General features: G+C 35.4%; 84 protein-coding genes (2 of these 84 only partly in view). 29 read left to right on the forward strand and 55 right to left on the reverse strand.

From position 1 onward, the window contains the following. From IRZ78_RS01065 to nagB, 6 genes are all read left to right on the forward strand, one after another. Nucleotides 1-688, forward strand: partial view of a sulfatase-like hydrolase/transferase gene (locus IRZ78_RS01065; protein WP_194614751.1) — the end only. The gene continues 692 nt to the left of window position 1, outside the view; the window shows 688 of its 1,380 coding nt (coding positions 693-1,380); the start codon falls outside the window, past its left edge; its stop codon occupies nt 686-688. A gap of 21 nt (nt 689-709) precedes the next feature. Further along, entirely contained in the window at nt 710-3,388 is a 2,679-nt protein-coding gene (locus IRZ78_RS01070; RefSeq protein WP_194614752.1) for a DUF4962 domain-containing protein, read from the forward strand. A gap of 222 nt (nt 3,389-3,610) precedes the next feature. Next, entirely contained in the window at nt 3,611-7,654 is a 4,044-nt protein-coding gene (locus IRZ78_RS01075; RefSeq protein WP_194614753.1) for a two-component regulator propeller domain-containing protein, read from the forward strand. Between the two features lie 236 nt (nt 7,655-7,890). Continuing rightward, entirely contained in the window at nt 7,891-9,021 is a 1,131-nt protein-coding gene (locus tag IRZ78_RS01080; protein WP_194614754.1) for a DUF4861 family protein, read from the forward strand. A 212-nt stretch (nt 9,022-9,233) separates the two neighbouring features. Then, complete coding sequence (locus IRZ78_RS01085; RefSeq protein WP_194614755.1) at nt 9,234-10,025, forward strand: gluconate 5-dehydrogenase; 792 nt, start codon at nt 9,234-9,236, stop codon at nt 10,023-10,025. Nucleotides 10,026-10,170: 145 nt separating this feature from the next. Beyond that, complete coding sequence (gene nagB, locus IRZ78_RS01090; RefSeq protein ID WP_194614756.1) at nt 10,171-12,099, forward strand: glucosamine-6-phosphate deaminase; 1,929 nt, start codon at nt 10,171-10,173, stop codon at nt 12,097-12,099. An 82-nt stretch (nt 12,100-12,181) separates the two neighbouring features. Here the strand turns inward: nagB and IRZ78_RS01095 are convergent, their stop codons facing one another. The 7 genes from IRZ78_RS01095 to IRZ78_RS01125 form a co-directional block, all read right to left on the reverse strand. Then, on the reverse strand, nt 12,182-13,480 hold the full coding sequence (locus IRZ78_RS01095) for an erythromycin esterase family protein (RefSeq protein ID WP_194614757.1): 1,299 nt from the start codon (nt 13,478-13,480) through the stop codon (nt 12,182-12,184). A gap of 252 nt (nt 13,481-13,732) precedes the next feature. Continuing rightward, nucleotides 13,733-15,241: a DEAD/DEAH box helicase gene (locus IRZ78_RS01100; RefSeq protein ID WP_228520313.1), complete on the reverse strand. Its 1,509-nt coding sequence runs from the start codon at nt 15,239-15,241 to the stop codon at nt 13,733-13,735. Between the two features lie 46 nt (nt 15,242-15,287). Continuing rightward, entirely contained in the window at nt 15,288-15,458 is a 171-nt protein-coding gene (locus IRZ78_RS01105) for a hypothetical protein (RefSeq protein WP_194614759.1), read from the reverse strand. Between the two features lie 291 nt (nt 15,459-15,749). Beyond that, a complete protein-coding gene (locus IRZ78_RS01110) occupies nt 15,750-16,886 on the reverse strand; it encodes an NADH-dependent flavin oxidoreductase (RefSeq protein WP_194614760.1) in 1,137 nt (378 codons plus the stop codon). Between the two features lie 325 nt (nt 16,887-17,211). Continuing rightward, a complete protein-coding gene (locus IRZ78_RS01115; protein ID WP_194614761.1) occupies nt 17,212-17,598 on the reverse strand; it encodes a nuclear transport factor 2 family protein in 387 nt (128 codons plus the stop codon). 5 nt (nt 17,599-17,603) lie between these two features. Next, nucleotides 17,604-18,164, reverse strand: coding sequence for a nuclear transport factor 2 family protein (locus IRZ78_RS01120; protein WP_194614762.1), 561 nt, complete (start codon nt 18,162-18,164; stop codon nt 17,604-17,606). 326 nt (nt 18,165-18,490) lie between these two features. Continuing rightward, on the reverse strand, nt 18,491-19,351 hold the full coding sequence (locus IRZ78_RS01125; protein WP_194614763.1) for an AraC family transcriptional regulator: 861 nt from the start codon (nt 19,349-19,351) through the stop codon (nt 18,491-18,493). A 206-nt stretch (nt 19,352-19,557) separates the two neighbouring features. Between IRZ78_RS01125 and IRZ78_RS01130 the strand changes: the two genes are divergently transcribed. Next, complete coding sequence (locus tag IRZ78_RS01130) at nt 19,558-19,845, forward strand: hypothetical protein (protein ID WP_194614764.1); 288 nt, start codon at nt 19,558-19,560, stop codon at nt 19,843-19,845. Between the two features lie 59 nt (nt 19,846-19,904). On the opposite strand, the gene IRZ78_RS01135 is transcribed toward IRZ78_RS01130, so the two are convergent. Continuing rightward, nucleotides 19,905-21,194, reverse strand: coding sequence for a hypothetical protein (locus IRZ78_RS01135; protein WP_194614765.1), 1,290 nt, complete (start codon nt 21,192-21,194; stop codon nt 19,905-19,907). Nucleotides 21,195-21,457: 263 nt separating this feature from the next. On the opposite strand from IRZ78_RS01135, the gene IRZ78_RS01140 reads away from it, so the two are divergent. Further along, nucleotides 21,458-23,446 (forward strand): ATP-binding protein, encoded by a 1,989-nt coding sequence (locus IRZ78_RS01140; protein WP_194614766.1) that lies wholly within the window; start codon nt 21,458-21,460, stop codon nt 23,444-23,446. Nucleotides 23,447-23,468: 22 nt separating this feature from the next. On the opposite strand, the gene IRZ78_RS01145 is transcribed toward IRZ78_RS01140, so the two are convergent. The 13 genes from IRZ78_RS01145 to IRZ78_RS01205 all read right to left on the reverse strand — a co-directional run bounded on the left by IRZ78_RS01145 (nt 23,469) and on the right by IRZ78_RS01205 (nt 53,945). Next, nucleotides 23,469-24,473, reverse strand: coding sequence for a glycoside hydrolase family 43 protein (locus tag IRZ78_RS01145; protein ID WP_194614767.1), 1,005 nt, complete (start codon nt 24,471-24,473; stop codon nt 23,469-23,471). Nucleotides 24,474-24,505: 32 nt separating this feature from the next. Then, nucleotides 24,506-26,509 (reverse strand): DUF2264 domain-containing protein, encoded by a 2,004-nt coding sequence (locus IRZ78_RS01150; protein ID WP_194614768.1) that lies wholly within the window; start codon nt 26,507-26,509, stop codon nt 24,506-24,508. Between the two features lie 28 nt (nt 26,510-26,537). Continuing rightward, entirely contained in the window at nt 26,538-28,922 is a 2,385-nt protein-coding gene (locus IRZ78_RS01155) for a sugar-binding domain-containing protein (RefSeq protein WP_228520314.1), read from the reverse strand. 344 nt (nt 28,923-29,266) lie between these two features. Beyond that, nucleotides 29,267-30,394 carry a glycoside hydrolase family 43 protein gene (locus IRZ78_RS01160; protein ID WP_194614770.1) on the reverse strand — a complete coding sequence of 376 codons (1,128 nt, stop codon included), beginning with the start codon at nt 30,392-30,394 and terminating at the stop codon, nt 29,267-29,269. 1 nt (nt 30,395) lies between these two features. Then, nucleotides 30,396-31,253 carry a glycoside hydrolase family 16 protein gene (locus tag IRZ78_RS01165; protein WP_194614771.1) on the reverse strand — a complete coding sequence of 286 codons (858 nt, stop codon included), beginning with the start codon at nt 31,251-31,253 and terminating at the stop codon, nt 30,396-30,398. Between the two features lie 315 nt (nt 31,254-31,568). After that, nucleotides 31,569-36,128 carry a glycosyl hydrolase gene (locus IRZ78_RS01170; protein WP_194614772.1) on the reverse strand — a complete coding sequence of 1,520 codons (4,560 nt, stop codon included), beginning with the start codon at nt 36,126-36,128 and terminating at the stop codon, nt 31,569-31,571. A gap of 505 nt (nt 36,129-36,633) precedes the next feature. Further along, entirely contained in the window at nt 36,634-38,619 is a 1,986-nt protein-coding gene (locus IRZ78_RS01175) for a RagB/SusD family nutrient uptake outer membrane protein (protein WP_194614773.1), read from the reverse strand. Between the two features lie 11 nt (nt 38,620-38,630). Beyond that, nucleotides 38,631-41,960, reverse strand: a complete 3,330-nt coding sequence (locus IRZ78_RS01180) for a SusC/RagA family TonB-linked outer membrane protein (protein WP_194614774.1) — start codon at nt 41,958-41,960, stop codon at nt 38,631-38,633. Between the two features lie 555 nt (nt 41,961-42,515). Further along, nucleotides 42,516-43,670, reverse strand: a complete 1,155-nt coding sequence (locus tag IRZ78_RS01185; protein ID WP_228520315.1) for a glycoside hydrolase family 88 protein — start codon at nt 43,668-43,670, stop codon at nt 42,516-42,518. 24 nt (nt 43,671-43,694) lie between these two features. Next, entirely contained in the window at nt 43,695-44,939 is a 1,245-nt protein-coding gene (locus IRZ78_RS01190) for a DUF2264 domain-containing protein (protein WP_194614775.1), read from the reverse strand. Nucleotides 44,940-44,977: 38 nt separating this feature from the next. Continuing rightward, nucleotides 44,978-49,072 carry a hybrid sensor histidine kinase/response regulator transcription factor gene (locus tag IRZ78_RS01195; RefSeq protein WP_194614776.1) on the reverse strand — a complete coding sequence of 1,365 codons (4,095 nt, stop codon included), beginning with the start codon at nt 49,070-49,072 and terminating at the stop codon, nt 44,978-44,980. Between the two features lie 132 nt (nt 49,073-49,204). Next, complete coding sequence (locus tag IRZ78_RS01200; protein ID WP_194614777.1) at nt 49,205-52,318, reverse strand: glycoside hydrolase family 2 TIM barrel-domain containing protein; 3,114 nt, start codon at nt 52,316-52,318, stop codon at nt 49,205-49,207. A 304-nt stretch (nt 52,319-52,622) separates the two neighbouring features. Beyond that, nucleotides 52,623-53,945 (reverse strand): BNR repeat-containing protein, encoded by a 1,323-nt coding sequence (locus tag IRZ78_RS01205; protein ID WP_194614778.1) that lies wholly within the window; start codon nt 53,943-53,945, stop codon nt 52,623-52,625. Nucleotides 53,946-54,386: 441 nt separating this feature from the next. Between IRZ78_RS01205 and IRZ78_RS01210 the strand changes: the two genes are divergently transcribed. From IRZ78_RS01210 to IRZ78_RS01225, 4 genes are all read left to right on the forward strand, one after another. Next, nucleotides 54,387-55,529, forward strand: coding sequence for a helix-turn-helix domain-containing protein (locus IRZ78_RS01210; RefSeq protein ID WP_194614779.1), 1,143 nt, complete (start codon nt 54,387-54,389; stop codon nt 55,527-55,529). Between the two features lie 159 nt (nt 55,530-55,688). Next, complete coding sequence (locus IRZ78_RS01215; protein WP_228520317.1) at nt 55,689-56,579, forward strand: alpha/beta hydrolase; 891 nt, start codon at nt 55,689-55,691, stop codon at nt 56,577-56,579. Between the two features lie 482 nt (nt 56,580-57,061). After that, the gene (locus tag IRZ78_RS01220) at nt 57,062-57,253 is read left to right on the forward strand and encodes a cold-shock protein (protein WP_194614781.1); all 192 of its coding nucleotides are present in this window, start codon (nt 57,062-57,064) and stop codon (nt 57,251-57,253) included. A 578-nt stretch (nt 57,254-57,831) separates the two neighbouring features. Then, nucleotides 57,832-59,340, forward strand: a complete 1,509-nt coding sequence (locus tag IRZ78_RS01225) for an ATP-binding protein (RefSeq protein ID WP_194614782.1) — start codon at nt 57,832-57,834, stop codon at nt 59,338-59,340. 195 nt (nt 59,341-59,535) lie between these two features. Here IRZ78_RS01225 and IRZ78_RS01230 read toward each other — a convergent pair whose 3' ends face one another. Continuing rightward, nucleotides 59,536-60,366, reverse strand: a complete 831-nt coding sequence (locus IRZ78_RS01230) for a M57 family metalloprotease (protein ID WP_194614783.1) — start codon at nt 60,364-60,366, stop codon at nt 59,536-59,538. A gap of 537 nt (nt 60,367-60,903) precedes the next feature. Between IRZ78_RS01230 and IRZ78_RS01235 the strand changes: the two genes are divergently transcribed. Next, the gene (locus IRZ78_RS01235) at nt 60,904-63,618 is read left to right on the forward strand and encodes a S8 family serine peptidase (protein WP_194614784.1); all 2,715 of its coding nucleotides are present in this window, start codon (nt 60,904-60,906) and stop codon (nt 63,616-63,618) included. Here IRZ78_RS01235 and IRZ78_RS01240 read toward each other — a convergent pair. From IRZ78_RS01240 to IRZ78_RS01255, 4 genes are all read right to left on the reverse strand, one after another. Next, the gene (locus IRZ78_RS01240) at nt 63,615-64,535 is read right to left on the reverse strand and encodes an AraC family transcriptional regulator (RefSeq protein ID WP_194614785.1); all 921 of its coding nucleotides are present in this window, start codon (nt 64,533-64,535) and stop codon (nt 63,615-63,617) included. The genes IRZ78_RS01235 and IRZ78_RS01240 overlap by 4 nt on opposite strands. 56 nt (nt 64,536-64,591) lie before the next feature. Then, a complete protein-coding gene (locus IRZ78_RS01245; protein WP_194614786.1) occupies nt 64,592-65,602 on the reverse strand; it encodes an NADP-dependent oxidoreductase in 1,011 nt (336 codons plus the stop codon). 1 nt (nt 65,603) lies between these two features. Further along, nucleotides 65,604-66,371, reverse strand: coding sequence for an SDR family NAD(P)-dependent oxidoreductase (locus IRZ78_RS01250; RefSeq protein ID WP_194614787.1), 768 nt, complete (start codon nt 66,369-66,371; stop codon nt 65,604-65,606). A gap of 102 nt (nt 66,372-66,473) precedes the next feature. Further along, entirely contained in the window at nt 66,474-67,064 is a 591-nt protein-coding gene (locus IRZ78_RS01255) for a TetR/AcrR family transcriptional regulator (RefSeq protein ID WP_194614788.1), read from the reverse strand. A gap of 447 nt (nt 67,065-67,511) precedes the next feature. On the opposite strand from IRZ78_RS01255, the gene IRZ78_RS01260 reads away from it, so the two are divergent. Continuing rightward, nucleotides 67,512-68,294 carry a polysaccharide lyase gene (locus tag IRZ78_RS01260; protein ID WP_194614789.1) on the forward strand — a complete coding sequence of 261 codons (783 nt, stop codon included), beginning with the start codon at nt 67,512-67,514 and terminating at the stop codon, nt 68,292-68,294. A gap of 111 nt (nt 68,295-68,405) precedes the next feature. On the opposite strand, the gene IRZ78_RS01265 is transcribed toward IRZ78_RS01260, so the two are convergent. Next, entirely contained in the window at nt 68,406-70,802 is a 2,397-nt protein-coding gene (locus tag IRZ78_RS01265; protein ID WP_194614790.1) for an outer membrane beta-barrel family protein, read from the reverse strand. Nucleotides 70,803-71,088: 286 nt separating this feature from the next. Here IRZ78_RS01265 and IRZ78_RS01270 point away from each other — a divergent pair, with 286 nt between their 5' ends. The 6 genes from IRZ78_RS01270 to IRZ78_RS01295 all read left to right on the forward strand — a co-directional run bounded on the left by IRZ78_RS01270 (nt 71,089) and on the right by IRZ78_RS01295 (nt 75,698). Next, the gene (locus IRZ78_RS01270) at nt 71,089-72,414 is read left to right on the forward strand and encodes a HAMP domain-containing sensor histidine kinase (protein WP_194614791.1); all 1,326 of its coding nucleotides are present in this window, start codon (nt 71,089-71,091) and stop codon (nt 72,412-72,414) included. Continuing rightward, nucleotides 72,411-73,109: a response regulator transcription factor gene (locus tag IRZ78_RS01275; RefSeq protein ID WP_194614792.1), complete on the forward strand. Its 699-nt coding sequence runs from the start codon at nt 72,411-72,413 to the stop codon at nt 73,107-73,109. Before IRZ78_RS01270 ends, IRZ78_RS01275 begins: the two co-directional genes overlap by 4 nt. Nucleotides 73,110-73,128: 19 nt before the next feature. Next, complete coding sequence (locus IRZ78_RS01280) at nt 73,129-73,560, forward strand: hypothetical protein (RefSeq protein ID WP_194614793.1); 432 nt, start codon at nt 73,129-73,131, stop codon at nt 73,558-73,560. Nucleotides 73,561-73,833: 273 nt separating this feature from the next. Beyond that, the gene (locus IRZ78_RS01285) at nt 73,834-74,037 is read left to right on the forward strand and encodes a hypothetical protein (protein ID WP_194614794.1); all 204 of its coding nucleotides are present in this window, start codon (nt 73,834-73,836) and stop codon (nt 74,035-74,037) included. A gap of 65 nt (nt 74,038-74,102) precedes the next feature. Beyond that, a complete protein-coding gene (locus IRZ78_RS01290) occupies nt 74,103-74,750 on the forward strand; it encodes an SRPBCC family protein (protein WP_194614795.1) in 648 nt (215 codons plus the stop codon). A gap of 366 nt (nt 74,751-75,116) precedes the next feature. Further along, entirely contained in the window at nt 75,117-75,698 is a 582-nt protein-coding gene (locus IRZ78_RS01295) for an XRE family transcriptional regulator (RefSeq protein WP_194614796.1), read from the forward strand. Nucleotides 75,699-76,006: 308 nt separating this feature from the next. On the opposite strand, the gene IRZ78_RS01300 is transcribed toward IRZ78_RS01295, so the two are convergent. The 8 genes from IRZ78_RS01300 to IRZ78_RS01335 form a co-directional block, all read right to left on the reverse strand. Then, nucleotides 76,007-76,690, reverse strand: coding sequence for a phosphonatase-like hydrolase (locus tag IRZ78_RS01300; protein WP_194614797.1), 684 nt, complete (start codon nt 76,688-76,690; stop codon nt 76,007-76,009). 2 nt (nt 76,691-76,692) lie between these two features. Then, nucleotides 76,693-77,850 (reverse strand): TIGR03364 family FAD-dependent oxidoreductase, encoded by a 1,158-nt coding sequence (locus IRZ78_RS01305; RefSeq protein ID WP_194614798.1) that lies wholly within the window; start codon nt 77,848-77,850, stop codon nt 76,693-76,695. Beyond that, on the reverse strand, nt 77,834-79,132 hold the full coding sequence (locus IRZ78_RS01310) for a DUF5690 family protein (RefSeq protein WP_194614799.1): 1,299 nt from the start codon (nt 79,130-79,132) through the stop codon (nt 77,834-77,836). Before IRZ78_RS01310 ends, IRZ78_RS01305 begins: the two co-directional genes overlap by 17 nt. A gap of 5 nt (nt 79,133-79,137) precedes the next feature. Then, on the reverse strand, nt 79,138-80,229 hold the full coding sequence (locus tag IRZ78_RS01315; protein WP_194614800.1) for an alkaline phosphatase family protein: 1,092 nt from the start codon (nt 80,227-80,229) through the stop codon (nt 79,138-79,140). A 35-nt stretch (nt 80,230-80,264) separates the two neighbouring features. After that, a complete protein-coding gene (locus IRZ78_RS01320) occupies nt 80,265-81,620 on the reverse strand; it encodes an aspartate aminotransferase family protein (RefSeq protein WP_194614801.1) in 1,356 nt (451 codons plus the stop codon). Nucleotides 81,621-81,862: 242 nt separating this feature from the next. After that, nucleotides 81,863-83,503 (reverse strand): alkaline phosphatase family protein, encoded by a 1,641-nt coding sequence (locus tag IRZ78_RS01325; RefSeq protein ID WP_194614802.1) that lies wholly within the window; start codon nt 83,501-83,503, stop codon nt 81,863-81,865. 7 nt (nt 83,504-83,510) lie between these two features. Then, entirely contained in the window at nt 83,511-85,016 is a 1,506-nt protein-coding gene (locus IRZ78_RS01330; protein ID WP_194614803.1) for a SusD/RagB family nutrient-binding outer membrane lipoprotein, read from the reverse strand. 11 nt (nt 85,017-85,027) lie between these two features. Continuing rightward, on the reverse strand, nt 85,028-88,111 hold the full coding sequence (locus IRZ78_RS01335) for a SusC/RagA family TonB-linked outer membrane protein (protein WP_194614804.1): 3,084 nt from the start codon (nt 88,109-88,111) through the stop codon (nt 85,028-85,030). A 464-nt stretch (nt 88,112-88,575) separates the two neighbouring features. Here IRZ78_RS01335 and IRZ78_RS01340 point away from each other — a divergent pair, with 464 nt between their 5' ends. Continuing rightward, on the forward strand, nt 88,576-88,788 hold the full coding sequence (locus IRZ78_RS01340; RefSeq protein ID WP_194614805.1) for a hypothetical protein: 213 nt from the start codon (nt 88,576-88,578) through the stop codon (nt 88,786-88,788). A 120-nt stretch (nt 88,789-88,908) separates the two neighbouring features. On the opposite strand, the gene IRZ78_RS01345 is transcribed toward IRZ78_RS01340, so the two are convergent. Next, on the reverse strand, nt 88,909-89,283 hold the full coding sequence (locus IRZ78_RS01345) for a DUF4440 domain-containing protein (RefSeq protein ID WP_194614806.1): 375 nt from the start codon (nt 89,281-89,283) through the stop codon (nt 88,909-88,911). 243 nt (nt 89,284-89,526) lie between these two features. Here IRZ78_RS01345 and IRZ78_RS01350 point away from each other — a divergent pair, with 243 nt between their 5' ends. Continuing rightward, nucleotides 89,527-89,751: a hypothetical protein gene (locus tag IRZ78_RS01350; protein WP_194614807.1), complete on the forward strand. Its 225-nt coding sequence runs from the start codon at nt 89,527-89,529 to the stop codon at nt 89,749-89,751. Between the two features lie 27 nt (nt 89,752-89,778). On the opposite strand, the gene IRZ78_RS01355 is transcribed toward IRZ78_RS01350, so the two are convergent. The 5 genes from IRZ78_RS01355 to IRZ78_RS01375 form a co-directional block, all read right to left on the reverse strand. Continuing rightward, nucleotides 89,779-90,510 (reverse strand): hypothetical protein, encoded by a 732-nt coding sequence (locus IRZ78_RS01355; RefSeq protein WP_194614808.1) that lies wholly within the window; start codon nt 90,508-90,510, stop codon nt 89,779-89,781. A gap of 168 nt (nt 90,511-90,678) precedes the next feature. Further along, the gene (locus tag IRZ78_RS01360) at nt 90,679-91,029 is read right to left on the reverse strand and encodes a nuclear transport factor 2 family protein (RefSeq protein WP_194614809.1); all 351 of its coding nucleotides are present in this window, start codon (nt 91,027-91,029) and stop codon (nt 90,679-90,681) included. A gap of 123 nt (nt 91,030-91,152) precedes the next feature. Beyond that, nucleotides 91,153-91,344 (reverse strand): cold shock domain-containing protein, encoded by a 192-nt coding sequence (locus tag IRZ78_RS01365; protein ID WP_194614810.1) that lies wholly within the window; start codon nt 91,342-91,344, stop codon nt 91,153-91,155. A 241-nt stretch (nt 91,345-91,585) separates the two neighbouring features. Then, entirely contained in the window at nt 91,586-92,782 is a 1,197-nt protein-coding gene (locus tag IRZ78_RS01370) for a PQQ-binding-like beta-propeller repeat protein (protein WP_194614811.1), read from the reverse strand. A gap of 202 nt (nt 92,783-92,984) precedes the next feature. Continuing rightward, nucleotides 92,985-93,941 (reverse strand): alpha/beta fold hydrolase, encoded by a 957-nt coding sequence (locus IRZ78_RS01375; RefSeq protein WP_194614812.1) that lies wholly within the window; start codon nt 93,939-93,941, stop codon nt 92,985-92,987. Nucleotides 93,942-94,153: 212 nt separating this feature from the next. Between IRZ78_RS01375 and IRZ78_RS01380 the strand changes: the two genes are divergently transcribed. After that, entirely contained in the window at nt 94,154-94,618 is a 465-nt protein-coding gene (locus IRZ78_RS01380; RefSeq protein WP_194614813.1) for a hypothetical protein, read from the forward strand. 34 nt (nt 94,619-94,652) lie between these two features. On the opposite strand, the gene IRZ78_RS01385 is transcribed toward IRZ78_RS01380, so the two are convergent. The 9 genes from IRZ78_RS01385 to IRZ78_RS01425 all read right to left on the reverse strand — a co-directional run bounded on the left by IRZ78_RS01385 (nt 94,653) and on the right by IRZ78_RS01425 (nt 105,788). Beyond that, nucleotides 94,653-94,934, reverse strand: a complete 282-nt coding sequence (locus tag IRZ78_RS01385; protein WP_194614814.1) for a hypothetical protein — start codon at nt 94,932-94,934, stop codon at nt 94,653-94,655. Nucleotides 94,935-94,999: 65 nt separating this feature from the next. Then, nucleotides 95,000-96,001, reverse strand: coding sequence for a TIGR03571 family LLM class oxidoreductase (locus IRZ78_RS01390; RefSeq protein ID WP_194614815.1), 1,002 nt, complete (start codon nt 95,999-96,001; stop codon nt 95,000-95,002). Nucleotides 96,002-96,003: 2 nt separating this feature from the next. Then, nucleotides 96,004-96,783, reverse strand: a complete 780-nt coding sequence (locus tag IRZ78_RS01395; RefSeq protein WP_194614816.1) for a hypothetical protein — start codon at nt 96,781-96,783, stop codon at nt 96,004-96,006. A 2-nt stretch (nt 96,784-96,785) separates the two neighbouring features. Then, complete coding sequence (locus IRZ78_RS01400) at nt 96,786-98,018, reverse strand: MFS transporter (RefSeq protein WP_194614817.1); 1,233 nt, start codon at nt 98,016-98,018, stop codon at nt 96,786-96,788. Between the two features lie 137 nt (nt 98,019-98,155). Continuing rightward, on the reverse strand, nt 98,156-99,259 hold the full coding sequence (locus tag IRZ78_RS01405; RefSeq protein WP_194614818.1) for an L-dopachrome tautomerase-related protein: 1,104 nt from the start codon (nt 99,257-99,259) through the stop codon (nt 98,156-98,158). A 99-nt stretch (nt 99,260-99,358) separates the two neighbouring features. Continuing rightward, nucleotides 99,359-99,931: a Crp/Fnr family transcriptional regulator gene (locus tag IRZ78_RS01410; protein WP_194614819.1), complete on the reverse strand. Its 573-nt coding sequence runs from the start codon at nt 99,929-99,931 to the stop codon at nt 99,359-99,361. A 118-nt stretch (nt 99,932-100,049) separates the two neighbouring features. Then, a complete protein-coding gene (locus tag IRZ78_RS01415; RefSeq protein WP_194614820.1) occupies nt 100,050-101,462 on the reverse strand; it encodes an efflux transporter outer membrane subunit in 1,413 nt (470 codons plus the stop codon). Between the two features lie 13 nt (nt 101,463-101,475). Beyond that, nucleotides 101,476-104,631, reverse strand: a complete 3,156-nt coding sequence (locus IRZ78_RS01420) for an efflux RND transporter permease subunit (protein WP_194614821.1) — start codon at nt 104,629-104,631, stop codon at nt 101,476-101,478. Nucleotides 104,632-104,648: 17 nt separating this feature from the next. Further along, nucleotides 104,649-105,788, reverse strand: coding sequence for an efflux RND transporter periplasmic adaptor subunit (locus tag IRZ78_RS01425; protein ID WP_194614822.1), 1,140 nt, complete (start codon nt 105,786-105,788; stop codon nt 104,649-104,651). A 199-nt stretch (nt 105,789-105,987) separates the two neighbouring features. Here IRZ78_RS01425 and IRZ78_RS01430 point away from each other — a divergent pair, with 199 nt between their 5' ends. From IRZ78_RS01430 to IRZ78_RS01445, 4 genes are all read left to right on the forward strand, one after another. After that, nucleotides 105,988-106,872, forward strand: a complete 885-nt coding sequence (locus IRZ78_RS01430; RefSeq protein WP_194614823.1) for a LysR family transcriptional regulator — start codon at nt 105,988-105,990, stop codon at nt 106,870-106,872. A 111-nt stretch (nt 106,873-106,983) separates the two neighbouring features. Beyond that, complete coding sequence (locus tag IRZ78_RS01435; protein ID WP_194614824.1) at nt 106,984-107,844, forward strand: helix-turn-helix transcriptional regulator; 861 nt, start codon at nt 106,984-106,986, stop codon at nt 107,842-107,844. Between the two features lie 81 nt (nt 107,845-107,925). After that, nucleotides 107,926-108,732, forward strand: a complete 807-nt coding sequence (locus IRZ78_RS01440; RefSeq protein WP_194614825.1) for an inositol monophosphatase family protein — start codon at nt 107,926-107,928, stop codon at nt 108,730-108,732. 1 nt (nt 108,733) lies between these two features. Then, the gene (locus IRZ78_RS01445; RefSeq protein WP_194614826.1) at nt 108,734-109,360 is read left to right on the forward strand and encodes an NAD(P)-binding oxidoreductase; all 627 of its coding nucleotides are present in this window, start codon (nt 108,734-108,736) and stop codon (nt 109,358-109,360) included. Between the two features lie 78 nt (nt 109,361-109,438). Here IRZ78_RS01445 and IRZ78_RS01450 read toward each other — a convergent pair whose 3' ends face one another. The 4 genes from IRZ78_RS01450 to IRZ78_RS01465 form a co-directional block, all read right to left on the reverse strand. Next, nucleotides 109,439-109,750, reverse strand: a complete 312-nt coding sequence (locus IRZ78_RS01450) for a putative quinol monooxygenase (RefSeq protein ID WP_194614827.1) — start codon at nt 109,748-109,750, stop codon at nt 109,439-109,441. 213 nt (nt 109,751-109,963) lie between these two features. Continuing rightward, the gene (locus tag IRZ78_RS01455; RefSeq protein WP_228520318.1) at nt 109,964-110,755 is read right to left on the reverse strand and encodes a type 1 glutamine amidotransferase domain-containing protein; all 792 of its coding nucleotides are present in this window, start codon (nt 110,753-110,755) and stop codon (nt 109,964-109,966) included. Nucleotides 110,756-110,883: 128 nt separating this feature from the next. Next, entirely contained in the window at nt 110,884-111,453 is a 570-nt protein-coding gene (locus IRZ78_RS01460) for a Crp/Fnr family transcriptional regulator (protein ID WP_194614828.1), read from the reverse strand. A gap of 237 nt (nt 111,454-111,690) precedes the next feature. Beyond that, a complete protein-coding gene (locus IRZ78_RS01465) occupies nt 111,691-112,230 on the reverse strand; it encodes a YceI family protein (RefSeq protein WP_194614829.1) in 540 nt (179 codons plus the stop codon). Nucleotides 112,231-112,353: 123 nt separating this feature from the next. On the opposite strand from IRZ78_RS01465, the gene IRZ78_RS01470 reads away from it, so the two are divergent. Beyond that, the gene (locus tag IRZ78_RS01470; RefSeq protein WP_194614830.1) at nt 112,354-112,695 is read left to right on the forward strand and encodes a helix-turn-helix domain-containing protein; all 342 of its coding nucleotides are present in this window, start codon (nt 112,354-112,356) and stop codon (nt 112,693-112,695) included. Nucleotides 112,696-113,151: 456 nt separating this feature from the next. Further along, nucleotides 113,152-113,970 (forward strand): alpha/beta hydrolase, encoded by an 819-nt coding sequence (locus IRZ78_RS01475; protein WP_194614831.1) that lies wholly within the window; start codon nt 113,152-113,154, stop codon nt 113,968-113,970. Between the two features lie 82 nt (nt 113,971-114,052). On the opposite strand, the gene IRZ78_RS01480 is transcribed toward IRZ78_RS01475, so the two are convergent. After that, a protein-coding gene (locus IRZ78_RS01480; protein ID WP_194614832.1) for a SusD/RagB family nutrient-binding outer membrane lipoprotein crosses the window boundary here: on the reverse strand, nt 114,053-115,343 show its 3' portion. It continues 134 nt past the right edge of the window; the window shows 1,291 of its 1,425 coding nt (coding positions 135-1,425); its start codon lies off the right edge, out of view; it ends in the stop codon at nt 114,053-114,055.

Consider the following 115,343-nt stretch of genomic DNA (forward strand, 5'->3'; position numbering starts at 1 on the left):
ACAGCAAAAAGTAAGTTTCAGAACCTATCCCACCGTCAACTGGACTCCGGATCAATGGCGCCAATACCGCTGGGCCTATAATCGTCTGGTAGAAAAAGTAGACGGTTATATCGAAATGGTTTTGGCTTCTTTAAAGAAATACAATATCGAAAAAAATACCATCATTATTTTTACAGCAGATCACGGTGACGGATACGCAGGTCACAGTTGGAATCAGAAACAAATATTATACGAAGAATCAGCCAAAATACCTTTTATCATATCTAAAATAGGCGAATGGAAACCACGCACAGATGATTTGTTAGTTTGTAATGGTACCGATATTATCCCTACAATCTGCGGATTTACAGCAATCCCAAAACCAAATTATTTAAAAGGAATTGACATTAGTAAAAAAATAGAAAATCCCGCCCTAAAATTACGTGATACATTGGTAATCGAAACCGATTTTGCAGATAACGAAGAGCTTCTAAACATTAGCGGACGTGCCGTAATTACTCAAGATTATAAATATATCGTATACAACAAGGGAGATTTAAAAGAACAGCTCTTCAATCTATCGACAGATCCGGGCGAGATCACGAATCTGGCCGTAAATAAAGCCTATAAAAAAGAATTAACTGCTATGCGCCGCTATCTTAAAAAGTGGTGTAAAACAAATGGAGATTCTTTTGAATCAGGATTATAATTGGGCTAACGAAATGATTTTATGAAAAAAACATATACAATAATACTATCTATTTTGGCACTTTCTGTTTTCAGTCAGCAGCAACCTGCCACAATAAAATTAACAGCAGAAAAACTGCATTCAAGAGTCCGTGAATGGCCTTATCCTGTAAACGGAATTACAGTTCCTACCAATGCTCCCGCCTTATTATGGCCTGCAACCAATGGAAAAGAAATGGTAAAACCAATGGAAAGCGGCAGTGAAGTTACCGAAGATCCAAATATTGGTAATGTGCACTACAAAGTAATGCTGGCCAGCGATAAAAACTTCGGCAATGATTTGATAACAAGTGCTGAACAGCGCTGGGCCGTTTACCCATTGCACCAATCCTTAAAAGCCGGAAAATGGTACTGGAAATACGGTTACGCCCTAAAAGACAGCAATCAATGGACATGGTCTCCGATCTACGATTTTGTAGTTGACGCCAAATATAACAATGAAAAAGTATCACCGCCAATAAGCGAGGTTTTAAAACGCAACGAAGGAGCACATCCGCTTTTATGGGATATGGACAGTATTGGCGAAGATTTTTATAAAAACAATCTGGATAATCCCGAAGCTAAAAAATTTATCGCTTACGCGGAAAAACTAATTCTGGCACCGCTCCCAACAGAAAAACCCCAAAGAGTAATTGATACTACAGGCAAAAATAAATTAGAAAAAAAGATTATTGTAGAAAGAATGTACCATGGTTTTGGTGATGCTGTTGGGACTCCTGTTCGTAATTTATGCATCGCCTATCAACTGACCAAAGACGAACGTTTTATTCAGGACGCTAAACGCAGAGCCTTAAACATTGCCGCCATGAACCCAAACGGATTGGCTACAGGCGACGATTTTACAAGCGGTGCTGTACTCGAAGCTTTGGGCTGGTTTTATGATGCAGGATATCAATTTTTAACACCACAGGAAAAAGAAACATTCAAAAATATCATTACCATCAGGGCGAAACGCGTTTACAATCATTTGCCTAACCGTTTTGAATTGCATGTAAGCGATAATCACGTTTGGCAAATTACACTACGAAATCTTGCGATAGCTACAGTAGCCGTAATTAATGATGTTCCAGAAGCCAAAGAATGGCTTACGTATATGTACGAAGTCTGGTCGGCACGTTTTCCGGTTCTGGGCACTACAGATGGCGGCTGGCATGAAGGAAACGGCTATTTTAGAGTCAACTTTAAGTCGATTGTTTATTTATCACAAATGTTTGGTGATTTTAGCGGAGTTGATTACTTCAAATTACCGTGGATGCAAAATCTTCCGTATTATATGCTGTACACACACCCAAACGGAGCTGCAAGTACTGCAATTGGCGACATGTGGGAGAACATTCCGTACATCGTAAAAGGCGAAGCCTGGTTTGCAGATGCCCTGACTTATAAAATGAATAATCCGTGCTTAAACTGGTATGTGGGCGAAATAAAAAGAGATTATCCTGCCTATTATCACGGTACAGATGATTTCTTATTCTTTAGATTATTAAACTATAAACCCAACAGAAATTTGCCTGCAAATTCTCCTACTGACTTGCCTAAAACCCGCAAATTTGGAGATGTTGGTGTAGTAGCCATGCACGAAGATTTGGCTCATGGCGATAAAACCCTGAGCAGTTATTTGTTCAGCAGTCCATTTGGTTCTTCGGGGCACGGACATGCTTCGCAGAATGCTTTTACCATCAATTACAAAGGAAAAGTAATTTTTGGAGGAACGGGTTATTATAGCAATTTTAGCGACAAGCACAATCTTTTATACTATAGAACATCAAAAGCTTACAACACCATTTTAGCCGATAGTTTAAATCAAAAATTGGGTGAAGAAGGTTACGGATGGATTCCGAGAGCTATTTCAGGAAAACACATTCAATATGCTTTGGGAGATGCCAGTAATGCTTACGGAGAAATTAAAAGCGAATTTTGGCTTGACAGATTCAAACAGATTAATGTTGTGCCGAATAAAGCCAATGGTTACGGAGATTCAGGAGTAACTTTATACCGCAGACATATGCTGCAATTAGAAGGCGGATATATTGTTTTGTATGATGAACTGGAAGCTAAAAATCCTGTAAAATGGACCACTCAGTTCCACTGCCCGTATTATACGATCGAAGGAGAAAATTCGGTGAAAGCCAAACAACAAAACTTCATTGTAAAAACAGACTTAGGAAATGTCAATGCAAGTGTATTTGCGAATAGTCCGCTAAAAATGGCAGTACATAACCAATTCTACGAAGCTGCCGTTAACTGGAATAAAGTCACCAATGATGAAGGTCAGATTAAAGAATTTAAAGACCAATGGCACGCCGGAATTACTTCTGAAGCGAAACAAAAATTCAGGTTTCTAACCATTATTCAGATTAAAGATGGAAAAACAGAAGTCATCAAAACTATCGCAAACAACAATGGTTTATCGCATTTACAAGTTGGAGATTGGGATATTCAGGTGCAGTTAGACGGAGAAAAACCTGTCGCTTTACAAGTTTCAGGAAAAGCGGTAAAATCGCTATTTAGCTATGGTAATCTGCCTGTTACATTTCAAGGAAAAGCCTATTCACCTAAAATTGAAGGAAGTTCAGTATTGTTAGAATCAGAAGGTACTAAAGTAAATAAACAAGAAGCTATAGACGAATTGCCGGATGTGGCCAAATATGACAAAAATTAAAACAAATAAGATGTTTGCTTTTTCTTTAAATTAGATGTTGTTTAAACACATAGAAACATCAATTTTAAATGCTAAAAGAATGCAAAAAAGAAATACATTTCTTTCACATAGTCAATTATGTGCATTTACAATAAGTGAAACGCTTTTTTTAGTTACCAAAAAGCTATCATTCTATTTTAAAACAGAAATAAGCATAAATAAAACCATTATAATACCACTTTCATGAAGAAAACGATTGCCATTATTGCGTTTTTCTACATTTTTCTTTTTGCAGCCAAAAGCCATGCACAAGTTCAGGATCGATATTTTCGTAATATTTCGGTAGATAAAGGCTTGTCGCAAAGTTCAGTCTTTGCCATTCAGCAGGATACTTTGGGCTTTATCTGGATTGGAACCCAGGACGGATTAAATCGTTACGACAGCAAGGGTTTCAAAGTGTATCGGCCAGTAAAAAATGTAAAAAACAGCCTGCAGTCGTATTACATCCGCAGTTTATTTACGGATCATAAAGAGCAATTATGGGTGGGCGGCAATCAGGGAATAAGCGTTTACAATTATAATACGGATAGTTTTACCAATTATCCGCTTCCGCGAAATATAGGCGAATGGTATATCTCCTCTATAACCGAAGACAAAGAGCATAGAATCTGGGCAAGTTCTATTGCGGGCGATGTTTTTATGCTGGATCCAAAAGAGGAAAAATTTACGGCCGTAAAGTTCAATGCTTCTTCACATGAAATCAAAAAAATAGCGTATATCGGACTTTGGCAGCAGCAAATTATTCTGGGAACCGATGTTGGGCTTTTCAAACTCAATCCAAAAACGCATCAGCTGGCTAAAATTAATTTAGGAGTAAAAAAAACCTATATCAATGATGTTTACATAGATCGTAAAAAATTATGGGTCGCTACCGAAGGCCAGGGCGTGATTCAGTACAATGCTGAAAACGGACAGACTACTTCCCTGCTTCATAGCACCGGAAACAATAGCATTGCCGATAATAATATTAGATGTGTTGGAAAAGATACCGAGGGAAATATCTGGCTGGGAACCTTTAAGGGATTGACTATTTTCAATCCAGACAACAATTCTTTTACCAATTATTACCATCAAATCTCTCAGCCCTATACTATTAGTCAAAACTCTGTTCGCTGCTTTTTTAAAGACAAACAAAACGGAATCTGGTTAGGAACCTATTATGGCGGTTTAAACTACTATCATAAAAACGATATCAAGTTCAATTTGCTAAGTCAAAACTCAGGAAAACCTTCTTTAAACGATGAAGTAATTGGCGTGATTAAACAAGATGTTAAAGGAAATTTCTGGATTGGAAGCAACGATAAAGGCCTAAATTACTGGAATAAAAACGCTAACACGATTACCTATTATTCGAACAGTGAAAATAATCCAAACAGTTTAAGTTCAAACAACATTAAAGCCATTGCATTCGATGATAACGGGAATGTTTTAATTGGTACGCACAACGGCGGATTGAATTTACTGAACCCTAACAGTGGTTCTCTTCAGCGTTTTCGACATGACGAAAACAATCCCAACACAATTGCCGGAGATTTGGTTTACAGCTTATTAAAAGATTCTAAAGGACGTATCTGGGTAGGTACCCGATCAGGATTAGACCAGTTTCATCCCGAAACCAAAACCTTTACGCACATTCACTTAGACAAGGCCGGAAAGCGCCTGACATCAGACGATATTACGTTTTTGTTTGAAGACAGCAAACATCGAATCTGGATTGGAACCACAAACGGCGTAACACTGTTTTATCCTGATACACAATTATTTGGAAACATCGGACACGGAAAATTGAGCGACGATATTATAAACTGTATTACCGAAGATCAAAAACACCGAATCTGGCTTGGTACCAGAGAAGGTTTACGATTATATGATGAAGCCCAGGAATCATTCATTAGCTTTAAAACCGGAAAAGATTTCGTTAAGGAAACGATTTACGGAATTGTTCCGGATGATGACGGAAACCTCTGGATATCAACCAACAGCGGACTGATCAAATTTAATCCTGATAAAGATGCTATGCAGACTTTTGACGAAAGCGACGGTTTACAGAACAAGCAATTCAACGATTATGCTTTCTATAAAGCAAAAGACGGCATGCTGCTTTTTGGAGGTATAAAAGGGATTTCATATTTCTATCCGTCGATGATTAAACAGCAGCCGCTTCCTTTAAAACTAAGTTTTACAGGTTTAGAAGTTTTAAATAAAAACGTTGCGGTGGCAGATGAAACGGACATTCTGGAGGAACATATCGACCAGACAAACGAACTGGAAATTGGACCGGAATACAAACAATTCAGTATCTTTTTTAATACCTTCAATTATATTTCATCGAACCGGACGTACTACTATTATAAGCTGGAAGGAATCGATAAAGACTGGCAGCGTACTGATGAACTAAAGGTGAGCTACAGTAATTTACCTGCAGGAAAATACTATTTCCAAATCAAGGCAATTGGTCCAAATGGCGAAACAAGTGCGGTGCGAAATTTAAAGATCAGCATACTCCCGCCCTGGTACAAAACAATTTGGTTTTCTTTGTTATTACTGGCCATTATCAGTACCGCAATATACATTGGTTTTCAAATCATAAAAGGACGAATAAAAGCCGTTGAGCAATTAAAATTAGAACGAATTGACAAAGAAAGAGTGAGCTATATCAATCAGGTAAAAATGGATTTTTTTACTAATGTATCGCATGAACTAAGAACGCCTTTAACACTGATTTTAGCTCCTTTAGAAGAGTTATTAAAAATGCCTTTTGCAGATAAAATCTCTAAAAAGAAACATGAATTAATGTTCATCAATGCAAAAAGGCTTTACAATTTGGTCGATCAGTTATTTGAGTTCAGAAAAACCGAAATGGGAACCCGTCAGCTTAAAGTGGGCAAAGGTGATATCGTGAGTTTTACAGAGGAAATCTTCGAATCGTTTAAACCTCTTTCTGAGAAAAACAGCATTCATTACACCTACCATTCCGAAGAATCACAGCTGTTATTTTATTTTGATAAAGACGCCATGGAAAAGATTTTATTCAATCTTTTATCCAATGCATTTAAATATACCAAAACCGGTCAAAGCATTCATGTCGAATTAGTAAAGAAAAACGATACTGTACAAATAAAGGTCGCCGACACGGGGGTCGGAATTAGCAAAGACGATCTCTCAAAAGTTTTTGATCGTTTTTATCAGGTAAACAACCGTGAGATGAATTTGGGTTCCGGTGTGGGATTGGCCTTTACAAAACGTTTGGTCGAATTGCATCACGGCGAAATTACAGCCGAAAGTACCATGCAGGAAGGAAGTATTTTTACTGTAACCATTCCGGTTTCAGATCATATTTATAAAAACGATCAGCATGTAGAAGAGTCTGCTTATAATTTGTCGATCATATCGGATAATGAACTGGAAACAGACGATTCTTTATTGCCTGAAGAAAATGAAATAACCGAAAGAGATCAGCCTATAAAACTTTTAATTGTAGACGATAATAAAGAAATTATAGATTATCTGCAGGATTACTTCAGCAAAGTTTATGATGTTACCGTGGCCTATGATGGTCAGATGGCTTTAGACCTTTTAGAAATTCAGCCTTTTGATCTTATTATCAGTGACGTCATGATGCCGGAGCTCGATGGTTTGCATTTTTGTAAAAAGGTAAAACAGAACATTAATACCTCGCACATTCCGCTAATGCTTTTGACAGCCAGAAACGAAACCAGCCAACAGCTAAAAGGATTGGAAATGGGTGCCGACGATTATATCACAAAACCATTTTCGACTCCGTTACTGGCCGCAAAAATTACAAATTTGCTGCGTTCCCGTAAACGCTTAAAAGAATATTATTCGGTAGGAAAAGAAATGGTTCCCGAGAATATCGCTTTTAATACGCTTGATGAAGAATTTTTAAAACAAGCCATTCAGATTGTCGAAGATCACCTGGCCGATTCTGAATTTTCAGTAGATCAATTCAGCAAAGAAATCGGAATGAGCCGCTCTAACCTTTACTTGAAGTTAAAGGCCATAACAGGCGAATCTGCAATGGATTTTATCAAAAGAATCCGATTTAAAAAAGCAGTTGAACTCATGCAGAGTAAACGCTATACCATTGCGCAAATCACATATATGTGCGGCTTTAATTCGCCATCGTATTTCTCTACCGCATTCAAGCAGCATTACGGTTGTATGCCGAGCGAATATTTAGCAAAACTGGAAAACACAGAAGAATAACTCAACTTAAACAACACAAATAAACTACTATACAATGAAAAACTACAGTCGTTCTTCTTAACGAAAATCTTTAAAAACTGAGCTTCTAAAAGGCTAAAATCAATACTGATTTATTATTCTGAAAAAGTATAATCTCGTACAAATGCAAAACTCATTTGGAATCGGGAAGCACAAGCTATGCCTTTTTTGAATGAATTTTAAAAAAAACACATTAAAAACAACAATTATTACCACTCATGAAATTAGTCAAAATTCACTTTTTACTGGCTTTTATTTTGCCTTTCACTCTTATAGCACAATCAAAAGCAATTGTAACCATTCAGAATAATTCGGCTTTAAACCGAAAAGAATCGGTCATAGCCATAAAATGGACAACCGTGCTTTCCTCCTATTCACAAATCGATACGGCCAATTTTGTGGTGATTGACAGCATTACCAAAAAGCAACTTCCTTTTCAGTTAGAACACAAAGGAAAAGCTGCAATTCAAAATCTATTGGTACAAGTTGATGTTAAAGCAAAAGCATCGCTCACACTTTCAATTCAAAAAGGAAAACCGGAAACGTTTGCAGCCAAAACCTATGCTCGCTTTGTTCCGGAACGATTGGATGATTTTGCCTGGGAAAATGACAAAATCGCCTTTCGCGCTTATGGGAAAGCATTAGAAAAAACCGAAGGAGACGCTTACGGTTATGATGTCTGGGTAAAAAGAACCAATAAATTAGTCTTAAACGACCGTTACAAACGAAACGATTATCATATCGATCATGGAGACGGATTAGATTATTATCATGTTGGTTATACATTAGGCGCCGGCAATATGGCTCCGTACGTAAAAGATACTATTCGTTATTCAGGAAATTATCATCAATGGAAAGTTCTAGACAATGGCCCGTTACGATCTACTTTTCAATTAAGTTACGATACCTGGAATGCAGGAGGAATAAAAGTGACCGCTGTAAAAACGATCTCGCTAGATGCCGGCTCGCAACTCAACCGAATTGAAAACATTTACACATTCAACGATAATAAACCCATGCCTGTTGTGGCTGGAATCATCAGACGTGAAAAGCAAGGCATAATTGGCTTAAACGAACAACAAGGAATTATGAGTTACTGGGAACCGACTTTTGACAAAGAAGGAACTACAGCTGTTGCAATAATATTAAGCACTCCGGCAGAAAAAATGTGGGTCGATAAAGAGCAGTTACTAACCCAAACTTCGGTTAGGAACAATGAACCGATCGTGTATTATTCCGGTGCTGCCTGGGACAAAGAGGGTCAGATAACCAACTCAAAACAATGGCAGGATTACTTAGACCATTTCAATCAGGAAATTCAAAATCCTTTGATTGTAATTGTAAAATAAAAGGCTAACTATAGTATTAATAAATAAAAACATAGAGTCTGTAACTTCAAATAGTTATTTAAGTTATTTAAAACATACAAAGTGAGACTAAGTGAAAGAAAATATTTCTTTTTAATATCCTTTCATAGTACCAGAACCTATGTTTCTATGTATTTCAATAATTACATCATCTAAAAAAAATCAAGATTACTAATAACCAAAAACTTAAAAAAATGTCAACTAACTTATTTGATTTAACAGGAAAAACAGCCCTTATTACAGGAGGAGTTCATGGTCTGGGAATGGCAATGGCCAAAGGACTTGGACATGCTGGTGCAAAAATTGTAGTAAACGATCACTCGTCGCAGGAAGCTGTAGACAATGCCATAGCCGAATACAAAGCTGAAGGAATCGAAGCTTACGGATATCTATTTGACGTAACCAATGAAGCTGCTGTAATTGCTACAATCAACAAAATAGAAGCTGAAGTTGGCCCAATAGATATTTTAATTAATAATGCCGGAATCATCAAAAGAACGCCTATTATAGAAATGGAGGTTGCCGATTTTGAAGCTGTAATCAAAGTAGATCTAACAGGCCCTTTTATTGTATCAAAAAATGTGGCAAAAGGAATGATCGAACGCGGTGGAGGAAAAATTATTAACATGTGCTCGATGATGAGCGAATTGGGAAGAGACTCTGTAAGCGCCTATGCATCAGCAAAAGGCGGACTAAAAATGCTAACCAAAAACATGGCTACGGAATGGGCCAAATTTAATATTCAGACGAACGGAATTGGTCCCGGTTATTTTGCTACAAGCCAGACCGCTCCTATTCGTGTAAACGGACACCCATTTAATGATTTTATTATGGGCAGAACACCCGCAGGACGTTGGGGAGACCCGGATGATCTGCAAGGTGCGGCTATCTTTTTAAGTTCTAAAGCAAGCGATTTTGTAAACGGACACATCGTGTATGTCGATGGCGGAATTTTGGCTACCATAGGAAAACCTTCTAACGAGTAACACTTTTTAAACACATAGCTCTCAATAGCTTTCAGAATAAAAAGCAGAAAAGATTAAAAAAATCTGCTAAATCTGCTAAATCTGCGTGAAAAATAAAAACACAAAGTATTAAAGATCTATTGACATATAAAAAAATGAAATTAAAATGATAAAAAGTACCCTAGATAAAGCAACAGGATTCGAGAAACGATTTGAAAACATTAATACCGTTGTTTTCGAAAATTCTTCTGAGGCTTCAAAAGCAGTTGCTCAGGAAATTGCAGCTTTAATACAATCCAAACAAAAAGAAAACAAACCTTGTATTTTAGGTCTGGCAACAGGCTCTTCTCCTAAAGGATTGTATGCAGAACTAGTTCGTTTACATAAAGAAGAAGGATTAAGTTTTAAAAATGTCATCACCTTCAACTTAGACGAATATTACCCGATGGAACCGGATTCTATCAACAGCTACGTTCGATTTATGAAAGAACTGCTCTTGGATCAGGTTGATATTTTACCGGAGAATTATCATATTCCCGACGGAACTTTATCCAAAGAAGAAATTGCCGATTATTGTCATAATTATGAAGCTAAAATTGAAGCGTTGGGCGGTATCGATTTACAAATTCTTGGAATTGGCGGTAACGGACATATTGGTTTTAATGAATCTGGTTCGCTTCAAAACTCCAAAACTCGTTTAGTCGCCTTAGATCATATTACCAGAGTCGCAGCAAGCGGTGATTTTTCGGGATTGAGCAATACACCAAGAACTGCTATTACGCTTGGAGTGAAAAAGATTATGGAAGCCAAACAGGTTATTTTAATGGCCTGGGGAGAAGGAAAATCGAATATCATCAAAAAATCGGTTGAAGGAGAAGTGACAAATCAAATTCCAGCTTCTTTTTTGCAGGAACACAACAATGCCGTTTTTGTTTTGGATAAAGAAGCATCATCTCAACTAACCAGAATCAACAGACCTTGGCTGGTAGAAAAAATTGTCTGGACGGATAAATTAATCCGAAAAGCTGTTTTAGGATTGGCATTAGAATTAAAAAAGCCCATTTTAATGCTGACCGATGCTGATTATATCGAAAACGGAATGAGCGATTTGCTGGCAGATTCCGGTCCGGCTTACGACATCAACATTAAAATATTCAATAAATTACAAAATACCATTACAGGCTGGCCGGGCGGAAAACCAAATGCTGACGATACCAATCGCCCTGAAAGAGCAGAACCGGCCAAAAAACGTGTACTAATTTTTAGTCCGCATCCTGATGATGATATTATCAGCATGGGTGGTACTTTTATGCGCCTGCAACAACAAGGTCATGAAGTGCATGTGGCGTACCAAACTTCAGGAAACATTGCCGTTGCCGATGATGAGGCTTTGCGATTTGCCAGTTTTGTGATTGATTATAATGCTAAATTTGGAATAAAAAGTCCTGAAGCCGAGGATATTTATAAAAAAGCAGTCACCTTTTTAAAGAACAAAAAAGCCAGCGAAATTGATATTCCGGAAGTGCGATACCTAAAAGGGTTGATTCGAAAAGGAGAAGCCCGTTCAACCAGTTATTTTGTGGGTCTGCCGGATGAACAGATTCATTTTATGGAATTGCCTTTTTATGAAACCGGAACTATCGAGAAAAAACCTTTAGGTAAAGAAGACATTCAGCTTACAATGGATTTGATCAAAAAAATAAAACCTCATCAAATTTATGCAGCAGGAGATCTGGCCGATCCGCACGGAACGCATAAAGTTTGTCTGGACGCTGTTTTTGAAGCCGTAAAAGCATTAAAACCAAAAGCTTTTATGAATGACTGCTGGTTATGGCTGTACCGCGGAGCCTGGCAGGAATGGGGAATTGACGAAGTCGAAATGGCAGTACCCATGAGCCCTGATCAGGTTTTGGAAAAACGCCACGGAATTTTCAAACATCAATCTCAAAAAGATGGTGTTGTTTTTCAGGGAACTGATGCGAGAGAATTTTGGCAGAGAGCCGAAGACCGAAACAGTGAAACAGCTGAATTGTATAATCAGTTAGGTTTGTCTCGTTATGCTGCCATGGAAGCTTTTGTAAGGTGGGAGTTTTAATCCTGTAGGATCACTTAGAAAAAAACGCTAATCCTTCTGAATTAGCGTTTTTTTTTATGCCTTTTTATTACAATTCAATCCTTTATTTTGCAATCAAATTATTAGTTGGAAGTGTAATATTTTTTATAAAGATTAGTCCATCGTACATTTCTGAAAACTTTTTTTCATACAAATGGTTCTTTTTGGGATCGAAACCTCCTCCACCTGCAACTATTTGTTTCGATTTCTTTTTGAAGAAATCCGAAGAACTGCCCTCTAAAGCTTTAGACATATCTATAAAGTAAATTTCGTCCTTTGCTTCAATAAGTGTTTCGGCATAAGTTTTGGCATATGGTTTATTTAACTCCACTTTTTTCCAACTGGGTTTTTCATCTTTATCGGAAAAATAACCCGCTTGGGTACCTTTGCCAAAATCAAACCCTACACTATAATAATCATTTTTATAATAATCCTTCAAATGTTTTCCCAGATTATAAATCTTTCGGGTACTGTAATTTCCAGCTTTTAAATTATTAATATGCTCGTTATGAGCCCAAATAAAAGCTTTTCCGTTTTTTGACTTATTTTTTATTATCCATTTAGCATTTTCAAACATTTTCAAATCTCTATCCTGAGAATAATGATTTTGTACGTAATACGTGTATTGTGATAAATAATTTAAAGCTCTTATTGCTGAATCGAACTCATCCCTATTCTCGTCTTTAATGCCTTTTCTAAAATCGAGTAAAATACTCTTAATTTCATTTAGCTTTGGAGTCTGAATGTCTGCCCAATTAGTTGATTCGCCGTAAGTAACTTTTTTCTCTACACAATTGTCCACTACTAAAAGAAGTTCTTCGCTTACAGGAATGGTATACTTTTTTACTAAACCACGTATTTCCAAATTGATGTTTCGCACCACTTGTATGTCCATACCATAAAATCGAATTTGTTCGTCCTTAGGCTTATTAAGATTATAATTTCTCATCCATTGCAAGAGATTCACCACTTCTTTGCAATACCAAAATCCGATGCTGAAATTTTGAGCAATAGTTTCTGCTTTACCATTTCCTCCGCTAATCCATTCGTTTATTCCAGCTTCTGAAGTGTAGGAATCCTCCATAATAAACACTTTTACATTTTGGGTTTCAACCAAATATTTGAAAAATTTTGCCTTTAAATCAAAAAATTCTTTTCCTTGGTGTGTCGTTTCTCCGAATCCGAAAATTTTTGCATCAGCAAACTTCTGCGGAATGTTATTATTGAATATCGAAAGGTTGGTATCTGGATTTGCATCTTCAATTTTGATTGCGTTTTCATTAATCCAGCTTACAGCCGTATTATTCTGGGCATATGTTTGAAATAATAGAAAAAATGAAATGGCTGAAATAAATATTCTCATCTGTATATGTTTGTTTCAAATATATTATATTTTCCCTACAAATCACTACAAGACTTTTTCCATAAACGTAATCTGACATATAATATTTGGACTTGAACCCGGATTGATCAAAAAAAGCCGCCTAAAATTAATTTAGACGGCTTAATTAAATACAATTAACTACTCAGGCAATTAAAATGATATAATTAAGATTTGAAATAATTTACTACAAGTTATTTTTTTATTATTTCAAAGGATAAGGTTTGTTTTAATCTATGCCGCCTTTACCTTTGGATACAATTTTATAATTAATCCCTTTAAGCGGTTTTTATAATCCTCTATCAGCCATTCTTTATAGTTTTTACTGGCATTATCAAGACACTTAACATACTGTTTTACGCGCCATTCTATTTCAGGCTGTAATAATTCTGCCAAAGAAATGGCCTGCGATAATGTGTGGGCATTATCCATACACATCTTTGCCTGTTGTCTAACCGATTGCTGAATAACGGTTTTTGGCTTTTTATCAGTATCAATAGCCTCCTGATAATTTCCTTCGACATCAAAAGTCATTTCCAGAGTATTGGGAAACTGAGCTCTTAATTCAGCGGGCAAAGCATGCGAATGCACAGATGTTCCGCCATTAGAATGATGATGCAGCTGTTTGGCAAAATCATCAGGATGCTCAAAAACATATTTCCAGTCCACAGGTTCTTCCCATGGTCCAAAACGCTGTATATTATTGCCCAGATCTGTAATTCCAAAAGTTTTTTTAGACGGAAGTTTTCTTGCTCCGCGCCCAATCATTTGATGGTATAGCGTTATAGAAGTCGTAGCACGATTTAGAATCACATGCTGCACAGTAGGCTCATCAAATCCTGTTGTAAGGATGGAAACCGAAGTAAGAATAGCGCCTTTTGTTTTTTTAAACCATTTCAGAATTTTTTTTCGCTCATCATCCGATGTTTTATTATCAAGATGTTTTATAGCAAATCCGGCGGCGGTAAAAGTTTCATATACTCTAAGAGACGTTTCAATTCCGTTATTAAAAATAAGCGTTTTTTGCCCTTCTGCATTTTCTTTAAAGGCTTGCAGCAATAAATCCTGCATCGCTGCAGAACTATACAATTCATTAGAGGAACTTATGGTATAATCTCCATGTAATCCCGTTTTTAAAGAATTTAATTCTACTTCATAAACATACGATTGTGGTTTTGCCAGAAATCCATCTGAAATAAGTGCTGCAATATTTACGCCTGTAATTAAGGAGTTATAATGTTTCTTCATGGGTTTAGAAGTATCACAACTAAAAGGCGTGGCTGTAACACCAATTACCACCGCTTTCTTAAAACTGCTCATTAATTTCCTGAAAGAATTGTGATGCGCTTCATCTACGATAACAAGACCAACATTATTGGTTTTTATTTTTTTAGATTTAATTCTGTTTCGAAGCGTTTCTACCATTGCCACATAACAGTCACAATCAGGTTTAAAATTACCGCTTGTGCTGCTTATTATGAGATTTTTTACTCCAATATTTTTTAATGTAGTGGATGTTTGCGTGCATAATTCTTTACGATGTGTCAGAATAACAACCGTTTTGCCAAATCGCTCTATAAATCTTCTGGCTATTTCAGAAAACACAACTGTTTTACCGCCGCCAGTTGGCAATTGATATAAGAGTTTTGGAGCAGCAGAACTTTCCATCTGATCAAAAATAGTTTCAATATCTTTTTCCTGATAATCGTAGAAAGTATTTTTGGATTTTGTATTGATTTTCATCTTTTTTGGCATACTATAATTAAAGAATCAAATATTTATTTCTTGCTTAATCATCTGCCGGCAAAAGCTGTGATTCCATAAACTTGCCGGTAACAATTGTACCTTCTTCATCTTCCCATTGGGTAATAACATTTTCTATTAAGTCCGGCTCGAAATCAATAATTTTCATGATCTGATTACCAAACTCCTGCTGTACATTTTGACCTTTCTTAAACATAATTTTGATCATTAATAGTTAGTGAATAATTCTCTTTATTTCTAAAAACTGATCATTCAGCTTTAGTATGTTAAAAATAATTAAGCCTATGCGCAAATGATTTACAACATTATGTTGCTTTATTATATTATTATTTGATTGGCAATTTAAATTCGCTTATTAAGCAAAAAGGTATATCCTTTCGAATATACCTTTTTTAGATCTTTTTATTTTTACTTAAACCCAACTGAATTTAAATCATAAACTAATTGATTTTCATATCATATACCTTTGTTATGGTCATTAATTAAATTAAGCTTCTACTTCTACCCAACCTTCTAATTTTTCGAATATTGTCATTAATTTTGATGGGATTTTTTTCTCTTGTACTGTTGCAAGTTTAAGAATTGAAGTGATCTTCTCTTCTTCCCCGTTTTGAGTTAATTCTACCCAATCAGGATTAACAATCAAAGTTCTTCCTATTGCTGCCATAGAAACACCATATTCTACAACCTGATCAGCCATTGCAGGCGTTGTAATACCTCCCGCAACAAGAACAGGAACTCTGTTGTTTACATAATTGTTTAGTACAACCGATATCGGTTCGCTAGAAAATTCTGAATCAATTGCTTTTTGATTAACGGCATCCAGCAGAGAGAAATGTAAATAATCAATCTTTTCTTCAATCAACCTATCCATTAGAATAAACGTATCCGGAAGTCCATAAGTTTGTTGCGGAAATTCTTCAGGTGAAATTCTATACCCTATCAAAAAAGGACGATCAGCATATTTTGAAATTATACTTTTTACTGCTCTTAAAATTTCCAGGCTAAGTCGTAAACGATTTTCCAGTGAACCCCCCCATTGATCATTTCTGTTATTGAAAAAAGGCGATATAAAATTTTGAAGCAAAAATCCATGTGCCCCGTGAATCTCTACGCCATCAAAACCTGCTTCAATTGCTCTTCTGGTAGTTTCGGCAAATGCTTTGATGATTTCCAAAATTTCATTTTCACTCAATTCTTTTGGAAGATTTTCTTTTTCAAAAAGTACTATAGGTCCGCTTGACACTGCACTTGCACTTACCACTTCACCATTTGGAATAAGTCCGGGAATTGCTTTATTGCCTGCGTGAAAGATCTGTAAAATTGCCGGTGCTCCACCACTTTTTGCAGCATTCGCCAATTTCTTCAAACTGGGAAGAAAAGTATCATCATATCCTGCAAATTCGTGGGTAAAACCAATGCCATTTGCCGTAACGTGGGTACATCCTGTGATTACTAATCCAACACCATTTACTCTTTTCTTGTAATATTCAACTTCTTCATCAGATATAGTGAAGTCTTCATTAGATGCCCAAGTAGTCATAGGCGACATCACAATTCTATTTTTTAAACTAATTCCGTTCGCAAATAACAAGGGAGCAAACAGCTTTTTATATTTATTCATTACTTATTTTTTTATTAAACAGGCTGCAATTGCTGCACCTTCTTTGTTGACAATTATAAATGTTGTTAATTACTTAGATCGGTAAATAATCGGTTGTTCCGCCTGCATGAGCCAATTGAATAGCAGGAACACTTCCGGTACTTTTTATAAAAGATGCAATCTTAGCAAGCATTTCGATATGTCCATAATTCTGTTCTTAAACGTAACTGATTTGACAGTCAATGGGCTGAATAATTTTGACATTTTTGTTTTTATTTTTAAACACAAAGCTCCACTGAAAGCAATACGATGCTTCCAGTAAAAACTTTAACGAAATGATTTTTAATTATTTAGCATAGAGATGAAAAAGCTTTGCAATAACTTTCCATTCACCATTAATTTTGATTAATGAATGGTAATCGGTGAAATCTTCATCTGCAGCATCGTGTTCCATTTCAATGCGAACAATTGCTGTGGTGGGTGTTTTGTGCAAAACCGTCAGATTGGTTTTGATATTTGGTGCTGCGCCAAATTTCTCCACATAGGTATACAAATTATCTATAGTACCTTCTGAGAGGTCATCACCCAAGTGACCATACATTATTGCATCCTGATGAAAGGTCTCTTTTAAGGCTGCTACATTCCCTGTTTTTAATCCCTGAACATAGCCTTCCATTGCCGCCAGGACATCTTCATAATCCTGAACGGTGTTTATATTTTTATTTGCTGCCATTTTTCTTATTTTTTAACTTGATAAATTTTACTGATGATTTTCCAGTTGCTGCCATCCTTAACCAATGTAAACATATCGGCATATTTGTCTGGTCCAAATTGAGATTCGATTCTCGCTATTGCTACATCACCTTCTACATCCAGAGTGGTCAATTTGTAATTCGCCTCCATTGGCTTCGCTGCAGAAAATCCATCAAATAGTGCCTGAATAGGAACACTTTTTAATGCTCCGTTTTCAGACCACGACATGGTTGCCGTTGACGCAAATGCTGGTTTTGCAATATTACCATCCCCTTTTCTTCCTGCTTCTACATATAAATCTATTGCTTTGAGGATACCTTCTTTTTCTTCTTGATTGTTTTGCATAACTTCTGTTTTATTGTTTTGATTATTTTTATCTTGACAGGAGACTAATACACCTCCAATTATTAGTGTTGAAATAAGGACTACCGTAGGGACTGAGGAAAATATTTTTTTCGAAATTTTTCCAATGCCTTGTCTAAAGACATTAGTATTAAAACCTGCGGAACTTGAAACTACGTTTTGTTGTTCTGGAATGTTTGTCATAAATCGTTTTGTTTTAGTTGAATATTATTAAATTTCCGAGCATAATCTACTGTACTGACTAACAGAATAGTTAAGCTCTATTTCTAAAACAAAGTTACAATGACCAAAGCGTGTAGTTTTTTCTAATTAGTTCAAAGATTTTGACTAATTAGTCCTTTTTGAGAATTAAAATATCCCGTGTGGAAGTTTCTCCAGTAATAAGATGTATTATAAAAACTCTTTTAATGATAAATTGGAAATTAAGATGGAAAAATGTGATTCAAATAATTGAATACCGGAATTTTATTGAAGGTGATTTAGTACTTGGTCAATTGGAGTATTGGCTATTAACGGGAGATACTTGGTGCCTGTCCGTGGAATTCCTTGTATATTCTTGAAAAGTGAGAGACATTTTCAAATCCCAGGGAATAACAGATATCTGAAACCGACAAAGCTGTAGTTTCCAGCATGTCTTTTGCCTTTTCCAATCTCTTTTCTCTGATCCAGGTTGCCGGTGCAACATTGTATATATTCTGAAAATCTCTTTTAAAACTCGAGAGACTTCTTCCGGAAAGATATGCTAGTTCCGAAACAGAGACTGGCGAAGCATAATGCTGTTCGACCACATTGCGGATATCAGTTTTTACAGGCTCGTGCAATTGCAGAATTTGTAAAAACATACTTCTGTTGCATTCTGCAACATCATAAAGTAATTCCATAATTTTCAGGCGAAGCTGTCCGGGATGTACCACAGAATGATCAAAAAAGTAAGGCTTCATAGAATGGGCAAATGCAACCAGACATTCATTCATTGGATAAACTCCTGTCTTAATTTCTCCCTCTGGTTTTGCTACCTTAATTTCTGAGGTTGATAAAAATGATTTTAGAAGATCATCTTTGATACTGAACATTAAACTATCGTAAATATTATCATTTTCAGCATTCCCGAATTTATGATACTTTACAGCAGTGGCTTTTTTCAACAAAATCATATCATTTTTGCAAAGCTTGTATTCCTGTTTTCCATAAGTCAACACCACAGATCCTTCCATTACAATTAGTAGTAAATGCTGTTCTAAGTACATAGTTCCTTTAACTTCGGTACTGTGTATACACTGCTCGATTACAGAACAACCATCTAACATCAGGGAGTTTTGAGGCGCATCTCCGCCAATCAAAGAAGTTGGAACCTTAATCATTTTCTTCATATTGCAACTATTAAAGCGGTTTTAACTTTGCTTTGGAATTAATCCTAAAACACTATAAAGTTCAGATACAAAGATACGAGCACTAAGAAAAACATATTTTTCTTTTTAGTCCAAATATTTTGCTTTTTTAGTTCTTAATATATTTTAACCCTTCCAAAAATCTGTTATGAATCAATTTTCGTATATGATAAGTAAAAGCAGTTGTCATGGAAACATTACCAAACTTTCTTATAAAAGTGCTGCAGATACTTGCCGACAGAAACGGCATGAGTTGTACTTTAGAAGAGCTAACAAGTCTCTTAACCCCAGTTTTTAATGCCTTCTCGTCATTTAAAGACAGTAAATCCGATGAAAAGGAAAACCAAGCAATACTAGTAGATGCTTTACTATTTTTGAATAACGAGAGATATATCTTTCTAAATTCAAGTTGCGACAAAAGTTGTATAACTATAAAGGGGCTGATTTTAGTAAATAATAAAGTTTTTTGCAATTAAGTTAAGACTCTTTTTTGCAGTTTACAAAAGCCCATTTCATAAGAAATGAGCTTTTTTCATTATTCTTTTAAGCTCACTTCTTTTTTGTCGCCATCTTTATCTATAGTTACACGCTTCTCAATATTAGCCTTGTCTATATAGGATTGTCTGGCTGTACTGTAATTTGTTGATGAACCCGTATACCCCCAATAGTTATAATAATTGGTATAGCCCGATACATAGGAATAGTTATAAGAGTTAGAAAAATCAAAGCTGGCCATAACGACATAATTACCAGGCATAAGATCTGCGAATTCAAAATGTCCTTCATCATCGTAAACTTTGGCTTTTTTGACCGAATAACCAAAATCACGGTTCAAAGGAACTTCCGGCATTTTTTTCTGTTTGCGAATCTTCTTGTTCACTTCTACCCACTCCTCATAATAATCGGAACTTGGAAAAAGCGTAATCTCTGTACCCTTTGGAGCATATTGTTTCTTAGCGGTATTCACCAAACCACCCAATTTCTTTCCAGAGTCTGATCGTGCATAGGCTGTACCAATAATGACACTATTGCCTTTGGAGATTTGCTGCACCATAAGTTCTTTGTTGAATATGTTCTTAATAGGCTGATAATCGAGCTCTTCGTTGGCTGTAATTTCCCACATACCTTTACCCATAGACATTTCGCGCTGCCATAAACGATGGTCTTTTTTGTCTACAATATAATTATAGATAGCACCGGTATTTTCTTCTAAAACTGAGACAAGCCATGTGTCGTGCTTACCAGTCTTTGGAGAATTGTAGATAAAACTTTTTACCTCTTTGACGGTATAGTATTCAACAAGAACATCAGACTCATTATTATAGTAAAACTGCGGGATGCGGGCTTTATAACCTACATCTAATGGCAATGTACAAATCAAATGATCAGTCCAGTTCCAGTCAATATAAACCTCTTTGGGATGCAGTTTCAGCTTTTTATCCTTTTTGGTTTTCTTCGAATAATAATTTCCTGTAACCGTCTCACCAAAGTCGAGATTTAGTTTTGACTCCTTTCCATCGCTCGTATAGCTTATAGGTTTCAGTGTTTGGGCATCTGCTACACTGGTGCGGGCACTAGTTCTTGAATTGTCTTTTGGAGTATAGGAATTGGTCAGACTCAACTGATTATTTGCCACAACAATATCATAGGTTAATGATCCTTGCTTTACCCAGCTTGTATCTTTAACATAATAAACGGTATAAAGGGATTTTTCGGGTTTGATGTATTTGGTATTGATATCCTTGCTGCCGGGTGCAACTGTCTTTTGACAGAATGCAGCAGATGAAAGCAGACTAACTGCTAAAACAAGTGCATAAAATTTCATATAAGTAGTACTATGGTTAATGATAAATAAATTGATTTTGTTTGCTCAATTTAGAAATCAAATGTAATAAAAAAGTTTTTATTTTTCCTGGGAGACAAATCGTATTTGAAAGTTATTTACTACGTAAGAATTTTAAATTACCTGTCAGACCATCATCATTTACTGTAGTAAAAAGAAAAAACAACCCTTTATTTGTGAGACTTATTTTTTTACCCGGTTTTACTTGAAATTATTCTATTTTTGCATTTTACTTTCCCAATAGAATGAATACTCTACAACAACCCATACCACACAACGAGCTGGAACGTCTGGCAGCATTAAAACGATACAATATTCTTGATACATTGCCCGAGGATGCTTTTGATGATGCTACAAAACTCGTTTCTTATATATGTGGCGTGCCCATCGCACATATTTCATTTATAGACCAGAACAGGCAGTGGTTTAAATCTGAAATTGGTATTGGAGTTTCAGAAGTTCCAAGAGAAATTACTTTTTGCCGTTATACTATTTTGGAATCGGAAATGGTTGAAATACCGGACACGCATGCAAATGAACGATTTAAAAATGATCCTAATGTTACAGGAGGTTTTAAAGTGAGATTTTATGCCGGGGTTCCCCTTACAACGCCTGACGGATATAACATAGGAACAATTTGCGCTATAGATCATGTGGCGAAAGAACTTAATAAAGACCAACGAAATGCACTTACTATTATTGGAAAGCACGTGATCAATCAGTTGGAATTAACAACAAAAAATATTGAATTGGCCGCCCAGAAAAAAATTGCCGATCGTGCCGTATTTGCAAAAGATAGTTTTTTAGCCAATATGAGTCATGAAATCAGAACTCCACTTAATGCAATCATTGGTTTTACCGACCTGCTGGCTCAAACAAGACTTGATGCTATTCAGCGTGATTATATCGAAAGTGTCCAAATTGCTGAAGAAAATTTACTTTTGATCGTAAATGATATTTTAGATCTTTCTAAAATAGAATCAGGCAATCTGACTATTGAAGCACAGCCTTTTAATTTAAAGAACACGCTTAAACATGTTTATGATTTACTAAAAGTAAAAGTTCAGAAAGATGTTGAATTTAATCTCTTTCTCGATGCCGATATGCCCGAAAATGTAATTGGCGATCAGGGAAGATTAAATCAGATACTAATGAACTTAGCCGGTAATGCGCTTAAGTTTACTGAAGATGGCGAAGTAACGGTTTCGGTAAAAAAAGTAGCCGAAACTGCCGATAATTATTCGCTTAGATTTTCGGTTAAAGATACCGGAATTGGAATAAAAGAGGATAAATTGAAAACTATTTTCGAACGATTTACACAAGCTGAAGAAAGTACTACGCGAAAATTTGGCGGCACCGGACTTGGCCTTAACATCGTAAAACAACTGGTAGAATTACAGAATTCGATAATTCACGTAAAAAGTAAAGAAGGACGCGGTTCAGAATTTTTCTTTGTACTGACTTATAAAAAATCAAACCAAATTGAAACTGCAGACGAAACTTTGTCCGAGTATAATTTGGGAAAACTTAAGATACTGCTTTGTGAGGATAATGTTTTAAATCAGAAACTGGTAAAGAACGTTATTTTCAATTTTGGCTTTGAATTAGACATAGCTGAAAATGGCGCAATAGGAATCGGTCTTTTATCAAAAAATAAATATGATTTGATATTAATGGATCTTCAGATGCCCGTTAAAGACGGATACCAAACCACAAAATACATCAGGAATGAAATGAACATGACTATTCCTATAATAGCCATGACAGCGCACTCTCTTGTGGGAGAACAGCAACTTTGTTTTGATGTAGGAATGGATGCGTATGTACCAAAACCTTTTAAGCAGCCCTTACTTTTAGAAGCGATAAAAACAGTTCTAAGCAAAGAGGGTAAAACGCAACCCAAAAGAAAGATTAATTTATCTTTTTTGGAAGAGATGGCTGGCGAAGATACTGCCTTTATAAAAGAGATGATTCAACTTTTTATTGAAAGAATCCCTAATGAAGCAGCACAACTGGAAAAAGCATTTCATAATAATGATAACGAGTCAGTAAAGAATATTGCGCATAATATGAAATCCAGTCTCGAAATTTTTATGCTAAAAGACCTTAGTAACTATTTAACTATTATTGAAGAAGAGGCTAAATCAGGACATTTTAGTACTGATACTGCAGATAAAATAAACTTTTTGCACCCTGAAATCATCGATGTCGTTAAAATTTTAAAAGCAGTATGATAAAAAATTTGAGAATGATTGTTTAATCTTTTTCATTTTGCATAAAATCCGGAAAGCCGCTTTTTGTCCAACTTACTTTTCGTGCGCGAGTAGCACGATTTTTATCTGATAACTCGTGCCCTTGTATTTCCTTATAATCACGAGCATGATAAATCATTATCGTTGATTTTCCGTCTTCAGAAGTCGTAAACGAATTATGGCCGGGACCGTATCTTTTTAGCTCTTCGCTGGTGTAGAAAACAGGTCCCGGAGACTTATTCCAGTTAGCAGCATTCAGCAAATCTGCGTCTTCATTCGCCCACAACAAACCCATACAATAATTATGATTTGTTGCACTGGCAGAATAGGCAACAAATATTCTTCCGTCTTTTTTAATTACGGCAGGTCCTTCATTTACATTGTATTTTACCCTTTCCCAGCTGAATTCAGGCTCGGTCAAAATCACTTCCGGTCCTGTAAGCGTCGTTGGATTTTTCATTTCAGATAAAACCAAAGCTGTTCCGCTATCTCCTCCACGTACATTTTGCGCCCATATTAAGTATCTTTTTCCCTTGTGCTCAAAAGTAGTGGCATCTAAAGAAAAGGATTCTTTTTGAGTCTTTATTTGTCCTTCTTCTTTCCATTTGCCCTGCATTGGGTCTGCTGACGAATTCGACAATACCCACATCCTGATATTCCATATATTTTCAACCTCGCCTGCTGCAAAATAAATGTACCATTTGCCATCGATCCTGTGCAATTCCGGAGCCCAGATATGGCTTCCCATTACTCCCTTTTCATGTTTATGCCAAATTTCTTTTTCCTTGGCTTCTTTTAATCCGTTGATGCTATTTGCCTTTCTTAGTACAATACGATCGTACTCAGGAACAGTTGCTATCAAAAAATAGTCTCCGGTATCTGTTTTATATACCCAGGGATCAGCGCGCTGTTCTGCAATGGGGTTATTAAATTCTGTAGATTGTGAATAACTCTGATTAGAATACATTACAGTTACCATCACCAAAGTGAAAATTCTAATTAATCTCATGCTTACTTATTTTAATTTATTTATCAGACACCTTAAAATTGGATCTTTTTTTCTGGTTCTCCTTCAATTGTAACGGAGAAAGTACCATCACCTAAATCCATAATTTTACTCACAGGCGACAATTCTTTATTGGTAAATCTTTTATTTGATTGTTTCCAAAGCATCAAAGTCGCATAAATATTTGACTTTTTGGGTGCAGAAGTACTTCTTACATCAATAACACTACTTTCATTACTTTCCGGATGTAATCCTTTGGCTTTTACAACTTCTGTCTTTTCCCATCCTAAAATTGGAATCATTGCCAATTGGTATTTTCCGTTATCAATAATTGTAACATCAAATCCGTTTACCTTTTTTGTAGAAGTCACGATCTCTTTATCTAATTCTGGCAAAGCATAATGCCCCAACCTCATCGCAATTGTTTTATCACTATTGTTTTTATCTACTCTTAAAATTCCGTTTGCCAAAGGAATATCGGCTAAATTGAACTGGATATTTTCATCGGTTTCTAAAACTACATCTCTGTAATAAATGCCGTTTTCAAATTTCTTAAAAGTGTACAATCTAAAGGCTTCCCAGGCGCCATTTTTGTTTTTAATGACATAATTCATTGCCACTTCTCCATTTTCTCCATCAGCCTGCCAAGGAAAAGCGCTATTATAAGACAGCTTGTTATAATTTTCTGTTGATCTAAACTTTTGCCAGTCGTTTTTTACTTTTTCATTGCACCACGCTCGCACTTCCGAAGCTCCAATATTGGGATAATCTGTAATTAATATATGAGAATCTCCCTGATATTTATTGTAAACTTCATCTTTTTTGAAAATGTCCCAATCGCCATTGTTTTCTTTAGCATTCCAAAAAGGATTATCATCAGGAACCAGCAATCCCAGGAATGCTTTTCCCATCCAATACACACTTCCCCTACAGCTGTAAACCTGAACGGATGGTTCGAAAGCGCCGTAAAAACCAAGTGTAGGCACATTATCTTTCATAAAATCGGGATGCGTTAAAAACTGTTTGATCACGCCAGACGAGATTCTTCGCATCCATCCATAATTGGTATTGGGATCATTTTGAAATCCCATTAAAGGAAAAGGAACTATAGCACCGGTTCTGTAGCTGATGCTTCTTCCCCACATGATCATTTCGCCATTTTTGCTAAACAAATTGGGGTAATTATCCTTTAAATCATTGAAATTACGGGTAAATTTAGCCACGATCTCCGGATAATGTGCTTTACCAAAAAACTCAGACCAGATTGTTCCGTACATCTGAAAAGCCCACATACTGTAGTAATCATACGCCGGACTATCATTGTACCAACCGTTTCCTGTGTAATTTTTTAGTGATTTTTCGAGATATTCCACCAATAATTTTTCATTTACCGTATAGCCTTGTTCTTTAAAAAAGCTCAATACAAAAATGTTGAAAAACTTCCAGTTCGAATCTACCGTTGGACCATCACCATAACTCAGCATAATTTTTGCCAGTGCATCTTTCTGATTTTTTGGTAATGGTTTCCATAAAACCTCAGGATTGGTAAGCAACGATACGGCCAAAGCGCCAAACTCTACTAGTTTTTGACTTGGCCCGCCATTTTGAGAACGAGGCGCAATATAAGATGGACTTGCCGGATCTGTTAATTTGCCTATTTGATACCGATAATAATCCCCTACTTTAATGTTATTAATCACTAATGATGGATTCTCTTTTAATAAAGGCGAAGCTATAAACAAGGTTCTGCAAAGCCCTTCCAGTTTTTCGGTTGGAACCTGGCTTTCTTCTTTGGGATAACTTTTCCCTTCCTGCTTGGGAAATTTCATAGGATCATCCAGCGTATGAATGTAACTAAATGCTCCGTCTAATAAATACAGTGCAGCATCTCTCCAATGTTGCTTTGTCATTCCGGTATAAGAACTGATAGCATAATTGGGATTTTTTATCTCAAATACACTGGCTGTATTTTCTTTTTGCTGTGAAAATAAAGACACGCTAAAAACAAAAATTAAAAGGGATATTTTTACTTTATTCATTTTAAAATAATTTTGCAATATTATCATTTTACATTTTATTTTTTTTAATAGCCTTTATAGTAAGGACTGTTTTACCCAATCCCGGAGAAGTAACTTCAAGATTAATATTCCCTGACTGTTTATTGCTTTTTATAATTACCATTGCACGTCCTTTCCAGGTTTTACGAGTATTTGCTACATATAAATCAGCATCTTTTAAATCGGCATTGTCGACTCCTGCAATTGTTCCGGCACCCGAAACTTTAAATGTAAGTTCATTAGCCACATTGGGATTTAAAATACCTTTTTCATCTAAAAGCTCAACATTTATATATACTAAATCCTGACCATCAGATTCGATAGTTTTACGATCTGCTTTTAATTTAATTGTAGCCGCCTGACCTGCTGTTTTTAAGAACACCGATTCTACTTCTTTGTTATCTTGTAATCCAACTGCTTTTAATTCGCCTTTTGTATATGGAATTACAAAAATTGCCTTAAACTCCTGCGCTTTGGTTGTTTCTTTTTCTCCTAAATTTTTACCGTTCAGGTAGAGCCTTACTTTAGAATATTTCGAATATACTTCGACCTCAATATTTTTATCTTCCTGACCAGGCCACGTCCAGCTTTCCCATGTAGGCCAAACCGACCAGCTTGTCAATTTAATTTTTCCATTTTCAGGATTTGGTTCCCGAACTGCCATATATAATTTTTCATTATCATTATACAACATACTTCTATAATGCGAAATTGGTTTTCGCCATCCCATTAAATCTACATCACCACAATACGCACCATGCCAGGGATATAAATTTGCTGTCCAGTGTTCTCCCTCTGTTTCTCCCGGATAAACAAAACGGCCAATTCCTGATTCGCCTAAATAATCCATTGCTGTCCAGACAAAATCGCCTATAATGTAATTGTGTTTTTGAACTAAGTCCCAGTTGGCAAAAGCATCTTTAGGATATGATTCAGTCTGCAAAATAATTCGGGAAGGTACCCTTTCATGATCTGATTCTGCATAATGCAATTGATAATTATATCCTGCAACATCATGAGCAGCCATCAAAGGATCAAAAATTTCCCAACCCTGATCCCAAGTGGTCATAGCCGATGTTATAGGGCGTGTAGCATCTATACCTCGAATTGCATTTGCAAACATTTTTGCTGTTTCAACTGCTTGTGGCTTGGTACGCTCAATAATTTCATTACCAATGCTCCACATAATGACTGAAGGATGATTGCGGTCTCTCAGCACCATAGATTCTACATCGTGTTTCCACCATTTATCAAAAATACTGGCATAATCAAAAGTATTTTTCTTTTCTCTCCATCCATCAAAAGCTTCATCTATGACAAGCATACCTAATTTGTCGCACGCCTCCAAAAAAGCTTCAGAAGGAGGGTTATGAGAGGTTCTAAGCGCATTAAACCCTGCTGCTTTCATCAATTCTATCTTTCTTTCTTCAGCACGATCATAAGCGGCAGCACCCAGCGCTCCATTATCATGATGCACGCAACCACCGTTTAATAGTATTTTTTTATCGTTTAATACAAATCCGTTTTCAGCGCTAAACTTAATTGTCCGAATTCCAAAATCAATTGTTACAACATCTATAATTTTTGACTCTTTTACAATTGACACTTTAACCTGATACCTGTTTGGTGCTTCCAATGACCACAATTTAGGATTTTCTACATCAATTGTCTGAATTACTTCTTTTTCTTCATTTGGCTGCAATTCGATTTTACCAGATGCATTTGCTACAGTTTTTCCTTTTCTATCCGTAATAGCAGTAGAGAGCATAACAACTTCTAATACTGGCGTTTCGTTTTTTACAATGGTTTTAACCTGAACTACAGCCTTATTATTTTTTACTTCTAATGTACTAATGGCAACGCCCCAATTTTTAACATGAACGGGATTTTTTACCATTAACCATACATTGCGGTAAATACCTGAACCACTATACCATCTGCAATTTTTTTGTTGTGAATTATCAACCCTGACTGCAATTGTATTTTGCTGACCTAATTTTAAATAAGGTGTGAGATCATATTCGAAAGAGGTATAACCGTAAGGCTGAATACCCACTGATTTTCCATTAATAAAAACCTGAGCATTCATATAAACTCCTTCAAAATAAATAGCAATTTTCTGGTTCTTCCACTCCTTTGGTGCAGAAAATGTTTTTCTGTACCAGCCCGTTCCCATCGGATAAAAACCACCATCTCCTCCACTTGGGTTATTTTTTTCTGATTTTCCTTCAATACTCCAATCGTGGGGTAAATCTAATTTTCGCCAAGTGCTGTCATCAAAATTTATTGCGCTATTTTCAGCAGCATCTCCTAAGGCAAATTTCCAATCAAAATTAAAACGTTGTTTTCGCTCTTGATTTGTATTCTGCGCTACACTTTGTGATATGCAGCTCATTATTATCAAATTAATTAAGAATAATGCCTTTACTATTTTTCTCATTTTCATTATGATGTCTGTTTATTTAAAATTCATTCGTTTTATTGAATTCTTTTGTTTTGAAGCATTACAACCTATCAAAAATGTTGTTAGAAAAATTAAAGTGATGCATCTTGGAAAAAAAATAGTCATAATAATTATTTTGTTCTGTTTCAATATTCACAAACAACAATTACAAGTGTCAAAACAACACTTTTCAAATATAAAAACTATTATGTTTAAAATTTAGCTTTTCGCTGCTTCTTTTGCCTGCGTGTTTGTTAATTCACAAATACGATTGGTATTGTTGAGAAAGCTCTACTTTATCTCTTTTCTCTAAAAGCATTTAAATCCCATTTCTCCAGCCATTTCAAAACTGGCTTCCCGTTTCTAATTGTTATAGGCAGCCAAACATAACTTCCCTCAATAGGACTCTCTGGTTTCCATCGGTCAGCCATAAAAATAAATTGATCTTTTTTTCCCTGAACTGGGAAAATATAGGTGCTTTGCGAATAAAATGTCAGTTCAGCATCTTTACCAATACACGGATTTCCCAAAGATTGCCATGGTCCCCAAATAGATTTCGATTTAAACGAACGTGCCTCATTAGGATCCCAGCCTGTACAGCCTGAAGTTATCATATAATAAACCCCATCTTGTTTAAAGACTGCCGGAGCTTCATTATGACCTGCCGGAGCCACTGTTGTCCATTTTTGGGTAAAATCTAAATAATCAGCCGTAAGCTCTGAAATATGAAGTGTCAGATTATCTTCTGATGAATGAATCAGATACGCTTTCTCATTATCATCTACATAAACAGTCATATCCCTTGACATTTGTCCTTTTTCAAAATCCCTGCGAATCAGCATTCCGTTTTTTACTGCCGTTAGCCATTCCGGAGTCCACGATTTCAACTTACTTTCGTCTATAGAAGCTGTTTTGAACTCATCTTTAAAATTAATTGGCCAAACTCCTTTATTAGGACGGTATGATTTTTTAAATTTAAAAGGCCCGTTTGGCGTATCACTTACGGCAACCGCAGCACTGGCAGCATTATAACCTTGCCCTTTCAACTCTAAGTGAAACCACATCACGTATTTAGCTGTTTTTTTATTAAAAACCACTTTAGGGCGTTCCATTATACATCCTTTGGCTATTTCAGAGGCAGGGTTTTCCTCTACCCTAAGTACAATGCCTTCGTTGTGCCAATTGTACAAATCTTTTGAGGTGTAACAGCTAATTCCTTCTAAAGCGGTATTTCCCGCACGTCCCGCAGTTTTATATTCGCCGTACCAATAGTAGGTTCCGTCAATAAAAAGCATACCGCCACCGTGGGCATTAATATGTACTCCATCGGTATCTTTCCATTGTTTTCCCGGAACAAAATCTTTGTTCTGACTGAAAACAAGCGAACATACCAAACTTATAATTATCGAATATTTTAATTTCATTTTACTTCTTTTTTTGATAAACCCTGATATAATCTATTATGTATTTTGACGGAAAACTGGCTGCTGTATAGTCTCCGCCATTGATTCCTCCTACTGCCAGATTTACCAATAAGTAATGTGGCTGCTGAAACGGAATTATGTTTTGATCTTTACTTTGTATTGTTTGCTGTACATTGATCTCGTTTAGTAATTGATTGTCTACATACAACTTAATCGACTCAGCATCCCAGTCCATTCTCCAGAGATGAAATTTATCTGCCCATGAATTGTCCTTAAAATCACTCAGCTTAAATGTGCTGCTATCCCAGGCTGTATTAGATTCTTTTGATTTCCATGCCGCATTGGCCAATATTTTCCCTGTGTAATATTCCATAATATCAATTTCGCCATTCGCAGGCCAATTTCCTTTTATACCCAAAGTCCAAAAGGCCGGCCACATTCCTTTTGCGATTGGAATCTGAGCCCGCATTTCAAACCGGCCATACTGCCAGGCATGTTTTCCTTGTGTGATTAAACACGAAGAGGTCGCTTTTATAGAATCTCTGTTTTTTGTCCAGTCCTGATGGCTTTTAGAGATAAAATTAGGATTGACTTTATTTTCTTTTCTGGCTTCAATAATTAAAAAACCGGCTTTACAATAAGCGTTTTCTTTTTGATACCACTGCTCTTCCTGATTTCTCATAAAACCAATTTCATAATTCCAATTCTTTTTATCCGGAGCGCCATCTACAGCAAATTCATCATTCCAGACCAAATCATATCCTTTGTATTTGGGAGGTTTTTCCTGATTTGGAATAAAGCTAAAAGTTAAGGCTAATACAATGGCTAAAATCAAAAACCGAAAGGTGGTAGACGTCATTTTATATCTGTTTTAAAATCAAAACCTTAAGAATAATAAGTGCTGTTGGTTTTATCTTTTAAAACATGAACAAATGCCGGTAAATATTATGAACCAACAGCCTTCTTATTTATAGTTGTAATACGTTGAGTAATTAATTTTAACACACAGGAACATAGGTTTTAGGTCTTTTAAAAAAGGTATTTCACTTATTAAATGCATATAGCTCGCCCGCTATGTGAAAGAAATGTATTTCTTTTTTGCATTTTTTTTAGCTAAAAAAAATCTATGTTTCTATGTGTTTATTTTTTTTTGAATTATACCCAAAGGGTAGTTTTATTTTTTAATAATGCGAATTGTTTTATCAGGATAAGATTCAATCTTTACCAGATATATTCCTGCTGTGGCATTGGAGATATTCAAATTGACTTTACCATTTTCAATACTATACTTTGCCTTAGAAATCAATCTTGCATCAGAAGTATAAATTCCAATGGTTACTGCCTCTTCATTGGCTGGTACATCAATCTCAAACTGGCCTGAAGTAGGATTTGGAAATGCTTTTAGCGTTATATCCGAAGAAGATCTCTGTACTGTTTTAGGAGTAAACGTACTCAATGTTGGCGATTCATTATAAACCGTACCATAAAACTCAAGCTCTGCAATGTTTCCGTAACCAGTTGGTGTGTACCAGTATATGTATCTGTATTTTTGAGTGGCCAAACCTGCATCTTCAGTAAAAACCGCATTTGGAGGTGTTTGTGTTATGGTATGTAAAACATCATAAGTCGTAAGATAATCGGCGCTGTTAGAACCTCTGATCTCACTTCCGGTCATACGGGTTCCAAAAGTAGGACGGGGAACATATTTTATAGATGTTAAACTGGCGCTGCTGTCTAATCCAAAATCATAACCTAAATAACCCGCAGCAGTTGGTCCGTCAACGTATGTATTGACATCTTCATCGAAAGCTTTCGCTATGGTCAAACCATTGTTTTGATACGATCCTTCGTGACCAATGATTGTTCCGGTAATTTTTTGTCCTCCCGCAGGTTTTGCTGTTAATACAACTGAATCTGTACCTTCGCCTAAAGAATTAAAAGCAGCAACTTTATAATAATACGTATTCCCGTTTGTAACTGCTGTATCCTGATATGAATTGCTAGTGATAGTCGCAATAGTAGTAAAAGGGCCTGCTTGTGAAGTCGCTCTTTTGACATGAAAAGAAGCATCGTACATAAAATCCCAACCCAGAATTACTTTTGCATCACCAGATCCCACAACGGCATTTGTTACTGCATTTGGAATGGCTAAAGCCAATGTTTTAACCTGCAAAGCTGCAGAATAAGCACTTTCTCCTCCTGAATTCTCAGCAGCAAGTTTATAATAGTAATTGGTATCTGCTGTTAAATCTTTATCCTCGTAAACCGTATCTTTTACATAAGTGGCAACAGTTTCATAAGTACCATTTAAACTTTCTGACCTTTTAATAGTATAAGATATTGCTCCTGCTGATGCTGACCATTTTAAATTGATTATTGAGGTAGATATTCCTGTGCCTTCAATATTTGCTGGCGTTACAGGGATTGCAGCCTGCTCAAAAACCAATATAGCCGAGTATGCTGTTTCTACATTATCCTTACCTACTACTTTAATCCTGTATTCTGCTTTTGTATGAACTATATCTGTTTTTTTAAGAACAGTATAATCTGTCGATTCCTGAAAAACTGAAAATGCGGTTTCTCCTTCTAATTTTCTTTCCAGAATATATTTATTCACTAGATCCTGATTGGTACCTGTCCATTTTACTGTAATATTTTTATAATCTGATGACAATTCATACGTTAGTGTTTCTACTTTTGTTTTCCATACCGAAATATATTCTCTGGCCGAAGTATAGGCTTTCGCCGATGCATTTTTGGCATAATATTCTCCTGCCGGAGTTAAAACGGTATAATCAGTTGCGGTGCTTGAAATTACCGGCGCTGTCTGAAGCCATACATAACTCTGCCAGTTTGGATTTCTAGTTTTAAAAGCATCGTTGATAGTAACATACATGGCTCTGGAATCCTGTACCCAATTGTAGATCGAATAACGTTCTACATAATCTGTCGTTTCTAATACATTTAGAATTGCCGCCAAATCATTTTTATGTTTGATGGCATTTGCATCTGTTAATAAGACAGGACCGTCAGGAAAATTATTCCCGGTCCAGTTGGCTCCTATATTCCATTCTGTAATCCAGATTGGTCTTTTGTATTTATCATATATGTTTTGCAAATCACTTTTCCATTGTGCGGCAGTTTTGTACCAATAACAATGAAGCGCCACATAATCAACTCGATAATTATTAGCCTCGGCCTGAGTCATAAAACTTGCCATCCATGGATTAAACGGATCTGATGTAGAAGGCGAACCTAATCGTAAACCTGATTTCAGTAATCCAGGCCATGAAGTTATGGCAGCCTCAACAGTCATATTAGACTGATCAGGGCGATCCGGTTCATTAAAACCTAAAAGATGCGTATATCCTTCTTTCGTATAAGCAGGAGTAAATGATGGCCAGGATTGTGTTTGTCTTATAGGAACATATTCTACATTGGGTGTAGAATCTAATCCTGTGTTCCAATTGTAATACCAGGTAATGTTTGTTGCATCTATAGCCTGCGCATCACCGCCTGCAAGTCCCTTTTTATTGACTTCATGCCATTTCATTGTTCTGACAAACGAAATGGTCCCTTTTAGATTAACAGGTAAATCTGCTATCTCCAAATCTTGATTTTCTGCAATATACACCCTGCTATATCCGCTTCCGTCAGCACTGGTGGCAAAGGTGGCCATATAACCTTTTTTTAATTTGAATGATTTAATACTGTTATCAAACGCTTCTAAATTATCATAAGGCGTAACGGGTGCAAACTGTCTCGATGCTCCTCCAAAATTTTCTGCAGTAAAAACCTCTAATGGTGTTTCGTTAACAGTATAAGGAGCCACAACAGTACCTGAACCATAATTGGTAACCGATACATTACTGCCATTCCCGGCCAAAACTCCGTTTACGGATACAAACTTTAGGTACGAACTAATAACGTCACTGGGTTTAATATTCTCGAAATACAAACGCGAAGCTGTCGAATTTAAATTGACTGTTGAATTAATTAAAGGGTTGTAGGCATTTTGCAAATACAAAGAAGAAGATCCGTTCAGGTTTAATTTTGATTTTGCATAGCTTTTTACATTCTGATTACTGGTAATTTCTGCTGTTTGCAATGCAGGACTAATGATTTTTTCCGGTGCATAAGCCACATTCTCATACGTTACTGAACTCACTACCATATCAACTATACCTGTTGTATAATTTTTACCAATTACAATAGCTGGACTTGTTTGGGACTGAAGCTTTAGTTCTCCTATTCCAAAAAGTGCATTGGCTCCGCTAATATTTATATAATAAGTCCCTGCGGTTTGAGATTGAAAAGATAAATCTCCTTTTCTGAGTTTATTGACAGCTCCTGAAGTAAAACTTTTAGAATTTAAAATAGTTCCTCCTCCATTGGCTACTGTAGAAACAGATACATTAATGAGAGATCCGGGAGCTAAATTTGAAATGTATTCGTAAATCCATGAAAACTGATAGTCTTTCGAAGCTTCTAATGCAATTGGAAATGAGTAAACTGAATTTTGAAGTGCAGTCGAATCCCATCTGATATGTAAGAGTCTTCCTGAATAAATACTATTGTCAGATTCAAAAGTATGTCCGGAAGTTACATCCATATATCGTGTTCCGGAAGTGCTGTTGGCTGTAGTAAAAATCGTGGGAACGCTTGCATTCGTCCATCCATAAGCAGCCGGAGTTCCGGAATTATCATTAGCAAAACCATCCCAGGTATTCATTAAATTCGAAGATTTTAGTTTTAAATCGCCAATTGCCATGAGTCCGTAATCGCCTGTAATGGTGATGTAGCGAATACCATCAGCATTTGAAATAAAAGAAAAATCACCTTTTCTTAATTTATTGGCGCTGCCGGTTGTAAATGTTTTAGAAGCTAAAACACCCGATCCGTCAGCTCCCGTTGAAATGGACACATTCAATTTTATGCCCGCCGCCGCATTCGAAATATACTCGTAGATCCATGAGAATTCATATTGCAGGTCTTTTTCCAGTTTTACGGGATAACTGTAAGTTGAGGTAGCATAACTGCTATTGTCCCAACGGATGTACATTAACCTGCCGTTATAAGCTGTATTATCTGATTCGAAAGTATGCCCGGAGGTTACATCCAGATATCGTACGCCACTTGTTGAATTGGCAGTATTCCACGGAAGTGTGGCAACGGTATTTGCCCAGCCATAATCGTTAGGTTTCCCTGAATTATTGCCTGCAATTCCTGCCCATCTACCAAGCAAGTTATCTGTACCATAAACAATTTGCTGTGCTGCTGAATTATCAATTACAAAATCAAGCGTTTTAGATGTTAGGTAATGTCCGTCCTGGTAGATATTGGCAACGCCGTCTTTTACAGCATAGCGAAAAGTTTGTTCCTGAGCATTATCAACAGAGGTGCTTAAATTTTCTATTATGGATAAAGCTGTGGTATTATTTAAAGTTGTTTTATCTAAGGAAGTTCTGAATCCAAATCCGGCTGAATTTTTAACCTGAACATCCAATCCTCTGCCCTGGGCTGTGTTTATTTTGGCTTTTACTTCTAAAGTAAATTCACTTTGGCTGGATAACGGAAAGGTTATAATATCTGAATTTGCTGCGTTGCTAAATGTTTTAGAACCGTTTAATGTTGTACCCAAATTTATCTTAACAGGCAGATTAGGAGCTTGTGAATATCCCCGGAATAAAAAGACCGATAAACAAAATAATATAAACGTGTATAATTTTTTCATAATAAATTTTGGTTTTAGAATTATTGAAAAATCATTAATAACGGGAGTGGTAAAATAATAGTCCACGGGTTTTACGGATTAAGCTGGTTTGCGCAGCATAATTTTATACTTGTGAAAAAATAGCCACGACCCGAACGATAGTGAACAGGCGGAGCAATTCACGAATGATTACGCTAAAAAATCTTTTTAATCTGTGGCGAAAAAATTCGTTTAGTTAATGCAATTAGCGGCGAAAAAAAAGTTTCTCGCAGATTTGGCAGATTGAGCCGATTTTTTTTAATCATTAAAATCTTTTATCCTGATAGCTATCGGGGGTGCCGAAAAAAATTAGTTTAGTTAATGCAATTCGTGGCTAAAAAAAATCTTTTAAATCAGGGCAATAAAAGACCACCAGCATTATCCCTTGTAATTTTATTACTCAGGATAATACTCTGGAGTCTATATTTATAATACTATTTAAGAAATTTGAAAGTTCTTATCTTGGGCTTTCAAAGTAATTGAATCATTACTCGATTTTATCTTCATCCGCGACAGCGTCTTGCCATTTATCCCAAACCTTAACATTGGGATCGTAACCGTCGTAACCAAAGTTCTGACTCAGTTTTCCTTTTATATTGGCTGTTATAGCACTATTTGGAATTGGCCAGTAATTGTTACGCTTGTCCATTGAATAAATTTTAGTTCCGTTTGGAACCACGATTCCGCTTGGGTATTTATTGTAAAGGGTGTAATGTGATATACGCTGGTACCAATAACTACCTCCTGCCGCATCAGTTCCGGATTGTTTATCCCAATCGGTTTTACTGTACGTCTGACCCCATTCATCTGGTTTTCCACTGAGGGCGAGACAGTGCGAGATACGTTTTAACTCGGCATTTCTCCATTCTTCTAAGTAAAGTTCTCTTCCTCTTTCGGCACAAATATCTCCAATGGTAACTGTTCCGTACATTTGTGAAGCTCCTGCTCTCGCTCTGATTACATTTACGTCCTGCGCAGCTCCACCAACATTACCCTGATAAAAACGGGCTTCGGCTCTTAACAAATAAGTTTCGGCCAAACGATATAAATACCAGTGTGCTTTACCTCCTGTACTTGCTCCCTGAAAATCAGTTGCATTGGGATTGGTTTCATTTACAACATCATGAAGGTAGATTTTATATAACGGAAAATCAAACCATTCACGAAGGGTATCTTTTGACAATAATGTATTACCTTCTTTCAATCTAAAATTTTGCTGGTAGTAAGAAGAAGTTTTATCACTGTATTTAAGATCTTCCATATTTACCCAGTTACCCACAGCGCTATTGTGTCTAAGGTCCTGCTTATCCTCAATACCGTTTACGACCCACATAGGGTGCTGCGAATAATAAGAAGCACTTATAGTTCCAATACCACGCCCAAGTGCTCTTGCATAATCATACTTCGCCTGGTAATTCGCATTGTTTGAGGCAAAACGATTGGCTCCTTGCTTACCATCAGGGGTTGTAAGAGTACCTGAATTCCAGTTAGGTCCAAAAATTCTCATCGAAGCAAACGGTAAAAATGACTGCACTCCACCATTTGGCATCACCATTATAGCTTCTCTGTTAGCAGCAATAACCTTATTTTCTGGTCGGTGTAAATCCCATATAACATTTCTGTTAATCGCCCATGTTGCTGGATTTCCTCCCGGATCGAAAGTACCAAAAGTACTTTGCATTAAAGAATAACCGGATTGATTAATCAGTAAATCTGCCTGTGTTTCTGCTTCTTTAAATCTTCCGGAAGCCAGATAACACTTAATCAATAACTGACGGCATGCTCCTTTGTTTACTACACCCAGATAAGGCAGTTTCGCCTGATCCGGTACCCATTCTACAGCTTTCTCCATATCTGCAGTAATCATTTCGATAATTGCTTCTTTTTTAGTCGAATAATAATTCTGTTTTGGAACCTTCAAAATTTTTGTAATCAATGGAATATCTCCAAATTGATACACCAGATTAAGATAACGATACGCTCTGTGAAAATAGGCCTGACCTATATATCTATTCTTAACTTCCTGAGTTAAACTTGTCACATTATCAATATATGTCAATATAGTATTGGCATTTTTAATACCAGTGTAAGCTTCAGTCCAGTAAAATCCCAGGTAAAAATCATCATTTGTTGCTGTTTTAAAGCTTCCTGTAGGAACGATAGTATTGGCAAAATCAGAAATAGTACTGCTATTATCCGTTTTTCCGTATTTGGCCATATCAGAGAAAACATATTCTGTACCAATAGGCACACTATTGCCGGCACTATTATAGTGAATATAATTATTACGTAATTGTTTATCGGCACTTGCTAAAACGGCCTGTAAGCCAGATTCAGTAGAAAATGTCGTTTCCGGTTCGTAAAACGAAAGCGGATCCGGCTCCAGAAAATCCTCTGAACAAGAAACCATAAGAGCAGCCACTATTACTAAAGGTGCAAGTGTTGATATCTTATTTTTAATATATCTTTTCATCGTTGTAATTGTTAAAGTGAAACGTTAAATCCTAAATTAAACATTCGAGTAGCCAGTCCACCTGTTTCCGGGTCTCCATAATATTTCCATTCGCCGGAAGCAGACCATGTTGCCGCGTTCTGAACTGAAGCATAAATTTTGAAGTTTCTGACATGCAAACGATCTAAAAGATCTTTAGGAAGTGCATAGGCCAGCGAAATATTGTCTAAACGAATAAAACTGCGATCGTATAATTTTTGTGTTCCGGCTCCTGCAGGCCCTCTTGCATCAAGACGTGCCCAATCATTGGTTGGATTATCAATGGTCCAATACGGGTTTACAAACGGGTTGTAGTTGTTGGTGTATAAACTACCGTCGTTATACGTATTCATATAACGTCCGTCAAGTGATTTGTGTCCCATGTACGAATACATATTAATGGCTAAATCCCATCTTTTATAAATTTTGAATTCATTACGCATCGACCAGTTGATTGGAGGTGCTCCCTGACCTAAAAACTGCTTGTCTTTTTCATTATAAGTTGGTTTTCCATTTACATCGTCAGCGGTATAACTGTTCTCCACTTTTGGGTCACCAGGACGTTGTCCGTATTTTGCCGCTTCTGCAAATTCATCTTTTTGCCAGATTCCAATCACTTTATAGTCCCAGATTTGAGAAATAGGTTTACCAATAAACCATCCATTCGTTTTATCATCTGCCTCTCTCTTTCCAATAACATTACCATTGGCATCCTTGATATCTTCCATGTTGCCATACAAGGCATTAATGGTGTTCTTATTGTATGAAAAAGCCACCATCGTAGTCCATTCAAAATTTGGGTTTTTGATATTGATCGTATTAAGACTTATCTCAATACCTTTATTTTCAACCTCTCCAAGATTAGTTGCAATAGATGAAAATCCTGTAAACTCAGGTAAACGCTGATTCATGATCATATCATTGGTCACAGATCTGTAAATGTCGATTGTACTTGTAATGCGGTCATTTAAGAAACCAAGATCAAGACCAATATTGGTTGCTGTTGTTTTTTCCCATTGCAAATTAGGATTTGCCAAACGGTCTATTCCCAGATATTTCATATCGACAATATTTCCTGAGGCATCGATATAACCCATTGTTGCTCCGGTTCCTGAATTTAAGTTGGCTAAAGCCAAATAAGGATCAGCCAATGATCTGTTTCCGTTTTTACCCCATGATAAACGTAATTTACCTGTACTTAAAGGCTCCCACTTGAACCAGTTTTCTTTATTAAAGTTCCATCCCAATGCTACAGAAGGAAAAGTTGCGTAAGGATATGAAGCTCCAAATGCTGAATATCCATCGCGACGCACCGTTCCTGTGATCATATAACGATTATCAAATGAATAGAAAAGTCTCGCCATTAATGCATCACCTGACTGATGTGTATCTGTAGATGAAAACGTACTATTGGCCAGTGTTGCATTAGCAATATTGTGAAAACCTAAAGCGTCTGAAGGTTGAATATTATTTGCATCAATACGATCTGACCATGTTTTAAGATCTTCTGCTTCCTGAACTAAAGTGGCTATAATATGGTGTTTCTCATTAAATGTATGATCCCATGCTAATGTATTGTTGAGATTCCATGTAAAATTTTTACCGTTTTCTCTATCTACTCCTATGTTAGCAGCATTCCAGTTTTTATTGCCTGCTGACTGAAAATAACGATTGTAAAAAAATTGATAACGAGGTGCTGCATTAAAGGAATACGTAATACCTAATGGTAAAGTTATTTTTGTATTAAAAATGGTATTCAACACCGTATACCCTTTCTCAAGCTCTATATATTGGCGGTCATAATAGTAATTATATCCTCCAATAGTTGGTCCCATTGGTTGTCTGGCATAATCGCCATTTGCTTCTGTAAAGTTAGAAAACGGGCTGTTTCTTAACATATTAGCATCCCAATAATTAGTACCTGTACCTACAGATATATCTCCATCTGAACGATCCTGAAAATTAATGTTTACTCCAAATTCAAGCCAATCTGTAATTTTAGCGTCCACTTTCATATTCGCACGAACAGCAGAATAATCATTACCCTGAATCGCTCCTTCAGATGTTAGATATCCTAAAGACATATAATAATTTACTTTATCACCTGCTCCGGAAACACTTAAATTATTGTCGTAATTTATTCCTGTTCTAAAAGTACTATTATACCAATCGTGCGTTTTTCCTTCAGTAAAATTCTTCAAAAGTGAAGCATCAGTAATTCCTAAACGAAGTCCCCAAACTTCATTCAAACTTTTTCCCTGTATTTGTCCTGCTGGCTGATAAGCTAACCATTGCGCCTGAGTAATACCGTACTGATCTAACTGATTAGGATTTGCAAAATATCCTGCCTGCCCCACACGTGCTGCAACATAAGGTTCGTATTGCCCTGATGTCGTATTTTGACCATACGTTTTTGCTACTTCCCAATCCTGACGGTATTTTACATATCCATCTGGAGAGTATACATCGCGATAAGCACTTTTGTTGGTAATGGTTGTGTTTGTAGTTAAGTTAATAACAGGTTTACCACTTTTTCCTTTTTTTGTTGAAATCACAATAACCCCTGCTGCTGCTTTAGAACCATATACCGCTGTTGCAGATGCATCTTTTAAAACATCGATCTGGCCAACATCATCAGGATTGATTTCTGAAAGTTCACCATAAAATTGCATTCCATCTAATATAATAAGAGGTGAATTATGATTAGCACCATCAGGATTGTAAACAGAAGTCTGCCCACGAATCTGCAAAGATCCTCCTCCTTTTGCATCAGCAGAATAACCCACTTTTAGCCCCGGAACACCTCGCAATAAATCCTGAACGGTCTGCGGGTTTTGATTGGCCAAAGCTTCGGCTTTAACCTGAACAATGGCTCCTGTTAAATCCTTTTTCTTCATTTTACCATATCCCACGACTACCACTTCATCTAAAGAAGCAGGATTCTGTTCTAATTTTACCACAATATTAGATTTGTCTCTTGCCAGAACTTCTTTGGTTACAAAACCCATATAAGAAATTACCAATACTGAATTTTCGTCTCCCGCTAAAGTAAATTTTCCGTCAAAATCTGTTATCGTGCTTATTTTTGTTCCTTTTATTAAAACAGTTGCCCCAGGCAAAGGCATTCCTTTTTCGTCTTTCACCTGTCCGCCAATACTATTTTGCTGCTGTACTTTTTCAAGCCCGTTTGCATTACCTGAACTCCTCGTATATGCCTGCACTTGAGATAAGGAAACCAATACACAAAACAGGGTAAGTTTCTTTTTTAAATCAAATCCAGATACGCAATCAGGAGCTTTGATTTTCCTAATAAAATTTGTCATCTTTGGTTGTAATTTTTTGGTTAATTGATTAGTTAATAAGCTTTGGAAATTATTGAACTATAAGCTGAAATGAACTTCTCTTAAAATTCCGTTTGTATTTTTTTTAAAGGACACTTCAAACCCATATTTTATATAATCTACCCTGCAAATCTAGCATAAGAGGTACAAGTGAAAGGGGGTAATTACAGCATTATAACAGGGTCAAATCAGCATTTTACCCTAATAAACAAGTTATTTTTATGTCTCCCGTAAAAAATTAGTGTTAAAAATACACTTTACGTAATTTTTCAAGAAACCTTAAAGAGTTTCAAGTTTCAGGTTTTGATGTTTCAGGTTGGTTGTTGAGTATATTTTACCATGGAGTTTCAGAAAGTTTTACCACAGAGATACACAAAGTTTTTCACAGAGTATCACAAAGAAATAGGTTGGCTTTTTTTGAAAGTCTGTGAAAAAACTCTGTGGTAAAAAAGAGGTAAAACAATACTCAACGTAATAAACACGCTACCCCAAAAAAATCTGTGAAAATCTGTGGTAAAACTAATCTAAAACAAAACTTTACTTCACAAAACGAGACATCTCTGATGCTGCCAATAAAAAAGCACCCACTCCAAAATCAGCTGTAGAATTTTTATCTACCACCTGCCCGGGAATTGCTTTTTCGCCAATAGGCTGTACATATCCTACTGTACCATCAGCTTGTAGTGCAAATTTCGTCAGGTAGTTCCATGATTTTTCTACCACCGGCAAATAGTCTTTTTTGTCTAAAATTCCATTATTAATTCCCCATAAAAAACCATAGGTAAAAAATGCCGTTCCACTGGTTTCCGGTCCCGGCGCGTGCTCCGGATCCAGAATACTTCTTGTCCAGTATCCTTCCTTTTGTTGGGCATCGGCCAGGGCTTTGGCCATATCTTTAAAACGATTCATATATTCGGTTCTATGTTTGGCTGTTTTGGGTAAATCCTGAATAATTTTGGCATAACCTGCAAAAATCCATCCGTCGCCTCTGGCCCAAAAATCTTTTTTTCCGTTGGCACTTTTATGTTTTGGATATACATATTTTGCATCGCGAAAATATAGTTTAGCCTCATCATCGTACATAATACTGTCGGCATACGCCAGATACGAATGTAATTTTTCTAAGTACAGCTTATTTCCAGTAACCTTGTACAGCTTAGTCATGACCGGCATTACCATATACAACCCGTCTACCCACCACCAATAATCATTGGCCTTCGTACTCATTTCGTACTCCATCACCTCTTGTGCGCGTGCAATTTTGCGAGGATCGTTTTTACCTCTAAAATTGTACAAATCAATATAAGTCTGAAAACAAATCTGCCAATCCCCAAACAATACATATTGATCAGTTTCGCCATAATTGTATTTCCATTCTGATTTGTTATTTGATTTGGCTCCCATCCATTGATTTTTTTCGGCCCAAGCCAAAGAATAATCCAAGTACTTTTTGTTTTGGGTAACTTTATAAGCTTCCATATTTCCTGTATGATAGGCGGAAACATGCCAAAAAGCATTGCCAAAATCCGGATGTGTAGTTTGCCAGCGATTGTTTACCTGGTCAATAATAGCAATAACTTCTGCCTTAGATTGTTTTATTTGAGTTTCTGACTTTACGGCGCCCGTTTTACAACTAACAATGGTTAAAGAAACAGAAGCCATTAGAATAAAAAATGAGTTGTTAAAATTCATAATGAGATTAAAATTAATGTTTAATTATTTTGAGGCATGATCAATTGGAATTTCCTGTCCTGACCATATTTTCTTTTGTGTCCACGGCTGGTAAGGATCACTCCAAAAAGAATCTGTTGCCGGTAAACCAAGAACTAAAAAAGCTTCTGAACATAAATACAAACTTCCGGTCGAGATATATCCTTCGCCAATATTAGGCTGATGTCCGTAAAACCCTATCTGAAGCCAGCCCTTTTTATCGAAAGTATCTTTAGCATTTAGTTGATTGTGAATCATAAAATACAAGGCCGAACGCACCTGAGCGGGAACAATCTCTTTTGGTAATTCTTTCCAAAGTGCGATTTGAGATAACAACTGAAAAGCTCCAAAACGATACGCCAACGAACGTCCAATAGGCGGATAAGTCCCCTCAGGAGAAATTAATCTTTCCTGAACAGCAGCATAACGTCGGGCTCTGTTTAACTCCGTATCATAATCGGCTTTGTAGTTGCTGTTTTTTTCATTCAATACATTTAATATATCCAATTGCATCGGGTGAATTACAAAACTATTATAGTAATCCCAATGAAAATCAGGACCATCGCCATAAGTTCCGTCTCCTAAATACCATTTTTTATGTTGCTCCAAAGCATAATTCAGTCGGTCTTTATCTTCCTCTTTATCAAATTTAATGATTGCCGCTTCTATCATTCCTGCAAAAAGCAGCCAATTGCTATGATAAGGCTCAATTTTTCTGGATGATTTTAATGCTTTTATTACATTTTGTTTGGTAATGGTATCGAGGGGTTCCCAAAGTTGTTTTGGTGCACGAAGCAAAGCCTGCGCAAAAAAAGCAGCATCGACCAGAGGCTGTTTGTCTACTACAAAATTCATAAAATCAGGCGCATTGGGATCTGTGGCATTATGAATCGATTTTTGAGCTAAATCAATGTATTTTGCTCTTAATTTTCCTTCGGGCGTTTCATCCGGGCCTAATTCTAACCAGGGTGCCATTCCTGAAAGCAGCCTTCCAAAAGCTTCTAAATAAGTCACATGTGTTCTTTGGTCCCAGGCTCCAGGCGATTTTTCTACAGGCATCAATTGTTTTAACTCATTGTTGCTTAATGCTACTAAAACGGGATCGCCAATTTTAACTAAAGAGTACACAAAAAATTCACGTACTTTTTCAGGAGATTTTTTTTGAAGTCTTTTTGATTGTGATTGTAAAGCAGTACTCGTTGTAAAATAAACAAGTCCTAATAAAATGGTCTTTTTTAAATATTGATTCATATGTTTTTTTCTTAATTTCTTCTCATCCCTGTTCATCATCAGGTTGATTTCCAGAAACTTTCATTCAATATGTATTTATTATCCTTGACGTTTTGATACTTTTTCTTAAACTCAGAAGGGTTTATGTTATAAAATTGCTGAAAGTGTTTCCTGAAGTATTTAATATCCCCAAAACCAGCCATCGAAGCGGCCTGACTTATTTGCAAATCGGTTGTAATAAGTAAGGTGGCCACTTTTCGCAATCGCACATTTCGGGTAAATTCAGAAACTGATTTTCCTGTAATTTTTTTTATTTTTTTGTAAACCAAAGAATAACTCATTCCCAGTTGAAGCGCCAGATCATTTACATTAAAATTATCTACATCGAGATTCGCATCAATGATATCAACAATTCGTTCGATCAGTATTTTATCTTCATCTGATAATTTTAGACTTCCGGCATTTTTGGTAACGGATTTAAGCAGGTAATTCTGTTCAGTATCTCGTCTTGTTAATATTCCACTAATTCGGGCTAATAAATATTCGTTATCAAAGGGTTTTGTAATGTAGTCATCTGCTCCTACTTCGGCGCCTTTCAGCTTTACTTCCTCTGAAGTTCCTCCTGTGAGTAATATTACAGGAATATGCTTTAGCTCTTCATCTGTTTTGATGTATTTGCAAAAAGCCACACCATTCATTTCTCCCATGACCACATCAGAAATAATTAAATCCGGCTGTACTTTTCTAATTATTTCTAAAGCTGCTTCAGCACTTTCGGCCGCAGTAATATGATATTTTGAGGCTAATATTCGTTTTAAATAATTTCTGATCTGAGGATTATCATCTACAATTAAAATACTTTTTGCTTCGTTGATGACATCTTTTACATTTTCGGGTTCTTCGATGGTATGCGATACTTTTTGAATCAACGTATCTTCTAAGGCTTCTTCTAAAAATAAGGTTCTGTCATTTAAATCTTCGCGTATTTCTATATCGCCAAAATGTTCTTTTCCAAGAAGCAGTTTAATCTCAAAAGTAGCTCCTCCGTTTTGATTGTTGCTGCAGCTTACTTCTCCATGATGCTTATCTACAAACTGTTTGACCAAATAAAGACCAATACCAAATCCTTTACGGTTGTTTTTGATGTTTTTATTGGATTGGTAAAACAAGTCGAATATTTTCTCTTTATCAGCCTCCAGAATTCCTTCGCCATTGTCAATAACCGATATAATGACTTTATTGTTTGAGCAACGCAGATTTACGGCAACTGCCCCGTTTTCTTTCTCTGTAAATTTTAAGGCATTCGAAATCAAATTAAACAAAGCCATTTCTATTTTTTCGCGATCTACATACAGGTATACTTTTTCTTCAGAAATACTAAAACTATAATCTATTTTATTGGTTTTAGCATGATGCACAAAACAGCTAAAAACTTCTTTAGCGAGTTCTACAATATCAATTTGCCCTATTTTAAGTTTTCCCGTTTCTGTTTCTGTTTTTCGAAAAAGAAGCAGCTGATCTACCAGACTCAATAATCTTCTGGAATTGCTATACACCATCTCTATCGCACCTGGATCTATTTGCTGATCTGTACCATAAATTATATCTTTTAAAGGGTTAATAATCATGGTCAAAGGCGATCTGAACTCATGGGAAATATTAGTGAAAAAAGTTAGTTTTTTTTCATTTAATTCCTTTTCCTGCCTGGCCAGATCCTGCGAAAGTTTTACTTCATATTTAAGTTTTTCCTGTTGTCGCTGGTATTTATCTACTACGTAAATAATAAAAGCAACAGCCAAAGCATAAAACAAATAAGCAAAAATGCTTCTATACCATGGCGGCAAAATGGTGATGGGCAGTGAAATAGATTGAGTATTCCAGACTCCCTCGGCATTGGTAGATTTTATTTTTAGCACATAATCACCTTCTGTTAATCGGGAATAATTGGCGCTTCTGATATTATCAACATAATGCCATTGCGAATCCCATCCGTCTAAAAAATAAGCATAGGATATTTTTTCAGGCAAACTGTATTCTAAAGCTGCAAAATCGATGTTCAGCATTGATTCATCATAAGGAAATTTCAGTTTATCGATGCCAAAAGTGGCCAATCCGGATTCTTCTATCGCTTTATTATTTACTTTTATGGCATTTATGATCAGTTTTGGAAAGCCATGAGCGTCACAATTTATTTTGGTGTTAATGATATTAAACCCTTTAATTCCTCCAAAAACAATTTCTCCCGTTGAGAGTTTCAGCGCAGCATTATAATTAAACTGATTGCTCTGAAGTCCGTCACTATCATGATAACTTGTTATTTTACCCGTAACATCATTGTACACAAATATTCCGTTATAGGTACTACACCAATATGCGCCCTGATTATCCTGAACAATATTAAGAACAGAATTGTTTGAAATTCCGTCTTTGTGGGTCAAAAATTTCCCTTTTAATGTTTGCGGATTAAAAATCATCAGGCCTCGTCCTTCTGTACCAATCAGCATTTTAGTAGTCGAAACAGCAACAATCGAACGTACCGGATACTTTATTAATTGAATCAACTGGCTTTTTGCTGTCTTGGGATTGTACTTAAAAATACCTGTAAAATTCCCTAGCCAAAGACATCCCTGAGCATCTTCGGTAATTGAAATTATGCCATTAATTTTCGCATCAACAAAATCAAATTTATCGGTGGCTTCATTATAGCGATACAAGCCTTCATCATCAGGAGATGCGGCCCATAAAACCTTGTCTTTGCTGCGATACATTACCCAAATATTCTTTTGGAATGAATTGTATTTAGGGTTAAAAAGGGCGTACTTTTTAAAACTTCGGGTCTTGGCATTAAATAAAGAAATTCCTCCGCCATAAGTTCCAAACCAGGTTCCTTTATCATCTTTTACAATTGCCGAAACAAAATTATTGGTTAGCGAATTGCTGCTATTGGCATTATAGGAATAATTTGTAAAGCTGTTATTCTTTCGATTCCATAAACTGGCACCACCTCCATCTGTTCCTATCCAAAGGTTCTCACTGTCTTGCTCGCATAAGGAAAGAATGAAATCGCTAGGTAATGTGTTTGTTGCTTTTTCATTTTTAGAAACGGTCAAAAAAGGGCTTTTTTTGCTCTCAACTCTATTTACTCCACCTCTTAAAGTTCCAATCCAGACGCGGTTTGCACTGTCTAAATACAAAGAAGAAATGGCATTACTGTTTAACTTTTCGTCACTAAAATTTACATTAAGAGAAGAAAAAGAATTTGACGTATAATTATACTGAACCACCCCGTTACCATTTGTCGCGATCCAAAGTTCCTTGGTATCACGCTTGTACATAAAGTCAGCAATAGGATATCGCACTTCCTGATTGCTGTACACATGGTAGGTTTTATCGATGGTATTGTATTTTAGCAAACCTTCTTCGACACCAACCCAAATGTTGGAGAATGGGTCATAAAAAATACTGGTACCATTGAGAATTTCAGAGAAAACTACTGAAAATTTGTTGGTGCTCGTGTCCATAGCGACAATGCCAACGCCCTGAACAAAACCCCACAATTTGCCTGATGCATCAAAATCTATTGCCTGAACATGATAATCCCACTGCAATTTTCCATTTACAGAAAGGGGTACAAAAGTAATTTCCTTTCCGTTTTTCGAACAAAGCAAACCTTTGCCGGCTGTAGCAATGAATAGATTTGTTTTATAATCTTTGATTTGATTAACGACAAAATTAATGGGTTCATTTTTACCCGTTTTAGGATTTACACTATAGCGTGTACTAAACCTGTTGGTCAAATAACTATAAACACTGATTCCGCCTTTTGTACCAATCCAAATTTCGTTTTGGGTACCACAAATACTTACAACCCTGTTATTTACTAAAGAATTAAGATCATTGGGTTCGTTTCTGTAATTCAGAAAATTATAGCCGTCATATCGGCTTATTCCGTCGTACGTTCCAAACCACATTAAACCCCGTTTGTCTTTGTAGACTGAAGTAACAGCATTATTAGCAAGTCCGTTTTTTATACCAATATAGCCAATATCATATTTTTCCGATTCATATTTTGAAACAGACGATATTGCAGCTGACTGCGGTTTCGCCACAATACCAACTAAGAATATTAAAAAAAACAGGACTTTATTTCTCAAAATATATTGTGCATTAGGTTATATTGAAATACTTATTTACTACCAAATTGTTCTAAAAAATTATTAAAAATCAGAAAAACCTATGACTACAAATCATAGGCTTTTCCGGACAAACTTAAAAATGACACTAAACTAATTAACCAATGAAATCGTGTAGGTATAACTGTATTTTTTATCCAGTAATCGATAAGCATCGTGAGGCAAACTTCCCCAACTATCATCACCACCAAGACCTCTTTGCTTGTAATCTACATGCAGGTAAACCGCTTCTTTAGAATTTAAATCTAAATCTGTAGGATGACGCTGTTCTTTATTTTTTCCCGGATCTAAATCTTCTGTCGAAATATTCAATGCGCTAAAACCTATTGGCTGCTGCCCTTGGATTTTTAAACCTTGTCCATTATCATTTTTTAAAGTCAGCCAACGAACATCTGTTTTGTAACCCGACTCTTGCGGACGAATAAAATTCCTCGCATATTGATTGATTACTTTATCTGAATATTCGCCAATAAATGCCGCTGAGTTTCTATCTGAATAGTTTTCCCAAGGTCCTCTTCCATAATAACTCAAATTATCAAATGCTCCGTTTAGTTTTAAACGCATTCCAAAACGAGGTATTTCCGGTAATTCTTTTCCTGCCAAATCAATCGCCGCCGTTACTTTTATCGCTCCATTATTCTGAATTAAATACTCTACCGTATAAGGAACATTTGCCTGAGCCAATTGATACGCTACTTTTATAAGAACTCCTTCTGTCGATTTTTTATCCAAATTAACGCTTACAACAGTCGGATTTTTGGATGCTTCTTTCCAGATTCCTAATTTATTTGGCATTCCATTTCCAAAATCATTATCAGTTGGAGCACGCCAGAAATAAGGGCTTGGGAAATTGCTAAAAACATTCTTTCCGTTTTTCGAAGTATATTTAAGTATTTCTCCTTTTTGTAAATCAAATTCTCCTGTGATATTGTCAGTTTCAAAGAAAAGTACATTTTTTGCCACCGTATATTTCAATTTAGATCCCAAATTTGCTGTTGCATTAGCTGCAAAATAATTGCCTTTTGCTACTTCAAATTGTTCTCTTGCAAATTCAAATCCTTTAGCAACTAAAGGCGTATCGTATTTTGAAAGGGCATAAACATTCAAAAAATATTCTGAATTTTCATCAATAGCACCTAAGTCTAAAGCTACTTTCTTGCTTTGTTCCGGATCTAAATCTAAATTAAATTCGCCTGTTTTTACTTTTGAACCATTTTTGATTACCTCCCATTTAAAAGTATAATTAGAAAGATTCGTAAAATTGAAATGATTTGTTATTGTTAAATCAGTTTTGTTATTCAGTTTAAATTCAATGTTTTGATATACTTTTTTCACTTCTTCTAAAGCTGGTTTTGGAGTTCTGTTAGAAAACACCAATCCATCGGCACAGCCATTTTCATCATTTTGCAAATTAGCTCCGCCTAAATCTCCACCGTAAGCCCAAAAAACTTCGCCTTTGTCATTTTTTGTTTTGATTCCCTGATCTACCCAATCCCAGATAAACCCGCCTTGCATGCGTTTACTGTTATTGACCATATCCCAATATTCCTGAAAATTTCCGCTGCTTTGTCCCATCGCATGCGCATATTCACACATAATGTAAGGGCGCTCTTTATCTGAATTCGCATAATTTTTCATGCTTTTAATACTCGGATACATTGGGGCTACAATGTCTGTATTTCTGTTTTCTCCTGCCTGCTCAAACTGAACCGGACGTGTATGATCTACTTTTTTCAACCAATCGTAAGCATCGTAAAAAACAGGACCATTTCCACATTCGTTTCCCAATGACCAGATAATAATCGAAGGATGGTTTTTGTCGATAGCAAACATTCTTTCAATACGATCCATGTGCGCCGGTGCCCATTCCGGCAAATAAGCAGGATGTTTTGTTTTATCAAACCAGTTTTGCCACTCTGCTCCCATCGCGTGACTTTCGATATTGGCTTCATCTACTACATAAAAACCGTATTCATCACATAAATCATAAATATGAGGATCGTGCGGATAATGGCTCATCCTGATGGCATTAACATTATGTTTTCTCATTAACTGAAGGTCTTTCAGCGTTAATTTTTCATTTGGAACATGTCCCTTTTCATCATCATGTTCATGAATATTAACTCCTTTTACCATTATGACCTTGCCGTTTACCAACAATCGGGCATTTTTAATTTCAACTTTTCTAAAACCGGTTTTTTTAGAAATAATTTCCAAAACTTTCCCTTTATTGTCCAGCAATGTAATGGTATAACGGTACAAATTAGGTGTTTCGTTACTCCATTGTTTTACATTTTCAATTGTTTTTTCAAAGCTTATTTTTGCCTCTTTATTGTTTACTTTTTTAGTTTCAGAAAAAATTACATTTTCCTTATTGTCAAACAATTCCACTTTGACAGCCGGATTTTTAATTTTACTTTTTTCAAAATGTTTTAAAGTAACATCCAGATTAAAAAGTCCGTTTTTGTATTGATTGTCTAAATCACTTTTTACAAAATAGTCCCAAACTGTTGTTTTAGGCATTGCCTGCAAATAAACGTCTCTTTCGATACCGCTTAATCTCCAAAAATCCTGATCTTCTAAATAACTTCCGTCATGCCAGCGGAATACCTGAACTGCAATTAGATTTTCTCCTTTCTTTAAAAAAGAAGTAATATTAAATTCTGCCGGCGTTTTTGCCGCTTTGGTCATCCCTACTTCTTTTCCGTTCAGGAAAACTCTTGCGTAACCTGAGATCGAAGCAAAATGAAGTATAATTTCTTTGTCATTCCAGGATTCCGAAACTGTAAAGGTGCGTCTGTAACTTCCTACCGGATTATAATCGGGTGCTATAAAAGGCGGATTTTTAGGAAACGGATATGTAATATTGGTATAAATAGGAATGTCATAACCTTGCAATTCCCAGTTAGAAGGTACCACGATATTCTTCCAGTTAGAATCGTTTAAATCTGCCGCATAAAAATCCAAAGGTCTTTGTGAAGGACTTTTAACAATATTGAATTTCCAGTTTCCATTCAGACTTTGGTACAATTCTGATTTTTGAGGATTGTTGCCTTTCAGCTCATTTTCATTACTGAACAATAAGAAGGAACTTCTGCCGGCTTCTTTTCCTCTGTCTAATATTTGAGGATTTTCCCATTCGTTATGCTGGGCAAAATTATTTTGCAGACTCAAAAACAAAGCAAGTGCTAATACAATTTTTTTCATTTAATTACTTTTACAAAATCAGTTTTTAAAATTTAATACTCCTCAATTTTATTTCAAATTCAAAAAGAAGAGTAAGCTCAATCAGAAATAAAATCGGGTTCACAAATTTAGATAACACCATATAAGACAAGAGGGACATTACAATAAAACAGAAGGGGCATATCAATATAAACCAATAAAAATGCTTAAATAAGGTTAAATTATAGCTCATATCATTATTTTTAAATTAAAAAACTGTGAAAGCAAAAAATATTACTTTAGCTAAAAATTGTATTTATTTTTCCTGAAAATGGTTATTTATTTGTCATTTAGGTAACTTTTGTACTTCTAAAACCTGTACCATTTGAGGCGCTACTTTTGCTAATCCTTCTCCGTCTGCCTGACTTACATTTTGCGAAAAAATATGCAATTGCTTTTTTTGTTCCCAAAGCTCTTTATCAAAATTAGGTTCCCATTGTCCTACCGTAAACCGGCTAAGATCTTGTAGTTTCCAATCTTTGTTTTGTAGATTGGTATATCCCAATGTTATTTTATTCTCTCTTTCTTCATCTCTAAAAAGTAAATACAACATCGATTTATCGACCAAAATTTCAGGACGTGAAATAGGGATTTTTTTAGTGCCTCCACCTCCTAAAGAAAATGGATTTAGATGAAAATTGGTATTAATGAGATTCCATTTTCCATTAGACAAATACACTACTTTATATTGCGGAATTCCATTATTATCCCAATAAGTAGCGATATACGGATTTCCCTGATCGTCAACGGTCATTGCTGTTTGATTGATCAGACTGCTGTTTTGAGGTATTTCCCAGGCATGTTCAGCAGTTTGTTTTGTAATAGGCAAAGTGTATTTTTCACCGGTAGATTTCTGCCAGGTTTTACCTCCATCGGGCGAAAAGGCATAACAAAGATCATGGTTTGTCGATACATCCCAGCTTTCCCTCCAAACCCATGAAATGTAAATTCCTTTTTTGCCTACATACATTTGCCAGTACGCACTGCGTTGATTTTCGCCATCAATTAAATTATTTTGCAATGATGTCCATTGCTGCGTTTTTACATCAAAGGATTTCATGATCATATTGCCTCTTCCGGAAGCTCCGGACCGATAACAAAACAGTAATTTTCCGTTAGGTAAATTATGGAATTCAGGATAGGTTACTTTCAATTCATCCTCTCCCGTCATGGGCTGCTCTTCTCCTAATTCTAAACTATAGGCCTTTTTACTTCTGGCATAACGCAAACGGGTGTCATGATGATCCCAGCTTACATGAAGATAACCTTCGCTGTCAATGACTATACTAATATCATTATGAGCGTCTTTGACATTGCCGGTATAAGGAGTAACTACTGTCTCCCACTTTTTTGAATTTAGGTTACGCTTTGCCAAAACCATCCTGCCCTCAGGATCATAATAGGCGGTATATTGAACACCTTTAAAAGAAGTCAGCGCATTGTTTCTAAAAATAACGGTATTAACAGAATTATTGCTCCAGCCCAAACCAACTTCAGTTTCCGTAACTTTAAGCTGTGCATTAACATTAGAAGAAAAAAATGTCATTGCCATAAAAAAGCTTATGACTACAAAATTTCTATCTAAACCGGTACTTAAGGTAGTATTCATCGTTATTTTCGAATATAAAATCATCAATTTTTAAGAGTAATAAAAAAGATCTGTTTAAAAAAATCAGAATAAAATATTGAATCTGTTTTTTTATATTCTTTTCATTGACTAATTAACAAATGTAGTTACTACATTTATAAATATAAGCCAGTACCAACCAGTTTTTAAGTTTATCTACCAGTTATAGTCGAATTATTCTGTATGTTCAGATTTTAATGGGCCCTAATTATCAGAGAAACAAATGTTTTATAGTTTTTGAGAATGCCGTTATTGTGTATCCCAATTTCTTGTAGATTTGCGCCACCACATATTTTTCTGCTAAAGCAAAGGACTCAGAGGAAAAAAAATGGCTGCTTAAAGATGAAAAAATCAAGCTACTTTCGCTTATTATCAATTTAAAGAAAATGTCAAACATTCAAAACATAAAAAATACGCTCTTATATGGATCAACTGATTAGCTACTTTGTTGCAGGAACAGCTTTATTATTGGCCTTTTTAATTTTTGCCAATATTAATCCGGTTAGTACCAGAGTTAACAAATGGTTCGGTTGCTTTATTTTATGTATCTTTCTTATTCAGTTTAATGACTTACTAGAAAAAACTGAGTTTATGAAAACAAGAATGTTCATTAATGATTTTCTGGGCATAACAGATTTTATAGTAGCTCCTGTTTTCTACTTTAGTGTAATTTATTTTATTCAGCCCGATAAAAAATGGAGACGAAAAGATAATTTTCATTTTGGTTTTGCTTTTCTAATGCTGGTATTGCTTTTACTTTCGTTATTGATTGAGGTAAAACATCCGCCAACAGCAGCCGATAAAAAAAATACCGCTATCATCCTGACTGTTTTTAATCTGTTTTTTTGTGTTCAGGTCATTCCTTATTGTATCTCGGCTTACAGAAAAATTGCAGCCTATCAAAAGAATTTGTTTTTGTACACTTCGAATACAGCCACAATTAACTTAAAATGGCTACAAAAAGTAGTGATTTGTATACTGATCATAACAGGACTTTGGTTGATTGACAATGTCTTTAAATTAGCCAAAAACAATCCGTTATTTGACCATATTGCAAGTCTAATTTATCTAATAGGCATTTTTTATATTGCTTATTATTCTTTAAAACAAAAAGAAATTTCAGAACTTAATCAGCAGGAAAAAAAGGAAATCGATGTTATTATAAAAGAGAATTCAGGTGTAGAAAGCAACCAGAAAAAACGAATTTCTGATATTGATCTACAAGAAACAAAATCGGTTTTAATGGACGTAATGATCAATAAAAGACCTTTTTTGGATCCTGAATTGAGTTTATTCAAATTAGCTTCTCAATTGGATATCTCATCACATCAGCTTTCCTATGTGATCAATAAAGGTTTTAATGAAAACTTTTATCAGTTTGTGAATCGGTACCGAATCGAAGAAGCAAAAAAAATGATTCAGGATCCCAATATGCAGCATTTAAGTATTATTGGAATTGCTTTTGAAGTTGGTTTTAATTCTAAAACGGTTTTTAATACTACTTTTAAAAAGAGCACCGGCCTGACCCCATCTGAATTTAAAAAAGTAAATCTCGTTTTAGCATAAAATTATTCAATGCTATTTTATTTTTTTTAGATAAAAATCATGTAGAGTATAGTCTATTTTAAAATAGGTTCTGATTCATAAATCAGAACTTTTAAATGGTAAATGATGCTAATATTTGCATCGAATTTATCTTAAAAACTAAAAAACATTACCATGATCTTGAAGAAAGAAATACAAAAATTAAAGCTAAACCAAATCATCACAATTCGACTACTCCTTATTTTACTTGCCTTCACATCGGCCTGCTCTTCTATCTCCTGCTCAGACGATGATAAAAATAAAAATACAGAATATCCGGGAACTACAGTAGATTTAGGAACACATAAACTAATGGCATACTCGGTATCAAAACAATCAAAATACTTGGTTGTTTTTGAATCAGGTCACGGCAATGATCATACATCCTGGTACAGCACCGGAAAATCCTCTGAAATCTTATTTATATCTGATTATTTAGATTCAGATGTTTTATTATACGATAGAGCCGGTTATGGAAAATCAGGATTGAATACTGAATCCAGAGATATTAAAAAATTAAGAAGCGAACTTGAAACAGTTGTGAATCAATTTGCAAATGGCAGAAAAGTTGTGCTTGTAGGACATTCATTAGGAGGCTTGATTATTAGAGATTTTGCTATAAAAAACCCTGAAAAAGTGGCCGGATTAGTATTTGTTGATGCTTCGCACGAAAAGTACAATCATTATTCGCAAGACCAAATAAACCTCTTTTACAATAATTATAAAACAGCCTACGGTTCAAATTCAGGAATAGCATTAGAAACCCTGCAATTAATTGAAGATTTTAAATACACGGCAACATTGCCTAATTTACCTGACGTTCCCCTTATTGCTATTACAAGTATGAAAACGGATGCTGAACACAATTTGGCTGATAGACAGCTATGGTATGACTCTAAAGAATCTCTTAAGGCCGGGGTAACTGATTTTACACATATTACTACAACAAAATCCGGACATTTTATTCAGCTTGAAGAACCTAAACTTGTCATGGATAATATCAGGAAAATACTATCAAAACTTCCAATTTAAACACACTAAATCAGCATTTTATTTTGAGTTAAAGATTTTATATTGCGTTAGGTTCATTAAATGATTATGCGAATTATATAACAACAAACCATATGCATATAAAATAATGGTATTGTTTAAGTTGCATCTTTGACCTAACAAATTAACCTCCCTATTACTTCTGTAAAGTTTATTTTGCTAAGGCAAAAAATATCTTATATAAATAGTTCTGCAGTGTTCATTCCAAGGACTACTATTCTGTGTTTATTTATTTTTTAATTCAGTCTGAAGCTGAGAAAAATTTTGAGTAGACATAAAATGGAAGATTATGTTTATTATGGACGCCCGTCTGATATGTAATGTATCTGGCGGGTTTTTCATTTAAAATTCAAAATGAAGAAAGATAACTTTACGTAATTAAAGTTAATAAAAGCATAATTAAAAATTATTTTCTAACTTTCTATTTTTTAATAGGCTACATTTGACAAAATTAAATATTTAATATGCAAGAAGGTACAGTAAAATTCTTCAATGAAGAAAAAGGTTTCGGATTTATTACACCAAATAATGGAGGAAACGAAGTTTTTGTTCATGTTTCAGGTCTATCAGAAAACATTCGTGAAAACGATTCAGTTCGATATGACGTAGAAGAAGGCCGTAGAGGTCCAAACGCAGTAAACGTAATCATAGCATAACATATACTATAGAACTAGTTTATTAAGCACCTGTCTGACAGGTGCTTTTTTTATTTTACACCATTATGAAATCTTATTCTCATTGAGGTAAATGATTTCAAATTGAATGGATGAGATCAGGATTACTCCTGCTCTGCTGATATTGTTCTCCTGATAATTGTACAACTGTTTGCCCTAAACAGCATTATCAATTTCTTTACTGCCAACAATCAAAATATTATTCGTCTTTTTTAAAGATTTAAGTTTGGCCCTGCACAAACTGCTTCCTGAATCCTTTTTTCAAAAAATCAGATATTATCTATTAAATCCTATAAGAATTAAGGTTCATTTTATTAAAGTAAATATCGGAATGTTAAAGATGCTTATTGTTTAAGTATTTTCTTTAAACTCTAAACAAAACTATATGTTTTTTACTTAACTTCGTTAGTTCGCTATAATTCTTATGTATAATGTCCTTACCATTATAATTATGAAAAAGTTATTGGAATTGTGATATACTATAATGAATTCATGTAACAGGAAACTTTTAAAAACCAATAGCTTCGCAATAAAAACTATATCAATTAACCCTAACCACTATGTATCAAAATCCAAGGCTTTTACAAAATATAATTGACTCGATTCCGCTGCCCATTGGGGTATATATAGGAAATAATCTTAAAATTGAATTAGCTAATGCATCCATGATCAAGACCTGGGGCAAAGGAAATGATGTACTTGGAAAAACCTATCTTGATGTTGTTCCGGAAATTGAAAAACAACAAATTTTAGATCAGGCATTAGGCGTACTAAAAACCGGAATTGCTTTTCATGCCAAATGCAAAAAAGTAGATCTGGTAATAGAGGGAACCATGATGGAGCATTACTTCAACTATAGTTTTATTCCTTTGTTTGATGATAAGGGACAAGTTTATGGGGTTCTCAACACTGGTACTGATATAACCGATTTACAACTGGCAAAAGAAGAAATACAAAATTCGACTGAAAGGCTTACCATGGCTATCGATACCTCAGGAATAGGAAGTTATGAAATAGACCTTGCTACAAAAAAAATTAAAACCTCAGGTAATTTCAATGCTATGTGCAATATTGAAAACGAAGTAACCAATGAAGATTTAATTGCAAAACTTCATCCGGATGATCTGCCTGCACGCGAAAAAGCGCATCAGGAAGCTGCAATAAGCGGAAAAATATGCTACGAAGCGCGCATTGTAAATGAGGACCAATCAGCGCGATGGACCAAAATTAATGGTAAGATTATAAAGGATAAAGAAGGTAATTCAAAAACTATAATTGGAATTATTCAGGATATCCATGAACAGAAAGAATTTGAAGAAGAATTAAAAAAACAGGTTACCTATCGTACAGATGAATTAACGCGATCTAATAATGATCTTATGCAGTTTGCCAGCGTAGTCAGTCATGATTTGAGAGAGCCATTACGTAAAATTAAAATTTTCAATACTCTTTTAAAAAATAATGTCGAAAGTGATGTTAATGAAAAATCCAGAAAATACATTCATAAGGTCAGTCAGTCTGCTCAAAGGATGGAAAATATCATAGAGGGAATTTTAACCTATTCTACTTTAGATAAAACGCTGCAGATTATTGACACCATAGATCTCAATGAAGTTATTGAAAATATCAAAATAGACCTTGAACTGGTAATAAAAGAAAAAGATGCTATTTTAGTAACTTGCGATCTTCCTGAAATAGAAGGAGCGCCTATTTTAATCAGCCAGCTTTTCTATAATTTGATACAAAATGCCTTGAAATTCTCAAAAGCAGATCAGCCTCCAAGAGTTATTATCACCAGCGCTCTTGTAAATAGTGATGGCGTCGATGCAGTGCAGATCACAATCAAAGATAATGGCATTGGTCTTGATGCTGAATATGCCGAAAGAATATTTACAGCTTTTGAAAGACTGCATTCTAAAGATCATTATGAAGGCAATGGTCTTGGACTTGCGCTGTGCAGAAAAATCGCAAAAAGACACAACGGAAAAATCAGCGCTACCGGAGAAAAAGACAATGGGGCTGAATTCACTGTTACTCTTCCTTTAAGACAAACAGTAGAAACTATATAAAGTTGCTGTTTTTCTGTTTTTAATTTCGAACAAGATGCCGTTGATGAATATTAGATTCTCAATTAAGCATAATTTCCAATATATTGATTAAAACAGTAAGCTGTTTAGAACAAACCATTCAATAAAATAGAGGCTGCTTCAAAATTTTTTGAAACAGCCTCCTATATTTTGTAAAGACAACTCTAAATCAACTTTCTAGTATAAATAATTCAGAGCTGTAACATCGTTAGCGTTAAAAGCTCCTGTTTCGTTTGAACCGAAACATGCTCTCATATAAGAAGTTGCGTCATACCCTGAAGGTGTTCCCGGTATTTGGATTGCTCCTACACCTGCTGTTCCCTCGTTTGAATTTTGTCCACAACTTTGACGGCTGAACCAGTCTGTATGACGTAAACCAATACAGTGGCCAATTTCGTGTGCCGCTACGTGCGCGTTTACACCTGTAGAATAAGTATCTAATCCTGAATATAATGTCACTGAATTATAAGGATTTCCTCCAGAAGGGAAACCTGCTACTCCACCGGCAGATCCGGTCTGTCTTCTTACCACAATGTTTGCTCCCGAAGTATTTGAACTAAAGGTCAATGTAAAGTTGATAGACAATCCTAAACTATTGTATCTGTTTACAGCTGCCTGCAATCCGGCACGCATATTTGTAGTAAGAGCTGTTGTACCAGTCCCTGACAATCCAACCACTTTAATAGTTTTTGGAGCTGTTACTAAATTTGTAGTACGATATTGTTCTGTGGTAATACCTCCGTGAAGATCCATATTCTTTAATTGTTCTTCAGTCACGATAATATCTCCTTCTATCAGGAATGCATCCTCTGTAGTACCATCTAATTTTGTGTTCTTAATCACCTGCACATCTGATGTATTTAGTGAAAGTGAACTCAATTTATTTAACACTTCTGGTGTTACTTTAAGTGATTCTTGATTTGATTGATCTGCAACATCTTCTTTGTTACAAGACACAATTGTTAGCGCTATAAATGACAGGGCTAAAAGTGATTTAATTTTTTTCATAATAGGTTTAAATTTGGTTGTTAAAATAAGTTGATAAATTTGGGTCTTCACAAAATATTCATAATATTCACGACCAAATTTAGATATTTTTAGTATTAAAATACTTATTATTTATAATTTTAACACTATTTACCCGATAATCGCATAAAACCATTATTGATAATTATCCTACAACTCCTCTAAGCCCAACAAAATCAGTAATTCAATACAAATCAGCCTATTATAAATTATAATGAGATTATTTTCAGTTTTGTTTATGATGTATTAAAAAATGATTTTATTATTTTTTGTACTTAAAAAGAGAACATTCGTGATCAGAATTTTGAAGATTTTAAATGAAATAAAAACTCATAATTTTATTACAAATATTTTAATAACTTTGACTTACCTACAACAGAGAAATATTTTAGATCGAAATCATTAATCGAAAGTTTCATCTTTAATTTTTCTCAATTTAAGAAGTAATAAAGCGTTGCCAAAGTCAATTTTTATAAGATTGACCGTTAATATTTACAATTGCCCCCAAATCTATAGTAAATGAAGAAACAAATTACTTTTCTCCTTTTTATGATAACGACAATCAGTCTCTCACAGAGTTCTGACAAATGGAAACAATACATAAAAAAAGAAAACGAAATAAAATTGGAGAAATACTATTTTACAACTTTAGAAAATGCGCATCGCAACCAATATAAGATTGTAAAAAAACTGGATACTACTTTTTGTATTGTCGAAAATGAAAGCTTAAGATCAAATCTTTCATCAAAAAAAACTTTCGCCGTTAATCCTTTATGGAAATTACCATCCAATTTTTCAAATCATACCGAAGACAAGCAGTATATAATCGCAACTGATGCAATCGAAGTGTTACTTACTGATTTGAAATCAATGAATATTTCTGACATCAGGATAGTAGACAACCATCTTGTATTGATAAAAAGTGATTCTAAAAAAATTCTTGATGAAATTATAGCTTTAGAAAGTGTTTCTTCTATTTCGCAGGAAGCATTACAGCCCAAGGTTGAATCGAAAATAGCAGATCAAAATTTTACGATCAATTCTATCAATAAAACCAATACTAATTTTCCTCTTTTAACTGGCGAAAATCAAATTGTAGCGATTAAAGATGATCTTTTTGATGTGAATGATATTGATCTGTTAAATAAACACATTCCCTCTACAATTGAATCCTCTATTGTCTCCAGCCACGCTACAGCCATGGCCACTATAGTTTCCGGATTAGGAAATACTTCTGCATTAGGAAAAGGAGTCGCTCAAAAGGCTAAGCTGCTCTCATCTGACTTTTTGAATATTTATCCTGATGAAGTAGCCACTTTACAAGGTGCTGCTACTCAAAATCATTCGTACGGAACAGAAATTGAAAATTTATATGGTTCGCTGGCTAATGCTTATGATTCTCAATTATTCTCAAACCCTGATTTAACTCATTGTTTTTCTTCTGGAAATACTGGACTTCAGGGTTATAAATCTATTACGGGTAACTTCAAGCAATCCAAAAATAGTATTGTAGTGGGGTGTATTGACCAAAACGAATTAATTATGCCTTTTTCATCCAAAGGTCCAGCCTATGACGGCCGTATAAAACCAGAGTTAGTAGCTTTTAGCACACAAGGAACTTCAAATTCTACCGCAATAGCTACAGGAATTATTACGCTTATGAAACAGCATTATAAAACCTTAAACAATACCTCTTTGTCTAATGCGATGACAAAAGCCATTTTAATTAATAGCGCTAAAGATTTGGGTAAAAAAGGTCCGGATTTTACCTATGGTTATGGAAATATCAATGCTGATAAAAGTTTAAAAACGATCAGCGAAAACAGATTTATAGCTGGTAATTTGACATCTGGTCAGAACAAATCACATATTATTACGCTTCCGCTAAAGGCAAAAAACTTAAAAATCACATTAGTCTGGAACGATTTGCCTGCTGCAATCAATAGTAATATAAGTTTGGTAAACGATTTGGATCTGGAAGTTATTTCGGCTGATAATACCACTTTTTTACCCTGGATTCTTAATCCTGATGCTCCTGATCAACAAGCTACAAGAGGAAAAGATAAAATTAACAATGTAGAGCAAGTAACCATCGAAAATCCCGCATCCGGATCTTATACTATAAACGTTATCGGTGCATACGTATCGAATACAGCTCAGCAATACAGTATTGCTTACGAATATGAACTGGAAAATCAATTCGAATGGAATTACCCTGTTGCTAATGATAATTTCCCTTATGATGGCAAAACGATTTCCCCTTTCAAATGGAATTCTTCCTTTTCTGGTATCACGGGCCAATTGTCTATAAGTTATAATAATGGGCAAAGTTGGGAGATTATCGCAGACGGTATCAATCTGGATAATGACCAATTTACTTATATGCCTGCAAAGCAAAAATTTTCGAAAGCAAAATTAAAGATGGCCATTGCAAATACTGATTATATCTCTGATCAATTTACAATTTCTTATGATTTAAATATCAGTACTAGTTTAGTTTGTGATGGTACTACAGAAATTAATTGGGACAGACCTGCCGATGTTGCTTCATTTAATATTTATCAACTAACAGGAGATAATTTAGAATTTAAAGAACAAACAACAAAAACAACTTATGCCTATACTGATGCGAAAATTTATACTATTTCTCCAGTATTTGATAGTAATGAAGGAATAAAAAGTGAATCAACATTGCCCTATACTCAAAACTCCAATTGCTATTTCGAGTTGGCTTTTGCAGAAGTTTTTGAGGAAAATAAAGTAAAAATTGATGCCAGTCTTTTCAGTTTGTACAATATCAAAAGAATTGAGCTCGTAAAAATAATTAATAATGTCGAAAGTGTTATTAGCACAATAAATGACATCGATTCAAAAACATTCTCTTTTTTAGATACTGCCCCCATAAAGGGCACCAATAAATATAAAATAAATATAGTTTTACAAAACAATACTATAATAAGCTCTATAATTCTTGATGCTAATTATTTAGGCAATGATTTGTTTTTTGTGCACCCTACACTATTAAGCAAAAATGAAGAATTAAATATCGAAGCCAAAAAAGAGGAAAACGCTATTTTCTATTTGTATAGTATAAACGGACAAAATACTATTACTTCTCCTTTGCTTTCTAAAACCAATGATATCAATCTAAAAAATACTGCTGCAGGAATTTATATCTACAAAATAATTACCAACTCAGGCGAAATTCAAACAGGGAAAATTGCTGTTTTTTAAGATGTTGTTATTTCTCGTAAGTTGAAGGTTCTAAAATCTAAAGGAGAAATACTAGTATGTTTTTTAAAATATTTTACAAAGTAAGAATCATCATCAAAACCAAGATGATATCCTATTTTATTGATATTGTAATTAGTATCAAGAAGCAATCTTTGAGCTTCTGCAATAATCCTTTCGTGAATCATCTCAGAAGGGCTTTTATCTAGCAACTGACTCGTTAAGTCTGATAATGTTCTGGACGATATTTGCAAAAGCCCTGCGTAATCAGATATCTTAATTCTTTTTTTATAATTTTCCTCTATAAGATTAACAAATTTTATTAATTGAAGCTGCTTTTTATCCTCAGGTAAAATCTGACGCCCATCAATTGTATTCGATTTTCTCCATCTGTACTGCACCTGAATCAAAAATACTTTGAGATAACACTTTAAAAGTTCTTCATGACTGGATTCATGTTTATCTGCTATTTCATTTTTTATCAGTTTTAAATATTCATCTAAAATAAAAGTATCATCTGAATTAAGCGTCCAGGAGGGGTGTTTCTGATTGTTAAACAAGCTCTGTTTGAAGAAAAATTCTATATCACTATTATTCTGAATCAGAAACTCTTCATTAAACTGAATTAACACTCCTTTATAATCGGTATTCCTGTCAAAATAATGAATATCATTTTTGCTCAAAAAAAATAGAGTATTTTCGTCAATATCATATGCTTTAAAATTAACAAAATACCTGCCGCTTCCTTTTTTAAACCAAATGATCTGGTAATGGTTTTCGGCATGAGCTTTCCTCCTTTTTTTATCATATTTTTTTAAATAATTATCAATTTCATGCACAGAAAATCTTGGCACGTTATGCTGATATTGATTCAGATGATATTCAGCAACATTAGTGGGAGTGTCATTATTTATTTGCATTTGCTGCTATTAATAAATTTATAATTCAAAGATGAAGAAAGTCTCAGATGGTATAATTAAAGGTTCTCACTCTTAACTTGTATTACAACTTTACCTTTTGCACGACCACTTTCTACATATTCCAGCGCCTCATTTGTTTGTTCAAAAGCAAATACTTTATCTACTACAGGTTTAATAACATCAGCTTCAATCAGATTAGTGATTTCCTGCAGCTGGCTTCCTTCTGCCCTCATAAATAAAAAACTAAACTCAACCTGCTTTTTTTGAGACTTGCTTCTTGTGCTAAAACTAATCAGTGATATAATCATTTTAATATACCAAGGCAACCCCAAATCCTTCGCAAATTCAGGTGTTGGAGGCCCTGAAATAGAAATAATTTTACCGCCTCGTTTTAAAATGTTTAATGATTTTTCAAGTGTTTTTTGGTCCTGACTGTTTACTACAACATCATACTCTTTAAGTACATGTTCAAAATCATGTGTTTTGTAATCGATCAGTACATCAGCGCCCAGGTTTTTAAGTAATTCAAAACTTTTATTGCTGGCTGTTGTGGCAACAAGCGCGCCTAAGTGTTTTGCCAACTGTATCGCTATGGTTCCCACACCGCCCGAACCTGCCTGTATAAATACTTTCTGCCCCTTTTTTAAATGCACACGCTCCACCAATGCCTGCCATGCCGTCAGTGCTACCAGCGGGATAGAGGCTGCTTCGTTCATCGAAATGTTTTTGGGTTTAAATGCCACATCTTTTTCATTTACGGCGACGTATTGCGCAAAGGTTCCTACGTGGTAATCTGCAGGACGTGAATATACTTCGTCACCAACTTTAAATTTCGTGACATTTTTACCCACTTTGGTAACGATACCGGCCACATCATGACCAAGGATCATAGGCAGTTTATAAGGAAGCATCAATTTAAATTCTCCTTTTTTAATTTTTGAATCCAGAACATTAACGCCCGCTGAATAGACCTCAATCAAAACATCATTGTTATCCACAACAGGATTTGGAACATCTGCAAGCTGAAGAACTCCTTTGGTATATTTATTTATGATAAATGCTTTCATGTTAGTTTTTTAAAAGTTGATAACTTTTCTTCGGATTAATTAATTTATAAGCCATTTTCGGGAAAAACCTGTTGATTACGTTAAATAGTTTTGCGTCGCCAACACGTATTGTATAATGTTCTTTTCGAAGCCCGGCGATAAGGCCTTTTACCATTTCTTCAACAGATATTTTTTTATCTTTTCGGTCTGCAGTCATTTCTGTAGCAACAAGCGGCGGGATCAGTTCAAATATTTTTACGTTACTGCCAATGATCTTTAAATGTTCGCGTAGCGATATCGTGTAAAAAGCTAAGGCTGATTTAGAAGAAGAATAAGTAGCCTCTAGCAGCGACGGACTCTGACTAAGTATTGATGTAGTATTTATTATCGCTGCTTCTTTTCGTGATTTCAGCATGTCCATAAAAATATTATTCAGTCTTACTACTCCCAGATAATTCACTTCCATTTCGTAGGCAGCACCATCAGTATTTGTGTCATTAGCAATACCTAAATTTGAAGGTGGTACAAGTACAGCGGCGTTGTTATACAAAATATCGATACCGCCCAATTCCTTTACTTTATTGAAAAGAAATTTCGCATCTTCTTTATTGGCTATATCACTTTGGATTGTTATAATAGCAGGATTTGCTTTTTTAGCAGCATCCAGTTTGGCCTGATTCCTTCCGGTAACGATTACTTTCGCACCAATCGCTAAAAACTGTTTGGCGGCTTCAAGCCCAATTCCGGATGCTCCGCCGGTTATCAATATTGTTTTATCTTGTACGTTCATTATTATTTATTTAAAGAGTTATTATTTTTATTTTTTTTACATTTTAGACTTTTTAGTCTATTTTAAAATATACTTTTTGGTCTATTTTTAATCAAAAAAAAATTATATGATGTATTGTTCTAATTCAGATTTTAAGCTTTTGATAAGTCCCTGCATTGGTTTTGCTGTACCCATAACTCTGCACATTACAATACCTCCTTCAACTGATGCTACTAATTTAAAAGCAAAGACAGCAGGATCAAGTTTAGCGGAAAACTCCCCAATATTAATTCCTTCCTGAAGTACCCCCGCTAACTCCTGTTGACCGCTTTTAAATACTTTGGCAACTTTCTCTTTTATAAGAGGATAATTATCATCTGCTTCTACGGCAGTATTAAGTATGGGGCAACCCCCGGAAATATAAGTTTCAATTGGGTCTTTATAAAAATCTAAAAATGCAAACACTTTACCTTTAATTGTTTTTGCCTGATAAACCGCTGTTCTAATTCGGTCTGAAACCATTTTCAACGACAAATCAATAACCTGCTCTGATAAATCTTCTTTATTTTCAAAATGACCGTAAAGGCAGCCCTTTGTAAGTTTTGTAGCTTCGAGAATATCATCAATATTCACCCCTGAAATACCTTTTTCATTATAAAGAGGTACCGCAGTTTCCAGTATAAATTGTTTTGTTCTTTCAGCCTTACTAAGCATTGTTCATTAATTAGACTACAAATATACTAAAAAGTATATTTTAAAATAAAAATTAATAATAAATTATGTTTTATTTGTTTTAAATTTTAAAAAATCCCCGGAGAAAGAATTACTGTAAAAAAAATACACGTTCTACCCTTTTCAAAATTTCTCCGCACTGTACATTTACATATAGAAAATCAGAATCTTAATTATTTAAATACTACACATTTTTTTACCTCTTTATTTAATAAAAACATTTTTTAAACACCAAAAAAATACACAAATAGCATATGTAAGATTTTTACATACCTAAAATCGTACTTTTTTACTCCCCTTTCAAGTTGTTATTATTCAACTTTGCTGTATCAATTATAACGCACTGTTTTTTAACCGCTTATACATTGATAAATTACTATCCATATTTTACTAACCATTAATTAATTATTAACCTTAAAGTTTTTACAAATGAAAAAAATCTTCAAATTAACAAGTTTGCTATTTATTATGGCATTAGTGTTTAATTCCTGCGAAAAGGAACAAGAGTTAAATGAGCCCCAAGCCGTTAGCAAAGAAGCACCACAAATTGCTAATGACGCAACGCAAAACACTAACAAAGCTGCTGCTGTTTTAGCAGGTGGCGGTGCCGGTGCCAGAACGATTACATTGCAAACAAATACACTATCGTGTCCGGGTGGTTTGTGTACATCCTACGGCGTTTGGTCGGGCGGTGTTTACACTGTTTGGTTCCAGATGAAATTTAATTCCGGATTTTATTGGAGCAGAGGCGGTAAATGCGGATATGGTATCCTAATTGGTGATCAGAACACTGGTGGCGATCCGGGATGGGATGGCAATGGCGGTAGTGCCCGATTTATGTGGTATTGTCCAAACGGATCAAACAGTGCCAAAGGAAGCGGCGCTTACCTTCAACCCTACGTTTATTATAAAGATCAGCCGGGACAATTTGGTAATGATTTTGGAAAAAAATACTTCATACAAGAAGGCGTTACATACAACTGTCAAATCTCAGTTAAGTTAAATACCGGATCAAATACTGACGGATATGTGAAATATTATGTAAATGGTACAGAGCTGTTAAACCAAACCATTCGTTGGGTAACTAACGATTCTAAGCGAAATGTAAATGCAGTAAGTCTCCATACCTTCCGTGGCGGTAGTCAGGAATACTGGAAAGCTCCGGTAACAAGTTCTATTTATTATCCTAGCGCTTCTTGGGACGCTCAATAAATAGTTTTTAAAAAGTCAAAAACTGAAAATCCCATTTCTTACTAAATGGGATTTTCTTATTGTTTTCTAAAGTTTTTTTGAGCTTCAATCGTTTACATGCTGCTCTGTATGCTATAATCGTTGCTGCTCTTCGGTCTGCCCTTCTTTCTTTTTGTTGACCAGATTCTGATTTCCAAAATTATAACGAAATCCTAGTCTAAAACTCTGGGTATCGCCATACGACTTAAAGTAATTGTACTGGTCTGCATAATTGGTAACAACTTTTTCTTGTTCTCCGCGATAAATATCCGAAAAGATGGCATATACTTCTCCATTCCCTTTCCATATTTTCTTGCGAATAGACGCAGAAAGGTTCGAGGTTTGACTGATAACAAAAGTTCCCTGTACGGATGATGAATTGTATTGAAAGTTAAGTTCTCCGGTTAAGTCTTTCTTTTTGTTGATTACAAAACGATTGCTGATGCTGGCATTATAAGTAGGTTTTCCGTTTTTATAGAAACTCCCATCCCTGCCCTGAAAACTATCTTCGACATAACTTAATCCTGCCTGAATCCCAGATTCCCAGAAATCATACAAAGTAAGGTTGGTATTAAATTCCAGTCCAAAAGCAAAATCTTCTTTGATATTTGTAAAATGATAAACCAGCATGTTGGTTTCATAATCCTGATAAGAAATTTCCATTGAAGGATTTTTCTCCAGACGGTAAAAAAGATCAAAATTGTATTTATTTTTCAGTGTATAAAGTAAATTGACATTGTGGCTAATGGTAGGTAACAACTTTGGATCTCCCACAAAATAGGAGTAAGAATTATAATAAGAGCGAAATGGATTTAACCTGCTGTATTGCGGGCGCGTAATTCGCTTGCCGTACGAAATACCAATCTCATGACCTTCTGATGGCTTGTAAAGTCCGTAAAACGTTGGAAAAAGCTTAAAATAATGCTGTTCATTAATTTCAGAAGTAGTAACCGAGTTTCCTTCCAAACTTGTATATTCTCCGCGTAAGCCTGCTTTAAGGCTCCATTTTCCGAATTCCTTGCTATAACTCGTGTAACCCGCGAATATAGACTCGTCATAAAGAAAAAGACTGGTTCTACTGGGATTGTTCACGAAATCGCCATTGATTTCGTCTTTATAATCGAGATTGCTTTGGGCTTTTACATTTCCGAATTTCAAACCTGCTTCCAGCGTACCGTTTTTTTCATTCGAATAATCGGTCTGGGCTGAAAAAAGCTCAATATCCTGTGCATTATCACTAATAAATCGCGTAGTTCGATAAGGACTTTCCTCGGGAAGCGAAAATGCTGAAACAATATCCTGACGTTCCTGACGCCAATATTGGGTATAATCTGCTGTTACCGACACTTTTTCTTTTACGTTAAACGAATGATCAAAAGAAATATTATAGGCATTATTTCGTAACGGATTTCTGCGGTTGTTTCGGGTAATATATAACGAATCCAGAGCACCATTCGAACCATAAATAAATGTTGGCACTGTAAAATCTCCCTGTTGCTTAGGTGTTACTAATCCGGTACCTCCCGCGGAGATGGTATTAAGCGAATCAATTTCATACGAAGCCTGAAGACGGTAAGAATGTTGTTCCAGCGACTTTGACTTACGTATCATAATGCTTTCCCAGCGGGAATCGATCGAACCATCTTCTTTTAAATAATGGACAACATCTGTCCCTTCATTGACATATACACCAGAACCAAGGCCATATCTTCCGGCAAGGGACAATTTTTCTCCTTTATAAAACTGATTTACAGATGCAATTCCTTTTGGGTATTTGGATTGTACATAGGCAGTATTTACAGAGCCTTTATAGCCTAATGATAAATTCTTTTTTAGTTTAATGTTTAAAACGGCACTTCCCTGCGCTTCGTATTTTGCAGGCGGATTAGTGATGACTTCTATCGATTTTACTTCCTCACCGCTTGTGCCTTCTAAAAACTGCTTTAATTCTTCGCCACTAAGATAAACCTTCTTATCGTTGATGGTTACGAGTATACTCTGACTGCCGCGAATACTTATTCCTCCTCCGGAACTGGTCATTACTCCCGGGGTTTTACTTAGAATTTCCCAGGCATTGTTTGATGAAAGCGATGAGTTTTCTACCGAAAATTCCAGCCTGTCAGTCAATCGCTTTACAATAGGTCTGGTTGAAGTAACTGTAACCCCCTCAAGATTGTTCGAAATTTCTTTTAAAGAAAGTACGCCCAGAATTGTATCTTTTTGAATAGTGATCTTTTTGTAATACTCTTCAAAACCCATTGCTTTCATTTTTAGCAGGTAATCGCCTTTTACTATACCGCCAAAACGAAATTCTCCGGACTCATTGGTTTGTTCTGTCTTATAACTAACAGAATCGTTTGCCTGCAAAAGCAAGACATCTGCGAAAGGCACGGCCTGATGAGAGCCGTCGACTACCTTTCCAGACAGGGAAACTTCTTGCGCATAACCTGCAAAAGAACCCCACAACAGTAACATGATTAATTTTTTCATTGATGATTTATTTGATGCAAATCTCTGTAAATCATTTTCCGAAAATGGTTAACACAGGGTTAAGGAAGGGTTAAACACCATAAGATAAAACCATATTGTAAATACAAAAAAGCTTTTAGCAAAGACTTTTCAGTTTTCATGGGGACTGGCTTAATTTATCAAATAGTAATTGGGTTAAAGTACGGTTAACGGTCTTGTTTTTAATCTGAAAAAGCTTAAAATATAATAGCTTTGTATCTACAAAAACAAACTGATTTCTTGTACGGATCAAAACATTCAAAAACAGATGAAAAGAAAAATAACGCTTTTAATTGGTGCCTGTATCTTTACAGTAATAGCTCTGGCCACAATTCAAGGCTATTTTATCTACAATACTTATAAATTATATGAAAGAGAAATAAATACCTCTATCAAAAAACAAATCGCCCGTTTGGAAGATACAGAAGAATGGGAAAAAATAAACGATACCTGGTCCATACATTCAAAAAAGTATGCAAAAGAATATGCAAAAGGAGATATAACCAAGCCAACTTTTACTAAATACCTTTCTATCAAAAGAGATTCGCTTTCGAAAGCCATGAAGACCTATATGAAAAAGATGGCGCAGCCTGAAGATTATGATATTGACTATTCTATTTATCTTAATTCAATAACAGTAATAAAGGGTGGAAAAAAAAATAATTTGTTTGATGGAAAAATGCTAATATTAGCCAATGACACCTTAAAAAAGAACAAAATTCTTTCTTCTATGGGGCGTTGGGAAACTAAAGATAGTAATGACGAACTTATACTGGTTGTAAAAAGTAACCGTTACTATAGTTTTGATGAATTGCAGCAAATCATTATTTCTAAAATGGCGGGGTTATTACTCTTTTCAGTACTATTAATGGCCTTTGTCGTTTTCTTATACTATATGTCGCTCAAAAATCTTATCTCCCAAAAGCGAATTGCCGATATCAAAACGGACTTTGTAAATAATATTACACATGAATTTCAAACGCCGCTTGCTACGATGGATATTGCAATAAAAACGCTGCAGCGAAAAGACAAACAAATGAGCCCGGAACATTATAATAATACGCTCGCTATGGTTGCAAGGCAAAATGAAAGACTGCAAAAATTATTTCGTCAGGTAACAGAAGCCTCTGTGGCGCCCATTGCCAATAAAGACAGTATTCAGGTGACCAGCGAAGAAATAAAGGATATGATTGACGATTTTAAGCTTTATAAACCCGATATCACGATTGAACTCACAAGCCAAAAAGAAGCTTTTATCATTTCAATGGATCGTTTTCACCTTAATACTATTCTGATCAATCTTTTGGACAATGCCGTAAAATATGGTGCCAATAAAATTGTGACAGATTTAAAAATAACAGCCGGAAACTTTATTCTTTCTGTAAAAGACAACGGAAAAGGAATCCCTGTTAAAGAGCAGGCCTCTATTTTTGATAAATTTTACAGGGTCGAAAAAGGAAATATTCACAATAGTAAAGGACTTGGTCTTGGCTTATTTTATATTAAGCAGTTGGTACAAACTTATGGCGGTACAATAAACGTTGAAAGTGAGGAAAATAAAGGTTCTCTATTCACAATAACAATTCCTGTATGAAACATCATATTTTATTAGCTGAAGACGATTTTGACTATGCTTCTATATTAAAGCAATATCTTGAATTTTCAGGCTTTAATGTAACCTGGGCAAAAGATGGCAAGGAAGCTTTGAAAATTTTTTCGGCTACCCAACCGGATATCTGCATTCTGGATGTCATGATGCCTCACATGGATGGCTTTACGCTGGCTGAAAATATTATTGACAAATATCCTGAAGCACCTTTTATCTTTTTAACAGCGAAAAGCTTTAAAGAAGATAAAATAAAAGGACTACGCCTTGGTGCCGATGATTATGTAGTAAAACCTTTTGAAGTCGAGGAATTGATTTTGCGGATTCAGAATATCCTGAAACGAAGTCAAAAACCCCTTGCAGACAATACCACAAAAACTATGGTATTTTCTATTGGCAGCTATGTTTTTGATGGCGAAAATTACACCCTTTCTCATGAAAAAATTACACACCGGATTACCGAAAAGGATGCGCACCTGATTCGGTTTTTATATGCCAATAAAAACAAACTGGTCAAACGCGAAGATATTTTAAAAGAAATCTGGGGCAATGATGACTTCTTTTCAGGACGAAGCATGGATGTTTTTATCAGCCGCCTTCGAAAATATTTTAGCGAAGACCCAGACATTTCTATTCCCAGCGTAAGAGGTTTGGGATTTAAATTTAATACTAAAAACGAATAAAAATTTAAAACTTCTCATTATGAAAATCATTTTATTTTTGACCTTGCTAATTTGGAACACTTTAGCGCAGGCACAAACAGCAGAAGCTACTTCGGGAAATACAACAGCCGTTGCAAAAGCTCCGTCCAGACAAACAAAAACCACGAAATCCTCAGTATCTGTTTCTATTTCTAATTCAGATAATTACTATTCTTTATCGGCGAATTTTGATGCTTCGAAAAGCAAAAAGCTGGAGAAATTATTGTCTGACAACTTAGACCACAATATTTTATCTACTGATTCTGGAAGCAAAATTTGGAAAAAAGACAACGAAGGTCAGACGGCGTATTCTTTTGTATTAAGGGATGGGAAATTAAAAGCAAGTATTGACAAAGAATTAGTTTCTAATGAAACCTTCGAGAAATTAAAAGCCCTGGGTGAAAAAATTTCTGATACTCTTTCAAAAGATTAAACTTTGTTTTTAGATTAATACTTGAAACATTAGTTTTATCTTAAGAAGGAACTTAACGCACAAATCCTCAATATTAAAAATCCTGTTTCTAAACGAAATGGGATTTTTTACTTTTTATAAATCCCTGATAATTAAAGAACTCTTACTTAAAATTCTATAAGAACAAATAATCCTGTTGTTCTTAATTTTGAATTAGCCATAAGATCTGATATACAGTACCTAATCTTATGGCAGCGATAAGAATCTGAATTAATACATTTTAAACACACTGATATGATAACAGACGACAACAAAAATTACCATCCGGGAGATCGTAATTTAATGCAGGATTTACAAAATCAGTTGCAACCTGAAAACTTTAATAGTGAAGATAACCATGATCTAAATCAGGACTCTCAGGAGGAAGAGGAGACCAATAATCCGGAAGAGAACTTCGATGAAAATTACAGCGAATCTGAAAATTTTGCAACCGATTAATTTTCGAAAATAAGTAAAAAACAAAACGCGTAATCTTAAGATATTTAATTATAAAAACATACAAAATGGGAACTCAATCAGCATCTGACAGCATAGCCAATGTCTCAACATTGGAGAGAATATTAATGATTACCAGCGGATCTTACCTTTTATACAAAGGACTTTCGCAGGAAAATAAAAGTATCGCTAAAATCAGTTCCGGCGGCGCAATGCTTGCCAGAGGGATTAGCGGGTACTGCCCGGTTTACAGTGCGGTAGATCATTTAAAAAACGACAAACCTTCGAATGTGAACATCAGAACAAGCGCCGTAATCAACAAACCCATCAGTGAAGTATATGCTTTTTGGCGCAATCTGGAAAATCTGCCTAAATTCATGAATCACTTAGAATCGGTTAAAACAATAAGCGAAACTAAATCTGAGTGGACTGCAAAAGGTCCGGGAGGTATTGGAAAGCTTACATGGAACGCAGAAATCATCAAAGATCAAAAAGAAAAACTTCTAAGCTGGCAATCTCTTGCAGATGCTTCGGTTAAAAACTTCGGAAAAGTAATCTTTAAAGCCAACGGAAAAAATACAGAAATAGACATAACTATTTCATATCGCGCCCCACTAGGATTGGCGGGTGAAGGTGCAGCGAAACTGCTCAACCCTTATTTTGAGAAAATCGTAAACAATGATATCAAAAACCTTAAGTTGTATCTCGAATCATAATACCAAAGTTTGGTTTCAGACTTTTATATAAAGCCTTTTAGATTAAATTCTAAAAGGCTTTTTGCTACTATAATAACACATTATATTCTAATGGATTGTAAATGTGTAATCTTCGTTCACCAATCCCCTGCTTCATTAAAAAATAAATACTACAAAACGGATTTAGAAACAATATTGGTAAAAATAATAGCAATCTGTATTTTTAATTCCAAAATACTAAAACGTTTTATTAAATTTGCCTTATCAGTTTCAAATTAATTATCCCAGAGCTAAACTACTCAGCAAACCACTTTATAAACTTTTGATATAAAAACTTCTTTTTTATATCAAGTTAAATTTGCATATTCGTAATAAATACCATTTGGAATGAACGACTACTTAATTGGGATAGGAAAAAGAATAAAGGATATTAGGAAAAAGAACAAAAAAACAATCAGCACAGTAGCGAATGCAGCTAATGTGAGTAATGGTTTGATATCCCGAATTGAAAATGGAAGAACCATACCATCGCTTCCTGTTTTATTGAATATTATCAATGCCTTAGAAATTGAGGTTTCTGATTTCTTTGAAGGAATGCCAAAACCTACCGGAGAAAACTATATTGTTTCCCGCGCTGAAGATAATTCTATTATAGAAAAGGAAGACGATGCAAAAGGATTTACCTATCAGTATATTTTTGGAAAACAGCTTTCATCCATTGGTTTTGAAGCCGTTTTACTGGAAGTAAAACCCGATTCTAAAAGGGAAAAAGTCGAAACCGATGCTTTTGAATACAAGTATATGCTCTCTGGAGAATGTGTTTATATTATTGGAGATGATGAAGTATTAATAAAAGAAGGTGACTCGATATTTTTTGACGGAAGGATTCCCCATGTTCCTATAAACCGAAGTCAAACAACCGCTAAGATGTTGGTTTTATATTTCTTTTTTAATACACAAACAGAATAAATTCTAACTTTTTTAAGTTCTTTTTTTATAGCTTGAATTATTAATAAAAAACTTTGCATATCTGCGCCTTTGCGCGCAAGTTTCTCGCTGTTAAAAAAAGTTTTATGATTTAATCTCTCAAAGACGCTAAGTCGCAAAGTTTTTGAATTAGATTCTTTTTGAGTTAGCAATTCTTTATCGAAGTCAATAAAAAATCTTCTTAAAATTTGTTGCTTTTTTATTTACTCTCTCTCCTAATTCTTTTTTAAAACAAAAAACTCCTCCTCATCAAGGGTAACAAGGAGGAGCAAAAAAACAACAACTTATTTCTACAAGAGTATCGCTCTTAATTCTGTCAAACTATTCAATATAATAGTAGGATTTGCATCCTGGATTTGTTCTCTGGTTTGTGCGCCTGTCAAAACTCCTGCCGTCATACCGCAATTGGCACTTTTTCCTTCTTCAATATCAATAGCAGAATCGCCTACTTTCAGTACTTTTTCAGGATCTTTTATTCCGGTAATTTCCATCGCTTTCAAAATCATATCTCCGTCAGGACGTCCATTTTCAACGTCATCAGATGTTACCATAGCATCAATAGTTTCGCCTACTGACCACCCTAATTTTGTAAGCAAATTATTGGCGGTAATACAATCATATCCCGTATTTAAAACAACTTTGATGTTATTATTTCTTAAATCATTAAACAGCGTTTCTGTACCTTCAAAGCTTTTTACAGCTAAATTGGCATAAGCCGTTTCCAGTGCAGGCTTAAAATTAGAAAATGCTTTTTGAGCTGTTGCTTCAACAGTATCAGAATCAGTACAATTTGTTAGAACATCAAAAATCGCCTGGTATTTTTCCTTACCGGCTCCGTAATTCAAAACTTCGTTTAATGATACGGCATAACCTTCATCATTAATTACTTTTTGAACTGTTTTATACACTACATTTCCTTCATCTACAGTTGTTCCGGCCATATCAAATACTACCAGTTGTATTTCTTGCTTCATTCTTATTTATTAAAGATTTTAATTATATTTTCTTTTGAAAAACCGGCACTTCCGGTCATTCCCTTTCCTCCTATTCCTGTTATAATATGAATGTTTTCGCCTATTGTATGTTCAAAAACATCTTTGGTCTTACACTGAGAATACATACCAAACCATCTGTTTTGAATTTCATAAGTAGGCAAATCGATAATTTTTTTGGCTTCTTCGATCATGAAATTGTCAATATCCATATCAAGATTAAAACCTAAATCATCGATATTTTCTGCCGATTCATATTGATGTGAATCTCCTAAAATAACCGATCCGTCTGCTGCTTGTTTAAAGAGAATATGTACACCCCATTTTTTTTCTAAAGAGTTGGGATCTTCTTTCGATTTAATATCTTTAAAAGAAGCACATTCATAAAAAGATTCATAACGCCTGATAGACAATCCTGTCAAAATTGATCCGTCTAGTTTATAATTCTTCTGAGGCTTGGTTTGCAGCATTTGTAATTTTGAAACCTCCAGATCACTTTTAGAAAACACTTCAGGATATAAGTTTTTAAAGTCATTGCCGTTGCAAATAATTACTTTTTTGGCAAAATAATTATCCTTTGATGCGCTTTCTAAAACAACTCCATTCGGTAAATTCTCACAATTTAAAATCGTTGTATTGGTGATTAATTTTAACCCCAAATGCTTACTCATATATTCCTGAAGCCTGTAGATCATTGTTCTGGGCTCGACCGTAACTTCTTCCGGAAAAAACAATCCTGCTTTTACATAAGCAGCATTTAATCCCGGATATTTATCCAGGCATTCTTTTTTATTGAATAAAACCGAAGCATAATTATTGGCTTTATTAATCTGAGCCAACTCTTCGATAAGCTGTACTTCCTCATCATTTGAAGCCAAATAAACCGAGCCGTTTTGTCTGACAGAAATATCAAACTGACTTTGTATTTCTTTATAAATCGCCAAACTTTCTCTACCGTAAGTTTGCCATTTCGAATCCATTCCGGAAGGTACTACCTGCCCAAAGTTTTGAATTGTAGCGCTTTTAGGCATTTTGTCTTTTTCGATAACGGCAACTTTCATTCCTGCTTTTAAGGCATGATAGGCATGAAAAGTTCCCAGAATACCGCCGCCGACAACGATTAAATCATATTGTGTTTTCATTTAAAACGAATTGATAATTTATATTTTGTTTTTTAATTTTCTTCTTTTTTCTGTTTAGGTAAATCATAGAACTTACCGTTACAAGGATTCCCATAATAGCAATTAAGTACGCGCCATCCATAAAAAAATCTAACCAGGACAAATTGGGCTGCCCAAAGTTTTTGTACAACAGTACGGCAACACTTCCTAAATATCCAAAGGCATCGGCGATGTAAATAAAAAATCCTGCGTTTCCTTTAATTTTAAAAGCTGCTATAAAGCGATCGAAAAACAAACAATTAAAAGGAACATAACAAATGTATAAACCAAAGCCCGACACCACCATCCAGCTAAACGGACTAATATTTTGCGTATGAAATAAAAATGTAGAAACACCAATAGAGGCTGAACCCACTAAAAGCAATATTTGATAAAAGAATAATGCTTTCATATTGTCTCTAAAATAGAATGCCGCTCCTAAAACCAACAATACAATAAAAGCCACTATAACTTCTGAACTGGTATAAACTCCTATATCATCTTTATAACCAATACTATCCCATAATTCGCGGGCAAAATTATCCCTGAAATCCCTGAAAGCAGTGAGATAGGTATAAAACAAAACCCAAATCGTGATAGGAAATAAATACTGCAACAAGACCTTTTTTCTATCTTTATTCGTCATTGGTATACGCTCTGAACGTAAAGCAATATCTTCTGCCGATGGTTTTGGAATTCTTTCTAACATCCAGGCAAAAAACAATAAAGGTCCCACAAATAAAAGACCTGTAATGGCCGGCATCCAAAACTCAGAAAAATGCAAAGAATCCATCACAAAAAAACCGGCTGATTTTACTACTCCGCTCGAAACAATAAAACTCGTACTTAGGGTAACGCCTAATATTTCGGTAAATTTTCTTCCTTCGAGATACGAAAAAACAATTCCCCAAATCATTCCTAACGGCACTCCGTTAAGAAACATAAATAGTATATTATACGGTTTTGGGACTAAAGCAAAAAGTAACAAAGCGATTTCCGCAATGCCTATTAAACCCAACAAATAAAATATTCTTTGGTTTGCTTTAAGTTCTGAAATTATTTTGATACCTATGAACTTAGAAATCACATAACCAATTACCTGAGCAATTATTAAAAGTATTTTGTAATCAATATGAAAGACTTCTAAACCTTCGAAAGTGGCCACTGTAAAAGGCTTTCTAAAAGCATACATACAAAAATATACCCCAAAAGAAGCCACAGACGCATTCAAAACAAAAGGTATATTTGACTTTTTACGCTCCATTTTAATTATTTTTTAAGGATTTCTAATGGCTGCCCTTTCATTTGAGTATCCTTTGCAGTATTAAAAAACTGCAATATCGTTGGCGCAATTTGATTACTGTAAAGCTGTTCTTTTGCTGTTGCTTCTCCAATTGCCTGAACACCATTCCCAAACACAACTAACCAAACCTGATCTGCTCCGTTTACTTGAGAACCATGATCCCTCCATTGTTCTAATGGTTCAGTTCCGCGGCCGTGATCTGTCGAAATAATAAAAATAGTATTGTCTTTATAAAAAGAATCCTTTTGGGTAAATTTCCATAAGTCCCCGATTAATCCGTCGGCAGCATTTGCTGATTTTAAATACGCCTGATAATTGCCATCATGTGCAAAATCATCTGTTTCTCCGTAAGAGATATAAACCAATTCCGGATGTTCTCTTTTCATGTATTCTAATGCATAATTTGATGTAAAAGCATCAAATCGAACAGAATCCCAAGGTGAAGGCACTTTTGGCTGCAGCTCATTTAAAAATACTTCCCCATCTGAAAGCTTATTTCCTTTTACCGTTTCAAAACCGGCATTTACAGGTATTCCAGAACGTTCTTCATTAATAATAAACGGAAAAACATCCCAACTCCCAAAAGCAGCAACTTTACCTTTATATTTAGAAAGCATATTGATTTTCTCTAAAACTGTAGTATTAGGATTGTTGAATTTATCATTACTATTAATTTGTTTATCATCAGCCGATCCGGTCAAAATCTCATTGTAACCCGGATAAGAAAACCACATTGTATTGGTCAGGTTTACATTACTGCCTAAGGTTCTGTTACCATGCAATTGTCCCATTTTGGTAACCTGATTCCAGAAAAAAGGCATTAAAGCAGATCTTCTTTCCTGAGGCGTGTTTCTCCAAAATTTTTCTTTTACTGCTGTGGTATCTTCTGCATACTTTTTTATAATTAACTTGCTGTCAGCTCCGCTAAATAATTCCTGCCAGCGAAAACCATCTAAAGTAATGAGTACTATTTTGGGATTCTTTACCGCTTTTTTTTGCTGTGCTTCTGCTCGTAAAACACTAAAAACACATAATGCTGTTACAATTAGTTTTTTCATTTTATTTATTTTTTAATCGTTAAATCATTTTCTTTTTAAGCTTCAAATGAAAGTTCCTTCAGACTTTCTTCGAGTATATTTAATGCCGTTTGAAGTTCTTCTCTTGTAATGGTTAGAGCAGGTGATAATTGCAAAACATTACCTGCAGATACTTTAAAACTCAATCCTCTTTTCAAACATCCGTACATTACTTTTTCTGCTTCGTCTACGGCTTTTTCTTTAGTTGTTCTGTCTTTCACCAATTCTACTGCCCACAAAAGGCCTTTTCCTCTTACATCGCCAATAACTGTATATTTCTCTTTGAGTTTTTGCAGTGATTCTTCCATAAAAAGAGCGTCTTTATTTACCTTTTGCAAAAGATCTTCGTCTTCTATAAATTGAATGGTGGTTAAAGCTGCAACAGATCCAAGCGGACTTTTTTCATGCGTATAATGTCCCAGAGAAATGTCACCAAAAACATTATAATCGTCTCTGGTCAAAATCGCTGCTTGGGGTATAATACCGCCGCCTAAACCTTTGCCAATGCATAGAATATCAGGCTCAATATTATAATGTTCAAAGGCAAACATTTTTCCTGTTCTGCCTAATGCGATCGGGATTTCGTCTAAAATCAATAAAACGCCGTATTGTGAACACAATCTTCTGGCTTCTCTCCAGAAGTTTTTCGACGGAATCTGAACATCGGTATTTCTTATGGTTTCGGCGATAAAAGCACCTATATCATTTTCTTTAGAAAAAACATATTCTAAATATTCTAAACACTTTTGTTCGTTATTTTCGAAAATACCACGATAACTTGTTGGCGGAGGAATACGTTCTACGCCCGGCATCATTGGTCCCATGTATTCTCTAAAAACAGATTCTCCTCCTACACTTACGGCATCTAAAGAAGCTCCGTGAAAAGAATTCCAAAATGAAACTACCTTAAACTTTTTAGTCACCGCCCTGGCCAGTTTAAGCGCAATGCCTATGGCAGAACTTCCGTTGGGAGTCAGCAATACGCGATTTAGATTTGACGGGCATAATGAAGCCAATTTTTCGGCAAAATCAATTGCGGGTTTATTGGTAAATCGTCTTGGAGAAAAAGGAAGTGTTTGTAACTGCTCAATCAGGTTTTCGATCAATTTGGGGTTTGCATACCCAATTTGGTGTACGTTGTTTCCGTGAAAATCCAGATAGGTTTTTCCGGCAATGTTTTTTATAGAAGCTCCTTCGCAGGATTCTAAAACGTCTAAACATGGAGTCGACATGGCCTGATGCAAAAAATAACGCGCGTCTTTTTCTAACAAATGCTTTGTTTGGTCGTCATTTTCAGAGGCATTCCAGAGCGTTCTTTGTGACGTTAGGTTTATATCACCTTCTGTTTTTTTATTGGTATTGAGATTATTCATTTAATCGAATTTGATCCTTTTTATTATTGTTTATAATTGCTCTTTGTTAGTTCTGCAAAAGGACATTTAACATATAGTCTTTTCTCGCAAATTGAGCAGATTGAGCAGATTTCCTTTTTTATAATTCTCTTTTTATAATTTGAACTATTAGCTTCGACTTGTGCCGTTAGTTGCGTACCTATGGCACGCTAAATCTATTTCTGTTCCGGTTTTCTACCAATATTTAGTACCTAAAGGCGCATTTATGGCTTAAAAATCGAGGGCGGAATAATTTGTTTGGCTATTCCTGCTGTTTCATAATAAACATCTAACCAGCCTCCGCCTCCGCCATTAAACCAAACAACTTCCAGAGGATAATTTCCTGGTTTTAGCTTCATTTCGCCTGACTTTTCGATTATGCCATGATCACCGTCATTATTGGCAACAACTTCATTGTTAAGTTTTAAAATACTGCCATCATCTGATCGGGTATAAAACTTATACGTTCCTTCTTTTTCGATAGTTATTGTGGTTTTAAACCTTACAACAGTATTATCCCTGATCTTCTGGTTGATTTCTTCGGAACCTATTTCGAAACAATTTCCTTTTTCGTTAGGACTCAAATTGTCTAAAAATGGGATACTGCTTAAATTGGATAAATAGAATATCTCATAAGAAACCGGAGCGGAAAAACCAGCCGGAATCACTCTGAAAAAAGCCTCACTTACCAAACTTACAATACTTCCGTTTTTGAAAATGGCGCTTTTTACCACTGTATTTTTAAGGGTTTTAAAAGAGATTTTGTACAAAAGAGATTTTCCTGTAGGCATTGATCCGTCTGTAGTGTATCGAATTTCTCCTTCACCGCTTGGGTTTTCGATGATCACTTCGGCCTGACCGGTAAATAAACCGCCTGCCCTTTTGCTTAAAACGGCTGTGGGTAGAATTACAGGATCTTTAAATCTTTTTATAAGCGGATAATTGTCTTTTTGATTATATCCCTCAAAAGCATTTTTAACAGGTCGCCCAATACAAGCCATTGGCATTTTTAAACCTAGAGCAAAAGCTACAGTTGCGGCATTATCATATTGGTAAACAGGAAATTCGATCGTATAATTTTTCTTCACTGATTTTCCCCAGACAATAAACGGAATCTCGACTTCCTGCAGCGATTCTCCGCCATGACCTTTACCTAAACCCCCATGATCTGCACTTACAATTACTACGGTTTCATTGGCCATTGCTGAGCTTGTTATTGCCTGCAAAACCTCGCCCAATAAAACATCTGCTTTTTCTACTGATTTGTAATATTCAGGGCTTCCATGACCATATTCGTGTCCCGCATGATCCACGTGATCAAAGTGTATGAAGGTAAAAACAGGTTGTTTCGATTTTATATAATTGCTGGCTGCAAGTGCCGTTTTTTCTTCTGTTTCCGTATTAATATCGTAGTTAACAGCGCTTTTTTCGAAAAGTCGTCCAAAACCTGACCAATGATAAATTACGCCTATTTCGGCATTTTTTTTCTGATCGTGAATCAATTTAAAAATGGTTGGAAAAAGAAAATCTTCGCCCTGCACAACTGTAGGAAGAACAAAATTATTTTTCTCCCAATCGTTAGACGTTATTCCGTGTTGTTCCGGTCCTGCGCCCATAATCATCGTAGCCCAATTGGTACTCGAGCTCGATGGCAATACCGTTCTTGCGTGCATAGTCGAAGCACCTTCTTTCATTAATTTATGAAAATTTGGGGTATTGGCATTTTCAATTCCGTTAGGGCTTAAACCGTCAAAACCAATGACTACAACATGTTTTACAGCCTGAAATTCTTTCTTATTCTGAGAAAAACAAGACCATAGCGAGAATATCGCTATGATCATGATTGTATTTTGGGTATGTTTCATTCTGCTATTATTTTACAAGCCACATTACAGCGTTAATATCATCTGTACCTCCATATTGTCGGGCTAATGCGGCTTTTACATTTTCGGAATTGTTGTCAAATTCTCCCTGAGAATATTTCCATCTCATCGGGATTTTTCCTCCGTTTTTATTCGCCGGCCCCACATTAAAAGCAGGAATTCCTGTTCTTCTGAAATTGAAGTAAGCTTCTCTTTCAGAATTTTGAAAAAAGGCTACGTACTTTTGCGTTAAGATTTGTTCTAAACCGTTTGCATTATTTCCTTTATAAACAATATTTGGGCTGGCTAAAAAAGTTGTAATATCTGCACTGCTCACGGCATAAAAATCCATAGATGCTTTTATTCCTTTGTTGTAAAAATCAGCGGCATCACCGGCGATCCATCCTCTGTTTATCGCTTCAGCAATGATAAACTGCTGCTCTGCGTAACCAATTAAAGTATAGGCTTCCCCAACATAAGAGCTGTAATATCTTTTTTCGTTAGGATAAGACAATTTTCCCTGATCTGATGCTACCTGCATTGGTCCTTGCTCATCTCCTGTATTCGCAGCTATATAAGCATTCATATTTAGAGGATCTGCACTGTTAAAATAAAAAGCAGCAGGATCGGCAACTTTGTATATTCTGGGATCATTATTCGCTTTTAGAATATTCAAATAAGTTCCGGCCATAACATTTCTGTTTCGGTTACGACCAAAGTTTCCTGGATTTAAAGGAAAATTGTTAAGGTTTTCATCCGAAAAATTTCGTTTCATATTGTCCTCAATTCCTGTCATTAAAGGATATTTTGACGGATTTTCGATCATTTGTTTCAACTCACTGGCAACATTTATATCTGCTGTTTTTTTGCTTAAGCTGATTAATACTCTTAAATGAAAAACATTGATTGCTTTTTGCCATTTGTCAAGATCTCCGTTGTATAAAAAATCACCTTCGACAATACCGGTTCCTACTTCAGCCTTTGCTGCTGTAATTTGATTATTAGCATCGTTTAGGAGTTTTAAAACTTCGATGTATACGTCTTTCTGAGTATCGTATTTTGGCTGAGTTACTGGCGTGCTGCTATTTGCTTTTAATGCGTCTGACATTGGAATGTCTCCCATTCTTTTTGACATATAGTCGAAGAAATAAGCCTTGAAAAATTTAGCTAATGCGCCATATTTATTCTTGGAATCCAATTTTGCAGCTTCTTTTTCCATTGCCATAACATTAGATAAAGTCGTATAACGCAAAGGCCCTGAACCCCAATTGTAATCTTGTTCTCCGTAGTAATCAAATGAAATTGCCCAGAACTGGTTGTCCCTTTGCGCACCTGACCAAGGCCCTTCGTCATCTACATTATTCATTACTCTTAAAACCTCTGTTAAAAGCATCGACGGAGGAACGCTTGTCGCTTTGTTTGGATCATCGGCTAAATCTTCAAAATTTGTACAAGATCCTGCAATCAAAACCATTGCAACAATCAATATAGCCTTATATAGTTGTATTGTTTTCATTTTTACTGGTATTAAAATTTTAAGTTTAAGTTGATACCATAACTTTTTACGGTTGGAGTTTGAAGCGGCGAATCACTCTCATTTAAAAACTGATCTAAATCGATGTTTTTGTGCTTAGAAAAATAAAGTAAATCTCTACCAACTAATGAGATAGAAGCATTTTCTATAAACGATTGTTTTATAAAAGAAGCTGGCAAAGTATACGTTAAGCTTATTTCTCGCAGCTTAAAAAACGTTTTATCGATAATATTGGCTGCATAATTACCATGATAGGATTTGGCATAATCCTGATAATACATTTTGGTTGTATTTTGAGCAAAAGTCCTGGTATCGCTAATCGTATTTCCCTGTCCGTCGGTAATCAATTGTCCGCCCGTTATTACCACTCCGTCTGTTACGTATGATTTTACACCAATAACATCATTGGCACGTTCGGGAGTATTACTATCTGCATGTCGGCCACTCTGCCACATTTTTTGGTTGACATAGTTTTCAATTTTTCCTCCGTATCGTCCATCAAAAGTAAAATTCAGTGCTATATTTTTATAGCTCACATTGTTGGTAATACCCATTGACCAGTCTGGAGCTTTATATCCTACTTTTGTCTGATACGGATTGACAAGTGGTTTTCCGTCATTTCCAACAATCAGTTTACCATCATTCGTTCTCATGAAATCATTAATATAAAAAGCATCTACACGCTCTCCTATTTTAATTCTTCCGTTGTTTTCTATTCCTTTATACACTTCTTTTAAGTACTCTTTGTAAGTTGACCAGTTAACAGTAAAATCCCAATTGAAAGAATTGCTTTTTATAGGTTTTACAAATAATGAAACTTCGATACCTTTTGTTTTTGTTGTAATTCCGTTTTGTTTACTTCCCTGATATCCTGAAGTTTCTGAATACTTTAAATCAAAAATCTGTGGTCCGTTTGTATTTTCATAATACGTCACATCAAAACCAAATCTGTTTTTAAGCATTCTGGTTTCCATACCAAATTCAATCGAAGAGTTAAATGCAGGCTCTAAATCTTTATTCGATAAAATTTCAGAAACATAAGCTGCATTATATGTTTTTCCTCCTACTGTAAAAGGATCTCTAAGCTTGTAAGTATCTAAGTTGCTGTAGATATCCAATGATCCTCCCACTTTTGCATACGAGGTTCTTACTTTTAAGAAATCTACTAACGGAATTTTTACTACTTCGCTCAAAACTGCACTTAAACCAACTGACGGATAGAAAAAAGTATTGTTTTGCTCGGGAAGTCTTGAATCTGTATCAAATCTTCCTGTTGCACCCAGGAATAAAAAGGATTTATAAGACAAATCCATAGATCCGTACCAGCTGTACGTTTGAAAATGGCTGTTGAAATTTGTAGGCTGAACCGGAGTTTGAGAGTTGCTTAAAGTGTATAGTCCCGGTATGATCAAATAATTTGTAGAGGCAAAAGAATTACGGGCTTTATCAATATTGATATTAGCTCCAAGAGTTGCCCTTACCTCAAAATTGCTGATTGTTTTATGGTAATTTACCATTAAATCAGAATAATTTTTGAATCCGTAGTTGTATTCTTCCTTATAATCTCCCTGTCCTTTTTCTCTGTCATAAGTAGTCATCGAATATGGGAATTTTTCATTTTTAAACAAATTCGTTACCGCCATATTTGTTCTCACCATCATATCAAAATCACTGCTGAACTTGTGATTAATACTTATTTGTCCCGAATAATCATTTTTGTAATATCCTCTTAACCATTCATAAGCCATAAAATAAGGATTGTTGTAACGAGTATATTCAAAATTCTTTTGCTGTATACCTTCTTTTCCTTTTTGCCAGTAGTCTCTTAAATCTCTAATATCATAATCAGCACCACCCCAGATTAGCATATTATAGATATAACTATTTGGTCCGTATTGCACATTTGGATTGTTTGGGGAAGTTTGAAAGCTAAAATTAGAGCTTGCATCAACCCATGTGTTATCGCTAAGATTGTATCTTCCGCTTAAATTAAAATTGTAAATATTTAATTTTGTATTCGGGTTGATTCCTTCCTGATGCGTATTCGAAAGTGAGAATCTTATATTCCCTTTTTCAAAGTTTGAAGCAAGTGCTAAGTTGTTGGTCGTAAGAAGCCCCGTTTCCATAAAATTCTTAAAATTGTCTTTTCCTCTTGCCTGCCATGGGGTTGCAATTAATTTTCCATCTGCACCCATAGGACTGTCATATTGTGTAATTAACTGTCCGTCGAATCTTGGTCCCCATTGATCGTAATCAGCATCATTGATACCGCCACCTTTACCATCAACAAAAGCATAATTTCCGTAAGAACCAGGGCCATATGCGTTTTGTGTTTTTGGCAAAGCATTGTAACCACCCTGAAACATGGTATTATGGTTAAACTCTACTACAAAATCTTTTTTATTTTGCGTACCTCTTTTTGTAGTAATCTGAATGGCTCCGTTTCCTCCCACAGATCCGTAAAGTGCTGCAGCATTGGCACCTTTCAGTACATTTATACTTTCGATATCGTCAGGGCTTATATTCCAGGTATCGGTTCCTAAAGGCACACCATCGACAACTATCAAAGGTTTTTTTCCTCTTAAATATAAGTTGGGACTGCTAAAAAATTCAGGCGACGCCGCTACAACCAATCCGGAAACTTTTCCTGATAAAGAGTTCATTACGTTTGCATCTCTTCCTTTTGTTAAGTCGCCTGGAACTTCTTGTACAGAATAACTTAACTTTTTCTTTTCTTTTTTAATACCAAGAGCCGTTACGACAACTTCATCTAAATTCTGAGAATCAGGTTTTAGAGAAATTACACCCGTTTTTTTACCTCCCGGATTAAAATTAGCTGTTACATATCCCAAGTAAGAGACAACAAGCTGCTCATTACCTTGTGGTAATTCAATTTCAAAACTTCCATTAAAATCTGTTGTAATTGCCGAAGTTGTTCCTTTAATAAGAACAGATACTCCAGGTAATGGTTCATTTAGTTCATCTACTACTTTTCCTTTAAAAGTAGCAGTCTGGGCAACAATTAATGATGACACCAACATCATTAATAGAATCATTAAAGTTTTAAAATTTTTCATTGGCTTATTAAATAGTTACTATTAGTAATTTTTTACACCACAAATGTGTAAATATATTTACTATTAGTAAACTTTTTGATTTTAAGAAATCTTTAACAGGCCTTTATTGAATCATCAAATTAATGTTACCAAAAACCACTATATTGATTTTTTTTTGATTAAAATCAACCTTTATAATTTGTCCAATATGTAAAATAGTAAGAGTTCCGCGCGATGGAGATAATAAAAGATACAGAACCTTATATTAACGAAATTGCATCTGAAGAAGGATCTTGAAATCAGCATTCAGTACTACTTTTTACCAATTGGCAAATATTTAGTAAACTAAATTAAAGCGATGTAGCTATTTCAGGAGATTTAAAAACTGAAAATTAAATAACTTTTGAGCAGAAATGATATAAATATTTCCTTGTAGTGTCTTATTAAATTTGAATTATAAAACATCAAACTTAAAGACAATCAACATGATAACAACTCACTACGATAATTACCGTCAGCAAACATCTCTATTTTCAGGATCACAAATGTTTATGGAAAAACATGAACGCAACCACCTTGATCACACTTACGAATCTGTAAATGAACCTTTATTGTGCTTTAGTAAAGACTCTAATTATCCCGATGGTGAATTTTGCAGTACGCTTGAAGAAAAAGCTCATGGAGATTTTCTATTGTAAAGACGATCAAAAGTAACTTTACAAAAATTGTAAATTATAATGTGCGCCGAAAAGATGGAGCATACACAAATAATAAATTGAAAGAATTAGCCAGGGCGACCAATTCTTTCAATTAAAAGATTACTCAGACAATTCTGTTTCGGTATGCAATACACAAATCCAGTAGTTTTTTTCTCTGATCCAGGTCGAAGTGCAGGCACATTTCATTGGAGCTTTTTGTTTATTGTCTGCTATTCCTAACTCTATTAAATAAGCTATTATTGCAGTATTTTCAGCAACCAATTGCGCTTCTATATCAGAAAAATTCAATACTTGTATTTTATCTCCATCTCCTGATTCAAACATTATTTTAAATTTGGCTTCATTTATAGTTTGTACACCATTTTTTCCGGCTATAATACAAGGAAAACCAGTTAGGTTTTTTACCGTTTCATAATCATGATTTTCCATTCCGTGCCAATATTTCTTTTCCAGTTCAATTATTTGCGTTTCCATAATCATTCTTTTTAGTTAAACAGTTCTTACAAAGTTCAAATTAATATTAAAATGACTTTACACTTTTAACAAAGATTTAATTGATGGAAAAACTACTTAAATAATTGTACCTCAATTTATTGAATCTCATTTATAAAAATTTATCCAACATGATAATTTGACAACAAATAGACGCTTAAATATAAAATAAACCATCAGTATATATCTAATTTTGAATCTCTTAAACATTCAAAAATAAGCGTCATGAAAAACTCCACCCCAAACAACAACGAGAATCTCAAAAAATGTCCTTATGAAAGCCTTATTTATGGCAATAAAACCGACATGGTTTACAGAAAACAATATAAAGGCGACTGGGGACACTGGGATGACCTTTCTGATAATGCTATCCCATGCTCAAATTCATATGAAACAAACAATATGAAAAATACTGCCTCATCACAGGCAAAGTCAAAAACAGAAAACTAGAATTCTAAATAGGATTATTTGTATCTGTTAGAAATCCAGTAAACTCTTTCGGTATTTATCCATCATTGTTTTGAATAAATCCTTATTCGAAGGAGGCGAAAGAACAATTGCTTTAGAACCTGAGGATATCGATTCTTCGATATTGCCGATACTTGTACCGCCGGTTGCCATTATTGGAAAACCCGGAAAATTTACAGCGATGTCTTTCAGAATTTTATTGGTGTATTTTCCTCCCGTAACATGAAAAATATCGACTCCGGAATCTATTTTGCTTTTTAAAAATTTATAATCTGCAGAAGCAATACTGGCAATTATTGGTATCGAAATTTTCTTTCTTATCTTTTGTAGATCATTATTCTCAAATGGTATATTGACGATGATTCCCGCAGCACCCATTTCTTCGGCATATTGTGCCATTTCAAGAGATTTCTTTCCTCGTGTTGTTCCTCCTCCTACACCGCATATTACCGGTTTATTACAAAAATCGATCAGTGATTTTATAATTCTTGACGAAGGTGCAAAAGGATAAACAGCAAGAATTGCATCAGCATCATTGTTTTCAATAATGGCCATATCTGTAGAAAAAAGAAAGGATTTTAATTTTTGTTCTCCTATTAAAATACCTTCACAGTTTTTTTCGATTATTTCAGGAGTAGTAAGCGCTTTCTTTTCTCTTTTGGTTCCCCAAAAAAGCTTCTCTAAAAATGAAATTTTTCTTTTGCTTCCCCATAATGAATCTGAATTTGAATTTGGCTGCATATTCGTATTTTTTGATTTTAGAAGCTAATATATTGTACTAAATTCTAAAAATTAAAGAATAGAAGATCCAAAATTCAATATTTGTAATGAAACAGGGAAAAATTGTAGTGAAACTATAAAGGGCGTTTTCAATCCCTAAGCGATTAAGACAACATCGCCAGAAAAAATTTATTTGGAACTGAGTTCAATTACAAAAGCTTTTAGCTCGGCCATTTTACCATCGCGAAATCGCCAGGTGTCGCTATAAGAATAATCGACCAATTTACCACTCTTGTCCTGAAGGCTGATTGTACCAATTGCGGTAACAAAATCATCTTCGGCGATGAGATGTTCAACCTTGAATTTTGGCGGTTCCAGATATTCTATTGCCATGTATTCCCTAACCGCCTGTTTTCCCTCCAGAGTTTTATCCCCTACAAAAGTCCATTTGGTATCTTCAGTGCAAAAGGATAAAAAACCTTCATTATCACCATTGCTGACAGCTGCATTTGCTTTTTCCAGTATTGCTTTATTATTCATAACCTTTTATAATTAAACTTTTTACAAACTAGTTCAAACATTATCGTCTCAGTCTCGACGCGCTTTTTATCAAAAAAAATACCTGCTTCACAGCAGGTACTTTAGATCATTTTTCATCATATATTAAACGACAGAGACATTTACAGCATTAGGCCCTTTTTTGCCTTCTGCTATTTCGTAACGCACTTCGTCGTTCTCACGAATATTTTCTGATAAACCTGAAACGTGAACAAAAATTTCACTTCCACCGTTTTTTGGAGTAATAAATCCAAATCCTTTTTCTTCATTGAAGAATTTTACTGTACCTTCTTGCATCTTATTAATTATTTATTGTTCATAAATGTACTACATTTTTCATCACGATGCTGAAAAAGAGTAAATTAGATTAAAAAAAAATGCATTTTTTTTATTTTAGTGTCAAAATCACTGACTTAAACATACTGACGAAACCTTTTGCTATGCCTTAAATTAAGTCGCGAATATTAGTTTTAAGAAATAACTTATCCTAAAATGTCCAAAAAAAAGCTGCCTTAGTATTAAGACAGCTTCTTTTTTGTTAGCGAAGTATTTTTAAATAAGCGCTATAAGCATCATCCTTAATAGAAGTTCGCAGATACACTTCGTTTTCGTCTTTTGTACTAAATTCAAATTGAATTAAAGCAGCATCTGAATAATAATACAAGAAATTATCCTCAGCAAATTCAAGATTAGAAATTGGTAAGGTTGATAGCTTTATTTCGAATGCTATTTCACCATTTGCCATATCGATTTGAAAAAGTTTTCCTTTACGGGTATATCCCCAGGCATTATCACTTTCCTCAATGATGTATTCGATGTTATCATTTTTAAAGTCCGTTTTCCAAAGTTGAGTTCCGGTTTTTGAATCTAAAGCGTATAGGGAAGAAACTTCCGGGCCTTGTCCTGCAAAATGTACCTTTTTGTCTTTACTAAATATGCGCTCTTTGATATTATTTTGACCTTCTTCTAATTTAAACTGCCATAAAATATCCAGAGTATTAGGACTTAAAGCAAAAAGCATGTCTTTTTCATTGGCTACAAATACATTTTCACCATCGGTTACAGCCTTTCCGTGTATGGGTTCCTCAAAGCTTTTTTGGGAAAGAAGTTTTCCTGTATTGGCTTCAAAACTATAAAAATTGTTGCCACTTTGGGTAAAAACTTTGTTATCAAAAAAGAGAACCGGAATGTCATTATTTGTAGCGTCCAGTTTGTAGTTCCATATTAAACTTCCGTCTTTTAAATCAAGAGCATAAATGTTGTTATTGGGATCCTGAGTAGTGATAAAAAGTTTTCCATCATTAATAACCGGAATTTGATTTTTTAGTATGATTTGATCTGTGATATTACCCAATCTTGATTTCCAGAAAATTTCACCTGTTTTACTATTAATCGCGAAAATCTCACCGTTAATAAACGGAACATATACAACACCATCTTTTAGCGTTACCTGATTGGCGCACATTTCTGTATGATTATCTGTTGCTTTAACCGTCCAGTTGAATGCTTCAGATTCTAAATTAAATGACATAAGCGAACCGTCGTAATCATAAATCAGGATCGATTGTCCGTCTAGCGCAACTTTTTTAAGCGGGTTTATCACTTTATTAGTAACCATATCATTAATGGTTAAAGCTTTATTAGAATAATTAGTTTTACCTGATACAGCTGGCGTTTGCCCAAACATATTTACAACATTCAATACAAATAAAAGAATTCCTAGGTTTTTTTTCATTTTAAAATGGGGTTTGATCATTCTGTTTCTTTTTTATTATATGAAATTACTGTTTGAAAGTAAGTGCTTTACAATAAAAAAGACGAACTACATATCGATTAAAACATTAAAATTTAGCACATTAAATTCAATATAAAAATCAATATCGATGTCAAATATAGTAAAAAATTATTATGGAGTTTTATAGGCTCGCCGCAGGCTATTAGTAGGATTTAAAAAAACCATAAGCTCTTTTCTCTGCGTATGAATACATCGAATCACGCAACGGAAAAGCACAGTGCCCTCCGTACTTTGGAGTTTCAAGATAAACATAGGCACTTTCCCGCGCTATAGCTCTGGGGTAACATCTTTCGCCTAAAAAAGGATCATCAAGCGAATTAATAATTAAGACCGGAGTAGTAATATCTTTAAGCGAAAATTCAGGAGAAACACGCTGATAATAATCGTCGCGGCTGGCAAAACCATGCAGCGGTGCCGTAAAATAATGATCGACTTCATCAAAAGAAGTAATATTATCAATTTGATCACGGTTAATAAAATCAGGAAACTGCGCTGCTTTGTATTTTAGTTTTCTTTTAATATCAATTGTAAAATTCTTTAAATAAACCCTGTTAAAACCTTGTTTGAGTACAGCTGCACTTGTTGCGATATGAGTAGGCACTGAAATACAAACTCCTGCCTTTACACGCTCATCGATTTTTGTCCAGCCAAAATAATTCAGGAGCTGCACCCCTCCCATAGAATATCCAATCAAATAAACCTCTTCGAATCCTTTTTGTAAAACAAACTGCACCACTTCATCAAGATCATCTACTGCACCATGATGATAAAGTCTGGGTAAACGATTCATTTCTCCCCCGCAAGTTCGATTGTTCCATGCAAAAACTGAAAAATCCTTTTCCTGAAAATAAACCGCACAACTGTTATTGTACGTTCTGCGGGAATCACCTTCAAGACCATGGCATAAAATAACTGCTTTTTTAGGATCATTGATAATAAAATCAATATTGATAAAATCCCCGTCATTTAACTCAATTTTCTCTCTCGTGTATCCTGGAGCATCAAACTTTTTAAACAAAGCAGCATAAATAGTAGAAACGTGCCTGTTGCGATGAATAATAGAAGGAAAATTATATTCTGATTGTTCAATTACTGGCATGATAAGATTTGTTTTTGGTGCGTTGTACAAAGCTAAGAAATCAATCGACAACTCGTTTAAAACCGTCTCTTTTATTTTATTAAAAAAAACTGATTTATAGTTCCTAATAATACAATTTAATTGATCCGGATGTTACAAAATACAGTTGCTATTATGTAACAAAACATCTCAAATAAGCATTAAATTTGAGATGTTTTACTAAAAATATTATTATGAAAAATTTTTCAATGCTTTTACTGTCAGTCTTCTTTTTTTCATGCCAACAAAAAGAAAATAAGAGTGCTCCTGTTCCCACTTCAGATCCAATTATCACAAAGAAACAAGTAAAAGAGAACAAACAAGTAGGCGATACTATTTACATGGATTTTAAAAATGAAAAAGGCCTTTTTATTGCCGAAGGTGTCATAGATTCTATTCATTCCAGAGTTTATGTTAAATTTAAAAATGAAGATTCAGGCAATTTGAAAGCCAATATTATTCCTACTACCGGCAAAGGCAATATCCGTTTCAACCAGATTATCTCTCCTGACAACGCCTCAGACGGCCCGTTTGGAATGGATTTGAATATTGCTCTCCAACAAAAAGGTAATTATATCATCGTAATCGGACATTCGCAAATGGCTGACAATCCTTATTGGGGTAAATTCAGGGTTGAAATGGAGAGTAAAAAAGAATAATTTGTGATGGTTCACAGAATGTGTTTCTTCTGATCTATTTCTTTAATTTACACTTAAATGTCGACGTTTCCGTAATTTCACCATTTGTTTTAACATAGGTACTATCTTGTTGAAGCTTTTCAATTTCGACTGGTGTATTATTGCAAAAATCAGCTTCCAGTGAAGAGGAACCTGCTATCAGTCCATTATATTTTGTTTCTATATTTTGTGTACACTTATAGCACACAATCTCATTTTTATCATTTTCCGAGTTAGAACAAGAAAAAATGACTGATGTCAGGGATATTGCTGTAATTATTAATTTTATTTTTTTCATTGATGTATTTTTTATTTAATAATTCCGATCCCTTTATTCAAAACAGATTGTAACTACTCATTTTATTACTCATCCTGATGAATGGATTGATTTTTAAAATCTGCTGCGCTAAAATGCGGCAGGACTTCCTGAGCAATCAATTTTAAAGTTTCATCAACAGGAAGCTCTGATTTTCTTAAATGGAGCGCCATATGGTTTACGCCGGCCAATTCGTAAAGTCTCATAATCGAAGTTACCCCCTTAATCCCTACAGCACCTCCAAAACGATGTGGAGTAAATGGTGCATCAGGATCTTTTAAAAGATTCAAATGAAATGCCGATATGTAAGGTTTCGAAGCCTGATTGTTGTCATAAAGTGCATTTTTCCATTCTCTCACTAAAATTTCCGTGTCTTTTACATCCCTTGGATAATTGAACCAACCCTGCATATTTTGCGCAATCCACCCCATACTTTGTTTTGCTCTTCCTGCTAAAATCCACGGAATTTCTTTTTTAGGTTTTGGATAAATTTCGATTCCGTTAGAAGCCTTTCCGAAAAAGTGATATAGAGAACTCTTCTCTTTCCAGGCTTCTTTGATTATTTCATGGTTCAATACAAACCGCTCTGCCCTGCTTTCAAAATCAAATCCAAACAGAGGAAATTCTACAGGACGATCTCCTAAACCAACGCCAAAAAGATAACGGCTGTCTGATAAATTTTCGATCGTAGCAATTGCTTTGGCCAACTGCAGCGGATCATGCAATGGCAGTACAACAGCAGCGGTACCAATAGCTACAGATTTGGTAATGGCGGCCACGTAACCCAAATACGATAAGGTATCAAAAACCTGCCCTCCATCGCCAAAGTTTGGGTCATACACAGGAACTTCCCTCATCCATAAAGCAGCAAACCCAAGTTGATCGACTAACTTGACAAGTTCTGCATGCCTGCTGATATCCGGAATACCAAAAGGACGGCCCTGTTTTTTTCTTTTTTTCTCTCCTTCAAGAGACCAGTCGTTGTCTAACGGAAATTCTATTCCGAGAGTCATACGGCCGGGTATATGAATTTTACAAATTGTTTTCATTTTTAAAATAAATTAGCGGTTAATACTACTCCTCCAGTGTTTTTAAGTGTATTCCAGGTTGGAGAAGCCATAATGGGCAGTGTATAATTACCAAATTTAAAGACTTTAGAGGCATTAAAACCTACTGAAGCAATTCCGGGTTTATCACTAAAAAAGGTGTCTTTTTCGCCATTAAGAGCAAATACTCCTCCTATAAAAAATTCAAGTTTAACATCTTTAACCTGATACGGATACGAAAGCTGAACATAGGTCGAATAACGATTCTTTCCGTTTCTGACCGGATCTTTACCTTCTTCGCGAACATCACCCGGCAATACATCACGATCACGCCCAAAAACAATGGTACTCCAGGAAATATCCAGTGGGAATTTTTCTGAAACTTTATATCCCACGGTCGCATCTAGAAAATGTCGGGTTGTAGCGGCATTATAATCAAACAAATCGGTTTTTGGTGCCAGATAGGTCGAATAGTTGTAAATATCGTAAACAACAAAACGCAGGTTTTTGTATTTGTAAGATGCAAAATAATCAAACTGTTTGTACGTTCCGTTGAAGGAATTACTGCCTCTGGCACCAAATTTAAAATTCCCGTCCTTGCTGGTAAAATTCGCACTGGCCAATACAAAAGGCACATCTGAAATGGTCATACCACGCCAGAAATAACTGCTTTTTAATTGTAAATGAATCTCAACCGGATTATACTCACTGGATTTATCCTGAGCCTGAATTTTTACATTACAACTGATTATCAGTAATAAAATAATACTGTAATAGCGTAACATAATTATTTGACTTTTTTAGGATATAGATTACTGGATATTCTGGAGCTCATTAAGGTTACTACTATGGCAAGCATGACAAACAAAGCGCCTACCCATGGTGTTGCACCAAGTCCTAAACTAGATTCTACTACTAATCCTCCTGCATAGGCACCTATCGCGATTCCGACATTGAAAGCAGCAATATTAAAAGCTGAAGCCACATCTTCTGTTCCCGGTAAATAGCGCTCTGATAACTGAACAACATACAATTGTAATCCCGGAACATTAGAAAATGATAACGCCCCCATGATAAACAAAGTAATAATTCCAAAAACAGAATCACTTGAAGTAAAACTGAAAACCAATAAAGCAATCGCCTGTAAAACAAACATCCACAATAGGGCTTTTAAAGGATTTTTATTGGCTGCTTTTCCTCCAATAAGATTTCCAAAAGCAATCGCAATTCCGTACAACACAAGCACGATATTCACCATTGATTCAGACAATCCCATGATTTTTTGAAGAATGGGAGACAAATAGGTAAACGCCACAAAAGTCCCTCCGTAACCTAAAGTAGTCATTAAAAAAGCAAGAAGTAACCGACCGTTTGTCACTACTTTAAATTGATCTTTAATGGCGATTTTCTGATCGTTTTTGATTTCATTTGGAAGCAGAATCCAGCCTGAAATCAAACCAATTAATCCTAAAACTGCAACTCCTATAAAAGTAGCACGCCATCCAAATTCCTGCCCAATAAAGGTTCCAAAAGGCACGCCTGTAACAATGGCAACGGTTAAGCCCGTAAACATGATCGAAATTGCCGATGCTCTTTTATTAGCCGGAACCAAAGATGCTGCAATAGTAGAACCTATCGAGAAGAAAACTCCGTGTGCTAATCCTGTAATAATTCTTGCCAGAACCAAAGTCGTAAAACCAGGAGCTATTGAGGCAAGGCCATTTCCTAAAATAAACACAATCATAAGCCAGATTAACAGTTTCTTACGCGGAATACTTCCTGTTAGGGCGGTCAATACAGGTGCACCAATTGCTACACCAATGGCATATAAGCTTACCAGTAATCCGGCTGAAGGAATACTAATATTTAAATCTGTGGCAACGGTTGGCAGTAAACCCACAATCACAAATTCGGTAGTACCAATTCCGAATGCGCTGATAGTTAATGCCCATAGCGCTGCAGGCAATCCTTTTCGCGTACTGGCAGTTTTACCAGTAACAGCAGTTTGGTTTGTTTTCATATTGTTTTAAAAAAAAAGTGATAAATGAATGGCAGTCTTTCATAGAATGCCTTTTTATGATGAAGAAATATTCTAAATTTTAAGATGAAGAAAATAAGAGAATGTCCCGTAGGACATCCTCCTATCCAACAACCAATTTAATCAACTTTAATACGAACCACATAATAAGGCGGTTTACTCGTGTCAATGTTATTGTTTAGCCAGGCTAAATTATGAAGCTGATTGGCAACTACATATAAATAGCCGTCTTTAGAAATTGAAACACCATCCGGCCATGATAACAAGCGGTCATCCTGTGCTAAAATTGTATATCCCTGCGGAGTAGCAACACCTACTGCATTTTGCTCTACATCGGTTACATATATTTTTCCGTTATTGCCCACTTTAAACCCATCAGACTTTGGTTTATTGGCATAAAACTCAATTTGTTTCGAAAGCTCAATATTACTCAGTTTGTCATTAGCCAATGATTCTGACTTAATACGGTAGATTTTTGTTCCTCCCATCGCCCCGAAATAAATCCATTCTCTCTGCGGATCAATAGATATTGGGTTTAATGGATAACTTGGCTGTAAAACACCTCCATTAGGGAACAAATGACTTACAGGGCGATTGTTGATGACAACCGGTTCGTTTATTGGCATAAAACTAGCATCTGACTCTAACACTCTGCGGCTATATCCTGTTTTTAAATCCACTACAATAAAAGCCGGTTTTATAGGCGGTAACAATCCTGCATAAGTCATATCAGCAATAACAGCGATTTGATTTTTTTCGTCAATAATAAAATCCTGCAGAAAAGAATTGAATTGCAAAACATCCTCCGGAAAAGCAAAAAGCTTTACCATTTTCTTTGTTTTGATATTAAATCCAACCAGTTTTGGTGCTTTTTTAGATTCCGGCTTGTCATCTCCCATATCCAATACCCATAAAGTATTGTCGTTTGAAACATGAATTCCAATCGTGGCATTAATACCTTTCATTGATTTACCCGTTGGTTTCACAATCCATTCTTCGTCCGGAAAAGGCACGGCAGATCCGTCAGGCAGAATTTCTTTTACCATAAATTTTGATTCTCCTAAAGCCGACATGGTGATAAAAACTCGTCCTTCGGGAGATACGGCAACATTTCCTGGTCTTGCATCCGGAAAAGTTGATACTACTTCTAATTTATTTTGTGCATAGTTTGCAGTGCCTAAAAAAGCGGTTACTGCCAGCATAAAATATTTGATCGTTTTCATAATTGTATTGTTTAAAATTAACAGTACAAAGTTCTAACGATACCAAGAGGTGTGCGAGGATGAACATCACACTTTTGAAGTGATGTAGATCACATCTTTTTATCCTTTAAAGCGGCTGAGGGTTTCACGGGTCACCCCCAAATACGAAGCCAGCAGCTTTTTAGGAACTCGCTGAATCAATAAAGGGAATTTTTTAATAAGATTGTTATAACGTTCTTCAGCGGTTTGAGTCAGTAAAGACATTATTCGTTGTTGCAAAGCGATATAACCATAATGCGATTTGATTCTGAAGAAATTCGTCATTTTTGGAATTTCATTGCACAAACGTTCTCTGTGTTCTAAGCGAAGACAAAAAAACTCTGAATCTTCAATACAATCAATAAACATAGTGGCGGGAACCTGATTCTGAAAAGCATGAAAATCACTTGTCCAGTATTGTTCCATTGCAAACTGCAGGATATGTTCTTTTCCTTCGCTGTCAATCGCGTACGTTTTCAGGAATCCGCTTATGATCCAGTATTCCGAAGGAACAAGCTCATCTTTTTGTACTAAAAACTGATGCTTTCTTAATTTCTTATAGGTAAAACAATCGGCGACAATATTCCATTCCTCATCAGTCAACGGACTTATTTCTTCGATATGTTTCCTTAATAATAAATAATGATTTTCCATAAAAGCAACTTCTTTTTAGCACTACGTGACTTACTTACCTGCGAATGTAACAAAAATCTTTTATTAAAAAATAGCCAAACAAAACTCACACCTCATTAGTGTGAGTTTTGAAAAATTTTTATTGTCCTCCTCCCAGTGCTCTGTAAAACTCGATGTACGCTAAAGCCTGTTGTCTTTTTAAATCAGATAATTTTAATTCATTCTCTATCAGGTTTTGCTCTACCAGAATTACTTCTAAGTAATTGGCCTGACCATTCGTAAACAAAAGATCTGCATTCGTTACAGCGGTTTGCAGCAATTCATTTTTAGATGCTTCAATGGTAATTTTCTCTTTTAGTTTTTCGGTTTTAAACATCGCATCCGAAACTTCTTTTGTGGCTTGTAAAACTGTTTTTCTAAATTCTTCCGCCTTTTGTTCGTATGTTATTTTACTCACATTAAAAGCAGTTCTTAACTTTCGCTTATTGAATATAGGTTCCGTAAGTCCGCCTGCTAAAGTGCCAAATAACGAACCCGGAATGTTTAGCCAATTTGAGGATTGAAAAGAATTAAGACCACCAACCGCCGTTATATTCAAAGCTGGGTATAAACCTGCCTGAGCGACACCTATTCGCGCCGAAGCGGCTCGCAACTCAAACTCTTTCTGACGCACATCCGGACGATTCGACATCAACGAAGCGGGAACTCCGGAAGTTAACTGCTCCGGAGTTCTAAAATTGGTTTTGCTTTCTGATAATACAATTTGATCAGGCTGGTTTCCCATTAAAACATTCAAAGCATTTTCCTGAATGAAACGTTCCTGCTCTAAATCAGGAATAATTGCTTCTGTCGATTTGTACTGAACTTCGGCTTGCTGCAAGGCCAGCGCAGTCGCTTCACCATTTTCAAACTGAATCCGGATTAGTTTAACCGTATTATCGCTTAACGCTAAATTTTTACGGGCTATTGCCAATTGTTCGTCAAGCATCAATAAAGTATAATACGACGAAGCTGCCGATGCAATCAATCTGGTCTGCAAAGCTTTTCTGGCTTCAATACTTTGCAGCCATTCGTTTAACACTGCTTTTTTCTGTTTTTTTACTTTTCCCCAGAAATCAATTTCCCAGCTTACACCAGCATTGAGCGTATAATCTTCTACTTTTTTTGTTCCAATGGTATTACTTAAATTAAAACCATTGCCACCATTAAGACTATTATCTGAAAAATAATTTCTCGAAGTTCCAATTCCTGCGGAAACCGATGGCAGCCAGGCTACTTTTGATTCTTTTAGATATTCCTCATTAATCTGAATGGATTTAAGCGCCATTGCCATATCATGATTACGCTGTAAAACATCGTCTATAATATTTTGCAAAACAGGATCTGTAAAAAAACTTTTCCAGGGTAACAATATACTATCGTTACTTTGTTGCAATAGATCATTTCCTCTATATTTTGCAGGCATTACTATTGATGGACGTACATAATCCTTCCCTAACTGACAGGCCGAAAACACAACCAAAATCAGTATATAATTTAGTATTCTTTTCATTTTAATGGTTGGATTAAATTAAATGTTGGTCTGCTACAGGTGTAATTTTTAAACCAAAAAAACGTTCGTGTAAAGATTGGAATACGATAAATAAAACCGGTATTATAAAAATTCCCAGTACCACACCAAAGAACATTCCTCCTATGGTTCCTGATGCAATAGAACGGTTTCCCTGCTCTGTGGCACCACCAGCAAACAGCAAAGGCAATAATCCCGCAATAAAGGCGAAAGAAGTCATTAAGATTGGACGTAATCGCAATGCCGAAGCCTGCAAAGCCGATTCTACCAAAGACTTGCCTTTATGACGCATTTGTACCGCAAACTCTACAATAAGGATTGCATTCTTAGCCAAAAGACCAATAAGCATAATCATACCAATCTGAACGTAAATATTGTTGGTAACGCCTATTAAATTGATGAATACAAATACTCCAAAAATTCCGGTTGGCAAAGACAAGATTACCGCCAATGGTAAAAGATAACTTTCGTATTGGGCTGATAATAAGAAATACACAAACAAAATACAGATTCCGAAGATAAATATCGTTTGGTTTCCTGCCTGTTGTTCTTCTCTCGCCATTCCGGTATATTCATGAGAATAGCCTAACGGAAGCGTTTCTGCCACTTCGTTTATCGCTTTCATGGCATCTCCGGTCGAATAGCCTTTTTTAGCCTGAACATTCAAATTAATAGAAGTCGACTGGTTTAAATGCGTAACGACTTCGGGACCAAAAACACGTTTTAGTTGCACAACAGATTTTAGCGGTACCATTTTCCCCTGATCGTTTTTAGCATATACTTCATTCAATGCGTTTTCATCCATTCTAAAAGGCGCTTCGGCCTGAACCACCACACGATAATATTTCCCAAAGCGATTAAAATCAGAAGAATAAATACTTCCAAAATAGGCCTGCATGGTTTCTAGAATTGTACTTACGTCAAGTCCCAATTGTTTGGCCTTAACTGCATCAACATCCAGCATATACTGAGGAAATTTGGCATTAAACGATGTAAAAGCCGCAGCAATTTCTTTTCTTTCCTTAAGTGATTTTATAAACTGATCGTTTACCTGAGCCAGTTTATCAATTGAACCTCCAGCATTGTCTTTTAGCACAACATCCAGGGCATCTACATTTCCAAATCCCGGAACAGTTGGCATCGAATACGTAAACGAAGATCCTTCGGGTAAACCATCAAATACGGTTTTAATCGAATCCATAATTTTATTGATGTCCTTTACTTTTCCTCGTTCTTCGGGCTGTTTTAATATGGTGTACGAAGCTGCGTACGATGGAGAAACCGAGTTGGCCAATAAATTGCTTCCGTTCACCATCGCATTAAAATATACGCCTTCGAACTTACTTAGCTTTTTACTTGCTTCGGTAGTTACCGCTTTGGTACGTTCCAACGATGTTCCCGGAGGCATACTTAAAGCCGTCATAACAAAACTCTGATCTTCTGTAGGGATAAATGCCTGAGGCGTGTTGCGTGCCAATACTACCGTTAAAATAGTAACCAAAACCAAACCACCCAAAGCCAGCCACTTTCTTTTAATTAGAAAAAGAACTGCATTCGTATATCTTTTTGTTGCTGCATGAAAACCAATATTAAAAAGTTCATAGAATCTTTGTAAACCTTTTTTATGTTTGTCCTCATACAATTCTGCATGTTTGTTTTTAAGCAAAACGGCACATAAAGCAGGACTTAAGGTTAAGGCATTTACTGCCGAAATCACAATAGCAATCGCCAGCGTAAAAGCAAACTGTCTGTAAAACACCCCAACCGGACCTTCGATAAGACCAATAGGTAAAAATACCGCCGACATTACTAAAGTAATAGATAAAATGGCTCCTGTAATTTCTCCCATCGCGCTGATTGTCGCTTTTTTAGCATCGGTCGAATGGTGTTCTAATTTATGATGAACCGCCTCGACAACGACAATGGCATCATCTACCACGACTCCAATAGCCAGAACGAGGGCAAAAAGTGTCAGTAAATTTATGGTGATGCCAAAGACACCCATAAAAAAGAACGTCCCGATAATCGCCACAGGCACTGATATGGCTGGAATAAGTGTAGAACGGAAATCTTGAAGAAAAATAAAAACGACAATAAATACCAGTATAAAAGCTTCTACCAAAGTATGTTCTACCTGACTGATAGAAGCGTCCAGAAAGCGTTTTGTACTATAAGTAGCTCTATAGCTGATTCCTTTTGGAAAACTCTTTTTAGCTTCTTCCATAAACTTCAGAATTTCGATCTGAATATCATTGGCATTAGAACCCGGCGTCTGGAAGATTGCAACTCCAATTCCAGGATGTCCATCCAGCGTTTGTGCCGATGCATAGACATGATCTAACGATCCTAATTCTATTTTGGCAACATCTCTTAATCGTAACACAGAACCGTCTGGATTTGCCCTGATCACAATATCTTCATAATCGGGTTCTTTGTTCAGTTTTCCTTTGTATTTAATGGTGTATTCAAAAGCTGTTGGGCTTCCTTCTCCAAATTTACCCGGAGCGGCTTCGATATTCTGATGATCAATGGCTTTCATGACTTCTTGTGCCGTCATTTGATAGCTGGCCAGTTTTCCCGGATTCAGCCAAATACGCATCGCATAATCCTTGCTTCCAAATACCTGCGCTTTTCCAATACCCTGAATACGTTGAATTCCGGGTATAATATTGATCAAATCGTAATTGTTCAAAAAAGCCGAATCGTAATTGGGATTGGTACTTTCAAGATCAATAATCATGATCATACTGTTATTTTGCTTAGACGTACTAATTCCCGTTTTTACCACTTCCTGAGGTAATTGATTCGTGGCCTGCGAAACCCTGTTCTGCACGTTAATCGCCGCCTGATCCGGATTGGTTCCGAGTTTAAAATACACCGTAATCGTTAATGTACCATCGTTTGAAGACGATGATGTCATGTAGATCATATTTTCTACACCATTAATTACTTGTTCTAATGGCGTAGCTACAGAACGCGCAACGGCTTCGGCACTGGCTCCGGGGTATCTCGCAGTAACTACAACAGAAGGCGGCGCAATTTCCGGAAAAGTTTCCATTGGTAATTTCTCCAGGGCTAAAAAACCGAGTATTACCAATATCAATGAGATGACAGTAGCCGTAACCGGCCTGTCGATTATTTTTTTTAACATAACTTAAAAAGGATAGATTATTTATTGGATACTTTTACCTGTATGCCTTCATGCAAGCGTTCAAGTCCTTTTGATACTAACAGGTCACCGGGTTTTAATCCTTCGGAAATGATATAATGTAATGCTGTTTTTTGTGCAACTTTTACCGATACACTTTTTAGCTTATTGTTTTTTTCGACCACATACGCCATGACTTTGTTTTGCAATTCATAAGTGGCTGATTGCGGAATTTGAATTACGTTTTTGTTGTATTGTGACATGATGATTTTTCCGGTATTTCCTGAGCGCAAAAGACCGCCGGTATTAGGAAATGAAGCCCTGAACATAATAGAAGCGGTAGACTTCTCAAACTGTCCCTGAACAAGATCAACCTTTCCTTCCTGATCATAAAAAGTATTATCAGGAAGCATTAAACGAACAGAGGGAATATTTTTTATTTTCTGCTCTATTGTCTTTCCGGCATAATGTTGTTTGAATTGTAAAAAAGCTTCTTCGCTCATCGAGAAATAAGCATACATGGTATTGATATCTGAAACCACAGATAAAGGTTCAGGTTCGTTATGTCCCACAAGACTTCCTACTCTATAAGGCAATTTGCCCACATAACCGTTTACAGGTGCTTTTATAAGCGTAAAACCTTTACTGATCGCGGCACTCTTCTTTGCAGCTTCTGCTTGTCGAACGGCTGAATTGGCGGCATTCAATTCTGCCAGGGCATTTTTGAGCTGCACATCCGAAACTACTTTTCCCTCTACTAATTTTTGAATTCTTGTGGTTTCAATTCGGGCTTTTTCTCTGTTCGCCAACGCGGTTTGTAATGATGCCGAGGATTGATTCAATCGTTCGCTGTAAGGCGTATCATTAATAAGAAACAATGGCTGTCCTTTTCGTACATAAGCGCCTTCGTCTACAAATATCTTTTCCAGATATCCTTCTGCCTGAGGTCTTATTTCGATATTGCTGATTCCTTCGAGCATACCTGAAAATTCTAATTCAGTAGTGACCGAAGTGGTGTCAACTGTAACAGTTGAGACTAAAGGAGTGACTGTTTTTTCTTTTTCTTCTTTGGAGGAACATCCCTGTAAAACCAATAAGCAATAACCGACCATGGACGTTCGGAATATAGTACTAAGCAATGCTTTTAAATGTTGCTGCATGACAATAAATAATTTTTAATGGATTAATAATGAATTGGAAAGAAATTTTCAATACTGGTATTTTGAATTGAAGTTTCTAAAACTGCATGCAAAGGTGTGTCGGAATTACTTATAAAGGAAATAGCATAATTTATAGTTATCTATAAATCAAATTATAGATAATACTATCTAAAAGGTAAAAAATAAATAACTTTGTATCATGGTAGACATGGAATGGTACAGAACGTTTAAGACTATATATCAGGTGGGTACGCTAACGGGTGCTGCACAGGAACTGCTTATTTCACAGCCCAATGTAAGTCAGCATTTATCAGCTCTTGAAGCGCATGTGGGTAAACAGTTATTCGAACGTAAACCACGCCGAATGGTGCCAACAGATTATGGCAAACTATTTTATACTCAGGTAATTGACGCTATTGAGAAATTAGAATATATCGAAGCGGAGTTTAGATATACACGTTCTTCGAATATACCTCTGACTTGTATTGGCACATCTAAAGAGTTTTTCTATACAGTATTAGCCCCGAAAATCAGTAAGGCGCCGGCAAATCTTGTTTTTGAATTTTGTCCTACCAAAGAATTAATGCAAAAATTAAATTCAGGAAAGCTCTATTTTGTCATCACTTCAAATCGCAATGACGAGAAAGACATTGTTTACGAACCTATTCTTGCTGCCAATTTGCTTCTTGTTGGCAATAAAGAATTCGATACTGCTGAATTTTACCATTTTATAATAAATAATGAATTGGATAAGGCCGAAAAATGGCTTTGCGATCAGGATTGGTATGCGTATAGTAGTGATCTGGCTATCATTAGACGATTTTGGCTGGAGAATTTTAAAAAGCGTCCTACCATAAAACCACGTTTTGTTATTCCGGATTATAATTCGATTCTAAAAGGAATTCGTTTTGGTTCGGGAATTACAATTGCTACCGATTATTTAGTTCAGGATGATATTGAGCAAAACCATATTAAAGAAATATGGAAAGGCGTTAACCCTACTCAAAATACGATCTATCTGGCTTATAATAAAAACAATGTTACTACAGACCAGATTGAAATGGTAAAAAAACTATTAAAATAAAAAGTCTGCTTTTGTAATGAAATTTGACTTTTTATATTCCCGGATATGTAAAATTTAGTGTCTATTTTTGTAGACAAACCTTCAATTACATTTTTAAAGTATCTTATCATCTTGAAAAACAAAAACCATATTATCAAACAATTTGAACTTTCGCCTCTTGCAAAGGCAGGAATTATTATTGTTAATATGGAAGATCAGGATGTTGAAGAACACGATATCTCGAAGCCACACAGGGACAATCATTGCCAATTGATGTTCGCTGTAAAAGGAACATTTCGATTGAATATTGATTTCAAAAATGTTGAATTTACTGCGCCTGCCTTAATTTGTATCTTTCCTGAACAGGTACATCATATTATAGCAGTAGAAAATCCGAAAGGATGGATGATTAGTTTTGATCCTGCGCTGGTGAGTAAAGAGGTATTACAGCTTTTAGAAAATAAAATTAGTAATCCTTTTTTGCTTCAGGCAGAATCTAAATTTGGGGAACAGCTTCATATTCTGATGGATTTAATTGAAAAAGTACAATTAGAAAACACAAATCCTTATATTCAAAAAAGTATTCATTCCTTATTACATGCACTTTTAAGTCTAATAGCGGGCGAAATAGTTGCTGCTGCAGCGATTGATAAAACAAAGGAAAACAGAAGTATTATCATTAAGGAATCTTTCATAAACTTAACAAAAGAGCATTTCAAAACCTGGAAACAGCCCGCTCAATATGCATCGGCACTTTCTATTTCGGTGGCACATTTAAATGATACTGTAAAATCATTAACCGGAAGTCCAGTGTCTGTACATATTCAGGAAGCCTCTATTATGGAAGCCAAAAGATTGCTGTATTTTACAGATAACAGCGTAAAGGAAATTGCTTATGAGGTGGGTTATGACGAAGCTGTTTACTTTGGAAAACTATTTAAAAAAGTAACCAGCCTCACTCCTCTTGAATTTCGGAAAAAATTCCGTGATTAGAACTATCCTTCCCTTCTTTCAAACTACATTAAAACCTCCTACTGCCACTAGTTTTGCATTGTAATTAATACTTTAATTGATATGCAAAACGAAATTAATATTCCCATCATACTCGATGCAGTACGAAAAGTGGGGAACGTCTTTTTAAAAGACTATAAGCAAAATACTATTCCGCAAACTATGGATGCGCTTTTGAAACAATTAGAATATATCGACACTTTGTGCCTGAGTTCTTTAAAAGAAGATCTATCTGCAGAATTCCCTAATACGCCCTGGCATATTGGCGATGAGTTTGATACCAATTCGCAAAGAAAACCGGCCGAAGATCAGGAATACTGGCTTTGCGACGCCATGGATGGCGCTATTCAGTATCTTCAGCATATTGCAGGATGGACAATCAATCTGGCGCTAATTCGGGATGGAAAACCTTTCTTTTCTGTAATTTTTGATCCTTTAGCCAATGAAATGTTTTGGGCAAAAGATAGTGAAGGCGCTTTTATGAATGGCAAATTACTGGAACTTAGCCATAAAACAGATCCGGCTATTATGCTTACTGTTTTTGAATATGGTCATCAGGATAAATCAGATAATGATTTAAACGAAAAAATTGGCGCTACCATAACAAAACTTATCCGCAATTATGGAATAGTTAGAAATTATGGACCACACGGATTGCAATTGGCTTATGTTGGCGCAGGAAGAATTGATTTATTTGTTCAGGAAGATCTTGATACTTATAATTGGATTGCCGGATTACTTATTGCGAAAGAAGCTGGTGCCGAAATCCTGACAACAGCCGGAAGTGCATGGAAATGGGGAAGCGAAAGTATATTGGTCGCACCGAAAAATACTGCTGAAAAATATCTACAAATTAAATCCAAAAACTAAAATGAACATAGCAATCATAGGAGCCGGAGCCGGAATTGGACTGCTATCTGTAGCGCAAGCGCTCAAAAAGGGACATACCGTAACAGCCTTGTCAACAAACACGAATCAGATCCCGAATCATCCCAATCTCATCAAAATAAATGGCAGCGCTACATCACCCGTAGATTTAAAAAATGCCATAAAAGGTTCTGATGCTGTACTTATTACCGTTGGAACAAAAAATAAAAAAGCAACTACTCTATTTTCTGATATCGCAAGTACTTTGATAAAGGTTACCAATGATCTAAATTTCTCTTCACCCATTTTAGTAATAACAGGTTTTGGAGCCGGGGAAAGTAAAAAATACTTAAGCTTTTTTATGAAAACGGTGATTTCTTTATTCCTGAAAGACCAATATATCAATAAAACAAAAATGGAAGAAATAATCACAAACAGTTCCCTAAAATGGGAAATCATAAGGCCCGGAATCCTTACTAATCATGATGCAGCTTTGGCTTATAAAGCCATAAGCGGAATTCAGAAAGGAATGAAAGTAGGCAAGATTTCAAGAGCCGATGTTGCTGACTACTTAATCAATGAGGCCGAAAACACCAAAAGGCTTTATCAATATGTTGCGTTGACGAATTAATAGAAAAAGTAACAGCTTATGGCTGTTACTTTTTTTTGTTTTATTATGTATCAGTTTCGCTGCTATTTAAAATCCTTACTATTTTAAATAATCTAAAGGCGTCGCCAATACAATATCCCTACTTTCTAATAAAGGCACAATCTGTCCCAAAACAATCTCCTGAAAATAGGATGAATTTCGATGTGTTGTTACAGCAGCCTCACTTGTATATCCTTCAAATAATAGTACCGTATTTAAATCTGAATTACTTTGATGAATGGTATAAAACAGATTTTCTTTTTCCTGAACGCTTTCGTCATGTACTGTTTTTAGTAAATTTAAAACGTTTTCAATCTGACCTTCTTTAACTTTCCACGTTGCAAAAACATGAACTGGACTTTGATTTTCCATTTTTATATTTTTTTAATTTAATATGTTTTTAAATTCAAGAAATAGTAGCCTTCATCTTGTCATCCCAAGGAACGAGGAAACGAGCGACAGCGAACCGGCAAAGCAATCTCCGTTAGTAACTCGACAAAGATTGGCAATATTCTGGACGGCATTTCTTGTGTGATTTCTCGTTCCTCGAAATGACAAGATTATGGTTATTAGCTTATGATTATATTACTTTTTAGATTCTAAAATAACAATCATCTTTTCTGCCACTCCTTTTGCAGAAGCCGGATTTTGTCCTGTAACCAAATTACCATCGGCAATACTGTGCGCAGACCAATTTGCGGCAGCGTGAAATTTTGCTCCCTGTTTGGTTAGTGCGGTTTCTAATAAAAAAGGCACATCTGCAATAGCGTAACCTCTTTCTTCTTCATCTGTAAAAGAGGTAATGTTTTTACCGTTTACCAGATAAGTTCCGTTACTTAGTTTTACATTCAATAATGAAACCGGACCGTGACACACAGCTCCTACAACTGCATTTCGTTCGTAGGTTTCTTTGATAACTTTTTTCAGCAATTCGTTTTCCGGCATATCGACCATCGGTGCTAGTCCGCCTGGTACAAAAACAGCATCGTATTTAGTGACATCTACAGTCGATAGTTTAACGGCTTTTTGCATTGTTTCCCAACCTTTTCCTGTTAGAAATGCCAGATTTGCAGTATCATTTGCTAAACTAAGAGCATCTAGATAAGGCGTATCTCCGGTTAAGCTCGCAAAATCGATCTGGTAATTTGCTTTTTCGAATTCTGCATAAGGATGCGCTACTTCAGGAAGAAATGTTCCTGTTCTTCTGTTGCTTGGTCCAATGGCATTGGCATTGGATACAATAATTAAAATTTTCTTGCTCATTTTTGTTTCGTTTTTAGAAGTTGTGTTTTGTTTTACTGCTTTGTTCTCTTTTTGATTTTGTGCATAAGAAGAAAATAAGGCAAGTGCTGCTGTTAGGATCATCAATTTTTTCATGGCTATAATTTTTTAGGTTGTTATGAATTATTTATAGGGCAAATTTATGCCAGCTCTACTCCTCAATACGAGGAGCAAAGTCACAAAAAAAGTGTGACGAGAATCACACTTTGAGTTAAACAGGTATATTATTTATTGCCGGAGTAAAGCCTGCTGAGGGTTTCGCGGCTTACCCCGAGATATTCTGCAATATATTTTTTGGGGATTTTTTGCATGAGATTGGGATACAGCTCTGCAAATTCTTTGTATCGCTGCTGCGGATTATTAGATAGTAATGAAATCACTCTTTGCTGAAGCGCAATAAAACCTTTGGTAAGCTTTATTCTAAAAAAGTGTTCCATTTTGTGTAGCGTAACCGAGAGTTGTTCCCTGCCCTCAAGTGTCAGGCACAAAACTTCTCCGGGTTCCATACAAACCACATACATATTGGCTTGTTTTTGATTGAAGTAGGCGATGTAATCAGACATCCACCAATTTTCTGTAGCAAATTGCACGATGTGTTCTTTGCCATCTTCATCCAGATAAAAAACCCTGAAAATTCCGCTCATAATGATGTATTCATATTTTGCATCATCGCCTTGCTGAATAAGATATTGATTTTTTAATACTCTTCTTATTGTAAAAAAGGGTTTGATAGATTCAAACTCCTCGTCAGTAACAGGTATTATTTCTTCAATATGTTTTCTCAGCTTTTCCATAGTTTGTTTTACTTTTTCAAAGATAGAAGATTAGTTTTTAATTTTAGATTGCTAATTTAATTTAACCGCGATCCCGATAGCTATCGGGAGCAAGGATTTTTTATTGGAGTGAAATAATCTCGCAAAGGCGCTAAGTTTTTTTTAGCTTTGTCTTCTTATTTAGTGCTTACTTTCCATAAGATAAAAATTATCAGGAAAGGTAAACTTTGCGTCTTTGCGAGATTAAAAAAGTCTAACTTATTCCGCTAATTGACTGACCTGAATGTTTCCGATCAGTTTAACATCTTCACCTAATCCAAGGCCTCCGGAATCTGTCATTTTGTTCCATGTCATTCTAAATTCTTTTCGATTCACTATCCCAATTACTTCAAAGCCGTGTTTTATATTGCCTTGTCCATCTTTTTCAGTTCCGCCGTATTCTACCTTTAAATCAATTGGTTTAGTTACACCTTTCAAGGTTAGATTTCCAATCATTTTATAATCATTACCTCCGGTGTTTACAAACGATGTAGACTCAAAAGTAATTTTCGGGTAAGTATCCGCATCAAAAAAGTCTCCGTTTTGTAAATGATCATCACGTTGCGGCTGATTGGTATCGATGCTTTTTACGTCGATGGTGATTGCTACTTTTGCATTGCTAAAATCTGTACCATCAGTAATTATATTTCCTTCAAATTTTCTGAATGAACCTGTTACAGTAGAAATAACTAAGTGTTTAATTTTAAAGAAAACTTCGGAGTGCAATGGGTCTATTACCCAAGTGGTTTTGTTTGTCATAATTCTTTTTTTACTATTTATTATCAGGACAAAATTATCTATATTTGCTATACAAAATATAGTAGTTACCTTTTAGTAAGTAGTTACCTTCGCGTAAGTGCATGTTTTTAAAATCTAATAATTATGAGTCAAAAAGATGATGTTTGCCAATATCGATTGCTGGTTGCAAGGGATGCTTTAGAAGTAATTCAGGGAAAATGGCGTTTGCCAATTATTATTTCATTAACTCATGGCAACAAACGCTTTGGAGAAATACAAAGAGATATTGCTGATATTTCACCCAAAATGCTGTCGCAGGAACTAAAAGCTTTAGAAACAAATAAAATTATTACACGTACGCTTTATGACAGTATGCCGGTAACGGTAGAATATTCGCTTACGCCTTTGGGTTTGACAATGAGGAAATTATTAGACGAAATCCTAAACTGGGGCGTTATTTTTAGAAAAGAAATTTTAGAAAAATAATATTGTAACTCATAGGTTATATTACTTTTAACACATAGAAACATAGATTTTAGACCTTCAAAAAAGGCGTTTCACTTATTTTAAATGCACATAACTTGCTATGTAAAAAATGTATTTCTTTTTTGTCTTTTCAGATAAAAAATCTATGTTTCTATGTGCTTTTTTTTGAATTATAGTCCTGTAACAAAACTCTTAAAAAATATTTCACATTTAAATAATTTTGTAATCACATAATTTACAGATAATTATAAAAATATAATTAAATTTGAAAGACAAAAAAATCAATCACTATTTACTTCTTTAGATGTAATTTAATTTTGAGAACGTCATTACTTAATCTAGATTAACGGATAGGTCTTTACATCCTATATAAATTTGTACAAGAAATCTAAGTCAAAATAAAAAGATCAAAAACTTAGATTGAATTAAAATATATTAATCTAAAACCAAAATAAGATGAGTACAATTACAGTTAAAGACGGAACAGAAATTTATTACAAGGATTGGGGAACAGGACAACCAATAGTTTTTCATCACGGATGGCCTTTATCTGCTGATGATTGGGATGCACAAATGATGTTTTTCCTGAAACAGGGATATCGCGTTATTGCACATGACAGACGCGGACACGGGCGTTCCGGTCAGAGTTCAGAAGGAAATAATATGGAAACTTATGCAGCAGATGTAGCTGAATTGACTGCCGCTCTGGATTTAAAAGATGCAATTCATATTGGGCACTCTACAGGTGGCGGAGAAGTAATACGCTACGCAGCAAAATACGGAAAAGCCCGTGTTGCCAAAGCAATTATCATTAGTGCCGTAACGCCAATAATGATAAAAAATGAAGCAAATCCTGATGGTGTTCCACTGTCTGTTTTTGATGAAATAAGAGAAGGTACCGGATTCAACAGAGCGCAATATTTTTATGACTTCCCTATTCCGTTTTACGGATGGAACCGCGAAGGAAAAACTGTTCAGGAAGGAATAAAACACAATTGGTGGCGTCAGGGAATGATGGGTTCTGTACTGGCTCATTATGAAGGAATAAAAGCATTTTCTGAATCGGATTTTACAGAAGATCTTAAAAGTTTAGATATTCCGGTTCTTGTTTTGCACGGGGAAGATGACCAAATTGTACCTTACAATCAAGCACCTAAAGCTGCAAAATTATTAAAAAACGGAAAACTGATTTCGTATCCGGGATTCCCTCATGGCATGCCAACAACAGAAGCAGATACTATTAATAAAGACATTTTAGAATTTTTGAAAGCGTAAGGAATTACGAACTGCTTTTATAAAAAAAACCTCCAAAGTCATTTGATTTTGGAGGTTTCTATTTTTGTAAGGATATAATAACTTATTTTTTATCAAACCATAGTTTGCTGGTAAGCAAATCTTTTCCCTGACCCGCTACTGCAGCGTTATAATTATCACCGTTTAATGATTGCTCTGTACCAGGATAGAAAAAACGCGAAGGAATTTTTCCGTCTAAAACAGTAGCCGGACCCGCTTTCAATACCGGATAATCCAGTCTTCTCCATTCTGCAAAAGCATCAAGACCCTGACCGTAGAATGCAATCCATTTTTGCGTACCTATAGATTTTGCATAGTTTGTTGCATCGTACTTTACAATTGGCTGGTTAAGGTAATTAGCAATAACCGTTGCATCTGTAATACTAAACTGATTTAAAGATGCCGTGATTGCATTTCTATACAATTGTTCTGCATCTCCTGCAATATAACCACGGGCTACTGCTTCAGAAAGGTTAAACAATGTTTCAGAATAAGAAGCGATGACAGCCGGAGATGTCGACGTCAGGAAATAAGTACCTGGTTTTGATGTTTTAGCAAACCCCTGATCATTAGCATCACTGTTTGACAAACCATTGCCACCTCCTACATATTTACCTACAGTTTGATCTGATGGCAATTGAGCAAAAACTGGTAAACGCGGATCTGCTAACTCATATAACTTGTCAACCATAGTTTTTGAAATACGGAAATCATCTCTCGTTTCAAACCAAGCCGAAGCCGGATTTTGCTGTGGTGAACTGATGTAGGTAAACTTGAAAGTATCGCTATTACTGCTAAGTACTCCAGCAACATCTGTTGTAGCATCGATAGCAGCTTGTTTTGCTAAAGCAGGTTCCTGGTCTGAAATTCTCAACGCTATACGCAAACGAAGTGAGTTTACAAACTTTTTCCATTTTGTGATGTCTCCTTTATAAACTAAATCCCCTGTTACTGCACCATTTGATGTACCTAACAAAGACTGAGCTTTTTTCAGATCTTCAAGTAATCCTGCATATACATCCCACTGAGGATCATATGATGGAGTTATTTTTTGTCCTGCTTCTTTATAAGGAATGCTTCCGTAAGCATCTGTCAGCAATAAAAATGTCCATGAACGCAATGTAAGCGCAATTCCTTTATAATTTGAATTGGCCTGATCTGCCGGGAAATTAATTATCGTGTTCAAATCTGTAATTAAGGTCGCATAACCTGTATTCCACAATGAGGTGAAAGAAGTATTAGACACATCGTATCTGTCCGGTTCAGTATATTGAATTTTAGCCCAATGCTGAACAAATAACAAAGACGAGTTAAAGTTATTATCAGCACCCCAATATAGGTCAGCGCCCTGTTTT

Origin of the sequence: Flavobacterium sp. CSZ (assembly GCF_015350725.1) — a bacterium.
Lineage (GTDB): Bacteria > Bacteroidota > Bacteroidia > Flavobacteriales > Flavobacteriaceae > Flavobacterium.

Bases quoted from the DNA above. Each gene is read 5' to 3' on its own strand.
- IRZ78_RS01070 (WP_194614752.1), top strand. From the start codon at position 710: ATGAAAAAAACATATACAATAATACTATCTATTTTGGCACTTTCTGTT.
- IRZ78_RS01075 (WP_194614753.1), top strand. From the start codon at position 3,611: ATGAAGAAAACGATTGCCATTATTGCGTTTTTCTACATTTTTCTTTTT.
- IRZ78_RS01080 (WP_194614754.1), top strand. From the start codon at position 7,891: ATGAAATTAGTCAAAATTCACTTTTTACTGGCTTTTATTTTGCCTTTC.
- IRZ78_RS01085 (WP_194614755.1), top strand. From the start codon at position 9,234: ATGTCAACTAACTTATTTGATTTAACAGGAAAAACAGCCCTTATTACA.
- nagB (WP_194614756.1), top strand. From the start codon at position 10,171: ATGATAAAAAGTACCCTAGATAAAGCAACAGGATTCGAGAAACGATTT.
- IRZ78_RS01095 (WP_194614757.1), bottom strand. From the start codon at position 13,480: ATGAGAATATTTATTTCAGCCATTTCATTTTTTCTATTATTTCAAACA.
- IRZ78_RS01100 (WP_228520313.1), bottom strand. From the start codon at position 15,241: ATGAAAATCAATACAAAATCCAAAAATACTTTCTACGATTATCAGGAA.
- IRZ78_RS01105 (WP_194614759.1), bottom strand. From the start codon at position 15,458: ATGTTTAAGAAAGGTCAAAATGTACAGCAGGAGTTTGGTAATCAGATC.
- IRZ78_RS01110 (WP_194614760.1), bottom strand. From the start codon at position 16,886: ATGAATAAATATAAAAAGCTGTTTGCTCCCTTGTTATTTGCGAACGGA.
- IRZ78_RS01115 (WP_194614761.1), bottom strand. From the start codon at position 17,598: ATGGCAGCAAATAAAAATATAAACACCGTTCAGGATTATGAAGATGTC.
- IRZ78_RS01120 (WP_194614762.1), bottom strand. From the start codon at position 18,164: ATGACAAACATTCCAGAACAACAAAACGTAGTTTCAAGTTCCGCAGGT.
- IRZ78_RS01125 (WP_194614763.1), bottom strand. From the start codon at position 19,351: ATGAAGAAAATGATTAAGGTTCCAACTTCTTTGATTGGCGGAGATGCG.
- IRZ78_RS01130 (WP_194614764.1), top strand. From the start codon at position 19,558: ATGGAAACATTACCAAACTTTCTTATAAAAGTGCTGCAGATACTTGCC.
- IRZ78_RS01135 (WP_194614765.1), bottom strand. From the start codon at position 21,194: ATGAAATTTTATGCACTTGTTTTAGCAGTTAGTCTGCTTTCATCTGCT.
- IRZ78_RS01140 (WP_194614766.1), top strand. From the start codon at position 21,458: ATGAATACTCTACAACAACCCATACCACACAACGAGCTGGAACGTCTG.
- IRZ78_RS01145 (WP_194614767.1), bottom strand. From the start codon at position 24,473: ATGAGATTAATTAGAATTTTCACTTTGGTGATGGTAACTGTAATGTAT.
- IRZ78_RS01150 (WP_194614768.1), bottom strand. From the start codon at position 26,509: ATGAATAAAGTAAAAATATCCCTTTTAATTTTTGTTTTTAGCGTGTCT.
- IRZ78_RS01155 (WP_228520314.1), bottom strand. From the start codon at position 28,922: ATGAGCTGCATATCACAAAGTGTAGCGCAGAATACAAATCAAGAGCGA.
- IRZ78_RS01160 (WP_194614770.1), bottom strand. From the start codon at position 30,394: ATGAAATTAAAATATTCGATAATTATAAGTTTGGTATGTTCGCTTGTT.
- IRZ78_RS01165 (WP_194614771.1), bottom strand. From the start codon at position 31,253: ATGACGTCTACCACCTTTCGGTTTTTGATTTTAGCCATTGTATTAGCC.
- IRZ78_RS01170 (WP_194614772.1), bottom strand. From the start codon at position 36,128: ATGAAAAAATTATACACGTTTATATTATTTTGTTTATCGGTCTTTTTA.
- IRZ78_RS01175 (WP_194614773.1), bottom strand. From the start codon at position 38,619: ATGAAAAGATATATTAAAAATAAGATATCAACACTTGCACCTTTAGTA.
- IRZ78_RS01180 (WP_194614774.1), bottom strand. From the start codon at position 41,960: ATGACAAATTTTATTAGGAAAATCAAAGCTCCTGATTGCGTATCTGGA.
- IRZ78_RS01185 (WP_228520315.1), bottom strand. From the start codon at position 43,670: ATGAATTTTAACAACTCATTTTTTATTCTAATGGCTTCTGTTTCTTTA.
- IRZ78_RS01190 (WP_194614775.1), bottom strand. From the start codon at position 44,939: ATGAATCAATATTTAAAAAAGACCATTTTATTAGGACTTGTTTATTTT.
- IRZ78_RS01200 (WP_194614777.1), bottom strand. From the start codon at position 52,318: ATGAAAAAAATTGTATTAGCACTTGCTTTGTTTTTGAGTCTGCAAAAT.
- IRZ78_RS01205 (WP_194614778.1), bottom strand. From the start codon at position 53,945: ATGAATACTACCTTAAGTACCGGTTTAGATAGAAATTTTGTAGTCATA.
- IRZ78_RS01210 (WP_194614779.1), top strand. From the start codon at position 54,387: ATGGATCAACTGATTAGCTACTTTGTTGCAGGAACAGCTTTATTATTG.
- IRZ78_RS01220 (WP_194614781.1), top strand. From the start codon at position 57,062: ATGCAAGAAGGTACAGTAAAATTCTTCAATGAAGAAAAAGGTTTCGGA.
- IRZ78_RS01225 (WP_194614782.1), top strand. From the start codon at position 57,832: ATGTATCAAAATCCAAGGCTTTTACAAAATATAATTGACTCGATTCCG.
- IRZ78_RS01230 (WP_194614783.1), bottom strand. From the start codon at position 60,366: ATGAAAAAAATTAAATCACTTTTAGCCCTGTCATTTATAGCGCTAACA.
- IRZ78_RS01235 (WP_194614784.1), top strand. From the start codon at position 60,904: ATGAAGAAACAAATTACTTTTCTCCTTTTTATGATAACGACAATCAGT.
- IRZ78_RS01240 (WP_194614785.1), bottom strand. From the start codon at position 64,535: ATGCAAATAAATAATGACACTCCCACTAATGTTGCTGAATATCATCTG.
- IRZ78_RS01245 (WP_194614786.1), bottom strand. From the start codon at position 65,602: ATGAAAGCATTTATCATAAATAAATATACCAAAGGAGTTCTTCAGCTT.
- IRZ78_RS01250 (WP_194614787.1), bottom strand. From the start codon at position 66,371: ATGAACGTACAAGATAAAACAATATTGATAACCGGCGGAGCATCCGGA.
- IRZ78_RS01255 (WP_194614788.1), bottom strand. From the start codon at position 67,064: ATGCTTAGTAAGGCTGAAAGAACAAAACAATTTATACTGGAAACTGCG.
- IRZ78_RS01260 (WP_194614789.1), top strand. From the start codon at position 67,512: ATGAAAAAAATCTTCAAATTAACAAGTTTGCTATTTATTATGGCATTA.
- IRZ78_RS01265 (WP_194614790.1), bottom strand. From the start codon at position 70,802: ATGAAAAAATTAATCATGTTACTGTTGTGGGGTTCTTTTGCAGGTTAT.
- IRZ78_RS01270 (WP_194614791.1), top strand. From the start codon at position 71,089: ATGAAAAGAAAAATAACGCTTTTAATTGGTGCCTGTATCTTTACAGTA.
- IRZ78_RS01275 (WP_194614792.1), top strand. From the start codon at position 72,411: ATGAAACATCATATTTTATTAGCTGAAGACGATTTTGACTATGCTTCT.
- IRZ78_RS01280 (WP_194614793.1), top strand. From the start codon at position 73,129: ATGAAAATCATTTTATTTTTGACCTTGCTAATTTGGAACACTTTAGCG.
- IRZ78_RS01285 (WP_194614794.1), top strand. From the start codon at position 73,834: ATGATAACAGACGACAACAAAAATTACCATCCGGGAGATCGTAATTTA.
- IRZ78_RS01290 (WP_194614795.1), top strand. From the start codon at position 74,103: ATGGGAACTCAATCAGCATCTGACAGCATAGCCAATGTCTCAACATTG.
- IRZ78_RS01295 (WP_194614796.1), top strand. From the start codon at position 75,117: ATGAACGACTACTTAATTGGGATAGGAAAAAGAATAAAGGATATTAGG.
- IRZ78_RS01300 (WP_194614797.1), bottom strand. From the start codon at position 76,690: ATGAAGCAAGAAATACAACTGGTAGTATTTGATATGGCCGGAACAACT.
- IRZ78_RS01305 (WP_194614798.1), bottom strand. From the start codon at position 77,850: ATGAAAACACAATATGATTTAATCGTTGTCGGCGGCGGTATTCTGGGA.
- IRZ78_RS01310 (WP_194614799.1), bottom strand. From the start codon at position 79,132: ATGGAGCGTAAAAAGTCAAATATACCTTTTGTTTTGAATGCGTCTGTG.
- IRZ78_RS01315 (WP_194614800.1), bottom strand. From the start codon at position 80,229: ATGAAAAAACTAATTGTAACAGCATTATGTGTTTTTAGTGTTTTACGA.
- IRZ78_RS01320 (WP_194614801.1), bottom strand. From the start codon at position 81,620: ATGAATAATCTCAATACCAATAAAAAAACAGAAGGTGATATAAACCTA.
- IRZ78_RS01325 (WP_194614802.1), bottom strand. From the start codon at position 83,503: ATGAAACATACCCAAAATACAATCATGATCATAGCGATATTCTCGCTA.
- IRZ78_RS01330 (WP_194614803.1), bottom strand. From the start codon at position 85,016: ATGAAAACAATACAACTATATAAGGCTATATTGATTGTTGCAATGGTT.
- IRZ78_RS01335 (WP_194614804.1), bottom strand. From the start codon at position 88,111: ATGAAAAATTTTAAAACTTTAATGATTCTATTAATGATGTTGGTGTCA.
- IRZ78_RS01340 (WP_194614805.1), top strand. From the start codon at position 88,576: ATGATAACAACTCACTACGATAATTACCGTCAGCAAACATCTCTATTT.
- IRZ78_RS01345 (WP_194614806.1), bottom strand. From the start codon at position 89,283: ATGGAAACGCAAATAATTGAACTGGAAAAGAAATATTGGCACGGAATG.
- IRZ78_RS01350 (WP_194614807.1), top strand. From the start codon at position 89,527: ATGAAAAACTCCACCCCAAACAACAACGAGAATCTCAAAAAATGTCCT.
- IRZ78_RS01355 (WP_194614808.1), bottom strand. From the start codon at position 90,510: ATGCAGCCAAATTCAAATTCAGATTCATTATGGGGAAGCAAAAGAAAA.
- IRZ78_RS01360 (WP_194614809.1), bottom strand. From the start codon at position 91,029: ATGAATAATAAAGCAATACTGGAAAAAGCAAATGCAGCTGTCAGCAAT.
- IRZ78_RS01365 (WP_194614810.1), bottom strand. From the start codon at position 91,344: ATGCAAGAAGGTACAGTAAAATTCTTCAATGAAGAAAAAGGATTTGGA.
- IRZ78_RS01370 (WP_194614811.1), bottom strand. From the start codon at position 92,782: ATGAAAAAAAACCTAGGAATTCTTTTATTTGTATTGAATGTTGTAAAT.
- IRZ78_RS01375 (WP_194614812.1), bottom strand. From the start codon at position 93,941: ATGCCAGTAATTGAACAATCAGAATATAATTTTCCTTCTATTATTCAT.
- IRZ78_RS01380 (WP_194614813.1), top strand. From the start codon at position 94,154: ATGAAAAATTTTTCAATGCTTTTACTGTCAGTCTTCTTTTTTTCATGC.
- IRZ78_RS01385 (WP_194614814.1), bottom strand. From the start codon at position 94,934: ATGAAAAAAATAAAATTAATAATTACAGCAATATCCCTGACATCAGTC.
- IRZ78_RS01390 (WP_194614815.1), bottom strand. From the start codon at position 96,001: ATGAAAACAATTTGTAAAATTCATATACCCGGCCGTATGACTCTCGGA.
- IRZ78_RS01395 (WP_194614816.1), bottom strand. From the start codon at position 96,783: ATGTTACGCTATTACAGTATTATTTTATTACTGATAATCAGTTGTAAT.
- IRZ78_RS01400 (WP_194614817.1), bottom strand. From the start codon at position 98,018: ATGAAAACAAACCAAACTGCTGTTACTGGTAAAACTGCCAGTACGCGA.
- IRZ78_RS01405 (WP_194614818.1), bottom strand. From the start codon at position 99,259: ATGAAAACGATCAAATATTTTATGCTGGCAGTAACCGCTTTTTTAGGC.
- IRZ78_RS01410 (WP_194614819.1), bottom strand. From the start codon at position 99,931: ATGGAAAATCATTATTTATTATTAAGGAAACATATCGAAGAAATAAGT.
- IRZ78_RS01415 (WP_194614820.1), bottom strand. From the start codon at position 101,462: ATGAAAAGAATACTAAATTATATACTGATTTTGGTTGTGTTTTCGGCC.
- IRZ78_RS01420 (WP_194614821.1), bottom strand. From the start codon at position 104,631: ATGTTAAAAAAAATAATCGACAGGCCGGTTACGGCTACTGTCATCTCA.
- IRZ78_RS01425 (WP_194614822.1), bottom strand. From the start codon at position 105,788: ATGCAGCAACATTTAAAAGCATTGCTTAGTACTATATTCCGAACGTCC.
- IRZ78_RS01430 (WP_194614823.1), top strand. From the start codon at position 105,988: ATGGTAGACATGGAATGGTACAGAACGTTTAAGACTATATATCAGGTG.
- IRZ78_RS01440 (WP_194614825.1), top strand. From the start codon at position 107,926: ATGCAAAACGAAATTAATATTCCCATCATACTCGATGCAGTACGAAAA.
- IRZ78_RS01445 (WP_194614826.1), top strand. From the start codon at position 108,734: ATGAACATAGCAATCATAGGAGCCGGAGCCGGAATTGGACTGCTATCT.
- IRZ78_RS01450 (WP_194614827.1), bottom strand. From the start codon at position 109,750: ATGGAAAATCAAAGTCCAGTTCATGTTTTTGCAACGTGGAAAGTTAAA.
- IRZ78_RS01455 (WP_228520318.1), bottom strand. From the start codon at position 110,755: ATGAAAAAATTGATGATCCTAACAGCAGCACTTGCCTTATTTTCTTCT.
- IRZ78_RS01460 (WP_194614828.1), bottom strand. From the start codon at position 111,453: ATGGAAAAGCTGAGAAAACATATTGAAGAAATAATACCTGTTACTGAC.
- IRZ78_RS01465 (WP_194614829.1), bottom strand. From the start codon at position 112,230: ATGACAAACAAAACCACTTGGGTAATAGACCCATTGCACTCCGAAGTT.
- IRZ78_RS01470 (WP_194614830.1), top strand. From the start codon at position 112,354: ATGAGTCAAAAAGATGATGTTTGCCAATATCGATTGCTGGTTGCAAGG.
- IRZ78_RS01475 (WP_194614831.1), top strand. From the start codon at position 113,152: ATGAGTACAATTACAGTTAAAGACGGAACAGAAATTTATTACAAGGAT.